Below are 84,159 nucleotides of genomic sequence, written 5' to 3'. Positions count from 1 at the left end.
TACAACAAACTACATTGAAATTTAGTCGGATTTAACTGTAGCATATTTTGGGTTCCAGTTAAGATGCGTTTACCCTGGCTGTCTAATCTAGATCGGGATAGATGTTCGACAGTTTACGAAAAGTTAAGCGAGAAGTACCCGTGTTTTTATTGAATAAAGTATTTAAAACACAAAATGCAGGCGAGAGCTTGTGTATCGCTCATAAACTGAAATACGATCTACTGGACATTGCAGATTCTCTATCTTAAAATAGATAAATTCTGTCATACTCAGGCGCTTGCGGAAAAACGGCTGGTCATTACTAAGCTTGTTATACAAAAGATGCCATTACACAAGGTATTAGCAAACAAGATGGAGCTAAAAAAATAAATAAGAAACGCTGATACCGCATTCATTAACACTTCCATTTGATTAACTTTACTTACTGGGTAAGACTAGCAACATGAACAACACTCCTATTCGTTCAAAAGACCGTTTTTTGGTTTTCGGCGCCCCGGCGATCGAAGATGCCGAAATTCAAGAAGTGGTGTCAACCATGAAAACAGGTTGGCTGGGTACAGGCCCTAAAGTCATGAGTTTTGAAAATGACTTCAAAGCTTACAAGGGTTCCCAGTACGCGATTTCAGTCAATTCCTGTACGGCGGCACTGCACTTGAGCATCCTCGCTGCTTCGTTAGAACCGGGGGATGAAGTCATTACTACTCCGATGACTTTTTGCGCTACAGTTAATGCGATCGTCCACGCCGGGGCAACGCCGGTACTGGCGGATGTAGATCCGGTGACAATGAATATTGACCCGGCTCAAGTCGAAGCTAAAATAACTTCAAAAACTAAAGCAATTTTGCCAGTTCACTTCGCAGGTCGTCCCTGCGATATGGATGCGCTTTGCGAGATTGCTCGCCGTCACAACTTGAAGTTAATTGAAGACTGTGCTCACGCGATCGAAACAGAGTACAAGGGACGGAAAGCAGGCACATTTGGCGACTTCGGATGCTTCAGCTTTTATGTCACCAAAAACATTACGACAGGCGAAGGAGGAATGATTATCGTCAGCAGTCAAGAATACGCCGACAGGCTCAAAATTTTAGCGCTGCACGGTATGAGCAAAGATGCTTGGAAGCGCTTCGGAGACTCGGGTTACAAGCACTACCAAGTGGTGGAGGTCGGTTTTAAATACAATATGATGGATCTGCAAGCTGCGATCGGCATTCATCAAATGAAACGAGTTGCTCCTTATTGGCAGCGGCGGGAGCAGATTTGGCAGCGCTACAACGAAGCATTTGCGGATTTGCCGATTACTTTGCCAGCGAAGCCCGAACCGGATACCATTCATGCTTATCACCTGTACACCATCCTGGTAGATGAAGCCAAAACAGGAATCAGCCGCGACGAGTTTCTCAACGCTATGAATGCTGAAAATATCGGTGTCGGCGTACATTATATGAGTATGCCAGAACATCCTATCTATCAAGAAATGTTTGGATGGCAGCCGGAAGACTATCCCAATGCTAGGTACATCGGACTGCATACAATTAGCTTGCCGATTTCGGCAAAATTAACAGATGCAGATGTGGAAGATGTAATTGCTGCTGTTAAAAAATGTTTGGCGATCGGCAAAACTAAGAATCTAGCTTTGGCAACAGCAGGCTAAAGTCCTGAAATAGGTTGCCATACAAACATCCTAGCTGTTTTTTTAGAAAAGCAGCTAGGATGTTTTTTTCGATATTTTTTCTCCACAACGCCCTTTACAAGGTAATGATTGGCAGCTCGCTTTAATTAAACATAAAATCCGATCGCTTTTAGAGTCCCGACAACTAGGCGCGAAGTTGAGGTTCTCGGTATTCTGTTTTTTTAAGTGGTATTACTTAGCAAATCCGGCTTAATACCCGGTCGGTTATCTTAGTCCGTAAGAGCCTGGACGAGAGTATGTGTAGCAACAATTTAAATCCCCACGTTATCTAAAACGCTTGAAAAGCCCTATTTAGTAAGACGCCAAACATCTTGGAAAATTTTTCAGTGCATTTTGGATGCTGCTGTTTCATTCTTTACAGTAAAATTACATAATTTTTGGTTCAGGGCCTTGTCAGTGAATTTACTTAAATGTTATATTTTCAGCATACAATCACTGTCAGACGGAAGAATCTACTTTTCAATCAAACAAGACTGGTCTCTAAACCGAGCCTGATTTTTCTATATCCGTGTTTAGAAACAAGTAGAAAAACTTTACTTAACTCAAGATGAATCCCATGTTAAAACTGAGTGCTTTATTCCCAATCCATTGCGATGACCGAGCCATCAGCCACGTATTTTTTTCAGTGTGCAAACAATGGCAAAACCCTGAGCTGAAGGCTCGCATGGTTGTCCCGAGTTGCGATAGCTCCTGTCGCGACTCAAATATAGTTGAAGCAATTCCGTCATTGCTGAAAAAACTGTATTACCGCAGCGATAGTGCTCCCAAAATTAAGGCAGAGAAGCATTTTCTCAAAGATATCAAAAATTTTGATGTTGCCTACTTGTGGCCCGGTCTCTCAGTAGATACTGTAAAAAGCGTTAACAAGCAGAGTAAGGCGATTTTTTTGGAGCGAGTTAATACTTGTCAAAGGCAAGCTAAGAGTATCCTTGACGATGCTTACTCTCGCTTGGAATTGCAACCTCAACACACAATTACCCCAGAAACAATTAAGAACGAAGAGCAAAAACTCAAGCTAGTTGACTTCCTGTTTTGTCCCAGTCCGGCAGTAGTAAAATCGTTTCAAGACGCCGGAGTTCCTGAAGAAAAACTGCTGTTAACCACTGAAGGTTGGTCGCCAGAGCGTTTCCCCAATTATCAATTCCAAAAACCGCCATCAGAGGAAGTTAACGTCCTTTTCCTAGGCTTTGCCTGCGTCCGCAAAGGGGTTCACCTACTGTTGCAGGCTTGGGAGCGAGCTGGGATTAAGGGAAAGCTGACTATTTTTGGCAGACTCGAACCGGCGATCGCTCAAACTTGCAGCCATTTGCTGGAACGTTCTGATGTAGTTCACTTTGATTATGCTTTGGACTACAGTTCTGCCTATCGCCAAGCTGACTTTTTTGTCTTACCCAGTCTCGAGGAAGGTAGCCCACTCGTCATCTATGAGGCGATGGGTCATGGTTTGCCTATTCTGGCTTCACCGATGGGAGGAGGCGGTGTTGTGCGTGATGGCATTGACGGCATAATTCTTCCTCCCTACGATACTGACGCCTGGGTGGAGGGACTGCGCCAACTATCTAATTCTCCTGATTTGCGCGCTAAAATGGGAGCCGCCGCCCGCCAGCGAGCTTTGGAGTTGACTTGGCCACAAGTTGCTGCTAGGCGCGGAGAGCAGATTCGGCAAAAAATGCAGGCAAAATAAAAACTAAATAGAAGAGGACTGACCAAAAAAATGGGATGCAAGCCCCTTCTTCAGTGGCCGGCTTTTCTTGATTTCTGATATAGTCCTTCAAAACTTCTTTCTTACGCACCCCAGCAGAAACAGCAAAATAACTAGGACTCCATAATGCTTCTTTGTGGGGTTTTTTGTGTCTAGCCTGCCCGTACCGACGGCTTAAAGGTTGAGTCGAATTTAGGTGATAGGTGGAATGAATCGGCTAATGAGCAGTGCGTTGAGCTAAGATTGCACCCAGCCATAGAAAAGGGGTAAAACTTTTGACTATGACATAAAATTATTTTGCAATAGGTCTAATGTAAATTGTGTAGCCTGTCTTTGATTTTTGTGCGAGTCAACAATGCAGACTCACAGCGTTCCCAGTAAATTTTAGCAACGCGATCGCCCTGATTCTGACGCCAACACTCGGCAAACAGCCGCCCCGCTTTAGCTAACTTCCCTTCCGAGTAAATTTCCAAAGCTTCTGCAAACAATTCCAGTGTAGCTAACTTGCCCTCTTTAATTTCTAGCGAGTCGCAATCAAACACCTCATAAACTGTCACCGCTTCAGATTTTCCCTTGACTTTTACCGTGTCTAGAGTGCGGATTGCGTACAGAGATGGATTTTCCAAGCGCGAGTAAGTTGACTGGGTGATTAACAGCGACACCCCATAATTTTTCGTCAAACTTTCCACACGAGAGGCTAAATTAACCGCATCGCTGATTACCGTCCCGTCCATGCGATTGGGTCCGCCAACCGTTCCCAGCATCAAAGTTCCAGTATTGATCCCAATCCCAATCTGAATCGGTGGATAACCACAATTGGCGCGATTTTGATTGTATTCAACGAGGCTCTGCAGCATAGCAATTCCCGCTTTCACCGCATGATCCGCTTCCCCACTAAACAGCGCCATAATCGCATCGCCAATATATTTATCAATAAACCCATTATTTTCATTAATAACGGGTTCCATGCGACTGAGATAGGAATTGATAAATTTGAAATTGTCCTCCGGCGTCATACTTTCCGAAAGCGTGGTAAAATCGCGAATGTCGGAAAATAGCACCGACATTTCTAACTGCACTTGGTCGCCCAATTCCACATCAATAATACTTGATTTATTTAGAAAATGGAGGAATTGATTAGGGACGAAGCGCTGGTAAGCTTGGTTGAGTTGGAACAGTTCATTGGTAAATCTGATTCGCTCTGTTTCGGCTTTTTTACGCTCCGTGATATCTTGAAAGGCTACAATTGCATAAGAAATATTGTCCTTTTCATCATAGATGGGAGTACCCCAAGCCTCGATCGGAATAATCTTGTCGCCTTGGTGGATTTCCAGATCCTCAACAGTAACGCTTTCGCCCCTCAACGCCCGCTTAGTCGGCAATTCGGCAGAGGGATATTCCCGCTCTGTTCCAGCTTGATACATTTGATAAATCTCTGGTATTTGCTCGCTGGTGACTTCAGCAATAACTTCTTTACCTAATAATTGAATAGCAGCGCGATTACTGTAGTAAGGTTTGCCAGAAGCATCCACCACTGACACCCCGACCGGCATGGCTTCTAAAAATTGAGTCAGTCTGTTCTCACTTTCGCGAATTTCTGTATAGAGTTTAGAATTTTGAATCGAGATCGCCGCCTGTCCAGATAACACTTTTAATAGTTCCACTCTTTCTGGCGTAAAAGCTCCGGCTGTCAGATTGTTTTCTAGGTAAACAATGCTGACGATTTGAGATTGGTTAATTAGCGGGACACATAAAATTGATTTAGGCTGATGCTTTTGGATGTAGGGGTCGTTGGTAAATTGTCCCTCTCGGACAGCATCATCGAGTACCACGCTTTCTTGAGTGCGAGCCACATAATTGACAATTGCGGAGGAAAGTTTCTGACAATTTTCAACTGAGATTGACTGCAACACGGTGACTTGTTGGGAATTTATTGTCCCTTCAGCTTCAATTAACAGTTTTCCCTGAATTGATAAAATTAGATATCCTCTTTCCGCTCCGGCACTTTCCATCAGAATTTTCATCAAGCTAGACATTAGCTTGTCTAGCAGAATTTCACCTGAAATCGCCTGAGAAGCTTTCATGACTGTGGTGATATCTAAGTTAGAACCAGAACCCTTGGTCGTCACTGATGCCGTAGTTGTAGTTGTTTTTATTCCGGGTTGGATTGGCGCCAATAACTGAGAATATCGTGTTTCTAAATCTTTTACCTTAGCAGTGGCTCCCCATTGGAGATAACAATAATACGCCTCAATCATGTAGGTTTGAGCAAGTTTTTCTTTGCCCCATTCCCAGTAGAATTTGGCTGCTAGTTCGTTAGCTAGTGCTTCTTCGTTAAGGAATTTATTTTCTTTGGCTCCAGAAATGGCGCGATCGTACATTTCAATCGCCTCAGCTTTATTGCCCAACACCCGTTGCCGTTCTGCCTCAACCAAATACCATTTATGCAGATAATTCATGGGAGCATTTTCCGCCCACTGTTGTAAAGTGGTTTGATGTGTTTGTACCTGAGCGAGAATTTCTACTTGCTCAATTTCTAGCTGTGTGGGAAATAGCGCCAAGTGTGTTAGGGCGGCATAGAAAGGGAAAATGGGAAAATAAAAACTTCCCGATACTGCCATCAAATACGAATTAACTTGGGTAATGTGGTATATGGCAGCCGAATAATTCCCAAACGAGTAAGCAAGAAGTAGTTTGTTGATGTAGATAAAAGCGAGCGCTGTGAATTCATTGTTCTGATAGCGCTTAGGAATAATTACAGTTTCATCGTATGCAGTTCCTATTAAGCAATCCGGTTGACTCACACATTCCGTCAAATTCTGCACCGTCTGCCGCATCATATCCAAATAATCCTGAGCAGAATATTGCTTCACCCGATCTAAGGCAGTGCTGTAATCTGCTAGTTCGGCTCCCCAACGGTCTAGTTCTACCCCACCGAAAAAGTTGGCATAAAAGTAAATAGTTATGTTGTAGCCAGCGTATAGAAAATCGCCCGTTTCCATGCCCGCCCTGTAGCCATCTTTCAGCGTCGGTACCGTTGCCCAGAGAGCTTCTTGGTGATGCTGAATAAAGCAACTAAACACAAACAGAATCATGGACTTTAATTCGGGCACATTGAACCGATCGAGCAATGAAAGTGCCAATTTACCAAAGGCATAACCCGTTTCCACCTTTCCTAAAAAGGCACACAGAACCATCCCGTGCATCGCATAACCCACCGTCGATGCGGGTGCATTCCCAAAGGAGAGCGATAAACTCACCATCGTGGAGGTAACTAGGGGCAGCAAACCGGGCATTGCTTGAAAAATGGGTGCACATAACATTCTTAAGAGTTGCATAGCTGCCCGAGTCTGTGGATTTGTCATCAAAGGCAAGTCAACCAGTTGCTCGATTTGTCTGTCCTGAAGTTGGCTAGCCAGGGCTTGCAGCGCTTTACCAATCGTGGCTTTGTCAGGTTCGCTGGGGAGATCGATTCCCAGTAGTCGCAGGGCATCTCTACCCACTGCGATCGCTTCTAACACCTTGCTCTGGGCTGTCTGAGCGGCAATTTGAATTTCGTAAATTTTAATTTTGTCTAAAATCGTCTTAGCTTCTTGCAATACCAATGCTGCCATCTGTTCCATACCCTCAAAGTCAGCATTCAAATAGGCAGCTTCGGTAGCAGCAACATAGAGATTTAGGGTCAATTCATACTGAAGAAGCCAGCAGTTGGCTGTTAGTAGCTCAATCCCTGTTTGCAGATAGACCATTGCGGCTGCGTAGGCGGTAGAATTTCTGGCCTTACCTCCCGCTTCTAAGTTGAGTAGGGCTAAGGCTTCTCGTTCGCTTAATTGATTGATTAACTCAATTCCTTGATTTAAATGCCCCACAATATCAAAGAGTTTTTCTTCTCTTTCTATGTCCGAATATTTGTGTAGGAGTAACTGTCCAATTTTGAGATGAGTAGCTTTTTTTTTGTTTTCGGGTATTAGGGAATAAGCTGCTTGCTGGACGCGATCGTGCAGGAACTTATAAATTGGGTTAGCCACAGACTCAGTAGGGGATTGAGCATCTGTTTGAAGGAAGTTATAGCCTTCTTTTATCAGTATAATAAGTCCTTCTTCCAAGGCTTTCCAGAGTGCTGATGCCGTTTGTTCTGGTAATTCTTCGCTGACTATTGCCAATGTATCTAAATCAAACTGTGCCCCAATGCAAGCCGCCAACTTGAGAACATTCTGAGTTTCTTTCGGCAACTTCTGCAATTGCGCCGCCATAAACTCCACCACATCCGAGGCGTGGGTAAGTCTAGCTTGAGCAATATCGCACTGCCACCCCCCTTTACTTCCCCCCTTAGTAAGGGGGGACACAGGGGGGTCAAAGATAATTTGACCATCTTCATACAAGGCCTTGAGGAATTGAGTAGAGAAAAAGGGATTACCTTTGGTTTTTTGATAAACCAGTTCTGTCAATGGCCCGGCAAAGGATAAATCGCAAATCAGTGTATCTGCTACCAACTGATTGAGATCTGCTAAACTCAACGGTTGCAGGGTAATAGTATTCACCACAGCCCCAGACTTAATAATCTCATCCACTGTCAACATAAACGGATGAACAGGGGAGACTTCATTATCCCGATAAGCACCCAATACTAACAGATGGCCCGTATCTTCCATCAACAGTTGTAATAACTTCAAAGATGCGGAATCTGCCCACTGCAAATCGTCCAGAAACATCACTAAGGGATGTTCGGCGGTGGTAAATACTTGCACAAATTTCTGCATCAGCAGATTGAAGCGATTTTGGGCGGCACTCCCCGACAATTCTAGTGCAGGATTTTGAGCGCCAATGATGTGTTCTAATTCAGGAATTACGTCAATCAAGACTTGCCCACTCTCGCCTACTGCGGTGAGAATCATGGTTTTCCATCTGTGTAACTGAGCGTCACTTTCTGATAATAATTGCCCCATCAATTCCCGAAATGCTTGCACAAATGCACTAAAGGGAATATTGCGTTGAAATTGGTCGTATTTGCCTTTGATAAAATAGCCACGCTGTCGGGCGATCGGCTTGTGAACTTCGTTCACTACTGCGGTTTTACCAATCCCAGAAAAGCCAGCTACTAGCATCATTTCACTGCCGGATAAATGCGATCCCCCCCCGCCCAGGGCGGGCACGGGGGCACCGCCCCTACTAACGGAGTCACATGAAGCCCCATTTATTAAGGGGGGCTGGGGCGATCGTCTTGATGCAATCCGTTCAAAAGCAGCTAATAGATTATCAACTTCACTTTCCCGGCCGTATAACTTTTCGGGTATCAGGAAACGGTCTGTAATATCTCGCCTTCCCAAGTCAAATTCTTCTATGCTATCGGTTTGTTGTAATTGAAGCAGACACATTTCTAAATCATGCTTTAGCCCCCCGGCTGTTTGATAGCGGTTTTCTGCGTTCTTCGCCATCAGTTTACTGACAAGTTGAGACACAATTAGGGGAATTTTTGGCTCTATTTCGTGCGGAGGAACTGGCTGTCTAGCAATGTGGCAGTGAACAAGTTCTAAAGTATCTTCAGTCTCGAAAGGTAGTTTTCCTGTCAGCAATTCGTAGAATGTGACACCGAGAGAGTAAAAGTCAGTACGGTAATCGAGAGTGCGATTCATTCTCCCCGTTTGTTCTGGTGAAATATACGCTAATGTGCCTTCTAAAATGTTGGGGTTTTTCAGGGTGGGCGTTTCTCGCGTTAGCTGAGTGGATATGCCAAAATCAATAATTTTTAATTGTTCTGTTTCCGGGTTGTAAACAATATTTGAGGGATTAATATCTTTGTGGATGATGTTGGCGCTGTGAATTTGCCCTAAAATTTCAGTTGTGGCGATCGCAATTTGTAAAAATTCTTCAAGAGTAAAGGAGCGCTGCTGCATCCAAATTGTCAAGGATTCCCCGCCAAAGTCCTCAACAAACATCACGAGGCTATTTTGGTATTTTTGCAAGTCATAGACTCGCACGACTCCCGCCTCTTTCAACTCTTGGGTGATGCGGTATTCGGTGCGGTAGCGCACCAATTCTTGAGGTGTGGGGTAGCTTTCTTTGAGGAGTTTGAGGATAATTGGCTCTTTATCTGCTTCCCGAATGGCCCGGTAAACCAGAGAGTTGGCGCTTTCATAGAGAAGTGTCTGGACGGCAACGCCTGGAATCGAGAGCATATTGGTTTTTTTTGCTAAAAATTAAAGCTAACTCAAAACGCACCAGCTTTCTGTATACAATAGCGCGTTAGAAACGAAAAATTTTTGTTTTTGTAACAAATGTTTAGTTTTTCCGGTAACAGCCTGCAAATACTTTGGGGTAGCCCCGATCGCGATCGCCTAATTTGTAGAGTGTCTCAACAGTCGATCGCACTTTTGCTGTGATTTTCAGGAATAGCAACCACTTAATGTAAATTGTGTAGCCTGTCTTTGATTTTTGTGCGAGTCAACAATGCAGACTCACAGCGTTCCCAGTAAATTTTAGCAACGCGATCGCCCGGATTCTGACGCCAACACTCGGAAAACAGCCGGGCCGCTTCAAATAACTTCCCTTCCGAGTAAAGTGCCCTAGCTTCTGCAAACAATTCCAGCGTAGCTAACTTCGCCTGTTTAATTTCTGGTGAATCTGCATCAAACACCTCATAAATCGTCACAGCTTCAGATTTTCCCTTGACTTTTACCGTATCGAGAGTGCGGATTGCGTACTGGGAAGGATTTTTCAGGCGCCCATAAGTGGGCTGCGTAATTAACAGCGACACCCCATAATTTTTTGTCAAACTTTCCACACGAGAAGCTAAATTCACCGCATCGCTGATGACCGTCCCGTCCATGCGATTTGGTCCTCCCACAGTTCCCAGCATCAAAGAACCCGTATTAATCCCAATCCCAATTTGAATCGGCGCATAGCCCGAATTAGCGCGGTTTTGAGTGTATTCAGCGAGACGGTGCAGCATAGCAATTCCCGCTTTCACCGCATTATCCGCCTCGCCGCTAAATAGCGCCATAATCGCATCGCCAATATATTTGTCGATAAACCCGTGATTTTCATTAATGACTGGTTCCATGCGAGAAAGATAAGAATTTATAAATTTGAAATTATCCTCCGGCGTCATAGTTTCCGAAAGCGTGGTGAAGTCGCGAATGTCGGAAAACAACACCGACATTTCTAACTGCACTTGGTCGCCCAATTCCACATCAATGATGCTTGATTTCTCTAGAAACTGGAGGAATTGATGGGGAATAAATCGCTCGTAAGCTTTGTTGAGTTGAGCCAGCCTGCTTTCATTTTCGCGTACTTCTGTATAAAGCTTAGAATTTTGAATTGAGATAGCCGCTTGTCCAGATAACACTTTTAATAGTTCCACTCTTTCAGGGGTAAAAGCTCCCGCTGTCAGATTATTTTCTAAGTAAACAATACTAATGACTTGAGATTGGTTAATCAGCGGTACACATAAAATTGATTTGGGCTGATGCTTTCGGATGTGGGCGTCGTTGGTAAATTGTCCCGATCGCGCAGCATCATCTAGTACCACGCTTTCTTGAGTGCGACTCACATAATTGACAATTGCGGAGGAAAGTTCTTGACAGGTTTCAACGGGGATTGACTGCAACACGGTGACGAGTTCGTCATTGATGGTTCCTTCAGCTTCAATGAACAGTTGTCCCTGGCTTAACAAAATTAGATAGCCTCGTTGCGCCCCTGCATTTTCCATCAAAATTTTCATCAAGCTAGACAGTAGCTTATCTAGCATAATTTCTCCAGAAATCGCCTGAGAAGCCTTCATGACTGCGGCAATATCTAGGTGATTTCCCGAACCAGTCGTTGTCATTGCTACGGTAGTTTGAGTGTTTTTCCTTCCCGGTTGAGTTACCGCGAATAAGTGAGGATATCGCGTTTCTAAATCCGTTACCTTAGCAGTGGCTCCCCATTCAACATAACAATAATACGCCTCAAATATGTAGGCTTGAGCAACTTTTGTTTTGCCCCATTCCGAGTAGAATTTGGCTGCTAGTTCGTTGGCCAGGGCTTCGTCATTAACATATTTGTTTTCTTTGGCTCCCGAAATTGCGCGATCGTACATTTCAATCGCCTCGGCTTTATTGCCCAAAACTCGATAGCGTTCTGCTTCCACTAAATACCATTTATGCAGATAATTCATCGGAGCATTTTGCGCCCACTGTTGCAGCGTGCTTTGATGGGTTTCCACTAAGCCAAGAATTTCAGTTTGCTCAATTGCTGGCTGTGTGGGAAAAAGTGCCAGGTGCGTCAGGGCAGCATAAAAATGAAAAATGGGAACAAAAGCCGATCCAGATACTCCCATCAAATACTGTTTGACTTGGGAAATGTGGTCTAGGGCAGCCGTATAATTGCCATAGCAGTAAGCAAGCAGCAGTTTGAAGATGCAGGCACAGGCGATCGCCGTAAATTCATTATCCTGATAGTGCTTGGGAATCATCACCGTTTCATCGTAGGCAGAGCCTATTAACAAATCCGGTCGAGTATGGGTTTCCCTCAAGTTATGCACCGTCTGCTGAATCATATCCAAATAAATCCGCGCAGAATATTGTTTCAACTGCGCCATGACAGCCCTATAACTTGCTATTTCTGGTTCCCAAGTGTCTAGTTCTACACCAGCGAATAAATGAGTATAAAAGCAAATATATATGTTGTATCCAGCGTCTACAAAGTCGCCGGTTTCCATACCAAACCTATAGCCCTCTTTCAGCGTCGGTATCGTTGCCAAAAGAGATTCTTGGCGATGCTGAATCCAGCCACCAAACAAAAGTAGAACTGTGGACTTGAATTCGGGTACATTCAACCTATCGAGCAATGAAAGTGCCAATTGCCCAAAGCCATAACCCGTTTCCACCTCTTGTAAAAAGGCACACAACACCATCCCGTGCATCGCATAACCCACCGTCGATGCGGGCGCATTTCCAAAGGAGAGCGATAAACTCACCATCGTTGAGCTCAGCAGGGGCAGCAAACCGGGCATTCCCTGGAAAATGGGTGGAAACAACATACCAGACAGTTGCATAGCTGCCTGAGTCTGTGGATTTGTCATCACAGGTAGATCAACCAATTCCTCAATCTTTCTGCCGCCGAGGAGAGCCGCAAGGGCTTGTAGCGCTTTGCCAATCTTGGCTTCATCAGGTTCGGCAGGGAGTTCAATCCCCAATTGTAAGAGTGCCTCTCTTGCTACTGCGATCGTTTCTAACACCTTGCTCTGAGCTGTCTGAGCGGCAATTTTAATTTCGTAAATTTTAACTCGATCTAAAATTGTTTGAGCTTCTTGCAAAACCAGCGCTGCCATCTGTTCCATACCATCAAAGTCACCATTCAAATAGGCAATTTCAGCAGCAGCAACATAAAGATTTAGCGCCAATTCATATTGAGTTTGCCAGCATTGAGGTGTCAGTAACTCAATTCCCGTTTGTAGATAGATATTTGCCGCAGCGTAGGCGGTAGAATTTCTAGCCTTACGTCCAGCTTCTAAGTTTAGTTGGGCTAAGGCTGAGCGTTCACTTAACTGAGCGATTAACTCAATTCCTTGATTTAAATGCCCCACAATATCAAATATTTTTTCTTCTGTTTCTATCTCGGAAGAACTTTGTAGTAGTAACTGTCCAATTTTTAGATGAGTGGCTTGTTTTTGGTCGTCAGGAATCAATGAATAAGCCGCTTGCTGGACGCGATCGTGCAGAAACTTATAAGTGGGATTAGCAACAGACTGATTTGGGGATTGAGCATCTGCTTGAATGAAGTTATAGCCTTCTGAAAGCACTAAAATGAGTCCTTCTTGCAAGGCTTTCCACAGCGCTGATTCCGTTTCTTCTGGTAATTCTTCGCTGACTATTGCCAATGTCTCTAAATCAAACTGCGCCCCAATGCAAGCCGCCAGTTTGAGAACATCCTGAGTTTCGGCAGGCAACTTTTGCAATTGCGCCGCCATAAACTCCACCACATCCGAGGCGTCGGCAAATTTAACTTGATTAATATCGCACTGCCACCCCCCTTGTACCCCCCTCTGTCCCCCCTTGGTAAGGGGGGATGAAAGGGGGGTGGGGGATTGAGGGGGGTTAAAAATAATTTGACCATCTTCATACAAGGCCTTGAGGAATTGAGTCGAGAAAAAGGGATTGCCTTGGGTTTTTTGATAAACCAATTCTGTCAGGGGCCCGGCTAAAGATAAATCGCAAATCAGCGTATCTGCTACCAACTGATTTAGATCTGCTAAACTCAACGGTTGCAGGGTAATCGTATTCACCACTGCCCCAGACTTCACAATCTCATCCACAGTCAACATAAACGGATGAGCCGGTGATACCTCATTATCCCGATAAGCACCCAATACTAACAGATGCCCCGTATCTTCCATCAATAGTTGTAATAACTTCAAAGATGCGGAATCTGCCCACTGCAAATCGTCCAAAAACATCACTAAGGGATGTTCTGCTTGGGTAAATACTTGCACAAATTTCTGCATCAGCAGATTGAAGCGATTTTGGGCGGCACTCCCCGACAATTCTAGTGCAGGACTTTGAGGGCCAATGATGTGTTCTAATTCAGGAATTACGTCAATCAAGACTTGCCCACTCTCGCCTACTGCGGTGAGAATCATGGTTTTCCATCTGTGTAACTGAGCGTCACTTTCTGATAATAATTGTCCCATCAATTCGCGAAATGCTTGCACAAATGCACTAAAGGGAATATTGCGTTGAAATTGGTCGTATTTGCCTTTGATAAAATAGCCACGCTGTCGGGCGATCGGCTTGTGAACTTCGTTCACTACTGCGGTTTTACCAATCCCAGAAAAGCCAGCTACTAGCATCATTTCGGCACTAGCATTACGAACTCTTTCAAAGGCTTTTAATAAATTATCAACTTCAGTTTCTCTGCCGTATAACTTTTCGGGAATCAGGAAATGGTCTGTAAGATCCAGTGTTCCCAAGTCAAATTCTTCTATGCTATCGGTTTCTTGTAATTGAACGAGACACATTTCTAAGTCCTGCTTAAGACCCAATGCAGTTTGATACCGATTTTCCGCATTTTTTGCCATCAGCTTGCTGACAATTTGCGAGACAATTAGGGGAATTTCTGGCTCGATTTCGTGCGTGGGAACTGGTTGTCTGGCAATGTGGCAGTGAACTAGCTCTAAAGCATCTTCTGTTTCAAAAGGGAGTTTTCCTGTCAGCAATTCGTAGAAGGTGACACCGAGTGAGTAAAAGTCAGTGCGGTAATCGATAGAGCGATTCATCCTACCAGTTTGTTCTGGTGAAATATAGGCTAAGGTTCCTTCTAAAATGTTGGGGTTTTTCAGAGTTGGCATTTCTCGCGTTAGCTGAGTGGAAATACCAAAGTCGATTATTTTGAGCTGTCCGGTCGCGGGATTGAATACTATATTAGAAGGGTTAATATCTTTGTGGATAATATTGGCGCTATGAATTTTCCCTAAAGTTTCAGTGGCAGCGATCGCAATTTGCAGAAATTCCTTGAGGCTAAACTTTCGCTGCAGCATCCATATTTTCAAGGATTCCCCGCCAAAGTCCTCCACAAAAATCACCAGGCTGTTTTGGTATTTTTGCAAGTCATAAACTTGCACGACTCCCGCCTCTTTCAGCTCTCGGGTGATACGGTATTCGGTGCGGTAGCGTAGCAATTCTTGAGGTGTCGGGTAGCTCTCTTTGAGAAGTTTGAGGATGAGCGGTTGGCGATCGGCTTCCCGAATCGCCCGGTAAACTAGAGAATTGGCACTTTCGTAAAGCAGCTTCTGGACGGCAATGCCTGGAATGGAGAGCATATTTATTTTTCTTGTAATAATTAACGCGAAGTCAAAACACACCGGGTTCGTTGTATCGAGAATAGCGCTTTAGAAAGGAACAAATTATGTTTTTATAACACACTCTTAGTTTTTCGGCAGCGAAGTGGCTTTCAGGTGGTCTGGCATAGTAAGGGTAAGAAGTTATTATGCGACGTACCTAAGCCTTGTTAATTCTCAACTCCATGAATTGTCACCGTTTTTGTTATCCAAACATCGTTAAAAATTGTCCCACCCCCAGCGCTAAGCAAAATTTTGAATGTATATATTGTCACAGGCAGTTTTTTTAAAACCCCAGACATCAAAGGATTTCAGAAGAAACAAAAAAATTGAGCGATCGGCTTTTATTAGAAAAAATATCTTGAGTCGCGATTGTCAAATTCACGAGGGTGTCCCCCCGCTGGTTCCAATACTTGTTTTTCAACAATTAGCATGAGTCCCCCGGAAAGTTCAAGTAAAGTCAAAAAAACCAGGCAAGCTAACGATCCAATGTGATGAAATGTAGTCGTTTTTAGGCAATAAGGGGAACAAGCACTGGAAAGAGCGGGCCAATTGATGCCTTAAGCAAAGAAATTCTAGGGGTGTATATAGGAAGTCGAGTTGAAATGGGTGCTAAAGGTTTTTGGGATTCCCTCCCAGTAGTGGACAGACAATGTGCCGTCTATTATAGCTGGTAAAAGTATAGTCATTTATAGACATGGGAGGCTTCAAGTCCGTCCCCTTCGCTTTTACTTTGAGCGGATTAACCCGCCTTGGCTGAACTACGCAGCTCCCTATCCCATTGCTAAACGCATTTGGGATTGCTTTTCTGAGAATGTTATACGCTGCATTCACATCGGAATTAATTAACTGGCCAGTCGATGTTTTGTATAAACCTCGCTTGATCCGTTTACCAGTGAATACAGGCTCTTTTTCTGTTTTTCCGTAAACAGGAATTGGGTCTAAACCCATAAAATTGGCTCTGGACGTGTAGGATTCTTCCTGCATAATTACTGTGATTCCAACCAACTTAGCTTTGTATTCTAACATCTCAATTAGTCGAGAGTGAGGAATCATGACAAAATTTTGGTTTGTTTTTTTGCCTAGAGCGATATCGGTTTTCCACTGTGCATTTTTGCCGATTACTAGCGTCCCAATCTGCTTGGCTGTCAAAAAATTGATAATTAGGCGACTAACATGATGCAAGTAATTATCAATTTTTTGATGGCGACAGCGAGTTAAGCGGTGAATCCGGGGTGAAGTTTTGCGACTCCCTTTCAACTGGGATTGCAATCTTGAAGAGCGCTTGTTGTAGAACTGGTTAATCGATTTTAATGGTCGCCCGTTAATCAACAAAGGGAGAAGTCCCGGTTGATTTGAAGTTAGCGCTACTAAATTATCCAGTCCCAAATCAATACTAGCTACAGAGTTGGCATTGCTGATGGTGGACTCCCGTTCATCATAAATTACCTCTATCACATAGGCATCACATTTCGGAACCACTCTAACTTGGCAAATCTGGTCAGAATTGACTTCAGTTTTAATTAAAAATTCAGTACCAGAAAGCTTGATAATTCCCTTCTTCAACTGTTTGCTACTAATCGCTTGAATCGTGTAAACGAGAAGGTTTCGCCCTTTGACCTTATCTTTGTACTTTGGTAGTTTTGGACGACCAGTGAATTTAGAAGAATCCACTTTATAAGCTTTAATTCCCTCAAAAAACGATTTCCAATTCTTGTCTAGCACCATTAAGATTTGCTGACTGACCTTGGCAGGCAAAGCCTTATATGCTTCGTGAGACTTCATCAAACGATTCATTTCGTTGTAGTTGACATAGTTCCATCCATAAATAAAACTCTGACGAATGACGTAATTGGCGGCATTGTAGAGGTTTTTGGACTTGAAAGCTAGTTCGTCTATTTGGGCGAAACGGTGTTCCGTTGATTTAATGATGTGCCTCTCTGTTAGTTGCATTTGAGACTTCCGTTCTTTGGGCTATGCGTATTCATTGTTCACCACTCACAACATAATACCCTTATTGTTTATAAGTGCTTATAAACTCAATGAAGTTTTACAATACAGATTTTTGGGCAGGCTCAAAAAAAATTCCCCAGCGACACAAATCTCTGGGGGAAGATACTGGCAAAACTTCTGATATGGAAAGATTCAATAACACCCTTCAGCAAAGGATATCTCGTTTGGTAAGAAAGACTTTGTTTTCATCTATCTATAAAGATATCCAATCATGTGAGTATCTTCTGGTATTTTATCCATGATTACAAAGTTTCTTTACCCCTAAAAATGTTTAGGATTTTTCGTTGGTATGCAGGACTACCAGACTTTGTTCTCATGATTTTGGAGAGTCATTGATCTACTTCCGCTTACCCTTCCCGGCTACAAACTCCCGCAGCCGAAGTAAACTAGCAGTTTGCCCCAAATTCAGAGGCAGCAGCGAAACTCCTTCCAACCGAGACTGCACCCAACCATCGCCCCAATACCATTCGTGAAATCCGTCAATTCCCTGACTCAATAACAGCCGCAGACAATTGTGCTCAACAATATCAACGTGATGCTGAACTGCCACGGGGCCTAGCCAACTTGTAAAGGTCAAACCTTGAGCAAATTCTTCTGGCAAACCGCTAGACAACTGCTGCGGCCACAGCCACTGCTGCAATTGACTCGGACGCAACAAGCTGTCTCTAATCGCTGTTTCGGAAGCTTCAAGCTCAATCCGCAGGTTGCTTTGTTGAAAATTACCGAGCATAAGAATTTTAGATATAACTGCAAGTAACTTTAATGTAACTTATTGGACTGGTTCTAATCTGTTCCGGGCGGGCAAGATGCCCAACCCCTACTCCCCACAAGCAGAAAATTTATCTGTTGTGGAACAGGCTAGGGAAGCTTGTTCATGTCCGGGCGGGCAAGATGCCCAACCCCTACTCCCCACAAGCAGAAAATTTATCTGTTGTGGAACAGGCCGTCCAGCCTGTTCATGTCCGGGCGGGCTAGAAGCCCAACCCCTACTCCCCACAAGCAGAAAATTCATTCTTTGTGGAACAGGCCGTCCAGCCTGTTCTTAGAAAATAGTGCAAAATGTTCGATCGCACACCAGCGCACACCACTGCACATCACCGTCCATCCACCTTCATCTACACTGAAAGATTTAAGATATTCGATCGCACCCCTCGCCCCAGACCCGATTTTCGTATCGAACTGTTAAGCTCTGTTTCATTTCATTGAAATCTCCCCTGCTTCACCCCACCGCATCCAAACTCCGTGATACCATCACACCTGAGTAATGCCTATAGAAAAAAACTGGAGAGAAAAGCTTTGACACTAAGGGTTGCAGTAGTAGGTTCAGGCCCTGCGGGTTCTTCCGCCGCCGAAACACTGGTAAAAGCAGGCATCGAAACATACCTATTCGAGCGTAAATTAGACAACGCCAAACCCTGCGGTGGGGCGATTCCCCTGTGCATGGTCAGCGAATTTGACTTGCCGCAAAGTATTATTGACCGCCAAGTCAGAAAAATGAAAATGATCTCCCCCTCCAACGTCGAGGTGGACATCAATATTGAAAACGCCCACGAATACATCGGTATGTGCCGCCGCGAAGTTCTTGATGGCTTCATGCGCGATCGGGCCGCTTCCTTGGGTGCAAAACTAATTAACGGCACCGTTCACAAATTAGAAATTCCCGGCAACAATACAGACCCCTACACTCTCCACTATGCCGACCACTCCGACGGCAGCGCAATGGGAATTCAGAAAACTCTGAAGGTGGATTTGGTAATTGGGGCTGACGGCGCTAACTCCCGCGTAGCAAAGGCGATCGACGCTGGCGACTACAATTATGCGATCGCCTTCCAAGAACGCATCCGCCTGCCGGAAGATAAAATGGCTTACTACCACGACTTAGCCGAAATGTACGTCGGCGATGACGTATCTACCGACTTCTACGCTTGGGTGTTCCCCAAATACGACCACGTAGCCGTCGGCACCGGCACGATGAAAGTCAATCAAGCCAGTATCAAAAAGCTGCAAGCAGGCATCCGCGCCCGCGCTGCCAAAAAACTGATGGGCGGTGAGATTATTAAAGTGGAAGCTCACCCCATCCCGGAACATCCGCGTCCCCGCCGGGTTGTCGGCCGAGTTGCTCTCGTAGGCGACGCCGCAGGTTATGTTACCAAGTCTTCCGGCGAAGGTATCTATTTTGCCGCCAAGTCTGGCCGGATGTGCGCCGAAACTATTGTGGAGATTTCCAATAAAGGCGCGCGCATTCCGACTGAAGAGGAAATTAAGATTTACCTGAAGCGGTGGGATAAAGCCTACGGCATTACTTACAAAGTGCTTGACATTTTGCAGCGCGTGTTCTACCGTTCCGACGCTACCCGCGAAGCTTTTGTGGAAATGTGTGCCGATCGCGATGTGCAGAAACTCACATTCGATAGCTACTTGTATAAGACCGTCGTACCGGCTAATCCTTTCATACAGATGAAGATTACTGCGAAAACCATTGGTAGCTTGTTGCGTGGGAATGCTTTAGCGCCTTAATTCCCTGCGGCTCAAACGCACTTTGTATAAAAAAGCGGGCAGTCTCAAAACTGCTCGCTTTTTTTTTGATCTAAGATAACGTCAAAATTCACAGGCGAGACGCCTGTGCCACGTGTGCTAAGGAAGAAGAAGAATTGTTAGTTCAAGTTCAATTGCACTAAGGTATCGGGGGCGAGGAAGTGGGAAATGTGATAAGCCCGCTCTTCTGTTTTTAGCAGGATTTTTTCGTAGAGGTAGCGGGTAGCTCGATCGCCCAAACTTTCTGCTTGTCCTGCTTGACGGCGCAGCAAACCGAGGATAGCTTGCTCCGCAATTAAATCGTGTTCTAGCATTTGGCGGCAGGAATATACGCCGTCGGCTTCCGGCTCAAAACAGCACAACTCAGCTAGCTTGCTAAAGCTAGCTGCTGGTATGCCGCCCAACCCGTTTAACCGTTCGCCCAACTCGTGGACGCTATCTTGAGCTTCTCCGTAGCTTTCTTCAAAGAATTTGTGCAAGGAGTAGAATTCTGCCCCTTCCACCACAAAATGATGTTTTTGATATTGCAGGTATAGAGCCTGAAAACTGGCCAGCAGCGCGTTCATTCCTTCACAAATCGGTGCTGTGACTGAATGTTCCAGTAGAACTGGGTTTTCGGCTATGTGGCCAAACGGTCTTAATGCACTCTGAGTCTCAGCCATGTGTGTTCTCCTCTCAATAGGCAGTTTTGTTGCCAATAGAGTCAGTCTAGCACCGTAAATTTACCAGTCAAGCAGAGTCTGCCTCAATAGTAGAAGATTTTATAGAGTAGGAATTTTTTTTTGTAAACCTATTGAGAATTATTAGCAGTTGGGTTATGCTTGAACAAGATCCTCGTTCTGAACGCTTCCTGAAAAGGGGGCGAACCTTCTGAAGGCAGAAGGCAGAAGGCAAAAGGCAGAATTTTTCAGGAAGGGCTTTTGATCATCTTTGATGTTCTGCTGAAATCTGGCTTTTAACTTCTACCCGCTACCAGTCAGGGTAAAAATTAATGCAAATTATTACTGTTGTTAAAAAATGAATCCAGCAGATCCAGAATTAGAAGTTTGTGACATTGTGCAAGTGAGTTGGCTAGATAGGTGGCAAGTTTACAAACGCTTGCAAGAGCTAGAAATTCCCTGCTGGTGTGCGGTTGACCAACCTTTGCGGGCAAAAGTCAACACTGCTAAACAAGCGGCTCAGTTAATGAGCGTGTTGAGGCAAGTCAGTGCCCCTCGGTACGAACTGGTGCAGTGGCTGGAATACTGCTGGCAAAGGGGCTAAAGGTAGAAGGAAGTTCGGCAACGAGCAATGTAGAAGATGTAACGGATGTAACGGATTTAAAGGAGTTATAACAATGTATAAGTCTGGCAAGCAAGTTTCCGAATTCAGTTTAGAGGGAGAAATCCTCGCCCTGATGGTTGAAGATGGCTGCAAACTTAAATATTTGCGAATTAGTAGCGATCGCGGAGTAGAATATCTTGTTAAACTTTGCAAGGAATTGCGGTCATTTCTGTCGCCTATTTTGACACCGGGGTTGAGAGTTCAAGTTGTAGGTGAGAAAGAGCTCAATTTGAAAAACGGTAAAATAAAACTTAAAGCTCGTAGCCTCAAGCTGGCTCAAGGTCAAAATGATCGATCGCACGAACACCTTGACTCCACTAATGGGCCTATTGGGGTATTGACATCGGACGATCGCGCGATCGGCAAAACCCAAGTCACCTCAACTGCAGCAGCTCAAACTGTAAAATCTCCGGCAAAAACCCAAACCAAAATATTAGTATGTCAAAAATCAGACTGCCAGAAGCGGGGCGCTGGAGGAGTCTGTAAAGCTTTAGAAAATGCTTTGAATGCGCGCGGTTTAGAAGACAAAGTGACAGTACAGGGAACCGGATGTCTCAAACAGTGTAAAGCGGGCCCAAATATAGTTGTGATGCCGGACAAAACTCGCTACAGCCGCATTGCACCGGCAGAAGTTCCAGCAATCATTGACAAACATTGTGCAGTTGTTAAAGCTTAGGCTATCGCCGGGATGCCGCAAGAGTGCGTTAGAGATCGGGAAAGATTATTTTAATAGGACTCTGGGCGAAAAACTTACAGGCGCATCTTACGTTTTAATTTGAGTTCGAGTTGTAGTTCGATCGCGCCACTCGATTCAGAGGTTATGGTCGCAAAAAACCGGAAAAATGCCAAAACTATCACCAAAAAATTTGGTTTGAAGCCCCGTCTTTCTAGGACGGCTTTAATTATAAAACTTTGTTAAAAGATCTAATAAATTCTAAGCTAAAGTTTAGAATTTAGACAGGCAAGTAAGAACAACCATCTACGTGTTGAAACGATTTCATAAGGTGAAACTCCTGGGTTGGATCGCTACTCGGCAATGCCGAGCCTGTCCAAACACGTAATAGTGAGTCGTTGAGCGTACCTAACTGGATTATTGATGGAATCAGAAAGCAATCTAAAAACAAAAGTAAGCGCAACAGCAATACTTCTGGTGCCAGTAGTTGTTTCGAGCGTGTAGATGCGATTTGACAGCGCATTTAAGACTTAAGTCTTAAGAATCTCCGTGGCTTTAGCCCGAAGAGTGTCAATTAGGGGCTTCCTTCTGTAGAATCTCTAAGGATAGACTGTATCTGAGACCCTGTGAGTATTGGGATAAAAAGCCATGTCAGAAGCTGATCTTCGAGCCCATCAGCACCAACCGCACCCTGCTGTTCCATCCGATACCGAACCATTTCATTCAGATTTTGCTGCTACTGGGGGTTTTGAGCCGATCGCCCCCCATGCGACAGACACTCCCGCAACGGTTCCCCAACAGCCAGAAGAAGACTGGCAAACAGTAGATTTTCCCAACGCCATCAGCGTAGATGCAATTCCCACAAAACCTGAAACAAAAAATTCGCAATCTCCGACACAGCCTACTGAGGCGGGCTCGCCCCCGATGTCAGAGAATCTAAAAAATCTGCTTGGGAATGCCGAACAGGCCAAGGGCAAAGGATCAACCCCAGTCACCCTCATGCAAGCGCTGCACGAATGCAACCGCGACCTTTTGCAGCGCATCGCCCAGCTAGAAACAGCTCTCGAAGAGTCCCAAAAAACCTTGCAGAATCGCGAAACTTTGCTAGAACAGCGGACTGCAGAACTCGAAAATACTCAAGAACAATTGACGCGGCTGTTTGGCAAAGTGGAAGTTTCCCATCAAACCCTCCAGAGTCAAGAAATTTTAGTCGAAAGTTTAAGAAGTCAGTTGGCAACCAGCCAAGTCAGGCTAGCGACTGTTGAGCGAGAATGTGCGTCTACTGTGCAGCGCTACAACGAACAGTTACACCAGTTAGTAGCCACAGAAAATATTTGCAGGGAATTGCGAGCCCGCTTGCAGCGCCAGCAGCGCCACACTCTGCAATTCAAAGCTGCCTTGGAAAGAAGTTTGGACAGGCCGCAGGTAAAGTCGCCAAGGATGGAGCCGCCTGACAATAATCTCGACACCGCCAGCGCACAATTAGAATCTTTGCTCGCGGCGGTCAAAAGCTCTCAGATGCCGGTGCCGCCAGCCTTCAACGCTTCCCCTGTCCAACCTTGGTCGGAATCAGAAGAGCTTCCAGAGGTAGCTGCTGCTGCGGAGGCGATCGAGCCTGAATCCCCAGCCCCTCTAGAACTCAACAAATTAGCCGAAGTATCCGGCATTCAATTGCACAAGAGCGAAACCTACCAACCTGATGAGCCGGCACCTGAGTTGGCCGAACTGGTTGCGGAACCTGAACTGCCGATGGCTGAGTCTGAACCGGAAACTGCTACCAAAGAGGAGGCTCAAGAATTGGCTAGGGCTTTTCAAATTTTGAACTCTGTTGAAACCTTTGGCATTCAAGAAGTGCGATCGAGTGTGGCAAAACCTACAGCAGTTGCCCAACCAGACTGGCTGAGCTTGATTGCCAGTCCGCTGCGGGCTTCTAAAAAACGTCGATCGTTAGCTGAAATTGAATTGCCGAGTTTTCGATAGCGAACTGATATCATTTCCCGTAACACCGGAATGATGTTGACGGTTGACGGTTGACGGTTGACAGTAAACAGTCAACAGTGAACAGTCAACAGTGAACTCGAATTTACTATTCCGATGCTAACGGATTGGATATGAGAGTTGCTAGTTTTGAGTCAACACTCAAAACTCAACACTCTTTTCTCCCCTTTCCCATGCCGTAGGTGAGAGCATAGCTGGTAGCCAACAGCCACAGCCAAACAGCCGGATACCGGGGTTCCAACCAAGGTTGTACCCTGCGGGCGAAGCTGGGAAGCCATCCGAATAGCAAACTGGCCAAAGCCAGCAGAGTAAAATTCAAGTAACTTCCCAGCCAGCGCCAAATATCCCCCAAGGTGACAAAATCTAAAATCCACAACAGGAGAGAAGGATTTTGTCCGGCTGCTTCGATCGCCAGTCGATTGAAAGTTAGCCAGTCGGTTCTGTCTTTAATAAAAGTTTCGGCTACCGCGAGTTTTTGTGCTGCCAAAATACCGAAAAAGGTATTGAGCATTGAATTAATTCTTTGGGGTGGCAAACTGCTGCCGGTAGGAACCATCATGCCTTTAGAAAATAGCCAAGTTACTGAAATATTGCTCTGGTAGGCGCGAATTTGGTTTAAGTGATTTGCCGTCAACAAATTGTGCTTTAATGCTGTATCCAAAAGGTCTGTTAAGCGGAAAAGATTGCGGACAAGAGAACCGAAGCCTGTGAAAACGAGGGGAGATTGCAAGGATGCTGCGTCGCCGATCGAGACTAGGCGATCGATCGCCACGGAGCGATCGCTGCTGTTGCTGCTAAAATGCCCCGGAATATAACCAAAGGTCGGTTTTTTCCAAACCAATTTATCGACATCGCAGCGGCGGTATTCCGGCAAAATTGCGAAAAAATCTTCGTACATTTCCAGCAAAGAACCGGGGTTCTCTGGATGTACTTGGTGGTAGTGAAATAGATAAACTGTCAGTTCTGTGCCGGCGCCGGGAAACAACTCCCAAATGAGCTGGCGTCCGCGGGAAATGTCCCCGTGAGTGTGGAGTACATCCCCGTACTCAGAATCCCATACTCCCGGCTCAATTCCTCCGTCGATGACTGCTCCCACTGTCGGACAAACGCTGTCAAAAGTCCGCCCTTCGTTCAATTGCCAAGCGATGGGAGAAGCCGACCCCATTGCATCCACCAGCAGCCGTCCTAATGCAGTGCGATCGGCTTTTGTCGGCAAGTGGTGGCCCTGAACTACTACTTTTTCTGCTGCAACATCTGCTCTAAGAAACTCAGTTTCATCCCAAATTTCTCCACCAGCTTCTGTTAGCTTAAGTCCCGCTAAATTCAGCAATTTCTCTCCGTCCAAAGCTACATTGAGTACCTTTGGTGTGTGCAGAACTGGCGCTTTAGCCACGGGCGGATTGTTAGCATCAAAAAACTTGTTGTAGCCATCTTTGTATTCTCTGGCAATCAAAGTTTCGATTTCTGCAGCAGTGAATAAACCCAAATCAATTAAGCTTTGAATTTCATCCCGCGAAATATTCCACTCGCGATTCATCCGTCCGAAAGGCATTCGTTCAACTAGCAGCACCCGGTAGCCCAATCTCGCCATGACTGCGGCGTGAATCACTCCCAAGGCCCCGCCAATATAAATTAAGTCGTAAAAAGTATCGCCAGAATCAGATACCAAAGTCGTGTCTTCTTCCTTCTTCCCTGTTCCCTCTTCCTTCTTCCCTCTTCCTTCTTCCCTCTTCCCTCTTCCCTCTTCCTTCAAAAACACTACTTGTTTTGGCGTTTGAGGATTGCGAGTGCCTTCGCGCCAACGCTGTTCCCACCAGTAGACGCGCTTGAGGTCATATTCGCCATTAGGCATTTTTTGGAAGTATTTGACGGTCAAGGGGTAATAGGGGGCAAGAGCCTCAAAAATTGACTGCTTGGAGAGGTCTATGACAGGGGGTTCCCGGTAGCGATCGGGAAACTTGTTTCTTACAGCAAGATTCAGAGCTTCCAGGAACTTTTTTTCTCCCGCAGGCGCCTCTTCTAGACGAAAGACTTTTAAATAAGTGGTGCGTTGCAGTGACCAGACAAAGGTGGAAAGTTCTGTCGATCGCCAATTTTGGTTTCCTGAATTGGTGTCAGCCAAGGCGGGTTTTGGATTGCCATTTTGAGTTCCAGACTTCTGAACCTCGGCTGTTGTGGCTGGTGAAAGCAAGCGAAAGCCGTCAGCAGTAATAATTTTTTCTCCGATTCCGGGATCGAATTCGTGCTGCAACCAAGTGCAGACTGCTGCTGTATCCGGTGTCGGAACTTCTAGATAAAGAATTTCTTGCATGATTGGGCTCTCAATTCTGAATAAATTAATAAAGATGGGGGAGTTGACAAGGGAGCAAAGTAGGCTATACTCCCGAATACTTATTTAGTTTTAAATAAGTTTACAGTGTTCTCAGATTTTTAGCTGATTCGCCGGAAGCCCCACAGCGGCTGAACATCTACTCCCTTCGGTATGCACTCTTATGAATTATCCCATTCCTACGAATCCTCAAGAAATGATTGCTTTGCGGCAGCAGCCGCTGAATGAAGAATTGGTGGCGTCGGCGATCGCGGGTGTGATTCAAATAGCTCGATCGCGATCTCAGTCTTTGGATGAATTGAAGGCTGAGGTACTAGCCGACGACAATCTGCTCGATTTTGCTCAGAGGCTATGGCTGAGCGACATTGTGGCTCAAGCTTGGAACAATTTGCCTGATTACTAGACTGCTGCTAAAAGATCTACTTCATTAGAGGTGAACTTAAAATGGTACAAACAAGATTAAAATCCTTAACTTTAGAAGAGTTTCTCCAACTACCCGAAACCAAACCTGCCAGCGAATACATTGATAATCAAATTATTCAGAAGCCAATGCCACAGGGGAAACACAGTGCGACTCAATGTGAACTAATTATTTTCATTAACGCTATATTAAAACCCAAAAAAGTTGCACGAGCATTTCCAGAACTCCGGTGTACCTTTGGCGGAAGGTCAACAGTGCCTGATGTTTCAGTATTTGTCTGGAACAGAATTCCCGCCGATGATAACGGCGAAATTGCTAATGTCTTTCCCATAGCTCCTGATTGGACAATTGAGATTTTGTCGCCCGAACAAAGTCAAACTAAAGTTACTAAAAATATTCTGCACTGCTTAAATCATCAAACTCAAATGGGCTGGCTGATCGATCCCGACGAACAATGCGTTTTTGTTTATGTTCCCCAGCAACAGACAGCAGTATTTGATGAACCCGAAATGCTGCTACCTGTGCCGTCCTTCGCTAGCGAACTGCGGTTGAGTGTCGGAGAATTATTTGGCTGGCTGCTGAAATAATCTTCGGAAGAATGTCCTATTTTTAATATTTTTTACTTTTCCCTAGTGACAACAGTCAACAGTCAACAGTCAACAGTCAACGGACTAACGCAACTCTACTTCTCGCTTGACTTCTGCCAAAACTCGATCGCCCCGCGTCAATCGGTATTCGGCCCGCCAAACTCCGGGAGTCAGAGGAGAATTTGTACTGTTTCTTTTGCCCACATAACCCAACCAAGTGCGGCTGGGGGCTTTAATTTCATTGGTTTGATCGGCGATGGTTGTGCCGTTGGGTGCAAATAATTTGTATTGTTCGCGATCGCCCTTGAGCACTCCGTAACTTTGCACCCAAAACAACAAAGCTGGACTGTTTACAGGGAGTTGAGTCTCTGAAAATTGTCCTTCCCAGACAGCGTTAATATCGGGTGGCTTATTGGCAAAACCAGCCCGAATTAAACCTGTGGAAATATAGTCTAGAGGCTTGTCCCAAATGGGATTGCGGGCGATGTTGCAGCCTACCTTCGCGTCGGGCCCGACAAAGGGATCTACGGCTTTGCCTTGATAGCGATAAGTTACGTGTACGTGGGGGAAAGATGCCATCCCAGAGTTTCCCACCATGCCCAAAACAGTGCCTTTTTCTACCTGCGTACCCGGTTTGACGGCAACGCTGCCTTGGCGGAGGTGGCAGTATTGGGCTTCCCAACCACCGCCGTGGTCAATTACCATGCCGTTGCCGCATTCTGTGCCTGCGAGATTGGCTTTTTCTGTCTCGTTTTGTAAACGCCGATCGACCACACCATCTCGTGCTCGCAAAACTTTGCCTGCTGCGGAGGCAATAACTGGAACTCCTTTTGCCATTGCTTTGGCATCTGGAATGGCAAAGTCTGTGCCGTCGTGGCCGTCGTAGGTTTGGCGCCCGCAGCCAAAATCGACGGCGGTGGGGCCGGGTTCTCGATCGAAATACAGCAATACAAAACAGTCTTTGCCGAGGGTACAGTCGATCGGCTGACCGAATTGCGGGTTGTTGGGCTTTTGGGCGACTGCGGTAGAGACGAGACGCTGGGCGATCGTGTGGGCTTCGGCGATCGGCGCAGTGACTCCGCTGTTCCTAGCACAACTAGAAAGACTTGTCAACCCCAAGGTCAACAAAATTGCAGAAATGTATTTTGTGGAGAGTATAGTCATTCGCCGATGGGATGTACAAGTTGAGGTGGGTAGTGAAAAATCAATTAATCATTCAGAATAGAGTTGCTCAAGCATCTAGACGATGGGTAAGGCGTTTTCGTTTCCTATCTTTGTTGTATTATTTTAAGTTGGAAATTTTAAAATTTTAATTAGTTCCAGAATGGGTTCTAAAATTCGATCGCTCATTTCGATAATTCGGCTTACCGGGCTTGCTGTTGCGGCTTTGGCGATGTGGGGATTTGCCACCATTGCCGAAGAGGTGTTGGAAAAAGAAAGTTACGCTTTCGATACCTCTATTTTACTCGCTCTGAGGCAATTGCACACTCCCTTGCGCGATCAAATAATGCTGGGATTTACCTTTTTGGGGGAGCCGAATTTGCTGCTAGTGATTTGTCTGACGTTGGGTATTATTTTGCTAGCGCGCAATCACCGATCTGAATCTGCAACTATTGCGATCGCGGGTGGTGGAGCGATCGGTTTAAATTTACTGTTAAAAAAACTTTTTGCCCGCGATCGACCTCAACTTTGGGAGCGCGTTGTTAATGTAACATTTTACAGTTTCCCTAGCGGACACGCAATGATTTCAATGGTTATTTACGGTTTGCTAGGATATTTCTTGGGTGTACGATTTCCCAAGCAGCGCTGGTTGATTTACAGCTTGACAGTTGTATTAATTGCTGCTATTGGTTTGAGTCGGCTTTACCTAGGTGTTCATTGGCCTACCGATGTTATTGCTGGTTATACTGCTGGTTTGGTGTGGCTAATTACCTGTATTATCACTTTGGAAATATGGAAGGAATTGCGTTCTTTTACTAGGGCTTCTAAAGAGGAGTTTTTGTCACAGGAAAAATTTCAAAAATAATTTGAAATTTTCTACTCAAAACTGACTATTTGCTTCTGGGTAAAACACATGGCAATTCCTTTTTCATAGTAAGCAGCCTCGTTAATGAAAATGGGATATACGGTTGATTTACCTTCATACAAGACCGACTTACCATCAAAGGTCAAAAACATCGGTTCGCCGGGATTTAGGGCTTGATAATCTCTGGATTGCAGGTGAGGATGAATCATTGCCTGAATTTCTCTGTTCTCGTTTCTGGGATAGTCGATCGCCCCAATGGTGTGATAAATAGTCAGGGGATTCTTGACCGCAGGCACTGTGCCTTGATTGTAGGCTTCTACGCAGTCTAATATCGTACCGACAACTTGCTCAGTTTCCTGAAATAAAGACGCATCTAATACGCTTTGTGGCACTGCACCAACTTCCAGCGTCCCGCCTAATTCCGAAAGCGAGCGCAGCACAGGACTATCATGATTCTTGGTTGTAGAAGTGAGTACCTTGATGCGGGGATACACAGAGGTTAAATAAGCTGCTAGTTGCAGGTTAAATGGATGATGGCTGGCGAGAATAAATGTTAGCCCCATGTTGGATGTGGTGCTGTGCAAATCGATAATTAAGTTGGGCAGATGAGTGTTTTTTGAGCTAAAAATGCCGTAGATTTCTTTCGCCCGCTGGGCTTCATAGCTGGAGAGATGGGGATTTTCTAAATCTTGCTTTCTAAAGCAGCGGTTGAGGTCTATATCGATGTAGCGTGTCCCGATTTCGCAAGCTTTGGGATTGGCTAGCAGGGTGATAGTTTCAAAAGTCGATCGCCCAATTAACTCTGGCGCGCGATCGAATTTCTTCACGAGGTAAATTCCTGTGAGTTCGTTTCCGTGGGTTCCTCCCACTATGGCAACACGTTTAATTTGATTCATAAACAAATAATTTCCTATCCCAAGCCTGAGAGGTGAGAACCGAGGGAAAACCCAGAGGGGGCAATTGTTTGAGATAATGGAGAAGTCATAAAAAAGCGGGTGACTTTTGGAACGACCCCACAAAAAATGCTAAAGACATTATACCAAAAGTTATTACGCATCCACTTGAGCGAGAGTCAACCACTCACCTTAGAACTCTTAGTTCAGATGCTTCAAAGCCATCGACAACTCAGACGATCAAGATTGGCTAATATTTTTCTACAACCGATTCAATACAATAGTCGCGTCCGAAATCTCCAGCTATTTCTTAATCTCCCCCAGCTTTCGACCCAGTTGCTGTGGTTTCCTATAACCAAAGCGGCTTGAAAGTCTGAATTTAGAGAGCAAAGATTTAATATAGCGCAACGAAGAAACTGTTCAAAATTAACCTTCAAAACTAAAAAATATGTAGAATTTGCTCTCAACCGAACTCAAGGGCGAGACCGGAATCTGCTGATAGTCACGATAATTTTTGGGAGTCATGCTTGGCCAATATATTGGCAGTGAATGTCGAAATTATGGAGGAGTTATTTCCCTGAACACAACTGGTAATGACCCCGATTTTGACACGTTAAAATCCTTATCCTATCGTGGTAATCGGAGACCTAAAGTTTCGTAGCGGGAAGCTCGCAAACTGTCTCATGACCAAGAATTTCAAAGGTGGTACCCGCCACGTGATTGATCCGTGGAATCAATCCAAAATCTAAAATCTAAAATCGAATGACTAAGGGTTAAGACCTAGCTTTGAATCAAGAAAAGAGTGTTGCTGTCGCGACTTCTGACCAGCCTAGCCAGCCTTTGACAAAACAAGAATTTAAATCTAAATAATCTCATTTATTCAAAAATGTAACCATTCACATATTTGCATTTATTTATAAATTAAAAGTAGGAGCTTATTGGAAACACCTAATCAAAACATGGTTAAAAAACTTAAATTTGACTGAATCAAGTTTCAATTTTTAAGCTGGATTAGAAATTTTATTAAGCGCGAATAATATCAAAATAAGGTTTATAAAATCGTAAAAATAGCGGCTATTATTCGGAATACAGTTTCGTGAATTTCACCCGATTTTTAGCTTGATTTTTGTAGATTAATTCTGCTTGGTGGCTAGCGACTATCGCCGGGAAGGAGTTCCAATATAACCACTTCGTAGCTTACCTCGATCGCTCGGAAAAAACCCCTAATAATTTTCCCCATTACAGTATTTTTGGGTTCGGATTATCTGGTTATGCTTGGAGTCACTCCCTAGTTTTATGGCGAGATCAGATGTTAGCACTGATAGCCCTAAAGCCCCATAAAGCTCAGAATTTTCGCCAAGGACTAAATGCTCTATCCCTTTTACAGCAATCGGTATAGCTCTCTTGTCACCCTCTCAGCAAAGTCTCATTCTTCAGGTTTACCCATTTTGCCTATTAATGTGTAGCGCATCGCCTTAAGTTTTACCCCATCTTGACTCCCTAAATATTTAAAAGTTGTTAACTAAATCGAAGCCAAATTTGCTCATACTATTGACATAACTTGGCCCAGTTTTTATTAAAAATTATTAAATAGCTAGGTCGGGAGGAACACAAAGAGCGGCCAAAATAATTACATCTGAAGATAGAAGAAGCCAAAATTCAACACTGCTAACCTGTACAAGTATGATGGTAAAAAAAATACTTAAAAGTTGCTTAATAATTGATTTAAAAAATTCAGTGATCTAAGTAAGTTTTAAGTATTGCTTAAGGTTAAAAAAGGCAATTTATGGTAATAAGCATTATTGTTCACGGTGGAGCGAAAACCATCTCAGAAGACAAGGTTGCAGCCAACAATGCAGGCTGTACCGCAGCAGCAGAAGCTGGTTGGGCAGTGCTCGCAAGTGGGGGTACCGCAGCAGAAGCTGTTGAGGCAGCTATCCGGGTTCTGGAAGCTGACCAGACATTTAACGCAGGCTTTGGATCGGTTCTCAACAACCAGGGAGAAGTAGAGCTAGACGCAGCGATCATGGAAGGCCGTTCCTTAGCTTGGGGAGCGATCGCAAATGTTCAAGGCGTGCGCCATCCCATCTCAGTGGCGCGAAAGATTATGGATAAAAAACCCATGTTCTTAGTAGCGGATCATGCAGAACATTTTGCTGCAGAAAGTGGAGCCGAGATGTGTACAAAAGAAGACTTAATCGCGGATGAGCAACAGGAAGAGTGGGAGGAGGAAAAAGAAGTTCTTGACCGCCCCAATACCGTTGGTTGTGTAGCTTTGGATAGTAGTGGCACCTTAGTTGCCGGTACCTCAACAGGCGGCACTATGAATAAGCCCGCCGGTCGCGTCGGCGACAGCGCCATTATTGGCTCAGGCTTGTTTGCTGAAAATGAACAGGGCGGTTGCTCGACCACAGGCGATGGCGAGTCCATTATGCCAGTAGTTCTAGCTAAGAGGGCGATCGACATTCTAGCGTCCGGCAAGCACCCAGACGAAGCAGCGCAGATGGCAATTGAGACTCTGGCATCTAAGGTGGCAGGAGAAGCTGGGTGCATCCTCATAGACCCTCAAGGGCAGGTTGGCTGGGCGCATAACTCAACGGACATGGCTTGTGCTTATATGACCGAAGGAATGGACAAGGTGGCTGCGTTCACTAAGAAAAAACAACTCGTCCATCGTTGAAGTTATTGAGGTTGCATTCTCTCTAGTTGGAGAGAGTTAAAATTCCGCAACTAATATCTTGTTTCCTAGTTATTAAGTAGCTTGACATCAATTAATATCCCGGTCGGGGTGGGTTTTTGAGATTGTCAATTATGGGCAGGTATTGTTGGTGAACCCACCCCTACAAAAATCGCGGTCGCTCGACCGGACATGATGTCAGTTGGTAGTTCCATTGCCTTCGAGGCTTGAAACCCTTATTCTACGGTTGGTAATCAAAAACAGTCCGAAGTATTGATCAATAAACACTTTGTCAATTTGTAGGGCGGGCAATGCCCACCCTACTTTTAATTATGTCGAGCTACTTAGTGGCCGGGAAAACAGTTCAATTCAAACTCGACTTGGATGTTTCTATGAACTCAACATACGACTTTCCTTACTTTCAAGGCAACTCTCTTTCCGATTTGTTTGCTCCAGACATCACAGATGCACGTTATGCGTTCATCCTAAATTACCCTGCCACCGCCAGTTGGGCTGCTTATCCCAACAGGAAAAAATACTTTATTCAAGACGGCAGCAGTGAAGCCACCAAAACTTCTTTCGACAAGATTGGTCAGAAGGAACCTTGGAAAAATCTGGCTGTGTTAGGCGATGCCATTCCAGGGATTGTGATTAATTCGCCGCCGAACTCGCTGATTGACTATTGGCGGGAGCATTTGGGCTTCAGTAACAGCAGTATGGAGATGATAGACTGCTCAACTTATCTCGAAGATATCAGCATGAGCGATCGCTTTGAGAAACTCCTGACTCTATTTCCCTTCGACAATCTCAAACCCGAAAAACACGCCGTTCATCCCGACATCCACTACCACTTACTCAGCAAAGCAACGCTAGCAGAATTAGGCGTGCAATGTCCGAAATACGAAACCTACAATCTGCACGAAGTCAATCTCGAAAGCATTCAGTTACCAGAGCAATTCCCCTACTTGATTAAAACATCTCACGGACTTTCTGGAGAAGGCACTTATATTATCAAAAGCGCCAGCGATATGAACTACTGCTTGCAGGAAGTGAGGAAATATCTCGATATTAAGTTGGTGGATACGATTATTGTCTCGGAATTCGTCAAGAATGAAGTGCAGAACTATTGCGTACAGTTCTATGTAAGCAAAACGGGAAATATCACGCTTATCGGCACTACCGGCCAACTTGTCACTCCAGAGGGCAACTATTTAGGGGGACTGATTCACTACCGCGAAACCGACATGAGTAGGTTTTTTGAGATGATTGCCGCTATTGGTAAATATGCTCATCAACAGGGTTATTTCGGCGTTATTGGCTTCGACGTGCTGGAAGACTCGGAGGGACGGTTGTATGCTATTGATGCCAATTTCCGAGTTAATGGCTCGACTCCGCTTTGCTTACAGCGCCATACCTTACTGGGGCGGGGAAAGGAGGTGGCTAAATATTCCAGTGACTGCCGAATGGATGGGACTTTGGAGTCGATTCTTGTCACGCTGAAACCAGAACTCGATCGCAAGGACTTGATAATCCTGTCAGCTTTAGAGAAGGTTAAATACGGGAAAATCTACACGGAAATTTACGGGATAGTTGCGGGTGAGGATATGAAGGAAATACACCACATCGAGCAGAATTTGCACAGTAAGGGATTGCAGCAATAGGGTTAATATCTACTCTACCGATTGCAGCGGTTATGGGGTTTTACCGCTCATCTCGATCGCATGGTTCGGTGATATCGGGAAACGGGCCATCACAAATCAAAATTGAAGGTTCCACAGCTTTGAAGTGACCCGATTCATGGGGCTCGGCAAAATAAGGCCACAGTTCGCGAATATCCTCAACTAAATAACACTTTGATTCAGAGGAATTTCGATCCAAAACTCTGTTCTTTCTCCGGGTTCTGATGTACACCACAGTTTCCCTTTATGCTTTTGGATCACAATTTGATAACTAATAGACATCCCCATTCCCGTACCTTTTCCTACCGGTTTGGTTGTAAAAAATGGGTCGAATAGCCGTTTTTTGACTTCCTCTGTGATGCCACACCCATTATCAGCAATACAAATTCTGACCAATTCTGAGTTATACAGACTCGTACTAATCCGAATTGTCTTTTTCTCCACCCGATGCTCATCTAAAGCATCCAGAGCATTTGTCAGAATATTCATAAATACCTGGTTAAGCTGTCCTGCATAACATTCGATCGGTGGCAGATTACCGTACTCTTTGATCACTTCAATCTCTGGATGTGTGTGTCTGGGCTTGAGACGATTTTGCAGAATCATCAGGGTGCTTTCAATGCCTTCATGGATATCGACAGCTTTGAAATCTGCTTCGTCCAATCGAGAAAAGTTCCGTAGAGATTTAACAATATCGCGGATACGTTCAGAACCTACTTTCATAGACTTGAGCAGTTTTGATAAGTCTTCGCTCAAAAATTCGATCTCAATATCTTCCGACTTGGCTTGAATCTCCGATACCGGCTGGGGATAATACTTTTGATAAAGCTGTACTAGCTCTAGTAAATCTTGGGTATATTGGCTAAGATGAGATAAATTACCGTGAATAAAATTCGCGGGATTATTCACTTCATGGGCAATCCCGGCTACCAGTTGCCCCAGAGATGACATTTTCTCACTTTGGATGAGTTGGGCTTGAGTCTCCCGTAGTTCTTGAGTGCGTTCTTCTACTTTTTGTTCAAGGGTGTGGTAAGAGTTCTTTAATTCGTGACTCATTTGATTAAAAGATACTGATAAACTTACCAATTCCTCTACGAGAGTGTCGGGAACATTTTGCTCGAAATTTCCACTGGCGATCGCCTGACTGGCTTGACTCAATCGCCGAATAGGTTTAGCTATCCATTGTGAAGTGATAATTGCTAATCCTGTTGCGATTACCAGTGATAACAGACAAAGGATAATCGTCGTATTTCTATTATAATTTATTTGCTCCATAAAATCAGATTCAGGCACGACGAGTACAATTAGCCAATCGATGCCTCTACCATCATTCAGCGGTAGCAACTGAACAAACTGCCGCTCACTTTTGAGGGTAAATTCTAACTGTTCTGATTTATGAATTTGGTCAAAGTTACCAAAATATTTCAGCAAATATTTGGCTGTCTCCCGCACAAATGGTTCCCTACTTTCCACGGCGTCAATCATTTTCTGAGCTTTACCTTGTCCTTTGATTAGTGGCTCTGTTGTGGAACTAGAAATCATTGAACCCGATCGCTCCATCACAAAAGCCTTACCTGTTTTACCAATAGACAAACTTCCCAGAAATTCCCTTAAATTTTCTGAGAGGACAACAAGAGTGGCACAGACACCCAGAAGTTTACCTTCTGGGTCATAGACAGGTTCGCTGGCAGTAATTGCAGGCTTACCATTGTTGACAATATTCACAAAAATATTGCTCCAAGTAGGCCTCCCTGCTTTCACAGCAGAAAGATACCAGGGGCGTTGGCGAGGATCGTAAGAAGAGTTTACCTTTTCTAGGAATTTTTGCCGATCGCCCCAATTATCCATTTCATAAAAATAAAAATGATAGTTTGTTTCTTTATTACTCGCAGTCATCGCGATTTTTGACTCTCGACGAGTCGCACCCAGATAATATCCTTGGGCATCGCCACAATAGGATGAAAAAACAAAAGGGGATATCTGCACTTGGGTTAAAAATTGCTTAGCGTTGCGGCCATTCATCATGTCGATGTGGCCCTGTGCAAAAGCGACTGAATTCACACGATTGATATCATGAGGTTTGTTGATATATTGCTTGAGTTCTCCTTCAATGCGTGCTATTAGTTCCTGACGAAGTTGAGCCGCCACATCGTTAACCGCTTTTTGTCCATTGCGTAAGGAAAGCCAACCTGTTAAGCTCACTGCTGTAAAGATTTGTAGAACAAATGGAACAACAAGAACACCGCGCAGAGGAATTTTTAGGCACTTCGCAGTTGGAGGCATAGATGATAATGCTTAGCCATTGGTTCTTTGTCTATCATAATATCAATTCATCAAAGGAGCCTGAAGCGGAGCTATCCCGATCGTGAATCGCTCTTTTTGTAGCCCCGTTACTCTGCGGTTAAAAGCGATCGCTTACTGGAAGTTTTTTCTTTTTCCGTTGGTCGGTAAATTGACAAAATAGCATATATTTGATAGGTCGTTAATTTTTACATTCTACTAACAAATGATCTTATACAAAATCCGGGTTGCTCATCCCCTTTATCCTATGGTAGGGTGCGTCGCTCGATCGCTTTCTGGGGAGCAAGCATTGTTCGTGGCGAGGCACCCTACTTTTACTAAACATCAAGGGGATACGATATCCGGATTGGGAATTAATAGCTATCTTGGTTGATGTAAATGCAATAGTCGATCGCATTTACCAGCCTACTTACTTGGCCCGCACCACCAACACCGAACAAGGAGCCTCAGCCACAACCTCCGCACTCACCGAACCCTCCAAAATCCGCTTTAAACCAGTCAAACCCCGACAGCCGATCGCAATTAAATCCGCCTTATAGATATGAGCCAAACGGACAATTTCTTCGGCAGGTTGTCCCGAAACAATCTCCAATTCGCTCTGGCAAAGCAACTTTTGCTGATAAGATTGCAGCAACTTCTCTACCTCTCGGTAATCAATCTCATCTCCCTGAGCGTGAGGTCGATCGACAACCGCGTCAAAATCCGACCTACCAGAACTCACAACATGAACTAGAATCACCTTGGCCGTCGATTCTAGCTGAAATTGTCCTACAACTTGCAAAACCCGTTCTGCAAGCTCTGAATTGTCGATCGCTACCAAAACAGTATTCAATACCATGCACCTTTAAATTTCCGATATTTAGACTTTAAATTTTTCGATGATTCTCGCCTACTGTCCACAATTTCGCGCTTCCCACCAACATCATTATTACCTACCCATAAACCCGGTTTCTTAACATAATTGCGTCTTTTCAGCAAGATTCTTGAAGAAACCGGGTTTCTTAAACCCGCAGTGCGTAAGTAAGTAGGTGCAAATAAACTGGGTCGATTGTCACAGAATGTAAAGCTACCATAATCGCAAGAGAATTGCTTCGTTTCACTGCATTTCACTCACTTTTGACTACCTCTGTATTTTGCCGAGCGGCAATCTCCCATCTACCATTTAAAACTCACCCTTTCCCTCATTTTCAGTCCGTAGCCGTACCGAATCAGCGTGAGAAGGAAGCCCCTCTGCTTCCGCCAAAACATTAATCGCCCTACCCACCTTCTTAAGTGCAGCCGGCGAATATTGAATCAAACTCGAATGCTTCATAAAAGTTTCGACACCCAGCGGCGACGCATAGCGCGGAGCCCCAGAAGTCGGCAAAGTGTGATTCGGGCCAGCCAAATAATCACCTACAGCTTCCGGCGTCGAGCATCCCAAGAAAATCGCCCCAGCGTGGCGAATTTGCTCGAGCAAAGCCCAAGGATCTGCAACTTGCAATTCCAAGTGTTCGGGCGCAAACTCGTTAGAGAGTTCCGCCGCCGCTTTGAGCGAGTCAACTACTACGACTAAGCCATAGTTGGCGATCGCCTTTTCTGTTAAAGTTCGGCGCGGGTGATTTGCCAACTGTCTGTCTACCTCAGCCACCACCTTCCTAGCCAGCACCGAATCCGCCGTCAGCAAAATTGCCGACGCCATCGAATCGTGCTCAGCTTGAGCCAACATATCCGCAGCCACGTGTACAGGATTCGCCGAACCATCCGCAATAATCAACACTTCCGACGGGCCAGCCAGAGAATCGATCCCCACAGTCCCGTAAACCAGTTTTTTAGCCAGGGTGACGTAAATATTCCCCGGCCCAGTAATTAAATCCACCTTCGGAATAGTTTCCGTACCGTAGGCCAAAGCCGCGATCGCCTGCGCCCCGCCGACTCGATAAATCTCATCAACTCCCGCTTCCTGAGCCGCTACCAGCACCGCAGGATTCATTTTCTTCTCCTGTCCGGGGGGAGTACACATCACCAGTCTCGGCACCTTGGCGACCTTCGCAGGAACCGCATTCATGATCACCGAACTCGGATAGGACGCCTGACCGCCAGGAATGTAGATTCCCGCTCGATCGACCGGCGTGTAGCGCTTGCCCAAAACAATTTCGTCATCACCAAACTGCACCCAAGACTTGGGTACGCGCTGTCGGTGAAACGCCTCTACCTGTTTGCAAGCCAGCCGGATGGCATTTAATAATTCTTTTGACACCTGTTGGTAAGCAGCATCCAATTCGGCGCCACTCACCCGTAAATCTTCCACATTTAGGGTCATGCGGTCAAATTCAGCAGTGTAGTGCAGCACAGCCTGATCGCCTCTGCGCCTTACAGCTTGCAGCACCTCCCGCACGGTGGCTTCTTTGTGAACGACAAGTTCGTCATGGGTGCGATCGCAGATCCGTCGCAGTTCAGCTTGTGCCTCAACCCACTGAGTAATGATTCGCAGCATGGAGATTAGGAATGCCGTCTATAACTTCACTAACATTTGCTTGACAATTGGGGATTTTTGTGGCGATCTCCTAGAGAAGTAGGCCACCACCAGTCCACAAGCTTAAACCGCGAGAGTCGCGGCATTTTCCAAGGCTTCAGTGCAGCGTTTAAATCTCTGTCGAGGATTTTGCAACACTGAGGACAAGTCACAACCTTCTCTAGGAATTGCCCGCTAGAGAACCGGGTGCGGAGGGAGAGGGTGGGAACGCAGAGGGGGGAGAGTGTCCGACGCCGATAATATCCGAGAGGGAGAGTGTTCGATCGGGAGAATTTTGGTTCTGCGTTCTACCTTCTACCTTCTGATCCGGCTGTCTTCTACCTTCTACCTTCAGCTTTTTACCTTCTACCTTCGGTCAGTGCTTCTTGCCGAAGCCCAAATAACCCGTATTCTTTGTTATAGCTTAACTTGGATTTTTCAGAGAATTGGATTTTAAGCAAAATAGGTGCTATATTAGTTTTTCCAACACCTGATAATTTTTTTATAAAAAAACGCCAAATTATTGTATACTTGAAAATTGCGCGCAAGAAACCGTGACTTTAACTCGTGACGGTGGAAACACCGCAAAACGCCTCTTTAACATCCGTGTCATACCTTTGGGTATGGTCAGGGGTAAATAACAGGCAGTTAAATGAGTCAATAAAAAATTATTGCGCGGGCGTCGCCAAAAAGTAGCCACAGACTCAGCTCAATCTGAGCGCATGGAGAGTGGCTGTCTCACTCCGCCCTTAAAAATCAAGCTTTTTGCGGATCGATCCCGAAAAGGTTGTCCTTCAAAATCCCCGTGTCTTGGGACTGTCTTGAGACTAGGGTGTATCAATGAATACCTACTTCCAGCAACTGAACTATGGCAAATATTAAGTCCGCCGTCAAACGAGTCAAAATCGCCGAACGTAACCGCTTGTACAACAAATCTTACAAGTCAGCGGTCAAAACTTTGATGAAGAAATATTTCGCTGCCGTAGACAAGTACGCCGCAGCTCCGAGCCCGGAATTAATGCAAGAAGTCCAGCAGCGAATGTCTGAGGCCTACAGCAAAATTGACAAAGCTGTCAAAAAAGGTGTACTCCACCGCAACAACGGCGCTCGCAAAAAGTCCCGCTTGGCAAGAACCCTCAAGCCGCACGAAACATCCTCGGTAGCATCTTAAGGAAGCAGAAAGTTCGGCAACGAAGCAGTGTACAAGATTGAAGGGATGGATGTTGAGGGAAGAAGTCAATCGATTTTCGATTTTCGATTTTCGATTTTCGATTGAAGCATTGACTTGCGCGAGATAAATACGTTCGGCAAGTTTCATCGGATACAGGTTTTTTATTTCTGAACGGATGAATCACGTGGCGGGTATCCTGGATGCTTGATTGTCAAGCGTGAAGCAGGAAGAAGGAAGAAAGAAGACGGAAGATTTTTCCCACACACTCTCTCCCACTCCCACTCCCCGACTCTCTCACTCCCCCCTCGCCCTATCCCACCAAGACTCTCCCGTATCACCTCTAATCTGCTTCCCCCATGCAGCTCATCGACACTCACGTTCATATCAACTTTGAGACCTATAAATCTGAGTTAGAAGCCATTCGAGAACGCTGGCGCGAAGCTGGTGTAGTTCGGCTGGTTCATTCTTGTGTAGAGCCAGAAGAGTTTGCCGGCATTCAAGCAATCGCCAATCAGTTTTCAGAAGTCTCGTTTGCGGTTGGACTTCACCCCCTAGATGCGGACAAGTGGAAAGACGAGACTGCGAGCCAGATTAGGGAATTAGCAAGTTCGGACTCTAGGGTAGTAGCGATCGGCGAAACCGGACTGGACTTTTATAAAGCTGACGATCGAGAACACCAGTTTAAAGTGTTTGAGGCACAGCTTGAAATCGCCCAGGAACTTGACAAACCAGTCATTATCCACTGTCGCGACGCCGCCGCCCCCATGGCCGAAATGCTGAGGAACTTTTGGCAAACACGCGGGCCAGTGCGCGGGGTCATGCACTGCTGGGGAGGCACACCCGAAGAAACCCAGTGGTTTTTAGACCTAGGTTTCTACATCAGTTTTAGCGGAACAGTCACCTTTAAAAAAGCCTTGCAAATACAAGAATCAGCTTGTATGGTAAATAGCGATCGCATCCTAGTCGAGACAGATTGCCCTTTTCTCGCCCCCGTACCCCAGCGGGGAAAACGCAACGAACCAGCCTATGTCTACTACGTAGCCGAGCAAGTTGCTAAATTGAGAGGAGTTTCTCTTTTAACTTTGTCCCAGCAGACAACCGAAAATGCCTGTCAGCTATTCGGCTTTTCTGTTTAAGCTGTTCTCCATTTAAATTGTGTGTCAAAAATCACTCAAATTATTGTGGGATGGGCTTCTAGCCCGTCCAGAATATGCAATTTAAACGCGCAACAGCTTAGTTATAGCAGAGCAGAGAAACGAGGAAAACAGGTTGATTTAGGAGCCAGCGATCGGGATAATCCCATTTCTATCCTGCCAGAAAAACCGGATTCATCCTTTATTGGAGATTCTTTTGGCGTTGCCTGTTGCGATCGGATTTGCGTCCTATAATAAAAAGAACCGACCGATCGGGCGTTGGCTTAGTATCCGATCCTGCGATGTCGCCCAGGAACTACCAACACAACGCGAGTACGCTAAACTTCGGGATAGGTCAAAACTTCAGGCAATACCTCAAACTTACACACTCAAACTTACACATCAGAAGAAACTTGGAACCTCAGCAATTTGGCAATAGCTGTCAAGTCAATTTTAGGAGTCAAAAGTGTAGGGAATTCACCCCGGGATACCACGAGATCCGAGCTAAAAGCATCTCGATCGAAACTAAAATCCGCACAAAAATACTGCGAGCCCCAAGCAATAATAACCGTTGCAGCAGTTGGCAGGCGATCGAAAACATCATATAAATTCTCTCACACAATCCATCAAAAAAACGCAACAAGGTAAAAAAGCCCAGCCTTGGCGCCATGTAAAAAGCTAGAGCCACTGCGGAAAAAGGACACCCATGACCACTAAAGATTACACAGAATTCGCCTTCACCTTGCCCGACCTGATCGAAATCCAGCGGGCAAGTTTTCGCTGGTTTCTAGAAGCCGGGCTGATCGAAGAACTCGACAGCTTCTCCCCGATTACAGACTACACGGGCAAGCTGGAACTCCACTTCATGGGCAAAGACTTCAAACTCAAGCGCCCCAAATATGATGTGGACGAAGCCAAGCGCCGGGACAGCACCTACTCGGTGCAAATGTACGTCCCCACCCGCCTGATTAACAAAGAAACAGGGGAAATCAAAGAACAAGAAGTCTTCATCGGCGACTTGCCCCTGATGACCGAGCGCGGCACATTCATCATCAACGGCGCGGAACGGGTGATTGTCAACCAAATCGTGCGTTCCCCCGGCGTGTACTACAAATCGGAAACCGACAAAAACGGTCGGCGTTCCTATAACGCCTCGCTCATCCCTAACCGGGGCGCGTGGCTCAAGTTCGAGACAGACAAAAACGATTTAGTCTGGGTCAGAATCGACAAAACCCGCAAACTATCGGCTCAGGTGCTGCTCAAAGCCCTCGGACTTACAGACGGCGAAATCTACGACTCACTCCGCCACCCGGAATACTTCCAAAAAACGATCGAGAAAGAAGGACAATTCGGCGAAGAAGAAGCTTTGATGGAACTCTACCGCAAACTACGTCCCGGTGAACCCCCCACCGTGGCGGGAGGCGAACAGCTCCTCAACTCGCGCTTTTTCGACCCCAAACGCTACGATTTGGGCCGAGTCGGCCGCTACAAACTCAACAAAAAATTGCGATTGACAGTCCCCGATACCACGCGGGTGCTGACATCGCAAGATATCTTGACGGCGATCGACTACTTAATTAACCTCGAATTCGACATCGGTTCCACCGACGACATCGACCACTTAGGCAACCGTCGCGTCCGCAGTGTCGGAGAACTGCTGCAAAACCAAGTCCGAGTCGGCCTCAACCGCTTAGAACGGATCATCCGCGAAAGAATGACCGTCTCGGATGCCGACTCCCTCAGCCCCGCCTCTCTGGTCAACCCCAAACCGCTGGTAGCAGCAATCAAGGAATTCTTCGGTTCCTCCCAGCTATCCCAGTTCATGGATCAAACCAACCCTCTGGCAGAACTGACTCACAAACGTCGGCTTTCCGCCTTGGGCCCTGGAGGTTTGACTCGCGAACGCGCCGGGTTTGCAGTACGGGACATTCACCCGTCCCACTACGGCCGGATTTGCCCGATCGAAACACCAGAAGGCCCTAACGCCGGTCTGATCGGTTCCTTAGCAACCCACGCCCGAGTCAACCCTTACGGCTTCATCGAAACTCCTTTTTATCCAGTAGAAAAAGGACGGGTGCTGCGCGACAAAGCCCCTGTTTACATGACAGCCGACGAAGAAGACGATTTGCGCGTCGCCCCCGGAGACATCAGCCTCGACGAAAACAACAACCTCTTGGGCGAAACCGTAGCCGTCCGCTACCGCCAAGAATTCACTACCACCACTCCGATGCAGGTGGACTACATGGCGATTTCGCCCGTGCAAATCGTCTCCGTCGCGACATCGCTGATTCCGTTCTTGGAACACGACGACGCCAACCGAGCTCTGATGGGATCGAATATGCAGCGGCAAGCTGTGCCGCTACTGAAACCAGAACGGCCCCTCGTCGGTACGGGCTTGGAAGCTCAGGCGGCGCGAGATTCGGGGATGGTTGTGGTTTCCCGGATCGACGGCGAGGTGATTTACATCGACGCTACCCGGATTATTGTCAAACCCCTGGCTGTAGATGCCGAATCGAATTCCAGCGAAGAACATTTCCTGATTAAGGAATACGACGATCTCAAAGTCAAACAGCCCTCGGTTTGGAAGCAAAAATATGCTGGCTGCATCGAACACGAACTGCAAAAATATCAGCGTTCTAACCAGGATACTTGTTTAAACCAGCGTCCGCTGATTTATGAGGGCGATCGAGTCGTAGCAGGTCAAGTGCTCGCCGACGGTTCGTCCACCGAGGGGGCAGAACTCGCTCTGGGTCACAACATCCTCGTAGCTTATATGCCTTGGGAAGGCTACAACTACGAAGACGCGATGCTAATTAGCGAGCGTTTGGTGTACGAAGATGTCTACACTTCGATCCACATTGAAAAATACGAAATCGAAGCCCGCCAAACCAAACTCGGCCCCGAAGAAATCACCCGTGAAATTCCTAACGTCGGCGAAGACGCGCTGCGCCAGCTAGACGAACAAGGGATTATCCGCAAAGGTGCTTGGGTAGAAGCCAGCGACATCCTAGTGGGCAAAGTCACCCCCAAAGGCGAATCCGACCAACCGCCGGAAGAAAAATTGCTCAGAGCAATCTTCGGCGAAAAAGCCCGCGATGTGCGCGACAATTCCCTCCGCGTCCCTAACGGCGAAAAAGGCCGCGTGGTGGACGTGCGGGTGTTTACCCGCGAACAGGGCGACGAACTGCCCCCCGGCGCTAACATGGTCGTCCGTGTCTACGTAGCTCAAAAGCGGAAGATTCAAGTCGGCGACAAAATGGCCGGCCGCCACGGAAATAAGGGTATTGTGTCCCGGATTCTGCCGATGGAGGATATGCCTTATTTGCCCGACGGGACTCCGGTTGACATAGTGCTCAATCCCTTGGGCGTACCGTCGCGGATGAACGTAGGTCAGATTTTTGAGTGCTTGCTGGGATGGGCGGGCGAAAATCTGTCGATGCGGTTCAAGATGGTGCCTTTTGATGAAATGCACGGCGCTGAAAAGTCGCGGGAAACCGTACACGGCAAGCTACAGGAGGCACGCGAAAAAACCGGCAAGCCTTGGGTGTTTAACGAAAAGCACCCCGGCAAGACTATTGTCTACGATGGCCGAACTGGGGAACCGTTCGATCGCCCGATCACAGTCGGCATCGCCTATATGCTGAAGCTGGTTCACTTGGTAGATGATAAGATCCACGCCCGTAGCACAGGCCCTTACTCGCTGGTAACGCAGCAGCCTTTGGGCGGCAAAGCGCAGCAGGGGGGTCAGCGGTTCGGAGAAATGGAAGTCTGGGCGCTGGAAGCGTTCGGCGCCGCTTATACTTTGCAAGAGTTGCTGACTGTGAAGTCGGACGATATGCAGGGGCGGAATGAAGCGCTGAATGCGATCGTCAAAGGCAAAGCTATCCCGCGCCCCGGTACGCCGGAATCTTTCAAGGTGCTGATGCGGGAGTTGCAGTCTTTGTGCTTGGATATTGCTGTGCACAAGGTGAATACGTCCGACGAGGGCAGCGAGCACGTTGAGGTGGATTTGATGGCAGATGCTGGGGGCAAGCGATCGCCCTCCCGGCCTACTTACGAATCGCTTTCTCGTGACGAACTTGACGAGGATTAGGGATTTTAGATTTTAGATTTTAGATTTTAGATTGAAGAATTGTTTGACAGCATTCAATCTTACATCTCACCTCTAAAATCTAAAATCGAGAAGTCCCAATTAAAATGCCTCAGCAGTGGTACGAACACTGGTGAGGCGAATCAACGCTCTTAAGAGGAGAGACGCTGACATGACTATTGTAACAGTTGTCCCAGGAATAGAAGGAGAATTTGACCGGGCGACAGGCTGTATTAACTGGCAAGGGAGCAAGTTTGGCAACGGTTACGGGCGCAAGTGGCTCGATGGCAAAACGGTATTAGTCCACCGATTAGTCCTCGAATCAAAAATAGCAGGATTCCTTGGTTCCGGTTATTTTGCTTGCCACACCTGTGACAATCGAAGCTGCATCAACCCAGCACATCTCGTAGCGGGAACTGCGGCGGAAAATACCGGGCAGATGATCGAGCGCGATCGCAAAACTCCCAGACGGAAAAGTATTCCGGGTATTGGCATATTGTCGATCGAACAACTCCGGGAAATTCAGACTAAATATTTATCTGGAACAGTCAAAAACCACCTAGCAAAAGAGTATGGAGTACAACATGAAACTATTACTAAGATACTTCAGACAAATATTCCCGATAACTTCACTACAGTTTTGCCCGGTTTTTTAGGAGAAATTCAAGACAACGGCTGCATCATTTTTCAAGGCTCAAAGGACGGTCAAGGCTATGGCAGATACTGGAAAAATGGGAAATCGAAATCAGTTACTCGTGCTGTTTTAGCTGAGAAATTAGGATGTGAAATTCCGACTTCGATAGATGCTTGTCATACCTGCGACAATCCCAGTTGTATTAATCCAGAACACCTTTGGGGTGGTACTCGCACTCAAAATTCATTAGATGCTTCTAAGAAAGGACGCACTCAAGGCAAAAGTCATCCCCTTTCCAATGCCAAATTAGACTGGGAAAATGTGCGAGAAATTAGGCAAAAGCTAGCAGCCGGAAAGAGGATGAAGGATGTAGCACAGGAATACAGTGTCGACCGCAAAACCATACACGATATTAAGTATCACGTCACTTGGAAAGAAGAAGGTCAAGAGGTTCCAGTTCCCCGCATGGGTGGACATCTCGAACGCAAGCTAACTTTTGCTCAAGCTATTGAGATCCGAGAACGAATCCAAGCCGGAGAATCCCTTGCTAAAATAGCTCAGGAATTTGGAGTATCCAGAAATATCATTTCTGATATTAAAAGAAACATCACCTATAGAGGAGCGTAATATTGATTTGAGTTCAAAACGAAGCAAACAAAAAATATAAATTGCCAGCACTAATCGACAGTAAATAATCAATTGGAGTCAAAATGGCTAAAATAGAACAACGCTTTGATTACGTCAAGATAGGATTAGCTTCACCAGAAAGAATTCGACAGTGGGGAGAGAGAACTTTACCCAACGGTCAGATAACCGGTGAAGTGACAAAACCCGAAACAATAAATTACCGGACATTAAAACCTGAAATGGATGGCTTGTTTTGCGAGCGCATTTTTGGGCCTGCAAAAGATTGGGAATGTCATTGCGGGAAGTACAAACGAGTTCGCCATAGAGGCATTGTTTGCGAAAGATGCGGTGTTGAAGTCACTGAATCTCGCGTCCGCCGTCACCGGATGGGATTTATCAAATTAGCCGCTCCAGTAGCTCACGTTTGGTATCTCAAAGGCATTCCGAGTTACATGGCAATTCTGTTAGATATGCCGCTCCGAGATGTCGAACAAATCGTTTATTTCAATGCCTACGTTGTCCTAAATGCAGGTAATGCAGAGAAGCTGCAATACAAACAATTGCTTACGGAAGATGCTTGGCTGGAAATAGAAGACGAACTTTACAGCGAAGATTCCACACTCACAGGTGTAGAAGTGGGGATTGGTGCTGAAGCTTTGCAAGTTTTGCTGCAAAATATTCCGCTAGAAAGTGAAGCGGAAAAGTTGCGGGAAGATATTGCCAATGCTAAAGGTCAAAAACGGGCGAAGTTAATTAAACGTTTGCGGGTAATTGACAACTTCATCGCTACGGGATCTCAACCCGATTGGATGGTGCTCAATGTGATTCCGGTGATTCCCCCCGACTTGCGGCCGATGGTGCAGTTAGACGGCGGGCGTTTTGCAACCAGCGACCTCAACGACCTATATCGGAGAGTCATCAACCGGAATAATCGGTTAGCGAGACTGCAAGAAATTCTGGCGCCGGAGATTATCATCCGCAACGAAAAGCGGATGCTACAAGAAGCTGTGGATGCGCTGATTGACAACGGTCGCCGGGGCCGGACTGTGGTGGGCGCAAACAACCGCCCGCTGAAGTCGCTGTCGGACATCATTGAAGGGAAACAAGGGCGCTTCCGGCAAAACTTGCTGGGTAAACGGGTTGACTACTCCGGGCGTTCGGTGATTGTGGTGGGGCCGAAACTGAAGATTCATCAGTGCGGTTTGCCGAGGGAAATGGCGATCGAACTTTTCCAGCCTTTCGTCATCCACCGCCTGATCCGCCAAGGATTGGTCAACAACATCAAAGCTGCCAAAAAACTGATTCAGCGCAACGATCCTAGTGTTTGGGACGTGCTTCAGGAGGTGATTGAAGGACACCCGGTCATGCTGAACCGGGCGCCAACGCTGCACCGTTTGGGGATTCAAGCCTTTGAGCCGATTTTGGTAGACGGAAGGGCAATTCAGCTTCACCCGCTAGTCTGTCCGGCGTTTAACGCTGACTTTGACGGCGACCAAATGGCAGTGCACGTGCCTTTGTCTCTGGAATCTCAGGCGGAAGCGCGCTTGCTGATGCTGGCTTCTAACAACATTATGTCGCCGGCAACCGGAAGACCGATCGTTACTCCTTCTCAAGATATGGTGCTCGGTTGCTATTACTTAACAGCCGAAAATCCTGACGCTCAAAAAGGAGCCGGTCACTATTTCTCCAACCTCACCGACGCGGTTGTAGCTTACGAACAAGGAGTCGTTGACTTGCACTCCTATGTGTGGGTGAGGTTTCAAGGCGCTATCGAAAACATAGAACCTGAAGGAGAACCACTGAAGGTAGAACGCTCTACCGACGGTATCGTGACGAAAGAATACAAGTTCCGCCGAGTTCGGGAAGACGGAGACGGCAAGGTGCTCAATCAGTTCATTCGCACTACTCCGGGCCGGATTATTTATCACCAAACTATTGAGTCGGTGATAAATAATTAGGAGGTAATGGGTAAGGGTTGGTGGGTAATTACTGATAAGTAATCGCTAATAAATAATGGTGATTTAAGTTAGGAAATTTACCCATTACTGCTTACTAATTACTAATCAATACGGTTGGGTTAATGTTGGGTGGGTGAAATGTTGGGTGGGTGAAATGTTGGGTGGGTGAAATGTTGGGTGGGTGAAATGTTGGGTTTCGTTCCTCAACCCAACCTACTTACTACTGCCCTCTGCCTCGCAGCAAGAGAGCCTCCTGCGTCAATACTCCAATTACCAATTACTACTACTACTACTACTACTACTACTCAGAAAAATGACAGAAAATAAGGAAATTGTTTTTCGCAATCGAGTTGTTGACAAAGGTCAGCTCAAAAAATTAATCTCTTGGTCTTTCATGCACTACGGAACTGCCCGTACAGCGCAAATGGCAGATAAACTCAAAGACTTGGGTTTCCGCTTTGCGACACGGGCCGGAGTTTCGATTAGCGTAGATGACTTGCAGGTGCCGCCATCAAAACGATCGCTCCTAGATGCAGCCGAAGAAGAAATCCGCATCACCGAACAAAAATACACCAGAGGCGAAATCACCGAAGTCGAACGGTTCCAAAAAGTAATCGACACCTGGAACAGCACATCAGAAGACCTCAAAGACGAAGTAGTCAAAAACTTCCGAGCCACAGACCCCCTAAACTCCGTCTACATGATGGCATTCTCCGGGGCGCGGGGAAACATTTCTCAAGTGCGGCAGCTAGTCGGAATGCGCGGATTGATGGCTGATCCCCAAGGTGAAATCATCGACTTGCCAATTAAAACCAACTTCCGCGAAGGACTCACCGTCACCGAATACATTATTTCTTCCTACGGCGCGCGCAAAGGCTTAGTAGATACAGCCTTGCGGACAGCAGACTCTGGCTATCTTACTCGCCGTTTGGTGGATGTGTCCCAGGATGTAATTGTGCGCGAAGTAGACTGCGGCACCCAGCGGGGAATTCGAGTCCGGCCGATGACCGACGGAGCAACAGTGCTGATTCCCCTCAAGGACAGGCTGCTAGGGCGCGTGTTGGCGAGGGATGCGGTGCACCCCAAAACGGGGGAAATCGTGACTTACGGCAGCGAAAAAGCCGTCCGAAATCAGCCAATTACCGATGAGTTGGCAACGGAAATTGGTAAAGCTGGGGTAGCAGAAGTGTATTTACGATCGCCCCTGACTTGTGAATCGACTCGATCGGTTTGTCAGCACTGCTACGGCTGGAGTCTGGCCCACTTGAAAATGGTGGACATGGGAGAAGCGATCGGGATTATTGCAGCTCAGTCGATCGGCGAACCCGGAACCCAGCTCACCATGCGTACCTTCCACACCGGCGGCGTATTCACCGGAGAAGTCGCCAAACAAGAACGCGCCCCCTTCCCCGGCGTAGTGAAATTCAAGAACTTGCGTACTCGCTCCTTCCGCACCAGACACGGCGAAGAAGCACTGGTAGCCGAAAACAACGGCAAACTCGTATTTGAAGGCGACGGATTTGAAGAAGGAAAATCCGGCGCCAAAAATCAAAAACTGAAAATCGAATTAGCGATCGTCCAAGGTTCGACTCTGATGGTCAAAGACGGACAGCGCGCCATTCCCGGTCAAGTTTTGGCAGAAGTGCCGATCGTCGGTCGCGCCGCCCGCAAAACTACGGAAAAAGTGACTACAGACGTGGCTTCCGACTTAGCCGGAGAAGCCAAATTTGCTGATTTGGTGCCAGAAGAAAAAACCGACCGCCAAGGGAACACAACCCGCACAGCCAGCAAAGGCGGGCTGATTTGGATTCTCTCAGGAGAAGTCTACAACTTGCCCCCCGGCGCAGAACCAGCCGTGAAAAATGGCGATCGCATTCCGGCCGAAAGCGTGATTGCCGAAACCAAACTCGTCTCCGAACACGGTGGCGTAGTCCGCATCGCTGACCCCAGAGAAATCGAAATAATCACCGCCCAAGTCCTGCTCGACCAAGCAGTCGTGCGGGCCGAAAGTGCAGGCGGCCGCGACCACTACACGATCGAAACATCTTCCAAGCAGCGGTTTTCCCTGAAGACTGCTCCTGGGAGCAAAGTCATCAACGGAGAAGTCGTCGCCGAACTGCTCGACGACAGCTACCGCACAGCTACAGGGGGCATTGTCAAGTACGGCGGGGTGGAAGTCCACAAGCGCGGCAAAGCTAAACTTGGCTACGAAGTCGTCAAAGGCGGCACTCTGCTCTGGATACCGGAAGAGTGCCACGAAGTCAATAAAGACATTTCTCTGCTGCTGGTGGAAGATGGCCAGTACGTAGAGGCCGGTACAGAAGTCGTTAAGGATATTTTCTGCCAAACCAGCGGGGCAGTGGAAATCACTCAGAAAAATGACATCCTGCGGGAAATTGTGATCAAGCCGGGCACACTCCATGTAGTTGACCGCCCGCCGCTAACTTTCGGGGAAGGTCAAATCGTCAATGCCGGTCAAGAGATTTCCCCAGGCTTGATTGCCGAAGAATTGGGCTATGCCGAATATATCGAAACTCCCGAAGGCCCCGCTTTGCTGCTGCGGCCGGTGGTGGAGTTCCCGGTGCCGGATAAGCCACCAGTGCCTTCTCAGACAGCGCTGAATGAGTCGATCTCTTTGAAAGCAGTGCAGCGACTCCCTTATAAGGATGGGGAGCGCGTCAAATCTGTCGAGGGATTGGAACTGCTGCGGACTCAGCTTATTTTGGAAATTGGTTCGGGAGCTCCGCAACTGGCGGCGGATATTGAGCTGCTGCCGGATGAGGATGATGCTATGGCTTTTGGGGCGGACGGTTCGGGCCCGGCTTGGGGTTCGCCTGAAGACGTTAGTGCGTCGCAAGAGTTGGCGATGCCCCTGGCCGATGGGGGCGATCGAGTTTCCAAGACTTTCCGCTTGCAGCTAGTCATTTTGGAATCGCTAGTCATTCGGCGGGATGTGTCTGCTGATCCGACTCAGGGCAGCACTCACACGCGGCTGTTGGTGGAGGATGGGCAGTCGATCGCGCCCGGGGCAGTAGTCGCCCGCACGGAGATTCTCTGCAAAGAAGCGGGTATCGTCCGGGGCATCCGCGAGGGGCATGGCGAACCAGTGCGCCGACTGTTGGTGATGCGAGATGCGGATTCTATTTCGATCTCTGTGGCGAGTACGCCGGATGTGAGTCCGGGTCAACTGCTGGTGGCTGGTACCGAAATAGCTCCGGGAGTTGTTCTCGAAGAGTCCGGCCAAGTTGTGAAGGTTGTACCTGCGTCGGAGACAGAATCGGCGAAACTCTTGCTCAGGGTGGCTCGTCCTTACCGGGTTTCGGCCGGTGCGGTGCTGCACGTAGACGACGGCGATTTGGTGCAGCGGGGTGACAATTTGGTGATTCTGGTGTTTGAGCGGGCAAAGACTGGGGATATCATTCAGGGTTTGCCACGGATTGAGGAACTTCTTGAAGGGCGGAAGCCGAAGGAAGCTTGTATTTTAGCCAAGCGGCCGGGGACGGCTCGCGTGGTTACGGATGACGATGTTGTGGAACTTGCGGTGATTGAGGATGATGGCCGGATTGAGGAGTATCCTTTGTTGCCTGGTCAAAACCCGATCGTTTCCGACGGACAGCGCGTCGGCGTCGCCGAAGCTTTGACCGACGGGCCTGCTAATCCTCACGAAATTCTGGAGGTGTTCTTCCACGTACTCAAAGAGCGGCAGTCTACTTTTGAGGCTGCCTTGGAGAGTTTCCAACAGGTGCAGACGTTTTTGGTGAATGAGGTGCAGTCGGTTTATCAGTCTCAGGGCGTGGATATTTCTGATAAGCACATTGAGGTGATTGTCCGCCAGATGACCAACAAAGTCAGGATGGAGGATGGTGGCGATACTACTATGCTCCCCGGTGAGTTGGTAGAATTGCGGCAGGTTGAGCAGGTGAATGAGGCGATGTCAATTACTGGTGGAGCGCCGGCGGATTATACTCCGGTGTTGCTGGGGATTACTAAGGCTTCGCTGAATACTGATAGCTTTATTTCTGCTGCTTCGTTCCAGGAGACGACGCGGGTGTTGACTGAAGCTGCGATCGAGGGTAAGTCTGACTGGCTGCGGGGGCTGAAGGAAAATGTGATTATCGGCCGCCTGATTCCTGCGGGTACTGGGTTCAATGCCTATGAGGATGCTGGGGTCCAGGATGCGGGTTTTGATGGTGCTGTGTTTGATGACGACATCCACGATTTACAGGAGGATGTGGTACTTGACGATCGATCGGCGCGCCGTGCTTATACGATCGAGAGCGGTTATGAGATCGGGCGCCCGTCCGATCTTGAGCCTGATGAGGATTTTGAGGAAGTTGAGGTTGATGAGGACGATTTTGTCGCTGAGACTGAGGATGATACTTTGGGCCCGGATGTTGACGATGATGATGATATCGGTTTTGACTTCGATGAGGACGAAGAGTAATCATAGTTTTGAGATTGCATGAATGAGTGAACAGCGTTGCGCTCGCTGAGGATAATTTGGTTCCTCGCCGCAACGCACACTTCGATTTCACTCGTCATAAAAATCTCAATTTTTTCCTCACAAATTACAAGTCCGAACTCATAGCATTGTGCTTTCTTGACATCGACAGGAAGAAGGAAGAAGGAAGATTCAGAGTTTAAGCAAACTTTGTAATTCTAGAGTTTTAATTGTTTGTTGATTCAAACAAACAATTCTTTCTTCTTTCTTCCTTTTTCCTTCTTCCTTCTTATTCCTTCTTCATGTATGGTTCACTCAATCAGGCAGCAAAGCCTTGATTTGATTCACAAACTCTTGATGGTCTACCACAGGTTTAGAGATGTAACCGTCGGCACCGCTTAGATCCAGAAATGTTTCTTTATCACCAGCCATCGCGTGAGCAGTCACCAAAATAATCGGCAGCCAGGCCGTTTGCGGGTCAGCTTTGAGCAGTTGAGTAATCTTAATGCCGTCAACAGATTTGCCCTGGTACACGCTGCGCGAAAGAGACACATCCATTAAAATCAAATCAGCTTCGCGGTTGGCAGCAATCTGCATCACCTCTTCAACATTTTCCGTGTGTTTCACGGCTAAGCCCCCCCGCTTAGTCAGAATTTTGGAAAAAACCCGAGCATTAACCAAATCGTCCTCTACAATCAGAACGGTTTTCATAAATAAATATGGGAAGTATAGAAACTTTGTGACTTTAGTCCAAAGAGGAACACGACACGGGGACTACATTCCCCGTCAAAAATGCAGAGTTTTTAGCGCCATCAGCCGGGAACCCTGCAAAACCCGTATGTATATCCTTGAGCCACTAGCTGTCAGAGGGTTTACAGATGCCTAGAAGCATCCAGTACCATCATTTAGACTACTATACACAGACAGTTTAGTTCTTTTTTATAACTAGACCTGACAGTGGTGAGAGTCTCAAGATTCTCAGGTAGCAGGTTTATAGTACAATCCTGGACGCATGGACGACGCCTCGCAACCAGGTTTTTGCTAGTTGTGGCGGGCTATAACGAACTATTGCTATGAAAAAACCCGGTTTCTGACTACCCGTGCGTCCAGGAATTATAGTATCCTCTCTTTCGCTCAAGCCTCCGGCTTCTACCATTTTAGATTTTAGATTTTAAATTTTAAATTTTAGATTTTAGATGGGAACTGATAGACTGGGTATGGGTTGGGATCACGGGCCTACAGTTGCATTATTTTTTGAACTGGTATTAGAGTCGGGAATGTATGATAATTATTTTCCTTCCTCCTCATTAGAATCAAGCCATGTTTATTCACATCCTCCCCTCGCCACCGCATTCGGAATAGCGAATCTAGCGGGGATTGTTGGAGATTCCTAATACTCAGTTTTAACCCCTCAAAACGGCTGAAAATATCGACGCTTGCGTTCATCAAGGGGATGTCAGACTAGGAGATATCGCCAGGAGAGCTTTTGACTGATGAATTCATCAATATCGGCATTTTTGACACTCTCAGCGAGTCAGGGCCACGCTCTATGGTTGAATAAGCCCAAAACTTGGACTTCCCTCATCAGAAAAAATGGGTAGAAACCCCGTGCTAGAAGCACGGCTTTATATTTTTGATTTACTACCGCCTTGGGATTGGTTAACGGGAGTGTACTTTTGTATTGCACTTTCAACGGGACAATTACCGCTTCCAATCTTCCAATCCTGTACGCATAGTATTTTGCACGGGTTGTGCCTCCCATGAATGGGGTAATGTTAGCTTCGACAATGTTTCGAGAGCTTGTTAGACCTGCAACACTGTTCCAGTGACCTTAGAACTGTTTAATTGCAGATGACAGAGCAGGGGACTAGCTACGCATCCACAGGGTGTCGTGACTCTCAAAACGTAGGCAATTAAGCCTTAGTCTGGTCAGTACGGCTTGCCAGATTTCTCTTGCAAGCCCCGTGTCTTTAGACCGGGGTTACTGACAGTCCAGTCGCCTCTACACGATCAGAACAAGTGCCAGTACCACAGGTATTCCAATTCCGCTTACTTTTCTTTTGTAATACTTTCGGAGTCCATCACGCTTGCCAAAATACGATAAGCTCGATCGTCAACCATTGCTGCTTGATCCACGCTACGGCTGTACCGAGACGAGCTCAATCCAGGGTTTCTCCTGAATAAAATATTTCTTCGTGTAGATGGTTATTCCTAATTGCAATTAAATTCTATCATAGATTGACGGGGACTCCAGTCCCTCGTGACCGAAAGCATCGAGGATACAAGCCCCCGGATTCATCCGTCCAGAAATAAAAAACCTGTATCCGATCAAGGAGCCCCCGAATTTATCTCGCGCAAGTCAATGCTTCAATCTAAAATCTAAAATCTAAAATCTAAAATCGATTGACGCTTTCCTAGGAAGAGCTACAGCCTCACTACGTTCTGAGTTTCTGGCATTCCGTGTTCTCCTGTCTATTTACATTCTGCCGTGAGAAGGTAAATAGACAGGTAGGCGCAAATGAAGGCAACATAGAGGTTAGGGTAAGAGTGGAGAGTAAGAGGCAAGTGTTGCCCGTCTTCGGGACTCTGATTCTGCTTTCACAAGTTAAGTTTATTTTTATTCTTCAACTGGGCGGTTGGGTCGAACTTTCGGTTCGCCTGCGGCAAAGGCTTTTCAATCGAGACAGGGAACCTCGGCATTATTGACAGAGGCTGTTTTCACTCAGGAATTAACGGACACAAGGACTCATGGCTAAACAACTCAACCTACTTTCCGGGCAAGTAATTTCTACGCCTCTGCACGCCGAGATGCAGCAATCGTACCTCGAATATGCCATGAGTGTGATCGTCGGGCGAGCTTTGCCTGATGTCCGCGACGGTTTAAAACCAGTTCACCGTCGAATTTTATATGCGATGCACGAACTAGGTCTGACGCCAGACCGACCTTACCGTAAGTGCGCCCGGGTAGTTGGAGATGTTTTGGGAAAATATCACCCCCACGGCGACCAATCGGTTTACGACGCTCTGGTACGCATGGTTCAGGAGTTTTCGAGCCGCTATCCTTTACTGGCGGGTCACGGCAATTTCGGTTCGGTGGACAATGATCCGGCGGCTGCTATGCGGTATACGGAAACGAGGCTAGCACCGATCGCCCACGAAGCTATGCTAACCCAAGTCGGTGACGCAACTGTTGATTTTACTGGTAACTTTGACAATTCGCAGCAGGAACCGACGGCGCTGCCTGCTCAGTTGCCGTTTCTGTTACTCAACGGCTGTACGGGCATTGCTGTGGGGATGGCAACTAATATCCCGCCACACAATTTGGGGGAGGTGGTAGACGGTTTAATTGCTTTGATTGAAAACCCGGAACTATCCGATGAGAAGTTGATAGAACTGATTCCAGGCCCGGATTTTCCAACCGGAGGGGAAATCGTCGCTACAGAGGGCATTGTTGACGCCTACACTAAGGGTCGAGGCAGCATTGCGGTCAGGGGTGTGGCCGGGGTGGAAGAAGTGCCAGGTAATCGCAAGGTGCGTACTAAAACGGCGATCGTGGTGACGGAGTTTCCGTTTCAGGTAAATAAGGCGGCTTGGATTGAAAAGGTGGCGGAGTTGGTCAATGCTGGCCGCCTCGACGGTATTTCTGATTTGCGTGACGAGAGCGATCGCGAAGGGATTCGAGTGGTGATTGAACTCAAGCGGGAATTTACTCCAGAAGCGGTTCTCGCTCGTCTTTACCAACAAACTGACCTGCAAACAAATTTTGGGGCGATTTTGCTGGCAATTGTCAACGGTCAACCGCGACAGTTGACGCTGAGACAATTGTTGCAGGAATTTCTGGATTTCCGGGAAGTGACTCTTACCCGCCGCTACAATTACGAGTTGCAGGCTGCGGAACGCCGGTGTCACATTGTCGAAGGCTTAATGTTGGCTTTGACAAATCTCGATACAGCGATCGACATTCTCAGAAATTCTCCTGACGGCTCTACTGCTAAGCAAACTTTCCAAGTTCGCCTAAATTTGAGCGAAAGTCAAGCTGATGCGATTTTGGCGATGCCTATGCGGAGGCTGACTGGTTTGGAAAGGCAAAATTTGCAGTCTGAGTTTGATGAGTTGATGGCTAATATTCAAGAATTGCAGCGGTTGTTGAGCGACAGGCGCGAACTTTTGAAGGCTTTAAAGAAGGAATTTCGATCGCTCAAACGCAAGTACGCTGACCCCCGTCGCACTAAATTCGCCAATGGAACTGCACGCGCAGCAAACGCCGAATCACAATTTGCTGGTAAGAAAAATTCTGGGGTGAAGCAGTTGTCGCCGGCAACGATTCAGCCGAACTTATTGCCCGTTCTAGAGCCAGAGGAAACTATTGTTGAATTTTCGCACAAGCAGTACGTGCGACGCTTGCCGGCTGGGGAAAAGCCACGCTCGAAAAGTCGCGAAAAATCGGTTTCAGCTTTAGAAAAAAATGAAGATTTTATTGTTACCGCAAATCTGACGAAAACCGATCGCACTTTGGTCGTCTTAACTCCTAACGGCAAAGCTTACCCGCTGAAAGTGGCAGATATTCCTAGTAGTAGCGCCAAAGACCGGGGAAGGCCGATCGTTAGTTTGTTGTCGCCGAGTGCTACTAAAGACAGTGCCGATCGCGCTTTGTCGGAAATCACAGTCGCACACTTTATTTTGCCGGAAAATTCGGAGGCGGCGGATTTAGTAACTCTGACTCAGCAAGGAAAAATTAAGCGCTTGGCGATGCAGGAATTTGCTGATTTGACTAATCGTGGCGTTACTGTTGTTAAACTCAAGGAGGACGATCGGCTGCGCTGTGCGAGTCTGGCTAAAGTCGGCGAGCAAGTGGCAATCGCCACTTCAGGAGGCCGAGTCCTCCGGTTTGAGATCGATGATGAACAACTGCCGCCAATGGGCCGCGCGGCCCAGGGTTCTCAAGTAACCAGGTTGCGGAAGCAGGAACAGTTGGTGGGCTGCATCACTCTCGACCCGAACGACAGTCTGGTGCTATTTTCCGAGTTGGGTTGGGCAAAACGAATGCCTGCAGGTTCTGTCAGACTTACTAACCGCGGCGAAATTGGCACTCAAGCTTTTCGCTTCGCAGAGCCTAAAGATGCTTTAGTTGGCTTGCTGCAGGCTGTTCCGGGTACGGATGTCAAACTTTTTACTAATTCTGGCCGCCTGCTGCGATCGACTATTGATGCTATAGCTTTTTGGGGGAAAGATGCTGCGGGCGATCGAGTTTTTGACCTCAATCCGGGTGAAAAAATTATCAAAGTTATCAGCAGTCAGTAGTCAATAGTCATTAGTCATGGGTCATTGGTAATGGGGAATTATTCTTCTTGCAGGACTTCTTAAGCCTTGTTCCCAGGCTCTGCCTGGGAATACATACCCGGAGGCTCTGCCTCCAATTCCCCAATCTAAAATCTAAAATCTAAAATCTAAAATTGTTTAATGGCGCAAGTTGTATTAGAAAATATCTACAAAAGTTTTCCTCTCCGCCCAGGAGAACAGGAAAAAGAAGCAAACACTGTCGCAGAAAGTGTCTCGCCTATAGCCGATCGCCCTTCGTCTAACAGCGTTTTGCGGCGCATTAACCTGACGGTCGAAGACGGGGAGTTCATGGTGCTGGTGGGCCCTTCTGGCTGCGGAAAAAGCACTTTGCTGCGATCGATCGCCGGTTTGGAAGTTTTGACTGCAGGCAATATTTGGGTGGGCGATCGGCTCCTTAACGATTTGCCTCCTAAAGACCGAGATATCGCTATGGTATTTCAAAATTATGCTCTCTATCCTCACTTAACAGTTTACGATAATCTCGCCTTTGGATTGCGCCGATCGGAAAGGGAGAAGGAAGAAGGAAGTTCGGCAACGGATTCTGTAACGGATGTAACGGATGTAACTGATAGAAGGAAGAAGGAACAAGGAACAAGGGAAAAGGGAGCAGCTAGAAGGAAGCAGCTAGAAGGGAGCAGAGAGAAGGGAGAAGAGACAGAAAAAGAAAAAGGAAGCAGGGAGAAGGCAGAAAAAATCAGGAATCAGGTAAAAGAGCTTATTAATTATTTAGCTTCTAATACTTTAAACAACGAGCGAATATATGCTTTATGGGAGGATTTTTTGGTAGGAGCTACTCGCAAGTTGCCTCCAGGTTTGCGCTATTTGTCGGAACGGGAAAAGGCTGTAGGAAAACGAGTGCGGGAGGTAGCTGAATTATTGCAAATAGAATCTCTTTTAAATCGCTTGCCGAAACAACTTTCGGGAGGGCAAAAGCAGCGAGTAGCTTTGGGTAGGGCGATGGCTAGGAATCCTGAAGTTTTTTTGATGGACGAACCGCTATCGAATCTGGATGCGAAATTGAGGGCCCAAACGAGATCGCAAATTGTGCAGTTGCAGCGACAGTTGGGAACTACAACTATTTATGTAACTCACGACCAAACTGAGGCGATGACTATGGGCGATCGGATTGCTATTATGAAGGTCGGCCAGATTCAGCAAGTAGCTCAACCTCTAGAGCTTTACAACAAGCCGGCTAATCTGTTTGTGGCTGAGTTTATCGGTTCTCCGCCGATGAATTTCTTGTTGGTGGAATTTAGTGCCCCGTTGTTGATTTCTCACCCGCAATTTCGCTTTACTTTACCCGATATTTGGGCAAAAAGTCTACAACAATATGACGGGCGAGGGCTGATTTTGGGCATTCGGCCGGAACATCTGAGCATTAACCCTCCGGCTACCAAAAATCTTTCGGTACAAGTGGAAATTGTAGAGGCTTTGGGACACGAAACTTATTTGGGGGTTTGTTTGACGGACGCTCCAGCGGTGCGGATGCAAGTGCGGGTTCCTCCTGAGCGATCGATCAGAGTTGGCGAAGAGCTTTGGTTGGCTATCGCCCATGACAAGATTCACTTGTTCGACCCTGATACCGAGCTGGCTATTTTTCCTCGTTAGGCAAAATCCTCAAGGTCGATCGACCGTTGTGACCGATATCACTAATCACAAGCTTGCATTTTTATCAAAGAATGTTATATTTATTTACATAAGCCTTACAAAAGTTAACGAAAGGAGTTCGCACTATGCAAGAACAAAAACGCAATGCTTGGAACTGGGGCTTCACAGAAGGCGCCGAAAATTGGAACGGTCGTTTGGCGATGATTGGTTTCTCTGCCGCTGTCATCATCGAATTGGTTTCCGGTCAAGGTCTCCTTCACTTTTGGGGCGTGATGTAATTTTCTAGTTAAGACTTTTTTGACAATGCAAAGCTTGGGAGTTCCGTTACGGACTGCTTTGTAAAACTTATCTAAACTTGTCTAAACACATTTTTAGACACAATTTGGAGCTTACTTCCTACGCTGTTGGGTAGACGGCTAATCCCAAGATAAGTAGGCTATCCCCCTCAAGCCGAGGGTTCCCAATTTAAAATGTTCAGGCTCGCGTTAAAATCACGATCCAAAGATATGCCACAAGCAGGACAGTCAAAAGTCCGAACGCTTAGTGGCATATCTTTTTTTATGCCACAATTAGAACAAGTCTTAGTGCTAGAAAACCACTGGTCTACCAACACTAAGCTAGCTCCATACATTTGGCACTTGTAGTCGAGTTGACGTTTAAATTCGTAGAAGCCGAGGTCAGATATTGCCCCTGCTAACTTATGATTCGCCATCATTCCTTGAACGTTCAAGTTTTCAATCTTAATTAGCTTGAAAGTTTTAGCTAAATAAGTTGTCAACTTGTGGAGAAAATCTAAACGAATGCGAGCTATCCCTGCATGGAGTTGACTAATTTTATTGTAGGTTTTGCGCTGGTTTTGAGAGCCTCTTACCTGCTTAGAGGCTTTGCGTTGTAAAGTGGCAAGCTTGGTTTTCGCTTGCTTTAAGGGTTTTGGTGCATTAAATACCTGCTGAGTTGATAGCGTGGCAAAAGAATTAATGCCGACATCAATTCCTACCGAACTTTCAGACTGCTGAACAGGTAGACGCTCAGCATCAACGCAGAATGAGACAAACCAACGACTTCCTTCTTTTGAAATCGTGAAAGTTTGAGAGATGAAGCTACACTCTAAGGGTTCAAAAAGTCGAAAAGTTCCCAACGTAGGAATCTTAATAGTGCTGCCAGCGGTTAGCAAAACTTTGCCGTTAGACGAATCAACTGTAAAAGATTGACCGTCTCGGCGACTAGCGAATCTTGGATGACCTGCTTGGACAGAGCGATACCGACTAAACGCCTCTTTTAGATCGATTAAGGCATTTTGGTAAACTCGGCTAGACAACTGGTTCATCCAGCCGAATTCAGGCTGCTTCTTGACGTAGTTGGTGAGAACTTTTTTGACTTCCTTGAGCACCTTCGAGTCTGTAAATTGTCCCTCGCCATACATTTGAGTCCGCAAGCTTAACCCAAAGTTGAATACTACGCGCCGGAATCCTGCGTGTTTTGCCATCAAAGTCGCTTCCTTGTTATTTAATTTGAGCGCTCGTTTGACGGCAAACATAAAACTTCCTCAAGGGTGATTAACTATGGATAAGTTTAGAAAACTGTTTGGCACTTAAGTCTTGCTCCCTAAATTTTGGCAGCGCGATTTGGGCCACAAATAGCCAATTGCTCCCTGCAGTTAGCAGCACAAAATTTAACAGCTATAGATCAAACCGGGTCGGGGGGTTCCCCCCCCAAAAGAGTGATTATCACTCTTTCGGGTGATGCTAGCAAATTACTCTAGCGGATATATTCTTTCAAGATGCTGTTCCGGTTGGGATGGCGCAACTTCCGCAGAGCTTTAGCCTCGATTTGGCGAATCCGCTCACGAGTGACGTTAAAGATTTGACCAATTTCCTCCAAGGTCTTCATCCGTCCGTCATCTAAGCCGTAACGCAGCCGCAGTACATCCCGTTCGCGGGGGCTGAGAGTATCCAAAACGCTTTCCAAGTCTTCCCTGAGCAGGTTTTTCGAGACTTGATCTTCTGGCGTTTCCCCGTCAGATTCAATAAAGTCTCCCAGACGTGAGTCTTCCTCTTTGCCGATCGGAGTTTCTAGAGAGATTGGCAACTGTGCGGACTTAGCAATGAACCGCAACTTCTCGATCGTCATTTCCATGCGGGTAGCAATTTCTTCTTCCGTAGGCTTGCGACCCATTTCCTGAGACAGGAGTTTGGTAGTTTTCTTGATCCGCGAAATGGTTTCGTAAAGGTGAACAGGTAGGCGGATAGTGCGCGATTGGTCGGCGATTGCCCGGGTGATGGCTTGACGTATCCACCAAGTTGCGTAGGTAGAAAACTTGTAGCCTTTTTCGTGATCGAATTTTTCAGCGGCCCGGATCAGACCCAAAGAGCCTTCCTGAATCAAATCTTGGAAAGACAAACCGCGATTCATGTATTTTTTGGCGATCGACACCACCAAACGCAGGTTTGATTGCACCATTTTTTCCTTAGCCCGACGGCCGACGTGGAGTCGGTGACGGAATGCAGGAAGTGCCATATCTACAGCATTCGCCCATTCGCTGTCTTTGGGTTCGCGGTTATACTCTTCGAGCAGTTGTTCTCGAACTCGCTCTAATTCCAGCAAATCTGCAATCTTGCGCGCTAGTTCAATCTCTTCGTCAGCTCGCAGCAGTCGAATCCGACCGATTTCTTGCAGGTAAAGACGAATAGAGTCTTCAGTATAATGCTTTTTCTTTGCCTGTGCCCGACGGCGGGCTTTGGCGCCTTTGCCAGCTTTAGTGTCGTCCTCAGATTGAGAGTCTAAGAATTCTTCTCGATCGTCTTCTTCGTCGATAAAGAGTTCCAACTCGCTCTCAGGTAGAACGCTTTCGGCGCCCCGAAGCAACTCGAGTGTTTCCATTTCCGGTGTAATTGTGGTTGCGAGTACGGTGTTAGCCTGGATCATGCCGTCTTCCTCATGCTCCTGAATTAAAGAATAAATAACAGTGGAATAGTGTCTGTTTGTAGTTTAGACAAGTTAGCCAGTATTGACATTCCCGCAGGAAAAAATAGTGGGATTTTCGGTCTGCTAGCTGAATCTGTTACCGAAACTGCACCTGTTTTATGAGTCACGGTTCGAGTTCTGGTTTGAAGCAGGCAGCGCATTCAATCGATCGCAAATTTTAACATCGCGACCTTGAATTGAGCTAGCGGCTTTTTCTTTCGGAACGAGTTACCACATCACCTGCGATACCTTGCCCACAGAAGCAAACCATGAAGTGCGATCGATCGCACTTCCAAAAATACTGGCTTTTTTACTCGGTACTTCGAGCTTTTACCCGTACAAGTTTTCCCGCACGGAACCCTCTAACTTTTGTATTGGAGGTATCGAACTTTTGATTCGCCTTGCTTTCACTCTGGTTGTCAGACATGACAGTTGCACGGCAAATTTTCGCCACCTTGGATGTCGGTCTGCTGCCTCAAATGCAACAGCAGAGGGTTGAAGCACCAAAAGGGGAGAATCGGATCTTGCCAAGACCTTCCCGATTGTAGCCTTTCTCACAAAAAATGGAAGTTGTTTTCCATTGTTTGTCAAGAACTAGGAAAACTCTGTCAGCTTAGCTTGACAATACTAACTCATGTCCAGCTCTGCTAAATCCTGAGAACGGCCCGCAAAAACTTTGGCACGATCGAACGGCGCTGTTTTCTGCGTATATCTGGGTGAACGGCTGCGGCGTAGTTGGCCAGACAGTTAGCAGACAATTTTTGAGTTGCCCAAATTGGAACCAATACAATCCGTGTAGATACACCCATCATTACCCTGTTTCCCTGAATTGAATCATACGCAATCTGCGATTGAATAAAGCTCGTAGCTTTAGTTTTAAGCCGGCCACTCTGGATTAGAGACCGACTCTGACCCCCTATGAAGCGTTGCGGGTTGAGTAGTGCAACAGGGGCTTTCATTGTTAAGTTAGCTCAAATCTCAGAAATTGGCTTTAATTTTGACGTTAAATCACATTAAGTTCTTAACGTCACATTCTTATTTAAGCAGTTCGACTCGAGTTTGTCCCGTCAGTGGCAAAAACCACCAGGATAAATTCTACTGAGAGTTAACCCGCCGCGCAACTCTCGGCTGTGGACTTCTCTAAAATTTTTGGCTTTCGGTTCGCACTTACGCGATCGCACTGTCTCACAAACAATACAATTCGACATCTCCCGGAAGTATAACTTCACGATTCCTTTAAATATATCGTGACAGTGTGAAGATTCCATAAACCCCTTTAATTAAATTTAGATAGCATTCCAGAATTGTCTTGATAATTTCAAGCAGACGCAAAAAAATCCCCAGCGGACGTTGATGCAACTACCAGCAGATAATAACTCCGCCAGGGAAGAAAAATTTACCCAGTTAGCGATGTGCTTGCTATTGTGAGAGAATGCCTAAACCGCAGGATGCGCTTAAAGATGTGGAGGGGTAGGACGCTGGTGCGATGCTCAAAATTTTGTTATTATTTACAGCGTGTCATCAGAAAGCGCTGATCTAGGTTTGATCTCTAAATCATTCCTGGCTCCTAGCTCAGCAATGACGAGAGCGAAAATTGTCTATAAAGTTGATTATACCTGCTTACTATTGATGATTTCTAATAAACCTTGATAAAAGACTTTGAAGCTTTTAGAGAGATTTGATTCAGGATTCATATATTTAGAAATTTCGCTAGAGGCTTTATATTTTTCTAGTCCTCCCTGATGGTATCCAGCGTTCCGTAATACTCTTTCTAAAGCCTCCCAGGTGCCTCCTTTGATAGCATCAGGCTCTCGATATTTTTTTTGAGTAGCTAAATTGGGAGAGACTTTAGGGTAAGCTTGGCGAATTGCTTCAACATCGCCGAAAAACCACGCTTCTAATTCTTCAACTACAATTCGATTTAAGACTTGGAATGATTTATCTTTTTGACAGGAAGATTTAGTGATAAATCCCGATGATATTGCTATTATTTCTAGGTGTTGTTTTAATTTTATACAATCTTCTCGATCTTCATCTATTAAAATAACAATTTTCCAATCAGGCGGAAGCCATGCTTGATAACCTTTCAAACGGTTAGGCAATTTAGCCAGTAAATCGGTTTTCCCTCGAAAAGCATGAATTTTATAGGTAACAGTCGATGGCAATATTTTGGGTAAAATCTGGGTTAAAGCTGATTCTAGTGATGCTTCTTCCACTAAAAACTCAAGATGCAAAATCCTCACCTACTCTTAATTTTAAAGTTAAAATCATTGCGGTGCACCCGCATTTTTAAGCGGATTTCCCACATCAAAGAAATCTTCCATCCACAGCGAACCCAGTAAGGCACCGTGTTCCATAAATTGTTTTACTCCCTGCATATCTGCGGTTCTTTTTGCTTGAGTAAAACCTTTCTCATCTCGATATAATACCCATAATTCCTCTGGCTTCAAACTATCCACAAAAAAGGGAGAATGCGTTGTCACCATTAATTGAGTATTCGCAGAAGCAGAACGACATTCTTCTGCAAGCTGAGGTAATAATCTCGGATGTAAATGATTTTCTGGTTCTTCTATCCCCACTAACTGCGGGGGATTTGGGTCAAATAATACTATCAAATAAGCTAAGAGCTTTAAGGTACCATCGGAGGCAAATTTTGCCAGAATTGGATGAGAAAAAGGAGCATCTTTAATTTCCAACAAAAGTCTGCCATCCTGCATGATTGATGCTTCGACTTTTTCGAGGCGTGGAATACGAACGGAAAGGGTTTTTAATATTTCTTCTAACCGTTGGGGATGTTGTTCCTTGAGGTATTGGATAACATTTGGTAAATTATCCCCCGTGGCGGACAATCTTTCCTGTGCACCTGCTTCGGTAAGGCTGCGGGTATGATCTGCGGTTAAATATGATAAATACCAGCCTGTAATAAAACGTCTTAATGCACTAACACGGGGATGTTTGGCAAATTGTCCTAATGTATTTACTGCTAAAAATTCAGATGATTCTAGTTTTTCGGTTATCCTTTCACCTTCTTCATCAGGACTTTCACCACTAATGACTTGTCCTTCCCCTTTTTTGAAGTCTAAAAAACGAAAGGGTTTTCCTTTTCCCGATTGTCCGCGTCGCCAATGCAACCATTCTTCAGCAATGAAGGGACGATTATTTTCTTCATCTATAGCGAGATGATAGGTAATTAAAGGCGATGCGGATGTCTCTCGATATTTTAATTCAATGATAATGCAGCCTTCGCTGTCTCTGGTGCGTAATTCTCGAAATCTGCCCCGTCTATCCCAGGCTTTTCTTAGGCTTTCGGTAAAACATTCGGATAGGAAAGCGAAAACATCGAAAATAGTTGACTTTCCGCTACCGTTTGGGCCTAAGAAGACTGTTAAGGGGGTGAGATTTTTGAGTTCGAGATTGTTCAAAGCACGGTAATTTTGGACTTTGAGATATTCAATACGGGGAATATTTTTCATCATTTCACCTCCTCAATTATAATCTGGGTTTTTTTCCTCCTAATTTCTCCTTTAACGAACCGCGAAGACGCGTTAGGCGAAGCCGCGCGTAAGCGCTAGGGCGCGAAGGAAGAAAAGAGAAGAAGAAAAAACTCAAGTCCTGACTGTGAACTTAATTTAAGCGCGAGACTGATTACTGCTGATTCCGCAGGCGAGGGTTAACAAACTCGTTTAATCCTTCCCCTACCAAAGACAGTCCCACCACCATTAAAGTCATCGCCAAACCGGGAAACAAAGCTGTCCACCAAATGCCAGTAGGTAGCGCATCTAAAGCTAAACGCAAGTCGTGTCCCCATTCGGGAGTTGCTTCGGGAAGTCCTAATCCGAGAAATCCCAAACCTCCTAATGTTAAAATTGCATCGGCCGCGTTGAGCGCAAACAGCACAGGTACGCTCTGAATCACATTCAGAAACAGGTAGCGCGAAAGCACTGTCCAAGTATCGGCACCCATTGCTCGCGCCGCTTCGACAAACAATTCGGTTTTGACGCTGACGGTGTGATTCCTGACGACGCGGTAGTATTGAGGGATGTAGGAAATGCTCAGGGCGATCGCAGCATTCAAAACTCCTTTTCCCACTACAAATGCTAGCGTCAGAGAAAGTAGCAGCCCCGGCAAAGTATAAATTGTATCCATTAAAAATAACAACACTCGATCGAGCTTACCGCCCAAATAACCGCTAACCAAACCCAGCGGCACACCGATAAACAAACTCAAAGCAGTGGCTAAAATTACCACTTGCCAAGCCGCGCGAGAAGCAAACAGCGTGCGGGAAAACACATCGTAGCCACTGCGGCTAGTACCAAACCAATAATTCGCCGACGGCGGTTCGTGGATGGGGTTAATCAAAGCCTCGGTAGGATTTTGCAGCCATCCCCAAGCTTGCATAGCTGGAGACAAGGTTGCTACCAATATAAACACGGCAGTTATTGTCAAACCTGCCCACATCATTTTCATGGACAGGCTTGACGGTGAGGCACTGTTGAGAAATCGCGGCAGTCGGAGGCGGCTTTGAGCCATAATGACGATCGACCTATATAAGACTTTTCGATTTTAGTAGCACTCAGGTGCAAAAACCCGGAACAGTCAATCGATTTTAGATTTTAGATTTTAGATTTTCGATTGACCCCACGGATAAATGCTCTTTCTTGAGGATTTTCGATTTTCGATTTGGGATTGATTCCACGGATAAATCACGTGGCGGGTACCACCTTTGAAATTCCTGGTCAAAAATCCTCTTTCTCATTCGCCAAACACTCGTGACAAACCGGGTTTTTTCGCGCGATGGGGCTACAAAAAAATCGGTTTCTCCCCTGCACGAGACTGGCGCGCAGGGGAGAAACCGGGTTTTTGGCAGGTGGGACACAAGTTGAGTTTAGGAAAAATCTCTCTTGGCACACCTCCAATCTAAAATCGATCGAATTCCTACAAATTACTGGCAATTAACTCGCGGTACTGGCTTTTCGGCTTAACTCCCTTGAGCTCAGCTACCAAATCTTTGTCTTTGAAATACTGAATCGTCGGCGTACCAATCACGCCAGCATTTTCAGCAATTTCAGGATCTTCTTCGATGTCAATTTCCACGTAGTGGATTTTGCCATCGAACTCATCTACTACTTTGCTCAAAATCGGCTTGAGGCTGTGGCAAGGCCCACAACTCGGAGAGGCATATTTGACCACAATCAGTCGATCGCTATCGTGGAACAACTTCCGCAAAGCATAACCTCCTTCGTGGCGCGTGTCGTTGATATCAAAGTTCTCGCTGGTTTTGCGTACTTTTTGAGTTTCCGGCGCTGCTGTGGGTTGCTCGGATTCCTCGGTTTGATGGAATTCCTGCGTTAAACCGTTAACTGACAGCCAACGTTCTGCCAGCATCGCACCCATACAACCGCTGCCGGCCGCGGTGATTGCTTGGCGAAACTCGTGGTCTTGTACGTCGCCGACGGCGTAAACTCCCTCGACGCTGGTTTCTACCGAACCGTGTTTGGTGGCGATATAGCCTACTTCGTCGAGTTCTAGCTGACCTTGGAACAGTTGAGTGTTGGGAGTGTGACCGATCGCGTAAAACAATCCTTTCACCAGCAAATCGCTTTCGGCGCCGGTCTGGATATTTCTAATTCTCACCCCGTCCATTTTCCCGCCCGCTTCGCCCAAAATATCCACTGCTTCAGTGTTCCAGTGCACGGTAATTTTTGGATTGCTCAGCACTCGGTCTTGCATGGCTTTGCTGGCGCGCATTTGATCGCGCCGCACCAGCATATGTACGTGAGAGCCGTATTTTGTCAAATAAATAGATTCTTCCGCTGCGGTGTCGCCCGCGCCGATGACAGCTAAGTCTACTCCTTTAAAAATGGGGGTAGCGCCGTCGCAAATCGCACAGGCTGAAATGCCGTGACTCCAAAATACGTGTTCGCTAGGTAGCCCCAGCCGTTTCGCCGTCGCACCTGTAGCGATTACTATGGTGTGGGTTTTGATTTCTCTGTCTTCCGATCGCACTGTAAACGGACGCTTCGTCAAATCTACGTAAGTTACATCTTCTGTGTATAATTCTGCACCCCAGCGCGCTGCTTGAGCTTTCATCCGATCCATCAGTTGCGGCCCGGTGATGCCTTCGGGAAAGCCAGGGAAGTTTTCGACTTCTGTGGTGGTCATCAGTTGACCGCCGGGGACGCCTCCCATTTGGTAGCCTTCAAAGACTACGGGTTTCAGGTTTGCTCTCCCGGCGTAGATTGCTGCTGTGTAGCCTGCTGGGCCTGAGCCGATAATTACTAGGTTTTCTACGGTTTCGTTGGTCATAGCTATTTAATTAAACTCATAACGACTTCGTTTTACTAATTCTAGCAGAGTTCGATCGAGTTTGGTTGGATGCCATTGTGCGATCGACCACCTGTATCTATATCTTGAGGGTCGATCGGTCTTTGGGGCAATTCCAGCTACTTTAATAAGCAAAAACAATCTAAAAGTCGATTTAGTTTTAAATGTTCGATCTATTTTAAGGGCTGAAATCTTAAGAAAATCTAAAGACGACCAAAATTATTGACTTCATTCTCAATTATTTTACCTATTTACTTGCTTTGAGGCTTGTGGTACGATTTTCACAATCCAGGGGCATTATGACTAATTTTAGTTTTTGACGCTGAAAGCTTTTAAAATGGTAAAATTAACGAATTCGCAAATGTAATAAGTACAATTTTTTATGCAAAATCCGCATTTGATGGTTTAAGAATTGTAACGCAGATTTTGCCATTTTTGACAAAATACAGTATTTGTGGTATGCAAGGTGCAAGGGGGGGAAATTAGAAGGAAATTTTTAACCGCTTTGGAAGCACAGGCGGGACGCCCGTGCCACGATAAAATAGAATTTTCTATTTGTGTCTGAATGGATAAAATCAAGATATTGTTTGTGTGCAGTCAGAATAAGTGGAGAAGTTTGACTGCTGAGAAGATATGCGAGAATCTTAGCGGCTACAGCGTGCGATCGGCGGGAACGGAAAAAGGTGCAAGAATTAGAGTAACTGAGGGTTTGCTGGGCTGGGCAGATTGGATATTTGTGATGGAGAAGAAGCATGGCGATCGACTTCGCAGCAAATTTCCCGAAAGTCTCGAAGGCAAGAAAGTTATTTGCCTGCAAATCCCGGACAATTACGAATATATGGAACCGGAGTTAGTCGAGCTTTTGCAGGCAAAACTGAACCCCTATATGGAAATGCCAGATAACGAGATAAATTTTATGCAGCGAGTTTTGGAACCGGAAGTGATGGATTCCTTGGAAGAGGCGATCGAATACGATTCGATGGACTTTACTGAGGTTAATGCTGCTTTTGCTCAGAGTGCTGCGGCGTTGGGGCCGGTTTTTGGAAACGTTTTGGATGCGGGCACGGGTACGGCGAGAATTCCGATCGCACTTTGTCAACTCCGGCCAGCATGGAAATTGACTTGCATTGATTTGTCGGCAAATATGCTGAAAGTTGGGGCCCAAAATGTGGAAAAGGCCGGCGTGCGATCGCAAATCAATCTAGAATTAATCGATGCTAAAGCCATGCCGTATCCAGACAACTATTTTGACATGGTGATTTCCAACAGCATTATCCACCATTTGCCCGATCCGCTGCCGTTTTTGCAGGAAGTCAAGCGGGTGTTGAAGCCGCAGGGAGCAATTTTTTTGCGGGATTTGCTGCGGCCGGAAAAAGCGGAAATCAGGGATAATTTAGTCAATCTGTATGCGGGAGATTGCAACGCGCATCAGAAACAGTTATTCAGCGATTCGTTGCAAGCAGCATTTACGCTGGATGAAGTTGAGGAGATGATCCAAAATGCCGGGTTGGATGGGTTGAGGATTTATGAATCTTCAGACAGACACTGGACGGCAGAACGTGCTTGGTGCGAGTCTTTGTAGGCACGGGGCGATCGTCCGATCAAATTTTCTACGCAGTATTGCACACCTTCAGGCTAAATACTTGTCCAAATCCGACCAACTGCGGAACCTATCCACGACGCTTCTATTGTCAATTGGGAAGCAGGCAAACAATAATTTAGGAATTCAGACGCTGTTGGTAAGGCATAATCGATTCATGCTCCTTTCTAAAATTGTCTAATCAATTTATTGTTTAGTCAAGATGCTTAAGCATCTTATATAAAAAATGTGCGATCGAGGATATGCCGAAAAAGCCCGTTCCGCGACCTGAAAATGAAGAGTCGCATTTGAAGAAGCTCAGGGAAGAACTGGAGATGAGTCAGGAAGATTTGGCGCGAGAGCTTGGCGTTTCGTCGCAAACCATCAGTCGTTGGGAGTTGGGGAAGAATGTACCCACGTTCACGGTCAAGCAGATGAAAGCTTTGGAGAAATTGCTGGCTAGCATCGGCAGGTCGATCGGCGATTTGCCAGACAATCTGTGATCGAAACCATTAAACAAGCCCACGGATAAATCCGTGGATCGCTTTTTCCAATCTAAAATCTAAAATCTAAAATCTAAAATTACTCGATCGCGCCCTAGGTCTTTAGCATGATAAAGCGCGCGGTCTGCCGCTGCAAGTAGGTTTTCCTGAGAAGTTTCGGGCTGAGGAAACGTGCTCGCTACCCCCAAACTCAGCGTCACGAAAGAACACACCGCTGAATTAATGTGTTCGATTTCTAGTTCTTTTACCCAAACTCGAATTTGCTCTGCAATCCAAACAGCTATTTCAGACGAAGTGCGGGGTAAAACTACCGCAAATTCTTCACCTCCGTAACGAGCCACCAGAGTCTCCCCGGAAACTGCGCCTGCGGAGTAATGTACAGCCTCAACAATAGTTTTGGCTACCTGCTGCAAGCAAGCATCTCCCGCCTGATGTCCGTAAGTATCGTTGTATATCTTAAAAAAGTCAACATCGCATAAAATCAAAGATATTTCTGCCGCAGATTCTCCCAATTCTTGCCATTCTTTTTGTAAGTATTCGTTAAAACAGTGGCGGTTGGCAATCTGAGTTAAGCCATCTAAGTTAGCAAGGCGATACAATTCTGAATTAGCTGCTTTTAATTGAGAATTAGCTGCTTCTAACTCGGATTGTGTGACTGATAAATTGTAATAAAGTTCGCTCATAGACCAAGTAGCTTCTTGGTGAATTTGGGATAAAGCTACCCAGAGTTGATGCACGTCTAAAAGTCGGTAAACTTGAGGTTCTAACTGCACCACAATCGGCTCGTAAAGTAGTTCCGGCGGTCGCTGCACGGAGCGCTGAGCTGCCATGACAATTAAGGCTACTCCTGGTAAAATCAAACTATCGGTTTGAGCTATTTGATACAAGGCTATAATCGGTCTGCAAGCAAATATATCTACTCCGTAAGGGCGGCTCATGCGTTCCATAAATCGCCGACGCGATATCATCCCTAAAAATTCTCCATTTACGGTTAAGATAACTCCCGGAAGCAGCGGGTGAGATTGAAAAAACCGGGCTACTTCTTTGGCTAGATATGAGGAGTCAACCTGAAAATTGAATAGAGCCAGATCCTTAAGAGTAGACTCTAAAGATAAATTTTTGGGTGAGTTTTCTGGCGAGTTGGACGGCTCAATAAATTCAACAGACACAGCACAGATCCGAATAAATAAATAATAAAGAAGCAACAAAGCTAGTGTCAGATATTAACTTATACTAACATTTATTTATGAACAGTCACTGTATTCTTGACTACACTGTTTATTTCAAGGGATAAGCTGCTGCGTTAGCTTCTGCCTTGCCTGCATTGCATTACATTAATTCATCCTCACTCAATTAGAAAGCTATTGAGTTATTATTCATTTTTTTAATGTTGGCTTTTTGCGTCGTAATAAAAAGATTTCAGAGCCATTCCTTAACTCATTCAAGGCGATCGCACACTCAAGAAACCTGGTTTTTATTTAAACCTGGGTCAAAGCTGTAACGATGTTTAAATAAAAAGACGTGGTTTCTGTCGCTGTTCTCAACTCAAAACTGAAAACTCAAAACTGAAAACTCAAAACTCCCTCACCACCCCCAAGTTCCTGGCCCTCCCTTAAACGGGCCGACAATATCTTTGGTAATCCAGCCGCCGTAAAAATCCCCTGGTTGAGATTGCACTAATTCCCCGTCCACATAACAGGCATCCATCTTGCTCGGATAAAAAGCCACATAATCTTTAATAGCTGCAAAAACCTGATTAGGATTGGGATAAAACCAAGCAGCATTTACTACTTCTTTCGACTCTACCGTCACAGTGTAATAACCAGCTTGTCCCTTCCACTCGCACCAAGAACCTCGTAAAGTTTTGTGCAAATATTCCATTTTGATGTCATCGGGGCAGATATAGTAGGCAGGAGGGTGGCTTGTCTCCAATACCCTCTGAGGACGGCGCGTGTCGGCGATCGTCACTCCATTAAAAATTATCTGTACGTGTTTGGTCGATTCCTCAAGCCGAGGGGGACGTGGGTAATCCCAAACAGACTCTTGACCAGGGCCGGGATCTATTCGATCGAAGTTCATTTGCACCATCTCCCCTGCAAAAAAAAACAATTAGCGACTTAGCATTACAATTTAATGTACCCTTAATCGAGTCGCTGCTTCAGAGCAAACCAGCTTTTCTCCACTCTTCGTCATATGAGTATTCGCGGTATAGATGTTTCCGACTACCAGCCCAATGTCAATTGGCCAGCAGTTGCCCGGGATGGTATCACCTTCAGTTTTGTCAAATCGACCGAGGGTGCAACGTTCGTTGCCCAAACTTTCGCTCGCAATTGGGTGGCGATGAAAGCGGCGGGGATTCAACGCGGTGCTTACCACTTTTTTCGACCGGCAAGCAGCATTCAAGGACAAATAGATTTGTTCTTGAAAACTGTAAAACTCGAACCGGGGGATTTGCCGCCAGTCTTGGATGTGGAAACTACAGGCGGTTTGAGTGCGGATCAATTGTGCGATCGAGCCGCAATTTGGTTAGAAGCAGTCGAAAAAGCCACGTTGATGCGGCCGATTATCTACACCTACCCCGGTTTCTGGGACAACCTGGGGACAAAACGGTTTGCCGATTACCCACTGTGGATTGCTCACTATACCACTGCTGAGAAACCTTGGGTGCCCGGCGGCTGGAAAACTTGGACTTTTTGGCAGTACAGCGACAGCGGCAGTGTCTCCGGCGTATCGGGCAATGTAGACACCAATATTTATGAAAGCGTCCGAGAAGGCGCCCAAAGTTATAAAGTTGCAGACATCCAAAGGGAATTAAGAATTAAAGGTTTCTATCAAGGCGCGATGGACGCTAAATTTGGAGCTACCACCACAGCGGCGCTCATCTCGTTTCAGAAATCTCAAGGTCTCAATCCAGACGGCATTGCCAGCCTCAAAACCTGGGCCGCTTTGATGCGAAAATCTCCCAAAGTAATTGTCCCTCCTCCAGCGCCGACACCCGTCCCGCAGCCGACTCCAACTCCAACTCCCACTCCCATCTCAGACGTGCGGCTGACTCAGGTATTCTCGTCTTATCAAGCTAAGGCTAGCCAAGATACAGCCTTAATTTGGCTGCAAAGTCAAGTTTCTACCTCTGTTTTAGGGGAATTTGCTCAAAAATGGCGGGCGACTACCTTACCTCAAGATAGTAATTTGCGATTGATAGATGTGGGCAAATTTTATCGCGGTTTGGCACAACAAGACCAAGCTTTAGATTGGCTGCAAAAACAACTTTCTCCGGCTATTATTAACGAGTTTGCACAAAAATGGCGAGCTCAATCAACTGTCACTAATTCTCCGATTCGGCTGATAGATGCGTGCAAATTTTATCGGGCAGCACCCCAGCAAAACCAGGCTTTAGATTGGCTGGAAGGGCGAATTTCGCAGGCCATTCTATCGGAGTTTTTTCGCAGGTGGCAGAATGCCAGTCGATTATAGATTGTAGATTGAGTCTAAAGATGAATCTTGCGATTTTAGATTTTATATCATGTCGGATCGAGTGACCGCGATTAAAAGGGCGGGTTTTTGAGATGGTCAATTATTGGCCGGTATTGTTGGTGAACCCGCCCCTACCGTATTAGGGGTAATCGACCGGACATAATATTAGATGGGAACTCTACTCTAAAGATGAGTCTGAGGGCGATCGATTAGATTTTAGATTTTAGATTGACTCTACAGATGAATCTTGGGATTTCAGAGTTTTTTAGATGGAAACTCTACTCTAAAGATGAGTCTGGGGGCGATTGATTTGAGATGTGAGCTTTTTGATTGGAGATTGACCGAAAGCATCCAGGATACAAGCCCCCGGATTCATCCGTCCAGAAATAAAAAACCTGTATCCGATAAAGGCGCCCCCCAATTTATCCGTGGGGTCAATGCTTCAATTCTTTAATCTAAAATCTAAAATCTAAAATCTAAAATCGATTGACTCCCCATCAAAATTCGTCAAATCCTCTCCCTCTGTGCCCGCCTCCCCATCGGACTCTCGAACATAACAGACAATCTCTGGCTTAGCTACAGCTTACTCGCATCTTTGACGCCAAGAGAATTATCTGATAAAGTTATAGCGACTATCAAGGTTTTTTAATCTTATTGGGAAAAATCCAGGGCCGTGCCGAGTTTGTAAGCTGCGCCGAAAATAGCGCCTGCACTCAAATTACCCGCGATCGAACATTTAAAACTGAGCGGGCAGCCTGTAACAATTATATCTATGGAAATCCCCTTTAACATCACCCAGTTGATGGTCATGACCGTCATCTGTGGCATCAGCGCTCAAGTTATCGCCGCTTATCTGAAAGTTCCGGCGATCGTCTTTTTGCTGTTTTTTGGCATTTTAGCCGGCCCAGACTGCTTGGGAGTGCTGCACCCCAATCTGCTGGGAAGCGGTTTGGAAGTTATGGTATCGCTTTGCGTAGCTTTAATTCTGTTTGAAGGCGGCTTGAATTTGGAATTGCGAGATTTAGGCAAACTTTCCGGCAGCATCCGCAATTTAGTTACCGTAGGCACTTTAATTACGCTCATAGGCGGCGGAATGGCCGCACACTGGTTGGGGGAATTTCCCTGGCCGATCGCATTTTTGTATGCTTCTCTAGTAGTCGTCACAGGCCCGACAGTAATCGGCCCTTTGCTCAAACAAGTATCCGTTGACAAACAAGTTGCCGCCTTGCTAGAAGCAGAAGGCGTTTTAATCGATCCAGTCGGGGCAATTCTGGCAGTATTGGTGCTGAATATTATTTTAAACGGCAATGCTGATTTGCTGGTTTTGTTCCGAGATTTAATCGTGCGACTCTTCGTTGGCGCACTCGTCGGAGTTGCGGGAGGTTGGCTGCTGGGATTCATCCTCAAGCGATCGCAATTTCTCTCAGAAGACCTCAAAAACTTAGTAGTATTAGCTGGTTTGTGGGGATTTTTCGGCTTAGCAGAAGAAATCCGCAGCGAATCGGGACTGATGGCAACAGTGGTATCCGGCATCGTCCTCAGAGCCGCTGCTGTGCCGGAAGAAAGGCTGCTGAGGAGGTTTAAAGGTCAACTTACAGTCCTGGCTATTTCCATGCTGTTCGTGCTGCTGGCGGCAGATTTATCCCTCGCTAGTGTGGTCGCCCTCGGTTGGGGAAGTTTGTTTACAGTTTTAGCTTTAATGTGGGTAGTGCGACCGATCAACGTTTGGGTGTGTACTTGGAACAGCGGACTGAATTGGCGGCAGAAATTATTTGTTTGTTGGGTAGCGCCGAGGGGAATTGTCTCAGCGTCGATCGCATCTTTATTTGCAATTTTGCTCACCCAGCGGGGAATCAACGGCGGCGACTCGATTAAAGCCTTAGTTTTCCTAACAATTATTATGACAGTTTTCGTCCAGGGACTAACTGCCGGACGGATGGCTCAACTTTTGGGCGTCACCTCAAAATCTGCAACCGGTGCTGCAATTGTGGGGTCAAATCCTTTGAGCAGATTAATTGCTCGCTTGTTTCAAGAACGCGGAGAATCGGTGGCAATTATCGACACGAACCCGGAAGCTTGTGCACAAGCAGAACGAGAAGGTTTGCGGGTGTTTTTGAGCAGTGCTCTGGATCACAGCGTGTTAGAAGAAGCCGGACTGGATTCGATGGGAACTTTTTTGGCAATGACTAACAACGGTGAGGTAAACTTAGTGTTAGCTCAGCGAGCAGCCGAAGAGTTTGCACCGCCGAGAGTTTTGGCAATATTTCCCAAAGATCCGCAAGCAAATACACCTGTAAATCAGAGTAAAATCAATCAAGCCTTTGTCTCAGATTTGTCGCTGAAGGATTGGAACGAATATTTGATCGACGGCGAAGTGAAATTGGGGGAAACTGAGTTAAAAACAGAGGGATTGCAGTTTCAGATTGCTCACTTACAAGCTTTAGTTAAAGCCGGGGAGTTGGCGCCGTTGCTGGTGGAAAGGCAGGGGTACTTGCAAGTAGTGTCGGCGACCCAGATTTGGCAAGCGGGCGATCGAATTATTTATTTGCTGTGCGATCGCAAACCGCAATTATTGAAAAGGTTGTCTGGTTCGTCGCAGTCTCGCTTGACTTTGGAAAAGCATCCGGTAGTTGAGAAAGTGCCGATTCCTTCTCCGGTTTTAGAGGAGGTTTTGGAGTCAGCAAAAATAGTTCCAGAGGATGAAATTTTGCAGCCGCCTGTTTCGCGATAAGGGTTTGTATCCCGATCGTACTCTGTAATCTGCTTGTCGCGATCGTCCTTACTCTGCCTCCCCAATCAAAGTAAATGCCGCCCAATCTCGTGGCTGAGGATGAGTTTTCATCGTAGTTAACATTGCTTGCCGCAATGCCTGTGCTTTGTCGGGATTATTTTGCAAATTTTGATAAAACGACTGCATCAATTCCGATGTCGGCGCATCAGGAACCGCCCATAAAGAAACAATCACACTCGGCACTCCTGCCGAAATCAAAGCGCGCGACAAACCAATCACTCCATCCCCGGTAATTCTGCCTTCTCCAGTGTTGCAAGCACTCAAAACGACTAAGCTTGCTTGCAGTTTCATGTCGAAAATCTCTTCTGCGGTCAATAAGCCGTCATCGCTACCAGAAGGAGCCATAGCGATCGCACTTCCCAATCCGCGCACATCATCGAGCAATCCATGCGTTGCCAAGTGAATAATCGATGCTTGGGGCATTTTTTGGACGATCGCAGCTTTTGTGCCTTGAGCGCCTATGATCGCTTGAGTATTGAGCAGAGGGGCGATCGTTCTAGCTTCCGCTTCCGCCCCTGGTAGAGGAGACAATTGCTGTTTGGGTTCTCCCACAGAGAGAGACACGCTTGGCATGGTGGGATTGCCCAAGACTAGAGCCATGCCGCTGTTAGCAGGCTTCTGTGCTAGCTTCTGTTGTCGAGTCAAATCCAATACTTGAATCGAGGGGGCGGTGAGAATCGTGTGTTTTTGGATTAAGTAAGTGCCGCTGGCATCTTGCAGGGCGGGGAATGGCACCTGGAACAGGGAACCTTGGGGAATGAAAATGACGCGGGCATTGGGATCTTTTGGCAAAAGCGTTTCAATGGGCTCGATCAGCAGTTGATGCAGCGTCGGTAAGTTGGGTTGGGGTTGGGTAGAGCCAAGACTGCTGCGACTGCGAACAGCCAGGAATTCTTGATTGCCAATAATTAAGCTGGCTAGAGAGGCGTTGTGCTTTTGCCAGAGGGGTTGGAGGTCTACCTCGCGGAATGTGATTTCGCCTGTCGGTTGAATCACCCAAATGTAAATGGCGGATTCTCGCCCTACTTGTTTGCCCTCAATCTGGAAGTTGTCGTAGATGATGGAATACTGCACCAAAGTGGCGTTCTGTGCTTTCGCGATTTGGCGGATTTGCTCCTGATCGGGAGCAGAGGCGATGACCGAACTGGCATCACCAGTTGATAAGCGCTGTGTCAGTAGATCGACAAAGGCACGAGCGCGTCCCCGTTCGGCAATTTCTAAAGCGGCGATCGGGTTATTCTGAGCCACTCGAACTTGTTGTAAAGTCCGATAGGTGCGAGCTTGTTCTTCAAAGATGGAGACTTTATTCGCGTCGTTGGAGCCGAGCATTTGCCGCATCGATTCCCAAACTTGAATCCCCTGCACGAGCATTTTTTCAGCTTCTGTGGGGTTGTTAACCTTTAAGAACGCCGCTCCGAGGTTGTTGAGCGCCAAACCCTCCCCCTGGCGGTTTTTAATTTCGCGTGCTAGGGCTAAACTCTGCTGCCCATACTCAATGGCTTTGGCCGAGTTGCCCAGATAGAGGTAAGTGATTCCCAAATTGCCCAATGCCATACCCTCCCCCTGGCGGTCTTTAATTTCGCGGGCGATGGCTAACTGTTGCTGGATATACTCAATGGCTTTGGCATAGTTGCCGAGATTGATGTAAACGGCTCCCAAATTGCCCAATGCCAGACCCTCTCCTCGACGGTCTTTAATTTCGCGGGCGATGGCTAAACTCTGCTGTGAATACTCAATGGCTTTGGCATAGTTGCCCAGAGAGATGTAAGCACCTCCCAAATAGCCCAGTGCCACACCCTCCATTTGGCGGTTTTTAATTTCGCGGGCGATGGCTAAACTCTGCTGTGAATACTCAATGGCTTTGGCATAGTTGCCCAGATCCAGGTAAGCACCTCCCAAATTGCCCATTGCGAAACCTTCACTTGGGCGGTTTTTAATTTCGCGGGCGATGGCTAACCACTGCTGCCCATACTCAATGGCTTTGGCATAGTTGCCCAGAGAGTGGTAAGTACCTCCCAAAAAGCCTAGTGCGAAACCTTCACTTGGGCGGTTTTTGAGGGCGCGATAAATTTGCAGTGCTTGCTGCCAGGAATTCATTGCTGCTGGGAATTGACCAGTCTCATACTGTTGAAGCCCCTGCTGTATTAGCCGATCGGCCTCTACTTGACGAGCATCGGTAGTTTGAGCGATCGCTGGAAATTGAGAGTCAGAATTAGTTAATGGGGAAATAGTGGCAAGCAGAAACAGGGAAATGGAACCTAGGAAAACATTAGTGAGCCTTGAGTGGGTTGATTTGAGTCGCTTAAATGGGGAATACAGCATAGGATTCTAGAGTTGAAATTTAGAGAATTAGCCCGATCGCTCTTTCTGCCGTCCTCGTGCGATCGCCTCAATCTGCCACAGGCGATCGACTTTCATAGAAGTTTACTCTGCCTCCCCGATCTCGCTGCAGGGATGGGGACTCTAATCTGAATTAGACGACAATTTTAGCGATCGGGCGATCGGCTGGAATCAAACCCTCTCCAGTGGCATAGTCAAATCCAACATCAAAACCTGGCGTGTTTGAATCGTCCATATCCAGAGCCGTCTGCTCTAATGCTCGATGAATGTCCGCTGGACTTAAGTGGGGATTTGCAATGCTATCCTGTTAACCCATTTCGATTAGCTGTTGTCGTCAAAATGTGCTCAACTTGAGCCGGAGTTAAAGTCGGATTGGCACTCAAAACTAAAGCCGCTACACCCGCTACCTGTGGCGTTGCAAAAGACGTACCAGTTCTGAGTTCATAATCCTCATCAGGAGTAGTAGAAACTATCTCTACTCCCGGAGCAACTAAGTAATCTAAAGGTCTGGAACCCGCCCGGTTAGAGCTATCAGCCATGCGGCCTCTTACATCAATGCTGCCCACTGCAATTCCCAAGCTATCGGCATTACGAGCTGGATAAGCTGGTTGGATGTCACCCGTATTTCCGGCTGCTATCACCACAACAGAGCCTTTGTTATTTGCATACTGAATTGCGTTATTTACTACGTTGGAAGGGACAAACTCATTTCCCAAGCTGAGGTTAATTACATTGGCTCCATTATCAGCAGCATAGCGGATTCCAGCAGCAATATTATTCACCGATCCGCTACCAAAGGCGGGCAACACTCTGACAGGCATAATCTTAGCATTGGGCGCAACTCCTGTGATGCCAAAATCATTTCGTTCCGCCGCGATCGCACCTGCTATGTGAGTCCCGTGACCGTTGAAACTCATATCCATTGGGTTGTTGTCGCTTGCCACAAAATCCCAACCCCGAATATCATCAATATATCCGTTGCCATCGTCATCAATGCCATTTCCAGCAATTTCACCAGGGTTCCGCCAAATATTGTCATCCAAGTCAGGATGGGTGTAGTCAACACCACTATCCACGACAGCTACAACAATCCCATTTCCTGTAATGTTCTGATTCCAAACTTCCGGTGCATTTATGACATCTAGCGCCCAATTATTCCCGCCCAAATTGGGGAGAGCAGGGAAAGGATTTGAACTGTTCAAGGTGCTGGAAACTGCTGCATTTGCATTCACCAAACCGTAGCCGTAATTACTATTAAAAGGGCCGCTAGGTGTGGGAATATTTAGTTCAGGAATAGAGGTGGCAGAAAGATTCAGGTTGTAATTAGTAGAGTTGCTTAAGAAGCTATAAACTTGGACATAGTATGTCCCTGCCTCCAGATTGGATACATTAATGACATCGGGGACAGTGCCACTCTCAAGAGAGTAGTCAATAATTTCCCCTAAATCAACTCTACCGTTGCCGTTTCTATCTTGAATTAACCGTACATCAGCATCCGCTCTCAAACCGTCTAGACGCAGGCTAAAATTGCTCCTAGTGTTGAGCTCGAATCGGTAGAAATCGTCCCGATCGCCTAGGCCCACAAAATCAGTTAAACTGATGCTACCATTCTGAACGCCAACAACATTACGAGCTGTCGAAAGAGTGTTACCTGGATCGGCGAAATTCAACTGGGAAGCAGAAATCATTCCTGTTAGCGGATCTGCGTTTGCTAGCGCCGATTCTGACTGCGGTTTGAGTTGAGCATCGGCGACATCGCCAGTAACTCGATCACTCGCAGGGAAACTGAAGCCAGCGCCTGCATTAGCTGCAATAAAATCTGCTATCTGTGTCTGTTGGTCGAAGCTGGATGCTGTGGGATTAGTCAAGCTAGATTCAGCGCTATAACCAGGAATATTCAATGGATCGATCGCTGGGTTGAGCAAGTCGCTGTTAGCCGGAAATGTTGATGGGGCGAGATCCTTTGGCTGTTGATTGAAATAAAGGCGATCGTTAGGATTGGTTGTGGTGATGTCTAACATAATTTTAAAACCCCGATATTTTGATTCATTCTTGAGTTAAATCTTAAGCCGCCCAGATGGGAAAATCATTCGTTCTACCCACAGACTTGATTAAGTATGAGTGCAAAATAGATTGCGGGAAAGTGCAAAGTATGTGAATATGTAGAGTAGATGGTTCAGTTCCATCGGTTTTGAGATTGAAGCGCGATCGCGACTAAAGATTCATTCCACAGTCCTTAGCGGGAATTAATTCCCTGTCTCATAGTGCAAGTCCTCTCAAAGAGGACTGAAGAAGATAACTCATTAGTCCTATTTCAGATATAAATGAATTCAACTATCAAATAGAAAGATCGATCTTCCTGAAAGCGAGCTAACAGTTCCGGTATGCGATCGGGCATATCTTCATCTTCCGCAAGATACAGCATATTCCAGGTTTGTGAAGTACACCTCAGAAACCGGGTTTCTTTACAGTTCTAGCCTTTAAACTGATTCTGTTCAAGAAACCCGGTTTCTCTGTACTACACATATATGGAATATGCTGTAAGTATCGCTAAACTCGGTACTTACCAAATGTTCGGTAATTCGGTAACACATTCGCAGTTTGCTGTCCAGCATCGGATCTGGCGGTACGGGGGGTTGACTTTTTTGTACAGATTCCGACTGCACGCTTTGCTGTGCCACTCTAATCGCGGACTCCCACAAATTTTTGTTGCGGACTCTTTCGTCCGGGTCGATAATTCCTGCATCTTTCAATACCTCTGTCAGCAATTTCCACAAATGATAAGCAACGTATCGCGCTAAGTAGCATATTTCATAGTTCCGCGCGATCGCATAATTATTCTTGATTTCTTGGTATGTCAAACCATCTAACACTCCTTGAATAATTGCTCGCTGTAAGCCGTTCAATGGTTCGCCTCTCTTTTTCTGTACCAGGTTATCTAGAATGTTTGTAGCTGATTCTGCATTCATAAAGTTACGCAGTAAGTTGACAGTTGACAGTTGACTTAAATTTTAAGCAACCCAGATGGGAAAATCATTCGTTCTACCCACAGACTTGATTAAGTATGAGGTGCAAAATAGATTGCGGGAAAGTGCAAAGTATGTGAATATGCAGAGTAGATGGTTCACTGCCATCGGTTTTGAGATTGAAGCGCGATCGCGAATAAAGATTCATTCCACAGTCCGCCAGGGAATGAATTCCCTGTCTCATAGTGCAAGTCCTCTCAAAGAGGACTGAAGAATATAACTCATCAGTCATCTTTCAGACAGGATTTACGCACTCAGACCAAAGAAACCGGGTTTTTTACCGAATCTGCGGGTCACAACGCGTCTTCTCGAAAAAACCCGGTTTCTGGGCCCCATGCGTAAGTCCTAGAGATATAAATGTCGCTTTTAGGCGAAGTCTAGACCCCCCTAAATACCCCTGGTTGTTGGGGAGTAGGGGTTGACTTTGAATGTTCTTGTTCCCCCTTCTTAGGTCGGGGAACTTTGACAACTTCTTGTCCCCCCCTTCTTAAGGGGGGCTAGGGGGGATCGGGATTTAATAGTTAAACAGCAGTCCCCGATCGCGATAAAAATATCGATATCCAATCCACTATTAATAAAAACTTACTCTGCCTCCCCAATTAAAGTAAATGCCGCCCAATTTCGCGGCTGGGGATGAGTTTTCATTGTGGCTAACATTGCTTGCCGCAAGGCCTGTGCTTTGTCGGGATTATTTTGCAAATTTTGATAAAACGACTGCATCAATTCCGATGTCGGCGCATCAGGAACCGCCCATAAAGAAACAATCACACTCGGCACTCCTGCCGAAATCAAAGCGCGCGACAAACCAATTACTCCATCCCCGGTAATTCTGCCGAATCCAGTGTTGCAAGCACTCAAAACGACTAAGCTTGCTTGCAGTTTCATGTCGAAAATCTCTTCTGCGGTCAATAAGCCGTCATCGCTACCAGAAGGAGCCATAGCGATCGCACTTCCCAATCCATTTACATCATCGAGCAATCCATGCGTTGCTAAGTGAATA

52 protein-coding genes and 3 pseudogenes (1 of these 55 running past the window's edge) are annotated in these 84,159 nt (G+C 46.3%); 28 read left to right on the top strand and 27 right to left on the bottom strand.

Translation table 11 applies throughout. The features are described from left to right. Positions 1-442 precede the first annotated feature (442 nt). Both QT987_RS05900 and QT987_RS05895 read left to right on the top strand, forming a co-directional pair. Entirely contained in the window at positions 443-1,651 is a 1,209-nt protein-coding gene (locus QT987_RS05900) for a DegT/DnrJ/EryC1/StrS family aminotransferase (protein ID WP_333238124.1), read from the top strand. Between the two features lie 703 nt (positions 1,652-2,354). Continuing rightward, positions 2,355-3,374: a glycosyltransferase family 4 protein gene (locus tag QT987_RS05895; protein WP_333238121.1), complete on the top strand. Its 1,020-nt coding sequence runs from the start codon at positions 2,355-2,357 to the stop codon at positions 3,372-3,374. Between the two features lie 55 nt (positions 3,375-3,429). Here QT987_RS05895 and QT987_RS29870 read toward each other — a convergent pair. The 5 genes and pseudogenes from QT987_RS29870 to QT987_RS05870 form a co-directional block, all read right to left on the bottom strand. Beyond that, positions 3,430-3,606, bottom strand: a pseudogene (locus QT987_RS29870) (transposase); the annotation flags it as partial. Positions 3,607-3,700: 94 nt separating this feature from the next. Further along, entirely contained in the window at positions 3,701-9,568 is a 5,868-nt protein-coding gene (locus QT987_RS05885; RefSeq protein ID WP_333238119.1) for a protein kinase domain-containing protein, read from the bottom strand. Positions 9,569-9,792: 224 nt separating this feature from the next. Then, positions 9,793-15,189: an AAA family ATPase gene (locus QT987_RS05880; protein ID WP_333238117.1), complete on the bottom strand. Its 5,397-nt coding sequence runs from the start codon at positions 15,187-15,189 to the stop codon at positions 9,793-9,795. Positions 15,190-15,892: 703 nt separating this feature from the next. Then, positions 15,893-17,160: pseudogene (locus QT987_RS05875) on the bottom strand (RNA-guided endonuclease InsQ/TnpB family protein). Positions 17,161-17,557: 397 nt separating this feature from the next. After that, positions 17,558-17,950, bottom strand: a complete 393-nt coding sequence (locus tag QT987_RS05870) for a hypothetical protein (RefSeq protein ID WP_333057711.1) — start codon at positions 17,948-17,950, stop codon at positions 17,558-17,560. Positions 17,951-18,516: 566 nt separating this feature from the next. Between QT987_RS05870 and chlP the strand changes: the two genes are divergently transcribed. Beyond that, entirely contained in the window at positions 18,517-19,737 is a 1,221-nt protein-coding gene (chlP, locus tag QT987_RS05865) for a geranylgeranyl reductase (protein ID WP_172186475.1), read from the top strand. Positions 19,738-19,874: 137 nt separating this feature from the next. Here the strand turns inward: chlP and QT987_RS05860 are convergent, their stop codons facing one another. Further along, positions 19,875-20,417, bottom strand: a complete 543-nt coding sequence (locus QT987_RS05860; protein WP_006632871.1) for a Dps family protein — start codon at positions 20,415-20,417, stop codon at positions 19,875-19,877. Between the two features lie 355 nt (positions 20,418-20,772). Between QT987_RS05860 and QT987_RS05855 the strand changes: the two genes are divergently transcribed. The 3 genes from QT987_RS05855 (at position 20,773) to QT987_RS05845 (ending at position 23,731) form a co-directional block, all read left to right on the top strand. Next, positions 20,773-21,018, top strand: coding sequence for an Asr1405/Asl0597 family protein (locus tag QT987_RS05855; RefSeq protein WP_333238114.1), 246 nt, complete (start codon positions 20,773-20,775; stop codon positions 21,016-21,018). A 73-nt stretch (positions 21,019-21,091) separates the two neighbouring features. Further along, a complete protein-coding gene (locus tag QT987_RS05850; RefSeq protein ID WP_333238111.1) occupies positions 21,092-21,754 on the top strand; it encodes a (2Fe-2S) ferredoxin domain-containing protein in 663 nt (220 codons plus the stop codon). A gap of 645 nt (positions 21,755-22,399) precedes the next feature. Then, entirely contained in the window at positions 22,400-23,731 is a 1,332-nt protein-coding gene (locus QT987_RS05845; protein WP_333238109.1) for a hypothetical protein, read from the top strand. A gap of 166 nt (positions 23,732-23,897) precedes the next feature. Here the strand turns inward: QT987_RS05845 and QT987_RS05840 are convergent, their stop codons facing one another. After that, positions 23,898-26,060 (bottom strand): flavin-dependent dehydrogenase, encoded by a 2,163-nt coding sequence (locus QT987_RS05840; RefSeq protein ID WP_333238107.1) that lies wholly within the window; start codon positions 26,058-26,060, stop codon positions 23,898-23,900. A gap of 181 nt (positions 26,061-26,241) precedes the next feature. On the opposite strand from QT987_RS05840, the gene QT987_RS05835 reads away from it, so the two are divergent. Together QT987_RS05835 and QT987_RS05830 are read left to right on the top strand one after the other, a co-directional pair. After that, positions 26,242-26,481, top strand: coding sequence for a hypothetical protein (locus tag QT987_RS05835; protein WP_333057703.1), 240 nt, complete (start codon positions 26,242-26,244; stop codon positions 26,479-26,481). Positions 26,482-26,522: 41 nt separating this feature from the next. Continuing rightward, the gene (locus QT987_RS05830) at positions 26,523-27,086 is read left to right on the top strand and encodes a Uma2 family endonuclease (RefSeq protein WP_333238105.1); all 564 of its coding nucleotides are present in this window, start codon (positions 26,523-26,525) and stop codon (positions 27,084-27,086) included. 84 nt (positions 27,087-27,170) lie between these two features. Here the strand turns inward: QT987_RS05830 and QT987_RS05825 are convergent, their stop codons facing one another. Next, entirely contained in the window at positions 27,171-28,250 is a 1,080-nt protein-coding gene (locus tag QT987_RS05825; RefSeq protein WP_333238102.1) for a M23 family metallopeptidase, read from the bottom strand. A 160-nt stretch (positions 28,251-28,410) separates the two neighbouring features. Between QT987_RS05825 and QT987_RS05820 the strand changes: the two genes are divergently transcribed. Next, complete coding sequence (locus QT987_RS05820) at positions 28,411-29,112, top strand: phosphatase PAP2 family protein (protein WP_333238100.1); 702 nt, start codon at positions 28,411-28,413, stop codon at positions 29,110-29,112. 11 nt (positions 29,113-29,123) lie between these two features. Here QT987_RS05820 and QT987_RS05815 read toward each other — a convergent pair whose 3' ends face one another. Next, positions 29,124-30,008: an aspartoacylase gene (locus tag QT987_RS05815; protein WP_333238097.1), complete on the bottom strand. Its 885-nt coding sequence runs from the start codon at positions 30,006-30,008 to the stop codon at positions 29,124-29,126. 126 nt (positions 30,009-30,134) lie between these two features. On the opposite strand from QT987_RS05815, the pseudogene QT987_RS29865 reads away from it, so the two are divergent. The 3 genes and pseudogenes from QT987_RS29865 (at position 30,135) to QT987_RS05795 (ending at position 34,343) form a co-directional block, all read left to right on the top strand. Continuing rightward, positions 30,135-31,404, top strand: a pseudogene (locus QT987_RS29865) (IS4 family transposase). 387 nt (positions 31,405-31,791) lie between these two features. After that, entirely contained in the window at positions 31,792-32,685 is an 894-nt protein-coding gene (locus tag QT987_RS05800; RefSeq protein ID WP_333238095.1) for an isoaspartyl peptidase/L-asparaginase family protein, read from the top strand. Between the two features lie 389 nt (positions 32,686-33,074). Continuing rightward, positions 33,075-34,343, top strand: coding sequence for a carbamoylphosphate synthase large subunit (locus QT987_RS05795; RefSeq protein ID WP_333238093.1), 1,269 nt, complete (start codon positions 33,075-33,077; stop codon positions 34,341-34,343). A 180-nt stretch (positions 34,344-34,523) separates the two neighbouring features. Here the strand turns inward: QT987_RS05795 and QT987_RS05790 are convergent, their stop codons facing one another. The 3 genes from QT987_RS05790 to hisD form a co-directional block, all read right to left on the bottom strand. Further along, positions 34,524-36,563: an ATP-binding protein gene (locus tag QT987_RS05790; protein WP_333238091.1), complete on the bottom strand. Its 2,040-nt coding sequence runs from the start codon at positions 36,561-36,563 to the stop codon at positions 34,524-34,526. A gap of 508 nt (positions 36,564-37,071) precedes the next feature. Then, the gene (locus tag QT987_RS05785; RefSeq protein ID WP_333238088.1) at positions 37,072-37,500 is read right to left on the bottom strand and encodes a universal stress protein; all 429 of its coding nucleotides are present in this window, start codon (positions 37,498-37,500) and stop codon (positions 37,072-37,074) included. 324 nt (positions 37,501-37,824) lie between these two features. Then, the gene (gene hisD / locus QT987_RS05780; protein ID WP_333238085.1) at positions 37,825-39,138 is read right to left on the bottom strand and encodes a histidinol dehydrogenase; all 1,314 of its coding nucleotides are present in this window, start codon (positions 39,136-39,138) and stop codon (positions 37,825-37,827) included. Positions 39,139-40,024: 886 nt separating this feature from the next. Here hisD and rpsT point away from each other — a divergent pair. The 7 genes from rpsT to QT987_RS05745 all read left to right on the top strand — a co-directional run bounded on the left by rpsT (position 40,025) and on the right by QT987_RS05745 (position 53,213). After that, positions 40,025-40,327, top strand: a complete 303-nt coding sequence (gene rpsT, locus QT987_RS05775; protein ID WP_333066838.1) for a 30S ribosomal protein S20 — start codon at positions 40,025-40,027, stop codon at positions 40,325-40,327. 356 nt (positions 40,328-40,683) lie between these two features. After that, a complete protein-coding gene (locus QT987_RS05770) occupies positions 40,684-41,463 on the top strand; it encodes a TatD family hydrolase (protein ID WP_333238082.1) in 780 nt (259 codons plus the stop codon). Positions 41,464-41,484: 21 nt separating this feature from the next. Then, complete coding sequence (locus tag QT987_RS05765; protein WP_333238080.1) at positions 41,485-41,715, top strand: hypothetical protein; 231 nt, start codon at positions 41,485-41,487, stop codon at positions 41,713-41,715. A 451-nt stretch (positions 41,716-42,166) separates the two neighbouring features. Next, on the top strand, positions 42,167-45,553 hold the full coding sequence (gene rpoB / locus QT987_RS05760) for a DNA-directed RNA polymerase subunit beta (protein ID WP_333054817.1): 3,387 nt from the start codon (positions 42,167-42,169) through the stop codon (positions 45,551-45,553). 169 nt (positions 45,554-45,722) lie between these two features. Beyond that, entirely contained in the window at positions 45,723-46,811 is a 1,089-nt protein-coding gene (locus QT987_RS05755; RefSeq protein WP_333238078.1) for an HNH endonuclease, read from the top strand. Positions 46,812-46,894: 83 nt separating this feature from the next. Next, entirely contained in the window at positions 46,895-48,769 is a 1,875-nt protein-coding gene (locus QT987_RS05750; RefSeq protein ID WP_333054814.1) for a DNA-directed RNA polymerase subunit gamma, read from the top strand. Positions 48,770-49,082: 313 nt separating this feature from the next. Further along, positions 49,083-53,213: a DNA-directed RNA polymerase subunit beta'' gene (locus QT987_RS05745; protein WP_333238075.1), complete on the top strand. Its 4,131-nt coding sequence runs from the start codon at positions 49,083-49,085 to the stop codon at positions 53,211-53,213. A 312-nt stretch (positions 53,214-53,525) separates the two neighbouring features. On the opposite strand, the gene QT987_RS05740 is transcribed toward QT987_RS05745, so the two are convergent. After that, complete coding sequence (locus tag QT987_RS05740) at positions 53,526-53,921, bottom strand: response regulator (RefSeq protein ID WP_333238071.1); 396 nt, start codon at positions 53,919-53,921, stop codon at positions 53,526-53,528. A gap of 2,037 nt (positions 53,922-55,958) precedes the next feature. Here QT987_RS05740 and QT987_RS05735 point away from each other — a divergent pair. The 3 genes from QT987_RS05735 (at position 55,959) to QT987_RS05725 (ending at position 60,436) form a co-directional block, all read left to right on the top strand. Continuing rightward, complete coding sequence (locus QT987_RS05735) at positions 55,959-58,511, top strand: DNA topoisomerase (ATP-hydrolyzing) (protein WP_333238068.1); 2,553 nt, start codon at positions 55,959-55,961, stop codon at positions 58,509-58,511. Between the two features lie 159 nt (positions 58,512-58,670). After that, a complete protein-coding gene (locus QT987_RS05730; RefSeq protein WP_333238066.1) occupies positions 58,671-60,158 on the top strand; it encodes an ATP-binding cassette domain-containing protein in 1,488 nt (495 codons plus the stop codon). 125 nt (positions 60,159-60,283) lie between these two features. Beyond that, positions 60,284-60,436 carry a chlorophyll A-B binding protein gene (locus tag QT987_RS05725; protein ID WP_333178327.1) on the top strand — a complete coding sequence of 51 codons (153 nt, stop codon included), beginning with the start codon at positions 60,284-60,286 and terminating at the stop codon, positions 60,434-60,436. 167 nt (positions 60,437-60,603) lie between these two features. Here the strand turns inward: QT987_RS05725 and QT987_RS05720 are convergent, their stop codons facing one another. After that, positions 60,604-61,695 (bottom strand): RNA-guided endonuclease TnpB family protein, encoded by a 1,092-nt coding sequence (locus QT987_RS05720; protein WP_333238063.1) that lies wholly within the window; start codon positions 61,693-61,695, stop codon positions 60,604-60,606. Positions 61,696-61,916: 221 nt separating this feature from the next. Next, positions 61,917-63,083: an RNA polymerase sigma factor RpoD gene (rpoD, locus tag QT987_RS05715; protein ID WP_333054809.1), complete on the bottom strand. Its 1,167-nt coding sequence runs from the start codon at positions 63,081-63,083 to the stop codon at positions 61,917-61,919. 289 nt (positions 63,084-63,372) lie between these two features. On the opposite strand from rpoD, the gene QT987_RS05710 reads away from it, so the two are divergent. After that, positions 63,373-63,621, top strand: a complete 249-nt coding sequence (locus QT987_RS05710) for a hypothetical protein (RefSeq protein WP_333054807.1) — start codon at positions 63,373-63,375, stop codon at positions 63,619-63,621. A 148-nt stretch (positions 63,622-63,769) separates the two neighbouring features. Here QT987_RS05710 and QT987_RS05705 read toward each other — a convergent pair whose 3' ends face one another. From QT987_RS05705 to trxB, 5 genes are all read right to left on the bottom strand, one after another. After that, positions 63,770-63,934: a hypothetical protein gene (locus QT987_RS05705; protein ID WP_223300711.1), complete on the bottom strand. Its 165-nt coding sequence runs from the start codon at positions 63,932-63,934 to the stop codon at positions 63,770-63,772. 798 nt (positions 63,935-64,732) lie between these two features. Then, on the bottom strand, positions 64,733-65,338 hold the full coding sequence (locus QT987_RS05700) for a DUF4276 family protein (RefSeq protein WP_333238060.1): 606 nt from the start codon (positions 65,336-65,338) through the stop codon (positions 64,733-64,735). 51 nt (positions 65,339-65,389) lie between these two features. Next, entirely contained in the window at positions 65,390-66,598 is a 1,209-nt protein-coding gene (locus QT987_RS05695; RefSeq protein ID WP_333238058.1) for an AAA family ATPase, read from the bottom strand. A 169-nt stretch (positions 66,599-66,767) separates the two neighbouring features. Beyond that, a complete protein-coding gene (locus QT987_RS05690; protein WP_333238056.1) occupies positions 66,768-67,652 on the bottom strand; it encodes an ABC transporter permease in 885 nt (294 codons plus the stop codon). A gap of 405 nt (positions 67,653-68,057) precedes the next feature. Then, on the bottom strand, positions 68,058-69,428 hold the full coding sequence (trxB, locus tag QT987_RS05685) for a thioredoxin-disulfide reductase (protein ID WP_333238054.1): 1,371 nt from the start codon (positions 69,426-69,428) through the stop codon (positions 68,058-68,060). A 583-nt stretch (positions 69,429-70,011) separates the two neighbouring features. Here trxB and QT987_RS05680 point away from each other — a divergent pair. Together QT987_RS05680 and QT987_RS05675 are read left to right on the top strand one after the other, a co-directional pair. Next, entirely contained in the window at positions 70,012-71,028 is a 1,017-nt protein-coding gene (locus QT987_RS05680; protein WP_333238052.1) for a methyltransferase domain-containing protein, read from the top strand. 260 nt (positions 71,029-71,288) lie between these two features. After that, positions 71,289-71,528 carry a helix-turn-helix domain-containing protein gene (locus QT987_RS05675; protein WP_190735342.1) on the top strand — a complete coding sequence of 80 codons (240 nt, stop codon included), beginning with the start codon at positions 71,289-71,291 and terminating at the stop codon, positions 71,526-71,528. A 59-nt stretch (positions 71,529-71,587) separates the two neighbouring features. On the opposite strand, the gene QT987_RS05670 is transcribed toward QT987_RS05675, so the two are convergent. Both QT987_RS05670 and QT987_RS05665 read right to left on the bottom strand, forming a co-directional pair. Then, complete coding sequence (locus tag QT987_RS05670; protein ID WP_333238049.1) at positions 71,588-72,697, bottom strand: diguanylate cyclase domain-containing protein; 1,110 nt, start codon at positions 72,695-72,697, stop codon at positions 71,588-71,590. 415 nt (positions 72,698-73,112) lie between these two features. After that, a complete protein-coding gene (locus QT987_RS05665) occupies positions 73,113-73,607 on the bottom strand; it encodes a DUF427 domain-containing protein (RefSeq protein ID WP_333066819.1) in 495 nt (164 codons plus the stop codon). A 114-nt stretch (positions 73,608-73,721) separates the two neighbouring features. Here QT987_RS05665 and QT987_RS05660 point away from each other — a divergent pair, with 114 nt between their 5' ends. Further along, a complete protein-coding gene (locus QT987_RS05660) occupies positions 73,722-75,002 on the top strand; it encodes a GH25 family lysozyme (protein ID WP_333238046.1) in 1,281 nt (426 codons plus the stop codon). 651 nt (positions 75,003-75,653) lie between these two features. On the opposite strand, the gene QT987_RS05655 is transcribed toward QT987_RS05660, so the two are convergent. After that, the gene (locus QT987_RS05655) at positions 75,654-75,812 is read right to left on the bottom strand and encodes a hypothetical protein (protein WP_333054830.1); all 159 of its coding nucleotides are present in this window, start codon (positions 75,810-75,812) and stop codon (positions 75,654-75,656) included. On the opposite strand from QT987_RS05655, the gene QT987_RS05650 reads away from it, so the two are divergent. After that, positions 75,775-77,733: a cation:proton antiporter domain-containing protein gene (locus tag QT987_RS05650; RefSeq protein WP_333238043.1), complete on the top strand. Its 1,959-nt coding sequence runs from the start codon at positions 75,775-75,777 to the stop codon at positions 77,731-77,733. The two genes, QT987_RS05655 and QT987_RS05650, sit on opposite strands and share 38 nt — an antisense overlap. 48 nt (positions 77,734-77,781) lie before the next feature. Here the strand turns inward: QT987_RS05650 and QT987_RS05645 are convergent, their stop codons facing one another. The 3 genes from QT987_RS05645 to QT987_RS05635 form a co-directional block, all read right to left on the bottom strand. Then, entirely contained in the window at positions 77,782-80,115 is a 2,334-nt protein-coding gene (locus QT987_RS05645; protein WP_333238041.1) for a CHAT domain-containing tetratricopeptide repeat protein, read from the bottom strand. Between the two features lie 317 nt (positions 80,116-80,432). Then, the gene (locus QT987_RS05640; RefSeq protein ID WP_333238039.1) at positions 80,433-82,154 is read right to left on the bottom strand and encodes a S8 family serine peptidase; all 1,722 of its coding nucleotides are present in this window, start codon (positions 82,152-82,154) and stop codon (positions 80,433-80,435) included. 474 nt (positions 82,155-82,628) lie between these two features. Continuing rightward, positions 82,629-83,102, bottom strand: coding sequence for a hypothetical protein (locus QT987_RS05635; protein ID WP_333208256.1), 474 nt, complete (start codon positions 83,100-83,102; stop codon positions 82,629-82,631). A gap of 55 nt (positions 83,103-83,157) precedes the next feature. Here QT987_RS05635 and QT987_RS05630 point away from each other — a divergent pair, with 55 nt between their 5' ends. Beyond that, a complete protein-coding gene (locus QT987_RS05630; RefSeq protein ID WP_333208255.1) occupies positions 83,158-83,370 on the top strand; it encodes a hypothetical protein in 213 nt (70 codons plus the stop codon). Between the two features lie 371 nt (positions 83,371-83,741). Here the strand turns inward: QT987_RS05630 and QT987_RS05625 are convergent, their stop codons facing one another. Further along, a protein-coding gene (locus QT987_RS05625; RefSeq protein ID WP_333238035.1) for a CHAT domain-containing tetratricopeptide repeat protein crosses the window boundary here: on the bottom strand, positions 83,742-84,159 show its 3' portion. 2,402 nt of this gene lie beyond the right edge of the window; 418 of the gene's 2,820 nt are visible here — the last part of the coding sequence; the start codon falls outside the window, past its right edge; its stop codon occupies positions 83,742-83,744.

It is taken from the genome of Microcoleus sp. SVA1B4 (assembly GCF_036700545.1).
In the GTDB taxonomy this organism is placed as follows: domain Bacteria; phylum Cyanobacteriota; class Cyanobacteriia; order Cyanobacteriales; family Microcoleaceae; genus Microcoleus.
Note: the sequence above shows the minus strand (reverse complement) of the source record. Positions and strands in the feature narration are given on the sequence as shown.

Excerpts from the sequence above, each read along its gene's own strand:
- QT987_RS05830 (WP_333238105.1), top strand. The coding sequence starts at position 26,523 with ATGGTACAAACAAGATTAAAATCCTTAACTTTAGAAGAGTTTCTCCAA.
- QT987_RS05870 (WP_333057711.1), bottom strand. The coding sequence starts at position 17,950 with ATGCTCGGTAATTTTCAACAAAGCAACCTGCGGATTGAGCTTGAAGCT.
- QT987_RS05690 (WP_333238056.1), bottom strand. The coding sequence starts at position 67,652 with ATGGCTCAAAGCCGCCTCCGACTGCCGCGATTTCTCAACAGTGCCTCA.
- QT987_RS05705 (WP_223300711.1), bottom strand. The coding sequence starts at position 63,934 with ATGATGGGTGTATCTACACGGATTGTATTGGTTCCAATTTGGGCAACT.
- QT987_RS05850 (WP_333238111.1), top strand. The coding sequence starts at position 21,092 with ATGTATAAGTCTGGCAAGCAAGTTTCCGAATTCAGTTTAGAGGGAGAA.
- QT987_RS05880 (WP_333238117.1), bottom strand. The coding sequence starts at position 15,189 with ATGCTCTCCATTCCAGGCATTGCCGTCCAGAAGCTGCTTTACGAAAGT.
- QT987_RS05785 (WP_333238088.1), bottom strand. The coding sequence starts at position 37,500 with ATGGTATTGAATACTGTTTTGGTAGCGATCGACAATTCAGAGCTTGCA.
- QT987_RS05745 (WP_333238075.1), top strand. The coding sequence starts at position 49,083 with ATGACAGAAAATAAGGAAATTGTTTTTCGCAATCGAGTTGTTGACAAA.
- QT987_RS05855 (WP_333238114.1), top strand. The coding sequence starts at position 20,773 with ATGAATCCAGCAGATCCAGAATTAGAAGTTTGTGACATTGTGCAAGTG.
- QT987_RS05770 (WP_333238082.1), top strand. The coding sequence starts at position 40,684 with ATGCAGCTCATCGACACTCACGTTCATATCAACTTTGAGACCTATAAA.
- QT987_RS05885 (WP_333238119.1), bottom strand. The coding sequence starts at position 9,568 with ATGCTCTCGATTCCAGGCGTTGCCGTCCAGACACTTCTCTATGAAAGC.
- QT987_RS05755 (WP_333238078.1), top strand. The coding sequence starts at position 45,723 with ATGACTATTGTAACAGTTGTCCCAGGAATAGAAGGAGAATTTGACCGG.
- QT987_RS05815 (WP_333238097.1), bottom strand. The coding sequence starts at position 30,008 with ATGAATCAAATTAAACGTGTTGCCATAGTGGGAGGAACCCACGGAAAC.
- QT987_RS05735 (WP_333238068.1), top strand. The coding sequence starts at position 55,959 with ATGGCTAAACAACTCAACCTACTTTCCGGGCAAGTAATTTCTACGCCT.
- QT987_RS05640 (WP_333238039.1), bottom strand. The coding sequence starts at position 82,154 with ATGTTAGACATCACCACAACCAATCCTAACGATCGCCTTTATTTCAAT.
- QT987_RS05820 (WP_333238100.1), top strand. The coding sequence starts at position 28,411 with ATGGGTTCTAAAATTCGATCGCTCATTTCGATAATTCGGCTTACCGGG.
- QT987_RS05840 (WP_333238107.1), bottom strand. The coding sequence starts at position 26,060 with ATGCAAGAAATTCTTTATCTAGAAGTTCCGACACCGGATACAGCAGCA.
- trxB (WP_333238054.1), bottom strand. The coding sequence starts at position 69,428 with ATGACCAACGAAACCGTAGAAAACCTAGTAATTATCGGCTCAGGCCCA.
- QT987_RS05635 (WP_333208256.1), bottom strand. The coding sequence starts at position 83,102 with ATGAATGCAGAATCAGCTACAAACATTCTAGATAACCTGGTACAGAAA.
- QT987_RS05750 (WP_333054814.1), top strand. The coding sequence starts at position 46,895 with ATGGCTAAAATAGAACAACGCTTTGATTACGTCAAGATAGGATTAGCT.
- QT987_RS05660 (WP_333238046.1), top strand. The coding sequence starts at position 73,722 with ATGAGTATTCGCGGTATAGATGTTTCCGACTACCAGCCCAATGTCAAT.
- QT987_RS05795 (WP_333238093.1), top strand. The coding sequence starts at position 33,075 with ATGAACTCAACATACGACTTTCCTTACTTTCAAGGCAACTCTCTTTCC.
- rpoB (WP_333054817.1), top strand. The coding sequence starts at position 42,167 with ATGACCACTAAAGATTACACAGAATTCGCCTTCACCTTGCCCGACCTG.
- rpoD (WP_333054809.1), bottom strand. The coding sequence starts at position 63,083 with ATGATCCAGGCTAACACCGTACTCGCAACCACAATTACACCGGAAATG.
- QT987_RS05645 (WP_333238041.1), bottom strand. The coding sequence starts at position 80,115 with ATGCTGTATTCCCCATTTAAGCGACTCAAATCAACCCACTCAAGGCTC.
- QT987_RS05900 (WP_333238124.1), top strand. The coding sequence starts at position 443 with ATGAACAACACTCCTATTCGTTCAAAAGACCGTTTTTTGGTTTTCGGC.
- rpsT (WP_333066838.1), top strand. The coding sequence starts at position 40,025 with ATGGCAAATATTAAGTCCGCCGTCAAACGAGTCAAAATCGCCGAACGT.
- QT987_RS05825 (WP_333238102.1), bottom strand. The coding sequence starts at position 28,250 with ATGACTATACTCTCCACAAAATACATTTCTGCAATTTTGTTGACCTTG.
- QT987_RS05860 (WP_006632871.1), bottom strand. The coding sequence starts at position 20,417 with ATGGCTGAGACTCAGAGTGCATTAAGACCGTTTGGCCACATAGCCGAA.
- QT987_RS05650 (WP_333238043.1), top strand. The coding sequence starts at position 75,775 with ATGGAAATCCCCTTTAACATCACCCAGTTGATGGTCATGACCGTCATC.
- QT987_RS05845 (WP_333238109.1), top strand. The coding sequence starts at position 22,400 with ATGTCAGAAGCTGATCTTCGAGCCCATCAGCACCAACCGCACCCTGCT.
- QT987_RS05835 (WP_333057703.1), top strand. The coding sequence starts at position 26,242 with ATGAATTATCCCATTCCTACGAATCCTCAAGAAATGATTGCTTTGCGG.
- QT987_RS05800 (WP_333238095.1), top strand. The coding sequence starts at position 31,792 with ATGGTAATAAGCATTATTGTTCACGGTGGAGCGAAAACCATCTCAGAA.
- QT987_RS05895 (WP_333238121.1), top strand. The coding sequence starts at position 2,355 with ATGGTTGTCCCGAGTTGCGATAGCTCCTGTCGCGACTCAAATATAGTT.
- QT987_RS05695 (WP_333238058.1), bottom strand. The coding sequence starts at position 66,598 with ATGATGAAAAATATTCCCCGTATTGAATATCTCAAAGTCCAAAATTAC.
- QT987_RS05655 (WP_333054830.1), bottom strand. The coding sequence starts at position 75,812 with ATGACCATCAACTGGGTGATGTTAAAGGGGATTTCCATAGATATAATT.
- QT987_RS05680 (WP_333238052.1), top strand. The coding sequence starts at position 70,012 with ATGGATAAAATCAAGATATTGTTTGTGTGCAGTCAGAATAAGTGGAGA.
- QT987_RS05630 (WP_333208255.1), top strand. The coding sequence starts at position 83,158 with ATGGGAAAATCATTCGTTCTACCCACAGACTTGATTAAGTATGAGGTG.
- hisD (WP_333238085.1), bottom strand. The coding sequence starts at position 39,138 with ATGCTGCGAATCATTACTCAGTGGGTTGAGGCACAAGCTGAACTGCGA.
- QT987_RS05675 (WP_190735342.1), top strand. The coding sequence starts at position 71,289 with ATGCCGAAAAAGCCCGTTCCGCGACCTGAAAATGAAGAGTCGCATTTG.
- QT987_RS05725 (WP_333178327.1), top strand. The coding sequence starts at position 60,284 with ATGCAAGAACAAAAACGCAATGCTTGGAACTGGGGCTTCACAGAAGGC.
- QT987_RS05740 (WP_333238071.1), bottom strand. The coding sequence starts at position 53,921 with ATGAAAACCGTTCTGATTGTAGAGGACGATTTGGTTAATGCTCGGGTT.
- QT987_RS05720 (WP_333238063.1), bottom strand. The coding sequence starts at position 61,695 with ATGTTTGCCGTCAAACGAGCGCTCAAATTAAATAACAAGGAAGCGACT.
- QT987_RS05665 (WP_333066819.1), bottom strand. The coding sequence starts at position 73,607 with ATGAACTTCGATCGAATAGATCCCGGCCCTGGTCAAGAGTCTGTTTGG.
- QT987_RS05730 (WP_333238066.1), top strand. The coding sequence starts at position 58,671 with ATGGCGCAAGTTGTATTAGAAAATATCTACAAAAGTTTTCCTCTCCGC.